Here is a 115,343-nt window from a genome sequence, read left to right as displayed (position 1 = left end):
GGCTGTCAACGGCTCCCGCAGCTGTTCTAGCCACATATTTTTCTTGCCTAAGTAATGGTCTCTCAACCTGTCTTCTACGTGCTCAGCCGACCACACGGCTGCACACTCCAACTGCATAGCCTGCTTCGCGGTACCTGGTCTCATCGAGTCATCGCTGCTTCTATATATCTGAATGGATTTGCTGATTTGATCAACGACAAAGTAGTCGCGCGGTGAAAGAAAAGCCTCCCTTAGGGGGCGTTTTGCGATTTTTTTCCATCGTCCTCGAGTAATAGCGCTATTCATGACGGGAATGATGAACAACGTGTCATTAAGTACTGAATCTAACTCAGAAAGATCTGTGATTTGTTTGCCGATATAATCGAAAAAAGCGATTTCAGATCGGCTCACGACCTGCCCATAAGCGTAGAGTGTCTCGCTTAAGAAAACCTCAAGAATCGTCCCGGGCGTGATAATTTGCCTAGTCATATAATTTCCGATGTGGCTACCGATCCTAGCTCGACAAGAACACTTGGTCGTGGGGGAAGATCGGTCGTTCAAGGTACGCGCGATGGCATTGATATTACGGTCGTGGTCGAGCCTGCTAGCAAAGGCGGCCATATTGTCACCGGATTCCCGACAAACGTCCCAAGAAATCCAAAGTGAAAAAAATGTCTGATTTTGCGATTGTTGAATCTCTCTTTAGTCGGCTCTTGTCGGCGCTGAACGGCGTGTTTTCCGTATCTGAAATAGCTGAAGTTTCAGAGTTCGTTGATGTGGGAGAGTATGGACTGGCCTTGGATACGGCGGTTGATATTTTCGTTGAAGAGAGAAAAGTGCCAGAGGAGCATGTGATAGTTCTAGTGCAGTCGCTTGCTATCGCCTTGGCGCTGCCTACTGCTGAATATTCTGAACGCTTGCGCGCTGCTGGCCGGGAGTAGTCTGGCGGTAAACGGAATGATTGGGGTGCGACCAAAGCAGTTGCTTGCAAAGGCTGTCGCCGATCATTCCGCAATTCTGTTGCGCCTCCCCATACCAGCCAAGCAGCTCCTCCCTAACCAGCCTGATAGTATGGCTGTTTTTCTAGGGGCTGAGAAGAAGTTTCATTAAAAGGTAAACTACTGTTGTACCCGGTCACCCCCTCTATACTTGAGTTAAGCGCTGAACAATCCCTATGGGCAATGCGTTCAATTACCCCGTTCAGGTAGTTACCAGTCACAAATCGAAGCGATGAATCCAGACCAATGGAAAAAACCTGGAAAAGGAAAACCCCCGTAAATACGGGGGTTTCAGGCTTATGTCACTCTATGTTACGTGGTGTCAAACTTTAGTGTTTTGTGGCAATCTTTATTGTTCAAAACCAAATATTGGATTTAGAGAATAAAAACTGTCGCAACGGGTCCCCGATTTACAGAGCCTGCAGCCTCCCTTGGAGAAAGCGCAAAACTGTCGCAGCATCCTGAAATCCTGCTTCATGCGTTTGCGCTAGAGAATTAAAACTGTCGCAACCAGCAATGACGCTACCTTGAGCGGTATTCCACGACCGGCAGCTACCGACCCAGGCTGTGTGAAAACCTCTGCGATTGTCTAACCTTCTGATCGTCGAGATAGTGGCGGGGACGATCATGAAGCGATTCATTGAAGGTGAGTCTCAGACGCAAGTAACGTTGCTGCTGGAGTGCCTGGACGATTACATCACCGAAGAAAACCCAGTTCGGGTAGTCGACGTTTTTGTCGATGAACTCGACCTTGGAGCACGCGGGTTCGAGGGTGTCGATCCGGCGGCAACGGGTCGTCGGGCGTACCATCCAGCAGTGCTGCTAAAAATCTACATCTACGGCTATCTCAACCGAATTCATTCCAGCCGCCGGCTTGAGCATGAGGCAGAGCGTAATGTCGAGTTGATGTGGCTAGCGGGCCGATTGGCGCTTGACTTCAAGACGATTACTGACTTTCGCAGAGACAACGGTAAAGCCATTTGCAGCGTCTGCCGACAGTTCGTAGTGCTTTGCCGCAACCTCAATCTCTTCTCCCAATCGATCATCGCCATCGAAGGCAGCAAATTCAAAGCCGTGAATAACCGTGACCGCAATTTCACTCAGGCAAAGTGAAGGCGCGTAACCAGGCACGTGAAGAAATCGGTGCGGAGGCTCTGACGGTGGTCGCTGATCGAGACTATTACAAAGGCCCGGAAGTCCTTGCCTGCGAGCAGGCGGGTATCACCACCTTTGTACCGAAACCCCTGACATCGAGCAGCAAAGCGGAAGGCCGATTCGGCAAGCAGGACTTCGTCTACATGGCGGCATCGGACGAATAGAGCTGCTTCATACAGAAGCAGTGTACGACCGGTAAAGAGCGGCGACTCAAGCGCTGGGAGCATGAAGCAGTAGTCGAGAGAGCGCAGATCCGATTGGAGCAAGATCCGGGGAAGATGAAGGTTCGCCGGCAGACGGTGGAGCATCCCTTTGGAACGCTCAAATTCTGGATGGGAAGTACCCACTTTCTGACCAAAACCCTGCCGAGGGTAAGCACCGAAATGAACCTTCACGTGCTCGCCTACAACCTCAAACTGATGATGAGCATCTTCGACATCGCAGGGCTACTTGAAGCGATCAGGGCGTAAACCCCGCCGCTTGCTGGCCCGCAAACAGCTATATATGGGCCGCTGACGCGGCCCATATAGCACTACAAATGTCTATTTCGCTGGGTAAGGCTATTCACGCTCTCGCCTGCTGATTCCACAGGAAATCCGCGCGACTCTCAGTTTTCTGATGTGATTACTGCGTTTTCACACAGCCTGGGTCGAAAGCTGCCGGCCGTAACTGACCTCTATCGACCCATAGCTGCCCTTCACGAAGGGCAGGAATCGGCCAGAAGCAGCCACTGGACAGGCCTGTTATCAGTCGCTAAAACCTGGCGGCTTCGATGAAGCCAACAAAGATTTTGCCTGCATGAATCCCTCAAATGTGGGAGACAATGGTGACGGTGTGCGTGTAGGGAATCTAGAAGACGGTAGAGGAGCTCTTGTTCGTCCCAATGGCAGCAACGGTCGGACAACCATCGAAATACAACGACCTGACGGAAAAAGAACCGGTGATCAGATACATTACGACTAAAGGATGCCGACATGAATAAACAAATATTCCGTCCATGGAGTGCATTAGGCTTGCCTGCTTTAGGTAGAGTAACCTTTGAACGAATTACTATGACAGCGGCATGCGCGTTCATCTCAAAGAATCAGGAAATGCAGGTAGAAGGCTTTATTTAGACTTCATCCAACTTCCCACCGCAATACGCATAGCAAACGAGAGCATGAGACTTGTTTCGTTGCAGCTTATTCCCAAGGAAATCGAAACCGCATTCTTTTTAGTCGAGAATTCAGATTTTTCAGGATGGCTACATAATGATTCACTTGATATCTATAAAGATGATCCGATTTTTCATTTGACAATTGTCACAGATGAGTGGATAGACATTATTTGCAATGAAAAACCAGTACTTGTGATTGAGGGCTGTAAGCTTTAGAGGCTCAGACTTGAATGACATTGATGGGACGACCTGCATTCTTGAAGCAGCAGCTGATAGGGCGGCGCAATGGCCGAGATCGACTGAAGGATAACGTCTGAAAGACTACCGGCCTACCGCCTTGGTAGTCAGTCGTGCGCGCCTCCGGTCGTAATGGCAGAAAACGACCCATCGGAGACACTGAGTTGGTCTCATGCCAAGCTTGTCGCCTACAAACGAAATGCTACCTATGCAGCCGTTGTAGACTCTCGACCTACCCATTGCTGCGATTCGTTGCTAGCGGCAATAGACTAGACAAGATTGATTGAATAAAAGTAGATTATCTAAGAGTTGATTTTTCTAAATCAGGCAGTGGAGCAAATGAATTGCTGGCGCTACCTTTCAATGTCGTTATTCGTGATGCCCTTCAATACGATGACTGCTTTCAGATTATCTTGTTCGACGGGTCTGTGTTGACTGTATACAACCCGTGTCGATTTGAAGGGATAAGCTTTTCCGATCTCAAAGGCTGCACACTCAAAGAAATCAGTGAAGACGAAGCGACCAAATTAATCGTGTTGGCCTTAGACAAGGGCACTCTGCATGTCAATGTGCACCCAGACGCTTGGACAGGGCCTGAAGCAATGACGCTCCACGGGCCAGGTCATTCGATTGTGATCTGGAGTTGACCGCTACTGAGCACCCTGGAACGGACTATCTATATTGGGTCGAATGCAGCCAGTCCCAGAATGGTTGCAATCGACCCTCAGCGGCCTCTGCATTGACGCCGTAAGTGGCCGAAAAATAATCCGCTCACATTATAGAGGGACCATATTTCATGCCGGTCAAGTTGGGTGAAGCAGTAACTCAGCGATTTCCTGAGCCTTCGCCGGCGCGATCCCTCGGACCTGATCTGTCAACAAAGGATGATCTTCACTTCCTCCCTGTTGCAACTCGACTATCGGACGAAGCCCTTCGGGCTGCAAATACACATTGACGGCAAAGGGGCCGCCCGGGGGGTAACATGGGATGTCGTTGGCCAACCATCCGAAAAAGCCATCGCCATCTGCTGGAGCAGTGCGGGTCTCTACATAACGGCCATAGCTTTTTTCAGAAACAGATACCCAAACACCCCAGATAAAGGGTTCGCTGATCCCGTGAATCGGAATTTCCAGAACTGAACGGATGAAGAAGTCCGTGCGTCCCTCCAACGTAACTGTGCACAGATCATCAGTGATCCAGCCACACGACGCCTTTTGCTCATCCGTCAACCACTGATAATACGCAGGTGCAGCGAAACCAAATGAGGGAGATCCTTCATGTACCTCGTTGCAACACTCACACCGGTAGGCAAAAATCGCAGCCATTGCAGATCCTTAGCATTCAATAGGCCTTTGATGTAAGGCAGCCTAACAAACACGGCGCACGCCCGCTATTGACCCAGCCTGTGTGAAAAAGCACCAAGAGTGAGTTGTAGGGGATAAAAGCCTGGAGCCGCTTGCAAAGGGGGAAAGGAATAGCGCGGATTAGCCCTAGTGAACACACTTGGGCGCATGATCTCGCTTGGCCAGGTGTACAGGTTGACGAGTTTAGCCAGCTAACCGTCAGGCTGGACGAACTCAGCGCCAGCGCACCAGTGAACACCAAGTGGATCAAGTACCCGTTTTACTTCAAGGCCGGCACATAGGTGATCGACAACAAGGGCGACGCGAGCGAAAGCGGCTGGGTGATCTATGAGTCGTTCGATGTGTTCAACGGTGCACTGCCGGCCTGACACTTCGGCGCTGTCAATTGAAGCTAATTTTCGGGGCCATTTGGCAGGCTGTAAAACTTCCAAACAACAAGAACAGCTGCAACGAGAAATGCGACAAGTCCATATGACACGTAGTCAGACCGTCCAAGCGCCCTCTCACTTTTAACCAAAAGGCCGCCTGCAATTATTAAGGCCACTGCCAGTCTCAAACGCCAAGACTTCATTCTCCGTGATGCCTGCATCAACAACCACTCCTTGTACGTCGCAAAAGCATATCACTCACTTCAACAAATACCGCCAGCCCGGCATGGGCGGAGCCTGCAAGGAGAAAGCAATGGGCAACTACAACTAGCGGCTACGTACGACGCCACTACAATGTGCTGGCCGAGATCGGGCGCCGCGTGATCGCCAACGGCGAGCCTGGTGTGATCCTGACGGATCGCGGGCACTACATCGGCGTCATCCTCGACAGCGCCCCGAAGAAGCGCATCCGAAACTACCACCCCACCTGGGAAATGCAGTACGGCGAAATGGCCGAAGAACTGCCGATGATGAAGTTCGAGGTACGCACCAACGGCGCCGGCGCCTCCGACTGAACCACTCTAGCCAAGCTTTATGCCTTTCCCGCGAGCCCATTACCACTTTCCCCGCTTGGCAAGCGGCGAAGCATAGCTGCCGACACACCTATGCACGATGTGTCTCATGCCAGGGATGAATCCAGCATTCATTGCAGGTCAGCTTGAAAACGCTGTCCAGGTACGGCTGTCGACCTATGCAAAATGGCTGAACTCGGCCAGTGAATGGTCCGAACTGGAGAAACTCGAAATGCAGCTAATTGGTACAGAATCGGTACAGGATTAAATTTCGTTCATGTTTCGCCCAATGATCACAGGCTAATCGACAGACTCTAGGCCATACTCCAGAATGCGAGCGTTTTTTGGGGGAAAACCCTTGCACAGCCAACGACATACCAACTTTTAGTGAGCATTGACGTGAAAACCTCCCTTTCGATTCTAAGCCTGCTGCTGTTGCTCACCAGTACCGCGACTGTCCCAACGGCCACTGCTGCGCAACCCCCTGCCCAAGTGCAACGCGATCCTGCCAAGTTGCACCTGGCCTCTGGCGCTGCCTTGTTGATCGATTTGCAGACCAACAAGGTGCTTTACGCCAACAATGCCGACCGGGTGGTTCCTATCGCCTCGGTGACCAAGCTGATGACCGGCATGGTGGTACTCGACGCCAAGCAGAACATGGATGAAATGCTCACCATGACCATCGCCCAGAACAAGGAAATGAAAGGGGTGTATTCACGGGTACGCCTGGGCAGCCAGCTCAGTCGCCGGGAAACGCTGCTGATTACCTTGATGTCTTCGGAAAACCGTGCGGCCTCGACGCTGGCGCACAATTATCCAGGCGGCTACAACGCATTCATCAAGGCGATGAACGCCAAGGCCAAGGCCTTGGGCATGGCCCACACCCGTTATGTCGAACCCACAGGTTTGTCGACCAGCAACGTCTCCACCGCGCGTGACCTGGGCAAGTTGCTGCTGGCAGCGCGCAATTATCCGATGCTGAGCCAATTGAGCACCACCCGCGAGAAAACCGTGGCGTTCCGCAAGCCTAATTACACATTAGGCTTTCGCAACACCGACCACCTGGTCAACAAGAGCAACTGGGACATCGACCTGACTAAAACCGGTTTCACCAACGATGCCGGACACTGCCTGGTGTTGTTGACGAAGATGGATAACCGCCCGGTGGCCATGGTTATTCTCGATGCATTCGGCAAGTACACCCACTTCGCCGACGCCAGCCGCATGCGCCAGTGGCTGGAAACCGGCAGCACTAAACCTGCACCTGCCGTGGCCATGCGCTACAAGTCCGAGCGCAGCCAGAACCGTCCGCAGGTTGACTGATTGATGTACCGGGCCGGCGCGGCTTGCCCGCCAGGCCCACCGGGGATCAAGCCGTGGTGCTGACCATGCTTCCAGTACCACCGCCGCCAGCGTCCAGCAGGGCCTTGACCAACTGGGCGTTGGCGGTCATGAGCGCACTCATGGTTGCGCTCACTGCCGATTGTGCAGCAGCGACGGCGGAGGCCTTGGCAGTTGCTTCCATGTTGCTGCTCATAATTTCCTGAAGCTGCTTTTGTTGCTGCTCCAATTGCTTTCGCAGGCGCTCGATCATTTTGCGCAGCTGCTGGATGTGTTCGGGTTCTCCGCTTTCGACAGATTCGTTGGCTTCGCTCTTGTTGCTGGCGGCAGCGCCAGAAAAGCTCAGCTTGAGCGGATCTTCTTCGGTTTTTACCGCCTGCGCCTCAGCGCCGGCATTGATGTTCACAACCCCGGTGGACACACCGTTTAATGGGATTGCATTGTTCGATACCAGTGTAATGCCGACCATGCGTTCATCATCCTGAAGGTGTATGGGTTGACTTTTCTATCGGCCGATTGCGGCACAACTTGAACGCGCGCCGCGCGCTAAATTTCCTCCATCGCCACTCGTCCCTCCTGATACCCAAGCTTCGCCCCAGACACTCTCACGCGCTGGGCAAGCCGCTCCGATCAGCCCCAGCGTCGAGATGGCAATGACTCAGTCCCGCACCCGAAAAGCGTTGTACATCGGCCTGCCCCTGGCCCTGGCAGTGTCCGCAGCTGTAGCAGGTTACCTATACACCAGAGAAGACCCAGGCTACCCACGCGCGATCATCGAGCAAGCGAGCACCCTGCATGAACACATGTTGTCGTTCGACAGCCATGTCACCGTGCCGTTGAGCATGGGCAGTGCCGGCCACGAATTCGACGCCGACGGTACCGCTCAGCTGGATCTGGTCAAGATCGGCAAGGGCCGCTTGTCTGGCGCCGCCCTGACCGTGTTCGGCTGGCCGGAGCTGTGGAACGGCCCGAATGCGCCGCACCGCCCTACGCCAGGCTTTGTCGATGAAGCCCGGCATCAGCAGGAGGTGCGCTACACAATCATCAGCAATATGGTTCGCGACTTTCCCAACCAGGCGGGTATTGCCTACACCCCTGAGGACTTCCGGCGCCTCAACCGTGAAGGCAAGTTCGCCATTTTCATCAGCATGCTCAACGCCTATCCGCTGGGCCACGACCTGTCGCAACTGGACCTGTGGACCGCCCGCGGCATGCGCATGTTCGGTTTCAGCTACACCGGCAACAACGATTGGGCGGATTCCTCGCGGCCGTTGCCATTTTTCAACGACACCGCCGACGCCCTCGGTGGCCTGTCGCCGCTCGGCGAGCAGGCGGTCAAACGCCTCAACGCACTGGGCGTAATTATCGATGTCTCGCAGATGTCGACCCTGGCCTTGGAAGATGTCGCCCGCCTGAGCCGCACACCCATGGTTGCCTCACATTCGGCGCCACGGGCATTGGTAGACATCCCGCGCAACCTCAGCGACAAGGAAATGCAACTGATCAAAAACAGCGGCGGGGTTATCCAGGTGGTCGCGTTTGGCACCTACCTCAAACCGCTGAGCAAACCCACCCTGGACAAGCTTGAAGCATTGCGCGCACGCTTTGACCTGCAACCCTTGCAAGGCCTGGCCAATGCCTTGATGCCAGGGGATGCGATCATTGCCATCTGGCCGCAAGCGCGCTTTGGCGAGTATGCCGCAAGCCTCTACGGCATCCTTGAAGAGGAGCCCAAGGCCAACCTCAAGCACCTCGTCGACGCCATCGACTACACGGTGAAGAAAGTCGGCATAGATCACGTTGGCATCAGTTCAGACTTCAATGACGGTGGCGGTGTCGACGGTTTTCAGGATGTCAGCGAGATCCGCAACGTCACTGCCGAATTACTGACACGCGGTTACTCGGAGGCCGATATCGGCAAGCTGTGGGGCGGCAACTTCCTGCGTGTATGGGATCAGGTGCAAAAAGCCGCAGACCCGGTTGCCAGCGTCACACCTTGACGCGACCAACAAAAACGCCGCCCGGGTTGACCAAGGCGGCGTTTTCATTCATCGGCAAGCAGCGTTTAGCTGGCCGTGGCCAACAGCGACACCTTCGCGTCACGCACCTGCCCACGCGACTTGTCGTGCTCATACAGTGAGGCGGCAATCTCGTCGGCGCGGATCGGCAATACCGACAGCAAGGTATCGCTCAACCCGTGACTGGCCTGACTGAAGCCCTGCATGTACAGGCTGGCCTTGCAACGCTCGTCGGTCAGCAAGCGGTAGCTGCGATCGACTTCGTAGTCATGCAGATAATCGTCTAGCGGCGCCAGCAACTGGCGATGCATCTGACGCTCGTACCCGGTGGCCAACACCACGGCGTCATAGCCTTGCATGCGGGTTTCGCCGGTAGCGTTGTTGCGCATCACAAGTTCCACGCCTTGCTCGGTGGCTCTGGCCTGCTGCAGCGTGGTCAGGGTATGGAATGCGTGACGAGCCACACCGGAGACTTTCTGCCGATAGAAGATCGCGTAGATACGCTCGATCAGGTCCAGGTCAACTACCGAATAGTTGGTGTTGTGATACTCATTGATCAAACGCTCGCGCTCGCTGGCCGGCTGCTGGAACACCAGGTCGGTGAACTCCGGAGAAAACACTTCGTTGACGAACGGGCTGTCGTCGGCAGGCTTGAGTGCCGAGCCACGAATGATCAAATCCACCTGCGCCGACGGGTAGCTGTCATTGAGGTCGATAAAGGCCTCAGCAGCACTCTGGCCGCCACCCACAATCGCGATTCGCATCGGCTTGCCGTCAACGCATGGCTGCTTGGCCATACGCGCCAGGTACTGGGAGTGATGGAACACCCGCGCATCACGTTTGAGTGTTTCGAAAATCGCTGGGATACGCGGCGTGCCCCCAGGACTGAGCACCAGTGAGCGCGTCGTTCGTGCGAACTCCACACCCTGCGCATCCCGGGATATGACCCGCAATGCCTCGACCAGTTGATTGTTCAGCACCGGCTCAACCCGCAACACCTCTTCGCCATAGCGACTGTGCGCCTCGAAATGCGACGCCACCCAACGCAGGTAATCATTGAACTCCATACGGCAGGGATAAAACGTGCCCAGGTTGATGAAGTCGACCAAACGGCCGTGCTGCTTGAGGTAGTTCACAAACGAGTACGGGCTGGTTGGGTTGCGCAGGGTTACCAGATCCTTGAGAAAGGATATCTGCAGCTCACTCTGGCTTACCAGCGTATTGCCGTGCCAACGGTAGTCGGCCTGTTTGTCGAGAAACAAGGTATCGAGCGGGCCCTGGATTTGTCCGCGCTCTTCCAGGGCGATGGCCAGGGCCAGGTTCGAGGGGCCGAAGCCGATGCCGATCAAGTCATATACGACGGCCGATTCAATTGCCTGAGTCATATCCAGTGTCCTCCAGATAAGCCCCGATGGTCGGGGTGAAACAAAGTAACCCTGTCGGTCATTGGCGAGGCGGCAGGTCGTCTGTTGACTAGGAACGAGCACAATCGGGGAAAATTTAACCAGCCTTCACACCTGGCAGCAGCGCAGTAAATTTTTTCTCGCTGCGCTCGTCCTCCCCCAGACAGCAGCGAACCATGAGAAGGCAATGACTCGACCACGTTGGCAGCACACCTTGCGTTTCGGCCTGCCGGTGCTCCTCGCGCTCGGTGCCAGCGCAAGCTGGTGGGCCTGGGACCAGGGCTATCGGGACAACCCCGGCTACAGTTTCGCGGTCATCCGCCAGGCCAACGATATGCACGAACGTCTGCTGACCTTCGATGGGCATATCAGCGTGCCGCTGACCCTGGGCTCGGCACACAATCCACTGGATGGCGACAGCCAGGGCCAGTTCGATTTACCCAAGCTGCAGCGCGGTGGCCTGTCCGCGGCGGCGCTGACTGTGTTTGGCTGGCCGCCGATCTGGCAAGGCGAAGGTGCGCCGCATCGCCCCGCCCCCCACTTCGTTGCCCAGGCACGCGCGCAACAGGAAACCAGCTACCGCATCATCAACAACATGGCGCGCGACTTTCCCGAGCAGGCGGCTATCGCCTACTCACCGGACGACGTTCGCAGGCTGCAAGGCGAAGGTAAGTTCGCGATATTCATCAGCATGCTCAATGCCTATCCGCTGGGCACCAGCCTCGATCAGCTGGACTTCTGGGCAGCCCGCGGCCTGCGCATGTTCGGCTTCAACTACGTGGGCAACAACGCCTGGGCCGACTCTTCGCGACCCATGCCGTTCTTCCACGACACCGCCAACGCCCTGGGCGGCCTTTCAACGCTCGGCCAGCAGGCGGTACGCAGGCTCAACGACCTGGGCGTGATCATTGATGTGTCGCAGATGTCCAGCCAGGCCCTGCGCCAGGTCAGCGCCCTGAGCCGCGCGCCGTTGGTGGCCTCGCACTCCGGCCCACGGGCGCTGGTGGATATCCCGCGCAACCTGGACGACGACGAAATGCGCCTGATCGCGGCCAGTGGTGGCGTGGTCATGATCCCCACCTACGGTGACTATCTACGCCCGATCAGTCAGGCGAGCCGAGCGCAGATCGAACAATTGCGCCAACGTTTCGAGCTGCCGCCGCTGCCAAACCAGGCCTGGGCTTTGATGCCGGGTGACCCGGCGATCGCCACCTGGCCAGAACAGCGCTTTGGCGAATATGCAAAAGCGCTGTACGCCATTCTCGCCGAGGAGCCGAAGGCCACCTTGAACGACTTCGGCAATGCTATCGATCATGCAGTGAAGACCATCGGTATCGAGCATGTCGGCATCAGCTCCGACTTCAACGACGGCGGTGGCCTCGAAGGTTTCGAGGATGTCAGCCAGATCCGCAACGTCACCGCCGAACTGCTGTCTCGCGGCTACTCCGAAGCCGATATTGGCAAGCTCTGGGGCGGCAACTTCCTCAGGGCCTGGGCCCAGGTCCAGCACTCCTCAAAAACCCTCAGCGCGCGATGAACCTTGTCATGACCGACCGTAGAACATTCCTCAAACAGGCCGGGTTGCTCGCCGCCGCCCTGCCGCTGACCGGCACCCTCGGCCCAAGCGCCCTGGCCAACGTGCCAACACCTTCGGGCGGTGATAAATGGGCGCAGTTTCGCCAATTGTTCGACCAGGATCCGACCTACATCCACTTCGCCAATTTTCTCGTCACCTCGCACCCCAGACCGGTGCGCGAGGCCATTGCCCAGCACCGTGCCAACCTTGATCGCAATCCTGGCCTGGCCATGGACTGGGACCTGGAGGAAACCTGGACGCGTGAAGCCGAGGTACGTAAATGGGCTGGGCGCTATTTGAACGCCAAGCCGGCACAGATCGCCCTCACCGGTAGCACCACCGAAGGGCTGGCGATGATCTATGGCGGTATCCATGTGCGCCCGGACCAGGAAATTCTCACCACTCGCCACGAGCACTATTCAACCCACCATGTGTTGAACTTTCGTGCCGAACGCGAAGGCACCCAGGTCCGGCGCATCGATCTGTTCAAGGCCCCGCACAGTGTTTCCAGTGACGAAGTGCTGGGCAGCATTGCGGCCAACATCCGCGCCAATACGCGGGTACTGGGCATGACCTGGGTGCATTCGGGCAGCGGCGTCAAATTGCCCATCGGCGAAATCGGCCAGCTTGTCGCCGAACACAACCGCAACCGCGACGACAAGGAGCGCATTCTCTACGTGGTTGACGGCGTGCATGGATTTGGCGTGGAGAACCTCGACTTTCCCGACATGCACTGCGACTTCTTCATTGCCGGCACCCACAAATGGCTGTTCGGCCCCCGCGGCACGGGGATCATCTGCGCCCGCTCGGAACAGCTCAAAGATGTCAGCCCACTGGTGCCGACCTTTTCCCAGGACAGCGACTTTGCCACCAGCATGACCCCGGGCGGCTACCACGCTTTCGAACACCGCTGGGCGCTGGACAAGGCTTTCGAATTGCACCTGCAGTTAGGTAAGGCCGAGGTCCAGACCCGCATCCATCAACTCAATGCGAACTTGCGCCAGCGCTTGCAGGGTATGCCGCAGATCGAACTGGTAACACCGAGCAGCACGGCGCTGTCCTCGGGCTTCAGTTTTTTCCGGGTCAAGGGCAAGGACAGTGACAAGGTTGCCGCCGAGCTGATGAAGCAACGCGTAGTGGCCGACGCCGTCAACCGTGATGTCGGGCCCGTGGTGCGCACGGCGCCGGGTTTGCTCAACAACGAAGCCGAAATCGAACGCTTCATGGCCATCCTCGCCAAGGCCGTGTAGCGCCGCCACTTTCATTAGAAATCGAGAGATCAATGAATTCACAGACTCCCCGTATCTCGACAGCAAAGGTCATCTCCGGCCTGGCGCTCGGCGCCTTGCTCGTCACCCTCGCCCCCGCGGTGGCTCAGGCAGACGACGCACATAAGCCTGGTGAAGTGTTCAAGGATTGTAAAGACTGCCCGGCAATGGTGGTGCTGCCCGCCGGGACCTTCACCATGGGTACCCCCGAAGACGAACAGGGTCGTGAAGCCGACGAAGGTCCGATGCACCAAGTAACGTTCAGCAAGCCCTTCGCCATGAGTCACTTCCAGGTACTCAGCGGTGAATGGAATGCTTACCTCAAGGACAGCGGTTACCAGATGCCCGACGGCGACGACCGTCCTGGCCGCGAATGCCTTGCCGGGGTACCGCGCTACGCGCTCAGCGACGAGTACAAGCGCGCCGACAAGAACCGCTACCCAGCCGTCTGCATGAATTTCCATGAGGCCCAGGCATATACCGACTGGCTGTCGAAAAAGACCGGCAAACGCTACCGCCTGCTCAGCGAGGCCGAGCGCGAATACGCTGCGCGCGGCGGCAGCAAAGGTGCGCAACCTTTTCCACGCGATGAAGGCAAAGCCTACAGCATCGCCAAGCACGCCAATACCTATGGCCCGGAAGACGGCTTCAGCTTTCTCGCCCCGGCGGGCAGCTACGCGGCCAATGCCTTTGGCATCTACGACGCCCATGGCAACGTCTACGAGTGGACGGCCGATTGTCAGAATGACAGCTACGTCGGCGCCCCCAGCGATGGCAGCGCCTGGAAGCAAGGCGACTGCGTGGTGCGCATGATCCGCGGCAACGACTGGACCGAAGCGCCGATTTTTTCGCGCTCGGGCAACCGCAACTACCGGCGCCCGGAAACCCGTGGCGACTGGATCGGCTTTCGCGTGGTGCGCGAGCTCTGATCGACAGCCAGGCAGGAGGCAACGCGGCTAAATCGTCCCGCGCCTGGCTCGTCTTCCAACACACAGCCATCGCCCGCTTCACGGGCCAGTCCACCCCGCCCTAGGCTCCCAGCCCGTTGCGAACGAGGTAGTTTCATGACCGCAGCATCGCGTAGCGCCACCCGCGAACTCTTGAGCCTGCTCAAGCCGTACCGCCTGTTGGTGATTTTTTCCATTGTTCTGGGCATCATCGGCGGCCTGGCCGTTACCGCCCTGCTCGCCACGGTCAACCAGGGCCTGCACAACGACGATGGCATGAGCAAGGGTATCGTGCTGGCCTTTGTCGGCCTATGTGTGGTGGCGCTGCTGAGCAGCATCGCAGCCGATATCGGCACAAACTATGTAGGCCAGCATGTCATCGCCAAGCTGCGCAAGGAACTGGGCGCCAAGGTGCTGTCGGCACCGATCGAGCAGATTGAACGCTACCGTACCCATCGTCTGATTCCGGTGTTGACCCACGATGTCGACACCATCAGCGACTTCGCCTTTTCCTTTGCTCCACTGGCCATTTCCCTGACCGTGGTGGTCGGCTGCATGGGGTATCTGGCCAGCCTGTCGCTGCCGATTTTCTTTCTTACCCTGACCGCTATCGGCGTCGGCTCGGCCATTCAGTACGTCGCACAGCGCAAAGGGTTGCGTGGTTTCAACGCTGCGCGCGAAGCGGAAGACGACTTGCAAAAGCACTATCAGGCCATTGCCGAAGGCGCCAAGGAACTGCGCATTCACCGCCCCCGTCGCCACGCCATGTTGACCCGCAATATTCAAGGCACCGCCGATCATATCCGCGACACCCACGTACGCTCGATCAACATCTTCGTGATCGCCAAGAGCCTCGGGACCATGCTGTTCTTCGTGGTCATCGGCCTGGTCTTGACTCTGCAATCGCTATGGCCGAGCAATGATCCGGCAGTGATCAGCGGCTTCGTGCTGGTGCTGCTGTATATGAAAGGCCCGCTGGAAAGTCTGATTGGCAACCTGCCGATCATCAGCCGCGCGCAGATTGCCTTCCGACGCATCGCCGATCTGGCCGAGCGCTTCTCTTCACCGGAACCGCACCTGTTGCTCAATGCCGAGCACAGCGCGCCGGCTGCGCTGGAGCGCCTGGAACTGCGCAACGTGCAGTACAGCTTCCCGGCCGTGCCAGGCAGTGATCCATTTACCCTGGGGCCGGTCAACCTGAGTATCGCCCCTGGCGAAATACTGTTTATCGTCGGTGAAAACGGCTGTGGCAAAACCACCCTGATCAAACTGTTGCTGGGCCTCTACACCCCCCATCAGGGTCAGGTACTGGTCAATGGCAAAGCAGTGGATGCGCAAAGCCTGGACGACTACCGCCAGCACTTCACCACGATCTTCGCCGACTACTTCCTGTTCGAAGACCTGATGAAAGACGGCAGTACCCTGCCCGCCGATGCCGGCCAGTACCTGCAGCGCCTGGAAATCGCCCACAAGGTCAGCGTGCGCGATGGCGCGTTCACCACCACTGACCTGTCCACCGGCCAGCGCAAGCGCCTGGCGCTGGTCAGCGCCTGGCTGGATGAACGTCCGGTACTGGTCTTCGATGAATGGGCCGCCGACCAGGACCCGGCCTTCCGCCGGGTGTTCTACACCGAGCTGCTGCCTGACCTGAAACGCCTGGGCAAGACCATCATCGTCATCTCCCATGACGATCGCTACTTCGACATCGCCGACCATTTGCTGCGCATGGAAGCCGGCAAGGTTGTCAGCGAGCCCAGCTTCGCCTGAAAACTGCAGCGAACGCCCGCCGTTCGCTGCTTTACGTTAAATCCGACTCGTCGTCCTTCGTCTTTCTGAGAACGCACAATTCCTGCCGACGGCGACGAGATCGATGATGAATCCACAGCACTCCCTCCCCGAAGATGACCTGCTGGCCTTGTTAATGGCCGATGAAGCAGGCGCCCCGGACGCCATCGCCACCCGTTCCGATCAAGCCCCTCAACCCCTGTCGTTTGCCCAGCAACGCCTGTGGTTCGTACAACAATTCGCGCCACTGGGCTCAGCTTACAACTTGCCACGCGCCTTGCTGCTGAAGGGTGAGTTACGGGGGGACTCGCTGGAGTCGGCCCTACAGCAGGTAATTGAACGCCATGACATCCTCAGAACCCGTTTCGAAGAAATCGACGGCCAGCCCATGCAGGTGCTCACCCCACAGGCGAAACTGCACCTTCATCACCATGATCTTTGTGCCCTGAGCCCTCTCGAACGCGACACTCGACTCCAACAACAGCTAACGGCCGAGGCAGGAAAACCTTTCGACCTGGGCTGCGCCCCATTGATTCGCGCCAACCTGATTCGCCTGGCCGAGGACCAGCATGTGTTGCTGTTGAACATGCACCATATTGTCTCCGACGCCTGGTCCAACCCGATCCTCATGCAGGACCTGAGCCGCGCCTACCAGAACGCCGTGCAAGGTCACAGTCAATCACTGCCACGGCCGGCCATCCAGTACAGCGATTATGCTCGCTGGCAGCGCCAGGACTACCTCACCACCGCCCAACATGCCAAGGCTGCGCGCTACTGGCGCGACTACCTTGGTGGCGAGATCACCCCGCTGGACCTGCCGTTGGATCGGCCTCGCATCGATGGCCGTGTAGCCCTCGCCGGCACGGTTACCGCGAGCCTGCCGGCGCCACTGGTGGCAGGTCTCAACAGCTTCTGCCAAGTCCACGGGCTGACCCCATTCGTGGTGATGCTCGGCGCCTGGCAGCTGCTGTTGGGCCGCTATGCCAATCAAGACGATTTCACCATCGGGGTACCCAATGCCAGCCGTAATCAGGCCCAAACCCAGGATCTGGTGGGCTACTTTGTCAGCACCCAGATCTACCGCGCGCAACTCGATGGCAGCCAATCGGTACTGAGCTTTCTGCAAGCGCTGCGCGAACAGTCGCTGGCAGCCCTGGAGCATGCCGACTACCCCATCGAACTGATCCTCGATGACTTGCAACTACAGCGCAGCAGCGAAGCAAATCCGTTGTTCCAGACCCTGTTCAACTGGCGCGTGGCGACCGGCGAACAAGCGCCGTTGCACTTCGCCGACCTGTTGCTGGACTTTCTGCCGCTGGGACAGCAGGAAGCCAAGTTCGACCTCTCCCTGGATATCACCTACAACCCTCGCAGCATCCAAGCCAGCTTCGAGTACGACAGCACGTTGTTCGCTTGCGCCAGTATCGAGCGCCTGGCGCGGCATTGGCAGAAGCTGCTGAACGCCCTGATCACACAGCCACGATACGCCGTCGGCGAACTGCCCATGCTCGACGCCGATGAGCAAAAAGCGCTGCTCGCATGTGGTAATGACACCGCCGTGCCGCGTCCAGACCTGCCCGCCGTGCACCTGCAGGTTGCTGCGCAAGCCGCCAGCACGCCTCAGCGCCTGGCCGTTGCCTGCCACGGAAAGACCCTTACTTATGCCGAGCTCGACAGCCGCGCCAACCGTCTCGCCCATCACCTGATCGAGCTGGGCGTGGGGCCTGATGTGTTCGTCGGCGTGGCACTGGAGCGTAGCGTCGATCTGGTGGTCGGCCTGCTGGCGATCCTCAAGGCCGGTGGCGCCTACTTGCCACTGGACCCGAACTACCCCGCTGAACGCCTCACCTACATGATGCAGGACAGCGCTGTTGAGCGAGTGCTGCTGCACCCCGAGCAGCAGCACAGCATCCCACTGCCCGAGGGTGTGCAGGCGGTGTACCTGCACAGCGTTCACGAGCAATTGCGCGGCTACGCCGAGACAGCGCCGCAGGTGACGGTCGACCCCGAACATCTGGCCTACATGATTTACACCTCGGGCTCCACCGGCCAACCCAAGGGCGTACAGGTGCGGCACGGGGCGCTGGCCAACCATATGGCCTGGATGCAACAGTCACTGCAGCTGACAGCAGACGATCGAGTTCTGCAGAAGACTGCGATCAGCTTCGACGCCTCGGTGTGGGAATTCTGGCTGCCACTGCAGAACGGCGCTCAACTGCGACTGGCCAGCTCCGCCCTGAACCAGGATTTATCCCTGCTCTGGCAGGAGCTTGCCGCCGAGCGCATCACTGTCCTGCAGATGGCCCCGTCACTGCTGCAAGCCCTGCTGAGCCAGGCGGATGCTCGACAATTGGCCAGTTTGCGCCTGGTGCTGCTGGGCGGCGAAGCACTGGCTGTGGCGTTGGTAGCGCAACTACAGGCATTGTGGCAGGGACGCATCGTCAACCTTTATGGCCCGACCGAAGCGACGATCGACAGCTGCCAGCAGAGCATTGTCGAATCGCTCGACGGCTCCATTGCCCCGATCGGCCTGCCGATCGACAACGTTCGCGTGCACGTCCTCGATCGGCAACTGCAGCCTTGCCCACATGGCAGCGCTGGCGAGCTGTATATCGGTGGTGCGGGCCTGGCGCGTGGCTACCACCAGCGCCCGGCATTGACTGCCGAGCGCTTCGTACCTGATCCTTTCAGCGCCAGCGGCGAGCGCCTGTACCGCAGCGGCGACCTCACCCGCCGGCGTGCCGATGGCACGCTCGAGTACCTGAGCCGAATCGATCAGCAAGTGAAAATCCGAGGTCTGCGTATTGAGCTGGGCGAGATCGAAGCCCGCCTGCTGCAACATGCCGGGATCGTCGAAGCTGCCGTACTGGCCCAACCGAGCGGCAACGGACTGCAACTGGTGGCCTACCTTGCTGGCGCACACGTGCCAGACCAGCTCAGCGCCGCCAGCCTGCGTGAATCACTGCGCCAAACCCTGCTGCAGCAACTGCCGGATTACATGGTGCCGGCCCATTACCTGTTTCTCGACAGTCTGCCGCTGACGCCCAATGGCAAGCTTGATCGCCGCGCGCTCCCGGCGCTGGACAGCCGTCACGGCCAGCGTGCCTATCAGGCGCCGAGTGACGCCATGCAGCAACACATCACTCACCTCTGGCAAGAGGTGCTCAAACTTGAGCAGATCGGCGTCAACGACAACTTCTTCGAGTTGGGCGGCGACTCGATTCTGTCCATCCAGGTCGTCAGCCGCGCCCGCCAGGCTGGCATTCGCTTCACGCCCAAGGATCTGTTCAAGCACCAGACCATTCAAAGCCTGGCCCAGGTCGCGCAATGGGGTGAAAGCGCCGTGCAAGCCGATCAAGGCCCGGTGCTGGGCGAGACGCCGTTGCTGCCGATCCAGCATGCATTCTTTGCCAGCGCCATCGAGCAGCGCCAGCACTGGAACCAGTCGGTGATGCTCAAACCGGCAGCCCCGTTGCATGCAGACACCCTGCATAGCGCCCTGGTAGCGCTGGTCGAACACCACGATGCCTTGCGCCTGCGCTTTACCCAGGTGGATAACCGCTGGCAAGCCATTCACACGCCGCTGACCGATAGCTCGACACTGCTGTGGCAGCGCAGCGTCGCCGATGCACAAGCGATGCTCGATGTGAGCAATGCAGCGCAACGCAGCCTCGACCTCAGTGACGGGCCGTTGCTGCGCGCGGTGTTGATGAGCCTGGCCGACGGCAGCCAGCGCCTGCTGCTGGTGGTCCATCATCTGGTCATCGACGGTGTGTCCTGGCGCATCCTCTTCGACGACTTGCAGCAGGTCTACCAGCAATTGCACAACGGTCAGGCGCCGAAGTTGATGGCCAAGACCAGCGCGTTCAAGTCCTGGGCCGAACGCTTGGGTGAACATGCCCGCAGCCGCGCAGTGGAGGCCGAGCTGGGGTATTGGCAGGCGCAGCTGCAAGACCTGAACCCCGACTTGCCCTGCAACAACCCCAACGGCAGCTTGCTTGGCCGCCACGCCGGAACGCTCGGTGTGCAGTTGAGCCAGGCCCACACCCGCCAGTTGTTGCACACCGCGCCTGCAGCCTATCGAACGCAGATCAATGACTTGCTGCTGACTGCCCTGGCACGTGCAGTACAACGCTGGAGCGGCCAGTCACAGGTGCTGGTGCAGTTGGAAAGCCATGGCCGTGAAGCGCTGTTCGATGATATCGACCTGACCCGCAGCGTCGGCTGGTTTACCAGCCTGTACCCGGTGCGTCTGTCGCCGCAGGCAGCGATGGGGGATGCGATCAAGACCATCAAGGAGCAACTGCGCGCGGTACCAGACAAAGGCATCGGCTACGGCGCCTTGCGCTATCTGGGTGACGCCACGATTGCCGAGCAACTCCAGGCGTTGCCGCAGCCGCGTATCACCTTCAACTACCTGGGCCAGTTCGACGGCAGCTTCGATAGCGACAACGGCGCCTTGTTCGCCCCCAGCGGTGAAGCCGTCGGCGATGAAAAGAGCCATGACACCCCGCTCGGCAACTGGTTGACGGTCAACAGCCAGGTCTACGACAACCGCCTGAACATGGCCTGGACCTTCAGCCACGAAATGTTCGCTGAGGCTCAGGTGGAACAACTTGCACAGTTCTGCCGTGAAGAGCTGGAACAACTGATCGAACACTGCAGCAGCGGCGAGCACCTGGGCCTGACCCCTTCGGACTTCCCGCTGGCGACCCTCAGCCAACAGCAGCTCGACGCCCTGCCGATTGCCGTGCGAAACATCGACGATATCTACCCGCTGTCACCCATGCAGGAAGGTCTGCTGGTGCATACCTTGCTGGAGAAGCACTCGGGCATCTACTTCATGCAAGAGTGCTACACCATCGGCGAAAGCATCGACTACACCTTGTTCGATGCAGCCTGGCAGCAAGTGGTGCAGCGCTACGAAGCGATTCGTGCCTCTTTTCTGTGGAACACCGGTGGCCAATTGCTGCAGGTGATTCATCGCAACACCCCGGTCAAGGTTGAATTGCTCGACCTTAGCGACCTGCCCCTGGAGCAGGCCGAGCCGCGCATCATCGAACTGCTGCGCGAAGAGCGCGAAACGGGGTTCGACCTGGCCAAGGAGCCACCGATCCGCTTCAAGCTGATCAAACTTGCCGACCAGACTCACCGCTTCGTCATGAGCAACCACCACATTCTTATCGATGCCTGGTGCCGTTCGTTACTGATGGCAGACTTTTTCGAGATCTACCACGCGGCCCGCGAAGGTCGGCCCAGCCAACTGGCCACGCCGTATCGCTTCCGCAATTTCATCGAATGGCTGCAGGGCCAGGACCGCGAGGTCGCGCAGGGCTTCTGGCAAGCGCAGCTTGCGGGGCTGGAGCAGGCCACGCCATTGCCCACCGACCGCCCGCAAATCAGTGGCGCGGCGCATTCGGTCATCGACGACAACTACACCTGGTTGAGCAACGAGCAAAGCATGCGATTGCAGGAAGCGGCCAACCAGCAACGGCTGACCGTCAACACCTTCGTCCAGGCTGCATGGGCCTTGACCCTGCATCATCACAGCCGCTCCCGCGATATTGTCTTCGGCGTAACCGTCTCCGGACGTCCGGCACATATTCCACAAATGCAGGATACCGTCGGCCTGTTCATCAACAGCGTGCCGTTGCGCATCAAGCTACCCTCCCCGGACGTGCGCACCCGTACACTGGATTGGTTGCACACCATTCTCGACACCAACGTCTCGCTGCGTGAATATGACTACCTGCCACTGGTAAACATCCAGGCCTGTAGCGAACTGCAAAAAGGCCAGCAACTGTTCGACAGCCTGTTTGTCTTCGAGAACGCGCCGATGGCCGCCTCGGTGGGTGCCGATGCGCAGGACATGGGGGTGATTTCCGAGTCGTCGCGGACCCACACCAACTACCCGATCACCGTGGTGGTCTACCCTGGCGAGCAACTCGGCCTGCACCTGTCGTATGACACGCGCTATTTCGACCGCGCAACCATGGACGCACTGTTGGCGCAGTTCCGACAACTGCTGGTGAGCCTGCCTTCGCAGCTGCAGGCACCGCTTGAACAGGTGGCGCAGCTGGAAAACGGCGAGCATCACGACTGGATTGTGCAGCACAACCAGACTGAGGTCGCCCATGCCCTGGACCGTTCGTTCATCGAGCTGTTCGAAGCGCAGGTTGATCAGCACCGCGAGCAGCCCGCCGCCAGTTGCCGAAACGACGTGTGGAGCTACAACGCTCTCGACTGTCACGCCAACCGTGTCGGCCATGCCCTGCTCGCCCATGGTGTAACGCAGGACCAGCCGGTGGCGCTCCTGGCCGACCGCAGTCTGGAGTTGCTGGCGACCATCGTCGGCGCCTTCAAGGCCGGTGCCGGTTACCTGCCGCTGGACCCAAGCCACCCCGACGAACGTATTGCCAACATTCTCGCGGCCAGTCGCACCCCGGCGCTGATCTGTACTGCCCGCTATCGTGAACGCGCCCGCTCATTGCTGGCAGGCCTGGCGCAGCCGGTGCAACTGCTGGTCTGGGAGGACGTGCTCGATAGCGGCTACAGCGAAACCCGCCCAGGCATCTTCAGCGCAGCCAACAGCCTTGCGTACGTGATTTTCACGTCCGGCTCCACCGGGCAGCCCAAGGGCGTGATGGTCGAGCAAGCCGGCATGCTCAACAACCAGTTGAGCAAGGTACCCTACCTTGGCCTGGGCACGCGCGACATCATCGCCCAGACCGCTTCGCAGTCGTTCGATATTTCAGTCTGGCAGTTCCTCACCGCGCTGCTGTGCGGCGCCCAGGTACGCATCATTCCCGATGAGGTGTCCAAGCACCCGGCGCGGCTGCTGGCAGAGATTGAAGAACAGCACGTCAGCGTGCTGGAGATTGTCCCGGCACTGATCCAGGCCCTGCTCGAAGAACAGCACAGCAACCTCACCGAACTGCGCTGGTTGCTGCCCACCGGCGAAGCGCTGCCAGCGGAAACAGCGGCAGGATGGCTGCAACGATATCCGCACATCCCACTGGTCAATGCTTACGGCCCGGCCGAATGCTCCGACGACGTCGCCTTCTACCAGATCGATCAGGCGGCCACCGAGCGCACCCACATCCCCATCGGTTACCCCACCGACAACAACCGCTTGTACCTGCTCGATGACTACCTGTGCCCGGTCCCCGATGGTGCGGTGGGAGAGATCTGTATTGCCGGTGTCGGCGTCGGTCGCGGCTATTGCGCCGATCCGGGCAAGACCGTCTGCGTGTTCGTGCCCAACCCTTTTGCCTTGCTGGCGGGCGAGCGCCTGTACAAGACCGGCGACCTGGCGCGCCGACGCAAGGAAGACGGCGCCCTGGAGTACCTGGGGCGGGTCGATCAGCAGGTCAAGGTCAACGGCTTTCGCATCGAGCTGGGCGAAATCGAGGCGCAGATCAGCCTGTTCACCGGCATTCGCGAAGCCGCAGTGCTGGTCATCGAGCATGCCTTGGGCAAGCAACTGGTGGCGTTCCTCACCCTGGAAGCCCAAACGCAGGCCGACAGCAACAACCTCGACGACCTGCGTGCATTCCTCAAACGCCGTCTGCCGGTGTACATGAACCCCAGCCTGTACCAAGTGTTGGAACAGATGCCACGCAACGCCAACGGCAAGCTCGACCGCAAGGCCTTGGCCCGCCTCGAAACCCAAGGTCCGCAACAGCTTTTCCGCGCACCGCAGAGTGAATTGCAGCATGCCGTAGCGACCGTTTGGCAAACCGTGCTGAAGGCCGAACACATCGGTCTTGATGACAATTTCTTCGCCTTGGGCGGCAACTCGCTGTTGGCCACACAGGTCACCTCGCGCATCCAACTGGAGCTGGCAATCGAGGCGCCGCTGGCGGCCTTGTTCGAAAGCGCCAGCCTGGAGGACTTCGTTCGCCGCCTGCCGGCCCCGGCTGCGCCAACCACTGAAAACGAATTGACCGATCTGTTCGATCTGCTCGATGTGCTGGAGACTCAATGATGCAAAGCAAAGCCCTGTCTGACTTGATCGAACGCTTTATCAAGTTGCCCACAGCCCAGCGCAAAACCCTCTACCAGCAAATGGTCAGCAAAGGCGTGAACATCGCGCGCCTGCCGATCCCGGTGACGCGCGACAGCTTTGAACGTATTGCACTGTCGTTCGCCCAGGAGCGGCAATGGTTTCTCTGGGGGCTGGACCCCAGCAGCAGTGCCTACAATCTGCCAACCGCCCTGCGCTTGCGCGGTGCGCTGGATGTGCCGGCCTTGCAGGGCAGTTTCGATGCGTTGGTGATGCGTCACGAAAGCCTGCGCACACGCTTTGTCGAAGAGGGTGACCAACGCCTGCAAGTGGTCGAGGCCGAAGGCCGAATTGTCATGGAGCAGTTGGCGCTACCCGCTACTGGCAACGACACCACTGACCGGTTGGATGCCTACATCGCCGAACAGATTGCCCGGCCGTTCGATCTGCAGAGCGGGCCGTTGCTACGCGTGCAGTTGCTGCGCCTGGGTGCCGACGACCATGTCTTGTTGTTGGTGCAGCACCATATCGTTTCCGATGCCTGGTCGATGCAGGTGATGGTCCGCGAACTGATCGCCGGCTACAGCCAGAAAAGTGCCGGGCAACCCACGACCCTGCCCGACTTACCGATCCAATATGCCGACTACGCACTGTGGCAACGCCACTGGATGGAAGCCGGTGGCCGCGAAGAGCAGTTAGCCTACTGGCGCGAACAACTGGGTGATGAACAGCCGGTACTGCAGTTGCCTGCCAGCCGCCCACGACCGCCCGTACGCAGTGATCGCGGCGCGTTGCACAAGGTAGAGCTGGACGCTGAACTGGGTCAGGCGCTCAAAGCCTTGGCCAAGCAGCAAGGGGTTACCCTGTTCATGCTCATGCTGGCCGCCTTCCAGGCCTTACTGCATCGTTGCAGCGGCCAGGACGACATTCGCGTCGGCGTGCCCATCGCCAACCGCAACCGGGTAGAAACCGAAGGGCTGATCGGCTTTTTCGTCAACACCCAGGTGCTGCGTGCGCAGTTGCATGGCGAGCTGTCGTTCAGCGACCTGCTGCTGCAGGTCAAGCAGCGCGCCCTGGGTGCCCAGGCTCATCAGGACCTGCCGTTCGAGCAACTGGTCGATGCCCTGCAACCTGAGCGCAACATGAGCCACAACCCGCTGTTCCAAGTGGTCTACAACCACATCAGCGCCGCGCCGGCCAGCGCCGCAGCGGCGTCCGGGCAGGTACAGGGATTGGCTGTCGAAGCTATCGAGTGGCACAACCAGACCGCGCAGTTCGACCTGGCCCTCAACACCTACGAATCAGAGCAGAGCCTGTCGGCCTCGTTCATCTATGCAACCGATCTGTTCGATGCTCAAGATGCACGTTTGCTGGCCCGTCACTGGCTGAATCTATTGCGTGCCATTGCCCGCAATCCGCAGCAGCGCATCGGTGAACTGACATTGCTCGACCCTGACCAGCAACAGGCTGTTCTGGCTCAGTGGAACCCGGCCCCCCGCCGCTTCGAAGTCGAGCGCTGCCTGCATCAATTGATCGAACAGCAGGCTGCCCTGCGCCCCCAGGCCATCGCTTTGACCTTTGAAGGTCAGCACCTGAGTTATGAGGCACTCAACCGTCGCGCCAACCGCCTGGCCCATCACCTGATCAGCCAGGGCGTCGGCCCCGACCACCTGGTCGGCCTGGTCTGCGCGCGGTCCTTCGACATGCTTGTGGCTATCCTCGCCATCCTCAAGGCCGGCGGCGCCTATGTACCGCTCGACCCGCAATACCCCGAAGACCGCCTGGCCTACATGATCGAAGACAGCGGCATCGCCCTGCTCCTGGGGCAACCGGCGGTGCTCCAGCACCTGCCACTACCCGAAGGGCTGGCAACCGTCGCCCTCGACGCGAGCTTTGCCGAACAGCCCGAGCACAACCCGGCTGTTGCCCTGAGCCCAGACAACCTGGCCTATGTCATCTACACCTCAGGCTCCACCGGCAGGCCCAAAGGCACGCTGTTGCCGCACCGCAACGTGCTGCGCCTGTTCGGCGCCACCCAGGACTGGTTCGGCTTCGACCACAACGATGTCTGGAGCCTGTTCCACTCCTATGCCTTCGACTTCTCGGTGTGGGAGATTTTCGGTGCTCTGCTCCATGGCGGCCGCCTGCTGATCGTGCCTCAAGACACCACGCGTGCACCGGACGACTTCTACGCCTTGCTGTGCGACGCAGGCGTCAGCGTCCTCAACCAGACCCCATCGGCGTTCCGCCAGCTCATGCATGTGGCCTGCGCCGAGCAGAACCTGCAGCGTGACAACCGCCTGCGCCATGTGGTGTTCGGCGGCGAAGCCCTCGATGTCGGCAGCCTGGCGCCCTGGTTCCAGCGCTTCGGCGACCAGGCCCCGCGCCTGGTCAACATGTACGGCATCACCGAAACCACCGTGCACGTCACCTACCGCCCGTTGTCGTGCGCTGACCTGCAGCAGGCCAGCGTCAGCCCGATTGGTGAGCCGATCCCGGACCTGTCCTGGTACCTGCTCGACGCCCAGCTCAACCCGGTGCCGCACAACTGCATCGGTGAGCTGTATGTCGGCCGCGCGGGCCTTGCCCGTGGCTACCTCAACCGCGCCGATCTCACTGCCACGCGCTTCATTCCCAACCCGTTCGACAATGACGGCAGCCGCCTGTACCGAACCGGTGACCTGGCGCGCTGCACTGCCGATGGGGTAATCGAATACATCGGCCGTATCGACCATCAGGTCAAGATTCGTGGTTTCCGTATCGAGCTGGGTGAAATCGAGGCGCGCCTGCAAGCCCTCGACGGCATTCGCGATGCAGTGGTGCTGGCGCAACCTGGCCCCAGCGGCGCGCAACTGGTGGCCTACGTGGTGGCCGACGATGCACAACTGGAGATCGCCGAGCTCAAAGCCCGGCTCAAGGCGTCGCTGCCCGACTACATGGTCCCCGCGCATGTGCTACTGCTCGAACGCCTGCCGCTGACCACCAATGGCAAGCTCGATCGCAAGGCGTTGCCACAGCCCGACAGCCAGGCGCAGCAACAGGTCTACACAACCCCCCGCGAGGGCCTGGAGCAACAGATTGCCGAACTCTGGCAGCAGGTGCTGCAAGTCGAACGGGTCGGCCGCGACGACAACTTCTTTGAACTCGGTGGCGACTCGATCATCTCCATTCAGATGGTCAGCCGCGCTCGCCAGGCTGGTATCCGTTTCACTACCAAGGAGCTGTTCCAGCACCAGAGCGTGGCCCGTCTGGCTGGCATTGCCCAGCACATCGAGCAGGATCAGGTCATCGACCAAGGGCCAGTAACAGGAATCGCACTGCTGCTGCCAATTCAGCAATGGTTCTTCGAAGAGGTGCAGCAACAACGTCATCATTGGAACCAGGCTGTGCTACTCAAGCCACGCCAGGCACTGGAGCCTGCCATCCTCGAAGAGGCCCTGCGCGCCTTGCTGGCACACCATGACGCCCTACGCCTGGTGTTCCGTGAACAAGGCCAGGGCTGGGTGGCCGAGCACCAGCCGCCGGCCGCACTGAGCGAACCGCTGCTGCGCAGTCTGCGCCTGGAAAACCTCGAAGGTCTGCGCGAAATGGGCGAACAGAACCAACGCAGCCTCGACCTGACTAACGGCCCGTTGCTGCGCGCCATGCTCGCCGAACTGCCCGATGGCAGTCAGCGCCTGCACCTGGTGGTGCATCATCTGGTGGTCGACGGAGTGTCCTGGCGCATCCTGTTCGAAGACCTGCAACTGGCCTACGAACAGCTGCAGGCCACTCGCAAGGTCAAGCTACCCGCCAAGACAAGCGCTTTCAAACACTGGGCCGAGTACCTCGAAGGCTATGCTCGCGCCCGCCTCGGCCAGCAGGACGAGATGTTCTGGCAACGCCAGCTGCAGGGTGCCCCTGAGGGCCTGCCGTGCGACAACCCCGAAGGTGGCCTGCAGAACCGCAATGCCATGACCGTGCATGCACGCCTGCCACAAGCGCAGACGCGTGCCCTGTTGCAACATGCCCCAGCGGCCTACCTCACCCAGGTCAACGATCTGCTGCTCACCGCCTTGGCGCGAGTGATCTGCCGCTGGACCGGTGAACGCAGCATGCTGGTACAGCTCGAAGGTCATGGCCGCGAGGAGCTGTTCGACGACATCGACCTATCGCGTACCGTGGGCTGGTTCACCAGTATGTTCCCGGTACACCTGACCCCCGCCGATGATCTGGGACTGGCGATCAAACACGTCAAGGAGCAACTGCGGGCCATTCCCGACAAAGGCATCGGCCATGGTGCTCTGCGTTACCTGGGCACGCCCGAGAGCCGCGAGCGCATGCAAGCATTGCCGCAGCCGCGTATCACCTTCAACTATCTGGGCCAGTTCGACGCAAGCTTCGGCGAAGAGCAAGGCGCCCTGTTCATCCCTACCGGCGACCCCGCCGGTGCCGAACAGGATGCAAACGCACCGCTGGGCAACTGGCTGACCCTCAATGGCCAGGTGTATGGCGGCGAACTGAGCATGGGCTGGACCTTCAGCACCGAGATGTTCGACAGCACCACCTTGCAGCGCCTGGCCAACGACTATATGGCCGAATTGGCCAGAGTGGTGGAGCATTGCTGCCTACCGAGTCAGCATGGCGTCACGCCTTCCGACTTCAAGCTGGCGAACCTCACTCAGATGCAACTCGATACGCTGCCGGTGCCAGCCGGCAACATCGAAGACATCTACCCATTGTCACCGATGCAACAAGGTATGCTGTTCCACACCCTGTATGCCGAAGGTAGTGGCGACTACATCACGCAAATGTGCGTGGATGTCGAAGCACTCGACCCCGAGGCTTTCCGCAAGGCCTGGGAAACGGCCGTGGACGCCCACGACATTCTGCGCAGCAGCTTCATCTGGGAAAATGGTTTGGCCCAACCGGTGCAATTGGTGCACCGTCGAATCGAGCTGCCGTTCCGCTATCTCGACTGGCAACTGCGTGACGACCTCAGCGAGGCGCTGGCGCAGTTGGCCGAACAGGATCGCCTGCAAGGTTTCGACCTCAGCACCGCACCACTGCTGCGTCTGTGCCTGGTGCGCACTGGCGAGAACCGCCATCACCTGATCTACACCCACCACCACATCCTGCTCGACGGCTGGAGCAACTCACTGCTGCTGGGCGAAGTGCTGCAGCGCTATCGAGGTGAGCCTGTACCGGCTACGGGCGGACGCTACCGCGACCTGATCGCCTGGCTGCACCAACAGGACGCAACCGCTTCCCAGGCGTTCTGGAGCGACCAGTTCGCGCACTACGAGGCCCCCACGCTATTGGCTCACGCCCTGGCCCCCAATGGCTACGCAGCCCAAGGCCACGGTGAGCATTTCCACCGCCTCGATGCCATCAGCACCGCCGCGCTGAATGCCTTCGCCCGGCAACAAAAAGTGACCTTTAACACCGTGCTACAGGCGGCGTGGATTCTTCTGCTGCAACGCCTAACCGGTCAGGCCACGGTCACCTTCGGCACCACAGTGTCGGGCCGCCCGAGCGGCTTGAAGGGCATCGAGCAACAGGTCGGTCTGTTCATTAACACCCTGCCGGTGGTGGCTTCCCCTCGTGCCGAGCTTCGCGTTGCCGACTGGTTGCAGCAGGTCCAGGCCCAGGGCCTGGCATTGCGCGAGCAGGAGCATGCGCCGCTGTACGAGATACAGCGCTGGGTGGCTCAGGGCGGCGAGGCGCTGTTCGACAATATTCTGGTATTCGAGAACTACCCTGTGGCCCAGGCCCTACAACAAGCGCGCGGCAACGGGCCACGTTTTGCCAATGTGCACAACCAAGAGCAGACCAACTACCCACTGACCCTGCAGGCGATCCTGGGCGATGAACTCACCCTGCAGTTCAGCCATGCCCACGCAGCCTTCTGCAGCGCCGACATTCAACGCCTTGGGCAGCAAGTGGAGGCCTTGCTGCGTGCCATGCTGGCCAACCCGCAGCAGGTCTTGGGCGAGTTAACACTGCTGAGCAGCGAGGCGCAACGTGCAGCCATTGCCCAGTGGAACCCGACCCCGCAAGTTTTTGAAGTCGAGCACTGCCTGCACACCTTGATCGAGCGCCAGGCCACCCTGCGTCCCGCGGCCATCGCCCTGACCTTTGAAGGCCAACACCTGAGTTATGAGGCGCTCAACCGTCGCGCCAACCGCCTGGCCCATCACCTGATCAGCCAGGGCGTCGGCCCCGACCGCCTGGTTGGCCTGGCCTGCGCGCGGTCCTTCGACATGCTTGTGGCTATCCTCGCCATCCTCAAGGCCGGCGGCGCCTATGTACCGCTCGACCCGCAGTACCCCGAGGACCGCTTGGCCTACATGATCGAAGACAGCGGCATCGCCCTGCTGCTCGGTCAACCGGCAGTGCTCCAGCATCTGCCACTGCCCGAAGGGCTGGCAACCGTCGCCCTCGACGCGAGCTTTGCCGAGCAGCCCGAGCACAACCCGGAGGTTGCCCTGAGTCCAGACAACCTGGCCTATGTCATCTACACCTCAGGCTCCACCGGCCGGCCCAAAGGCACGCTGCTGCCGCACCGCAACGTGCTGCGCCTGTTCGACGCCACCCAGGATTGGTTCGGCTTCGACCACAACGATGTCTGGAGCCTGTTCCACTCCTATGCCTTCGACTTCTCGGTGTGGGAGATCTTCGGGGCCCTGCTCCATGGTGGTCGCCTGCTGATCGTGCCTCAAGACACCACGCGTGCCCCCGACGACTTCTACGCCTTGCTGTGCGACGAAGGCGTCAGCGTCCTCAACCAGACCCCTTCGGCTTTTCGCCAGCTCATGCATGTGGCCTGCGCCGAACAGCACCTTCAGCGTGACAGCCGCCTGCGGCATGTGGTGTTCGGCGGCGAAGCCCTCGATATCGGCAGCCTGGCGCCCTGGTTCCAGCGCTTTGGTGACCAGGCCCCACGCCTGGTCAACATGTACGGCATCACCGAGACCACCGTACACGTCACCTATCGCCCGTTGTCGTGCGCCGACCTCCAGCAAGCCAGCGTCAGCCCGATTGGTGAGCCGATTGCGGACCTGTCCTGGTACCTGCTCGACGCCCAGCTCAATCCGGTGCCGCACAACTGCACCGGTGAGCTGTATGTCGGCCGTGCGGGCCTTGCCCGTGGCTACCTCAACCGCGCCGACCTCACTGCCACGCGCTTCATTCCCAACCCGTTCGACAATGACGGCAGCCGCCTGTACCGAACCGGTGACCTGGCACGCTGCACTGCCGATGGAGCCATTGAATACATCGGCCGTATCGACCATCAGGTGAAAATTCGTGGCTTCCGTATCGAGCTGGGTGAAATCGAGGCGCGTCTGCAAGCCCTCGATGGCATTCGTGATGCAGTGGTGCTGGCGCAACCTGGCCCCAGCGGCGCGCAACTGGTGGCCTACGTGGTGGCCGACGATGCACAACTGGAGATCGCCGAGCTCAAAGCCCGGCTCAAGGCGTCGCTGCCCGACTACATGGTCCCCGCACATGTGCTACTGCTCGAACGCCTGCCGCTGACCACCAATGGCAAGCTCGATCGCAAGGCGTTGCCACAGCCCGACAGCCAGGCGCAGCAACAGGTCTACACAGCCCCCCGCGAGGGCCTGGAGCAACAGATTGCCGAACTCTGGCAGCAGGTGCTGCAAGTCGAGCGGGTCGGCCGCGAGGACGACTTCTTCGAGTTGGGTGGGCACTCGTTGCTCGTCATCAACCTGGTTTCGCAGCTGCAACTGAGCCTGGGTCTTAAGGTCACGCCCCAGGAGGTGTTCCATCACCCTGTCCTGGGTAACTTCGCCGCCAGTCTCGACCCTCAGGCAGGCCTGGCTGGCAAGGAAAAACTCAATGCACTTGAAGCACTGCTCGACGAAATGGAGGAAGTCTGATGGATAACCAAATGGCAATGGGTATCGCTCGGCGCTTCATCAGGTTGCCCCTGGAAAAACGCCGCCCCTTTCTCGAGAAGATGCTCCAAGAAGGCGTTTCGCCCGCCAACTTACCGATTCCACCGCTACGTGCGGACTTCGACAAGTTGCCGCTCTCGTTCGCCCAGGAGCGCCAGTGGTTCCTTTGGCAGATGGACCCGACCAGCAGTGCTTATCACGTGCCCATCGCGCTACGCCTGCACGGGGTACTGGATCTCGAGGCCCTGCAACGAGCCTTTGACAGCTTGGTGCAACGTCATGAAACCCTGCGCACCACCTTCGTACTGGGCGAGGAACGCCCCGAACAAGTCATTCATGACCCCGTACCGCTGAACATCGAGCGGCACAATGCGTCATTCGACGAAGTCGAGCTCAAGGACTGGATCGAATACCGCATCGCCCAGCCGTTCGACCTGCAGCATGGCCCGCTGCTGCGTGTCAGTCTTCTGCAATTGGCCGCCGACCAACACGTATTGCTGGTGGTGCAGCACCATATTGTCTGCGACGGCCAGTCGATGCAGGTGATGGTCGATGAATTGGTACGACTGTACAGCGCCTTCAGCCAAGGGGGCGAAGCGTCCCTGGCGCCGTTGTCGATCCAGTATGCCGACTACGCCCTCTGGCAGCGTCGCTGGATGGAAGCCGGCGAACGCGAGCGACAAATGAGCTACTGGCAAACACAACTGGGTAGCGACCATACCGTGCTGGAACTGCCTTTTGATCGCCCACGCCCAGCGGTGCGAAGCGACCTGGGCGCACTGCTGTCGATAGACCTGCCAGCCACGTTGGGCCAGAACCTCAAGGCCCTGGCCCAACGCCAGGGGGTCACCTTGTTCATGCTGCTGCTGACTTCATTCCAAGTGCTGCTGCACCGCTACAGCGGTCAAGGCGATATTCGCGTCGGTGTGCCGGTGGCCAACCGCAACCGGGTCGAAACCCAGGGTCTGATCGGCTTCTTCATCAATACCCAAGTGCTGCGCGCCGAAATCCACCCCGGCCAGACCTTCAGTGAACTGCTGCAACAGGTGCGCCAGCGCACCCTGGGCGCACAGGACCACCAGGAGCTGCCGTTCGAGCAGTTAGTCGAGGGCCTGCAACCGGAGCGCAGCCTCAGCCACACGCCGCTGTTCCAGGTGATGTTCAACCATCAGCACGCCGCCCGCCAGGCCACCGACAGCGGCTCCAGCGGCCCATTGCAAGTCTCGCCGTTGGCCTGGAGCAGCCATACCGCCCAGTTCGACCTGACCCTGGCTACCTACGAGTCCGCCACCGGGCTGGCCGCCACTCTGACCTACGCCACCGACCTGTTCGAACCTGGCCGTATCGAGCGCATGGCGCGACACTGGCTCAATCTACTGCACGGTATTGTCGCCAACCCACAGGCCAAAGTGGCGCAACTTCCGCTGCTCGAGACTGAAGAACAAGCGCTGATCGTCGAGCAGTGGAACGACACCACAGTGACCGACTACCCGCTGGATACCCCAATCCATCGTTTGATCGAAGAACAGGTGCTGGCTACCCCGGATGCACCAGCGTTGCACTTTGGTGAACAGGCGTTGAGCTACCGCGAGTTGGACCAGCGCGCCAACCAGTTGGCTCATCAACTGATCGCCCTGGGCGTCGGTCCGGAAGTGTTGGTCGGCATCGCCGTGGAGCGTAGCCTGGAGATGGTCGTCGGCCTGCTGGCAATCCTCAAGGCGGGTGGCGCCTATGTGCCGCTTGATCCTGAATACCCCGAGGAGCGCCTGGCCTACATGATTGAGGACAGCCGCATCGGCTTGCTGCTGAGCCAATCGCACCTGAACCTGCCGTGCCCGCAACGTCTGGCGAAACTGAACCTGGATACCCTGTCGCTGGAAGGCTTCTCGGTGCAACCCCCTGCGGTCGCCGTCGACCCTGAACATCTGGCCTACGTTATCTACACCTCTGGCTCTACCGGCAAACCCAAAGGCGCGGGAAACCGCCACAAGGCGCTGACCAACCGCCTGTGCTGGATGCAACACGCCTACAACCTTGGCCTTGGCGACACCGTACTGCAAAAAACGCCGTTCAGCTTCGACGTGTCGGTGTGGGAGTTTTTCTGGCCGCTGATGACCGGTGCACGCTTGGCCATTGCCGGGCCTGGTGATCACCGTGACCCGCGTCGCCTGATCGCGCTGATCAACAAACACCAGGTCAGCACACTGCACTTCGTGCCGTCGATGCTGCAGATGTTCCTGCTCGATGAGCGCGTCTCTTCCTGCACCAGCCTGCGCCGGATCGTGTGCAGCGGCGAGGCGTTGCCGGTGGATGCCCAGGACCAGGTACTGGCCAAACTGCCCAATGCCGCGCTGTACAATCTTTACGGCCCGACCGAAGCAGCTATCGACGTCACCCACTGGCACTGTCGCGACGAAGGCCTCGATGCAGTGCCGATCGGCAAGCCGATCGCCAATCTGCAAACCTACGTACTGGATGTCGAGTTGCAGCCCGTTCCTGCAGGTGTGGTCGGCGAACTTTACCTCGGCGGCGAAGGGCTCGCCCGCGGCTACCATCGCCGCCCGGCGCTGACTGCAGAGCGCTTTGTCACCAGCCCGGTCGGCAACGGCAAGCGTCTGTACCGCACCGGCGACCTGGCCAGCCTGCGTACCGACGGCGTAATCGAGTACCGTGGTCGCATCGATCATCAGGTGAAGATCCGAGGCCTGCGTATCGAGCTGGGAGAGATAGAAGCCCGCCTGATGGAACAGCAAGCCGTGCGCGAAGCCGTGGTGCTGGCCATAGACGGCGCCTTGATCGCTTATGTAGTGCCAACTGACTGGACTGCGCAAGACCAGGAAGCCCAGCGCGATATCATCCGCGAGCCACTGCGCCAGACCCTGCCAGACTACATGGTCCCGAGCCAACTGCTGTTCATCGAGCGCCTGCCGCTGAGCCCCAACGGCAAGCTCGAACGCAAGGCGCTGCCCAAGCCCGATTTCACGCAAGTACAGAAGACCTACGTCGCGCCGCGCAGCGCAATGGAACAACGTATCGCAGCCATCTGGCAGGACGTACTCAAGCTTGAGCGGGTGGGTTTGAACGACAACTTCTTTGAACTCGGTGGTGACTCGATCATCTCGATCCAAGTGGTCAGCCGCGCCCGCCAGGCTGGTATCGATTTCACCCCGAAAGATCTGTTCCAGCACCAGACCGTGCAGCACCTGGCAAGCGTCGCGCAACAGGACGCCAGCCAGCTGGCGGCGTCATTCAACGCCCGGCCCCACGACTGGCAAGAGGCAGCCGAGGTGGCCACACGCAGCGTGACGCCGGCAGATTTCCCCTTGACCAAGCTGACCCAGGCCCAGTTGGATAACCTGCCGATTCCGGTCGACCAGGTGCAAACCCTCTATCCCCTATCACCCATGCAGCAGGGCATGCTCTTCCACACCTTGCAATCCAGCGCCGCCAGTCTTTACGTCACTCAAACCAGCGTACCGGTGGAAGGCCTGGACAACCAACGCTTCATTGATGCCTGGAACGCCGTCATCGCCCGCCACGAAATGCTGCGTACCGGCTTCTGGCACGATAACCTGCTCAGCGAGCCGCTGCAGATCGTGCGGCGCCAGGCCAGCCTGCCCTTGCGCCTGCTGGACTGGCGCGGGCACGAGGTCAGCGAGCAGCAACTGCACGCCGAGGCCCAGGCCGACTGCCAGCGCGGCTTCGACCTGCTGCAGGCACCGCTGATCCATCTCACCCTGATCCGCTTGAGCGATACCAGCCAGCAGTTGATCTGGACTGCCCACCACATTCTCATGGACGGCTGGAGCAGCTCGCAGCTGCTGGCCGAGGTGTTCGCCCTGTACGCCGGACACCCGCTGCCAGCCAAGCTAGGGCACTACCAGGACTACATCCAGTGGCTGCAGGCCCAGGACACCAAGGCCTTGGAAAGCTTCTGGTGCGCACGCCTGCAAGACATCGGCAGCACCACTCAACTGGCCGCTGCGGTGTACCCCAAGCCTGCGGCCGGGCAAACAGGGCACCAGCAGCTGTGCCTGGACTGGGATGTCAGCCGCACCCAGGCGTTGCGCCTGCAGGCACAACGCCTGCGGATCACTCCCAACACGCTGATCCAGGGCGCCTGGCTGCTGCTCCTACAGGCCTACACAGGCCAGCAGACCGTGTGCTTTGGCGCCACGGTCGCCGGTCGCCCCACCAGCCTGCCGGGGGCAGGGGATATCCTTGGGTTGTTCATCAACACCCTGCCGATTATCCAGAGCCCGCGCCCAGAGTTGCAGCTGCGTCAATGGTTAGCGCAACTGCAGGCAGACAACCTGGAGGTACGCGACCATGAGCATGCCTCCCTGGCCGACCTGCAACGCTGGGCGGGTCACCCTGGCCAGGCGTTGTTCGACAGCATCATCGTGTTCGAGAACTACCCGGTTAGCGAGCGCCTGGACGACGCTCAACGCTCACAGTTGCGCTTTGGAAAAGCCCAAAGTCGGGATGTCACCAACTATCCCATGGACCTGGAAGTGCACCTGGGCGAGAGCCTGCGGATCAAATTCCTGTACCTGCGCAGCCACTTTACCGAACAGTCCGTACACGCCATCCGTGGCGAATTCGAACGCTTGCTACAAGCCATGCTCATCAACCCGGACAGCGCCCTGGGCAACTTGCTCTTGTGGCAACCTCAGGCGCAGCCAACACCCACCGCACCCACAACGCCGAGCACCTTGCTGGTCGAGCGCATCGCCCAGCACGCCCACGCCAATCCCGACCAAGTAGCCGTCAGTTGCGCCGGCCAGTATCTGACCTACGCCCAGTTGGAAGTGCGTGCCAATCGCCTGGCGCACTACCTGATGGCTCAGGGTATCGGCCCGGAGCACTTTGTTGGCATTGCCCTGGAGCGCTCGTTAGAGGTGATAACCAGTTTCCTCGCGGTAATGAAGGCCGGTGCAGCCTACGTGCCGCTGGACATCGATTACCCGCCGGAGCGTATCAGGTGGGCCATGCAGGACTCAGGCATGACCCTGCTGCTTACCCGCGGCACCGTGTACAAGCGCCTCCCCCAGGACACCGGCGTGCCCTGCACCGACCTCGACGGCCTGGACCTGTCGGCATTTCCCGCGCACACCCCGGTGCAACGCAGCGGCGGTGACAATCTGGCCTACTTGATCTACACCTCGGGTTCCACCGGCAACCCCAAGGGCGTGTCGGTCACCCATGCACCACTGGCAATGCATTGCCAAGCCATCGCCGAGCTGTACGAGATGGACGCCAGCACCTGCGAGCTGCTGTTCATGTCATTCGCCTTCGACGGTGCCCAGGAGCGCTGGCTGTCAACGCTGTCGTCGGGCGGGCGCTTGGTGCTGCGCGACAACCGCCTGTGGACGCCGGAGGAAACCTGGCAAGCTCTGCAGCAGGAGCAAGTTAGCATCGCTTGCTTCCCACCTGCATATCTGCAGCAACTGGCCGAATACGGCGAAACCCAGACCAGCCCGCCGCCGGTGCGCATCTACTGCTTTGGTGGTGACGCGGTGGCCGATGCCAACTTCGAGTTGGTCAAACGCAGCCTGCGCCCGCAGTACCTGACCAACGGCTACGGCCCCACCGAAACAGTGGTGACGCCACTGCTGTGGAAGGCTGACCTGGGCCAGCGTTGCGAAGCAGTGTATGCCCCCATCGGTAAGGTCGTAGGCAACCGCACGCTGCAGGTGCTCGACCCGCTCCTGCGTCCCCTCCCGTCGCAGTTGGCCGGCGAGCTCTATATCGGTGGGGAAGGTGTTGCCCGTGGCTACCACGCACGCCCTAGTCTCACCGCCGAACGCTTCGTGCCCGATCCCTTCGGTACGCCTGGTGCACGCCTGTACCGCACCGGCGACTTGGTACGCGCTCGTCTGGATGGGGTGTACGACTACCTGGGGCGTTTGGACAATCAAGTGAAGATTCGCGGCTTCCGCATCGAGTTGGGCGAGATCGAGGCACGCCTGCGCAGCTACCCTGGCGTTCAGGATGCGGTGGTGGTGGCACGCGATATCAGCAATGGCAAGCAACTGGTCGGTTACGTGGTCGGTAACGACCTGCAGACCGATGCATTACGCGCTCAGCTGGGCGCCGAGCTACCCGACTACATGGTGCCAGCGCATCTCCAACTCCTCGCGCACCTGCCGCTGAGCCCCAACGGCAAGGTCGACCGCAAGGCCCTGCCCGACCCGGACTTCAAGGCCAACGTCCACGTCCCCCCGCGCAATGCGCTGGAGCATGACTTGGTAAAGATTTGGCAAGAGGTGCTGGAGCGCGAACAGGTGGGTATCACCGACAACTTCTTCGAACTTGGCGGCGATTCTCTGCGCATCCTGCGCGTGCTATCCAAGGCCCGAGCCCTGGCGCACCCCGGCTTCGAGTTGAAGCTGCGCGACCTGATGGGTAAGCCGACTATCGCCGAGCTGTCCGGCTTTGACCCACGCGAAACCGCCAGTGCCCCCAATCCGTTGCTCGCACTCAACCGCCCCACGCCCGGCAGTCCCCCACTGTTCTGCCTGCATGCAGGTTTCGGTACGCTGTTCGACTACGAACCGCTGGCCCGTTGCCTGGAGGGCCAGCGCAGCGTGGTCGGGGTCCAGTGCCGCATGTTGCTTGACCGCGAATGGCAAGACAGCTCGCTGACACAGATGGCCGACGACTATGTCGCTGCAATTCGCAGCCTGCAACCTCACGGACCCTACGCTCTGCTCGGCTGGTCGTTGGGCGGCGCCCTCGCGGTGCTGGTGGCCGACAACTTGAAGCGACAGGGCCAAGAGGTCGAATACCTGGGCCTGGTGGACAGCTTCTCACCCCATGGCCAAGTGTCTGCCGACGATGGGCATGCCCAAGAGCTGGCACAGTTCCTTGGGGTCATACTCGGGCGTCCGGTCGAATCGTTGGCACCGCTAACGCTACAAGGCGAGCACGCGCGCGCGGCGCTGGAACAGCTGATTCGCGATGAACAGGGCAAGGGTCCGGAAAACGCTCGCTACAGTGGCTTCGATGCTGCCGACCTGGCCTTGGTGTTCATCGTCGCAATGAAGCTCAAGGCGCTGTCCGAACGGCTCGAAAGCCTGCCGGTGGTTTCCGGTCCAGCCAGCGTCTGGTGGGCCAATACTACTCCAGCAACGGAGCGCAAGACCTTCGAGCAAGTACTCGGAGGCCAATTGCAACGACGTACGCTACCTGCCGGCCATCATGAGCTGCTCGACCATCCGGGTTTCCTCGAACACCTGCTTCAGGACCTCACCAGCCCTGCACCGCTGCAATCCTGACCCTTGTCCGGCGCGGGCGAGAACGCCCGCGCCGGCCTGATCCCGTTGCCACACAAGGAATTTTCATGTCTCTACACCCGGACCTCGCCGCTTTCCTGGAACTGGCCGAATTCGGCCGCCTCACGGGCAAGAGCAAGCCCATGCACGAACTGAGCGTCGAGGCCGCCCGCGCCGAGTTCGAGGCCACCTCAGCGATCCTCGATCCAGCCCCTCCGGCCGACCTCGAGGTGCTCGAACTGACGTTCACCACCCGCGACGGCATCCACCTGCCAGCGCGGCTGTACCGCCGCAGCACGACGGCCGCTGGGGCGCAACCGCTGACGTTATACTTTCACGGCGGCGGTTTCGTGGTCGGCAGCCTGGACTCCCACGACAGCGTATGCCGTCGCCTAGCCAGTACCGGCGCTGCAGCGGTGCTCGCCCCGGCCTATCGCCTGGCCCCTGAGCACCGGGCCCCGACCGCTCTGGATGATGCGCTGGACAGCGTCAACTGGCTGACCACAGTAGCTACCGAGCTGAACCTGGACATCAACCGGGTGTCCTTCGCTGGCGACAGCGTTGGCGCCACTCTGGCCACCAGTCTGGCCCTCATCGCCGCCGCTGAACCTGCGCGCATCACCGTGCAGCCGCTGTGCCAGTTGCTGTTCTACCCCGTGACCGACATGAGCCGCCAGCGCGCGTCACACCGTTTGTATGCCGAGGGTTACCTATTGGAAACTGACACCTTGGAGTGGTTCTACAGCCACTATTGCGCCGCCCACCGCGACGACCCGCGGCTCTCGCCGCTGCTGGTCAAGCACCTGCCGGTCATGGCCCCGGCCTACATCAGTCTGGCGCGCTTCGACCCGCTGGTGGACGAAGGCCTGGCCTACGTCGAACGCCTGCGTGCCAGTGGTACACAGGTTCACCTGGACATTCAGGAAGGCCTGACCCACGACTTTCTGCGCATGACCGGTATCGTCGCCGAGGCGGCGCAGGTCTACGAACACTGCACGGACTGGCAGGCCAGCCAGGTGATCCGCGAAGAGGTCGAAACTGGTTAAACAACGTCAGCAGCGTGCAAATATTTGCGCTAACCATCGCCCCCACAACAAAAAAACGCCCGATGCAAACATCGGGCGTTTTTCTTCGCACACCGTTACAACGATCGATCAGTCCCAGACACCTCGCAGGGTCAGCATGTAGTTACGCGGCGTACCGTAGTAGTTAGCATAATCCGGATGCGTCAGGGTGTCGTAGTACTTGCGATCGAACAGGTTGTTGGCGTTGAACGCCACCGTCCAGTGCGAATCTACCTTGTACTCGAGCATCGCATCCCACACGGCGTAGCCGCCTTGGGACATCTCTACCTGAGTCTTGGGAATTTCGTTCACGCCGCTGTACTCGATCTCGCCGCTGACGAAGTTGGCGCTCTGGATAGTTGCACCACCACCGACCTTCCAGTCGGACAGCTCACCCGGAAGCACGTAGGTGCTCCAGAACTTGGCCAGATGCTTGGGCGTCACGCTGCTGAAGATCGCGCTGTTGGTGCGGTCCTCGTTGCGGTTGTAGGTGTAGCCAGCCATCACTTGCCAGTTCGGCAGCAGCTCACCGCTGATTTCCAGGTCGATGCCCTTGCTGGTGACTTTGCCACGTGGCAAGTAACAGCAACTGCCGCCGTACATCAGCACTTGCTGGGCATAGCGCGGGTCGGGGGTCGCCTGGTTCTCGCGCTCGGAGTAGAACAGCGCCGCCGAGACGTTAACCGCACCGTCCCACAGCTCGCCCTTGACTCCGGTCTCGTAGGTTTTGCCTTCCATCGGATCCAGTGACGTGCCCGGTTGCGGACCAGCCAGAGACTTGGCCTGCGGGTTGAATATCTCCGAATAACTGACGTAAGTAGACCACTCTTCGTTCAAGTCGTAGACCAGACCACCGAACGGCACTACCTTGGTCGGCTCGCGATAGTCGACGATGTTTTTCACCGACCAGACGTCGGTGACCCTGTCCTTGGTCGAGTAGACTTGATCGTACTTATAGCGAGTGGCGCGTGCACCCACTATCAGCTTCAACGGATCAGCGAGTTGCAGGCGCAGGGTCGAATACAGGCCGTACTGTTTCTGCTTGTTCGGGCTGTAGTCACGCCAGAACTCCTTGTCCATGGTGCCTTCCACCCATGGCTGGGTGGCTGGGCCGAAACGACCGCTCATGCCGTCGGCAGCGCGCCAACGGGCTCGAATGGACTGCGCGTCGGCACCGATCAGCAGCTCGTGCTCGCGGCCCAGCATATCGAACTTGCCAGAGAGGTTCATGTCCAGCACGGTCTGGTCGGTCTTGGCACGCTGGTAACTACCCGCCCAGTAAGGTCCGCTTCCATCGGCCCTGTCGATGTTGCCATAGATGAATGCACCCTGGCTCTCCACGGTTTCGAATACGTGGGTCAGCGAGGTATTGAACTTCCAGTCATCACTGAAATAGTGGTCAAGTTTGAAGAACAGCTCATTGGAAGAGTGATCGGAATACGACCAGGTCGTAGTCGGCCAATAGCTGCGGCTGTAGTTCGGACTCTTGCCATCGGAGTAGAACGGCAGGCCATCACCGGTGCCAGTTTCCTTGTTCTTCTCCAGGCGGCCACCGAGGGTGATCATGGTGTCGGGCGTCAGGTCTGCCTCGAGCACACCATAGACCGTCGGGTTCTCGGTCCCGCGGTTATCCATGAAGTACTGGCGGTCGTTGTAGGCAGCGACCAACCGGCCACGTAGCGCTCCGTCAAAGGCGAGCGGACCGGTGACATCGACCTGCGTGCGGTAGTTGTCCCAGGAGCCGGCCGAGGCATCGAACTTGAGCTGGTAGTGGTCCAGAGGGCGCTTGCGCACCAGGTTGATGATGCCGCCTGGGTCACCCACACCACCGAACAATCCGGCAGAGCCGCGCAGCACTTCGATGTGGTCGAACTCGGCAAGGTTGTACAGCTGGTTGGAATAGCCACCGTTGGCGTCGAGGCTGGAAGCACCGTCGATCTGGATGTTCTTGATCTCGAAACCACGCGAATAGTAACGCGGCATGCGGTAGTTGAAGTTTTTGACGGTGATGCCGGGGGTGGCGCGCATTGCATCGCCCAAGCCAGTAATCTGCCGGTCCTTGAGGGCCTGGGCGGTAATCACCGACACCGATTGCGGCGTCTCGCGCAGCGACATCGGCGTCTTTGAGCCGACGCTGGTCAGCCCTGGCGTGTAGGAGCCTGAGTGCTCGGTGGATTCACCCATCCCTTGGCCGACGACGCTAGTCGCGCCCAGCTCCAGTGTCGCCCCCGAAGCGGACCCCTTTGGGCTGCTTAGGATGACCGTGTCGTTCTCGATGCGGTAGGTCAGGTTGGCATTCTTGAGCATGGTCTCCAGCGCGGTGCTGGGTTCCATGTTGCCGGAGACCGGTACAGAACGCTTGCCGCTGACCAGGCTCGGCTCGAACAGGAACTGCAGGCCGGTCTGATAGCCCAATTGGGTCAGCGCTTCATTGAGTGGCATTGCCGGGACGTTTACCCGGCTTTCCTGCGCTTGAGCAACATTCCCCATGCCCAATGCCAGGCCTAGCACGATAATCGACGTGCAGCTGCGCAGCCGTTCCTTCTGCCACGAGCAAAAACGGCCCGTCAATGCGTGTCGTTCAGATTTCATTTCTTCGAATCGCTCCCGTGTTGCGGTCCAAGTGTTGGAAATCGTCGCCTCTGGAGGGCAACTGATAGAGGGCACAGCCCCTGATTCGAGTACGTTCACAGCCATACGTGCCGGGTGGCACGGCAGCAAAGCGGATGGACTCGCTGACTAGACGAAGTGAATCTGAACGAAATTAGGAATATTTATCTTTTGATACGTTTCACAAAACGCAGCCTCTGCGTTGAGCAGATTGCAAAACGTGCATCTAAGCGCTGCATGCGCAGGACAGAGGATATCAGCGAGTCTCACCACTGACATCCCGGATTGAGGCGTTCCCCGTCTTCATCAAGGCTTTGATCCATAAGCAAATAATCCATTGAACAGCAGCCATCATTCATTAAAGAGTTAATGTGCCTTATTTGAAAGTCAGCGCTGCAGGTATGGGATTAAATAGGCAAGGCCCAGACCTTCGGAGCACGCTCAATGTTTCTACCTATCCGCCCACGCACGCCTATTTCCCGCTGTGCAATGGGACTGTTTACCTTAGTCAACAGCTTCGCTTTACCCGCTTACGCGGATCTTCTGCAGGACAGCCACGCGAGCCTGGAGGCGCGTACTGTTTACTTCAACAGCGACCTGCGCGACGGTAGAACAGCCAATCCGCAAGGCGCGTCAAAGCACGACGAGAGCGCCCAAGGTTTTATCTTCAAACTGCAATCGGGTTATACCGAAGGCGTCATTGGTTTCGGCGCAGATGCCTTGGCCATGCTGGGGATCAAACTCGACTCCAGTGCCGCCGACAGTAACAGCGGCCTGCTGCCCTCAAGTGGTCACCACCCGCGGCATGCCGCCGACCAATACGCCAAGGCAGGTATTGCGGGGAAGGTGCGTTTTTCCCACACACAACTTAAATACGGTGCGCTGCTACCGGACATGCCGCTGTTAAAGTACGACGACACCCGACTCCTGCCGAGTATGTTTCACGGCAGCCAACTGGTCAGCGAGGAAGTTGCCAGGTTGAAATTCAGCGCTACTCGATTGCAGCGTTATACCGCGCGGGACTCCACTGATGCTCAAGACATTCGCTTGAATTGCAAGAACAAGCGCTACGTCTGCAATACCAGCGGTAACCGTTTCGAGGCCTACCAGGCTGACTATCAACTCAATCGCCAGTTCGTACTGCAATATGCCCAGGGCGGCCTGGAGAATGTCTATCATCAGCGCTTCTTCGGTGTCTTGGGCAGCGGGGCCTTTGGGGCTGGAAAAATCAACGCCGACCTACGCTGGTTTGACAGTTATGACGATGGCTCGGCACGCGCTGGTAAAATCGACAACCATGCCTTGAGCGCGATGCTTGCCTATTCCCATGGTTACCAGACATTCAGCGCTGGCTGGCAAAGTTTGAATGGAAGTAGCTCGATGCCCTACCTGGATGGCAGCACACCGTACTTGGTCAACTACGTGCAATACAACGACTTCGCAAACACCGAAGAACATTCCTGGCAACTACGCTACGACCTCGACCTGACCGGCATCGGCATTCCCGGCTTGAACATCTTGACCCGTTACGTTAGCGGCGACCATATACAGCTTGCCAACGACCAAGAAGGTAAGGAATGGGAACGTAACATAGAGTTGAAATACATAATTCAGACCGGCTCCTTCAAAAACCTCAGTCTACGTCTACGCAATGCCACCTATCGCACAAACTATGCGCAGTCTGCCCGGGATGTGGATGAGATTCGGCTGATTGCCAGCTACAACTTCTCGATCATCTGACTGATCATCAAGCTACTGATAAACAACATTTTTTACCCGCAAATAATAACGCCACATCTCATTATTCGCTGAATAACCATCAAACCTTAGCTTCCGGGCTTGTTTCCCCGGCACAACCCTCTTAGCGTTGACTCATGCCCTGACAAGCGAACACTGACAGCAGCGGCTCGCCACATCACTGCGTAGCCTGATCACATTGAACACCGACTGTTTTCAACCTGGAGATCCCCATGAGCGATTCCATCGTTAACCTGTGCCCGAAAAACTTCGACCGCAAAACAACTGCACTGTTATTTACTGACCCACAAGTAGAGGTGCTGACTGAACATGGCGGCGCCTGGCCTTTTGTGAAAGATGCAGTATTGGCCAATCGTACGGTCGAGAATATCGAACGGCTTTTGCAGACGGCAAAGCAACATGGTTATGAGGTTTTCGTCTCGCCGCATTACTACTACCCCACCGACCATAAGTGGCACTTTCATGATCCACTGAGTGAAGTCATGCACGCCAACCGCATGTTCGAGCGCGGCAGCCCATTGAGCTTGCAAGGCTTCGTTGGCTCAGGGGCGGATTGGGTTCCAGCGTTGCAACCGTATATCGAAGACGGCAAGACTATTGTTTGTTCGCCACACAAACTTTATGGGCCGCAGTCCAACGATCTGATATTGCAGTTGCGCAAGTTCGGTATTCAGAAAGTCATTCTTGGCGGCATGCTCGCCAATATGTGTGTCGAGGCCCATGCCCGCGAACTGCTTGAGCAGGGCTTCGAATTGGTCATTGCCAAAGATGCAACGGCGGGGCCGCGCCACGCTGAATGGGGTAATGGCAATGTATCGGCAGATATCAACTTCCGTTACTTGTCCAAAGATGTGCTCAGCACCGACGAGATCATTCAGCGTTTAACCCCTGCACCTGTCTCCAAAGCAGACGAGCAGCGCTGCAAACAACGATAACGCGCGATTGAAAAACTTTCTTCCCCCTCAAAGGAACACCCTCATGACCCGGTCATTAAGAAAGACGTTGATCACCGCCTGTATCCTGACCTCAATCAGCATGTTGCCCCTGCAGTCCTTTGCCTCGCAGGCCGTCGACTCCACGCTCTATTCAGTCAATCGTGGCGATCCGTCACTCCAAGCCAACGGCAAATACATTGACGAGATGGTTGCGGACTTCATGAAGAAGAACGATTTGCCTGGTTTGTCGATGGCGATCGTTCAAGCGCCTTACATTCCCCGTGCAGCAGGCTATGGCCTGGCGACAGAAACCAATGACGAACTTGCATCAATCAAAACCATCTGGAACGTAGGTCAGATCACCCAGGCGTTTACCGCCGTGTCCATTTTCCAGCTTGTGGAGATGGGCAAGCTTGATGTCAACGACAAGGTGGCCGCCTACCTCAGCGATACGCCAAGCAGTTGGCAGGACGTGACCATTCTCGACCTGCTCCAACACGCCTCCGGTATTCCCGACTTCAGGCACCATGGCTATGACGCCAACACCGCCTACACACCGGACAAACTGGTCGATTTGGTAAAAGGTGACCCGCTGATATTCAAACCAGGCACCAAGGTCAAGGACAGTGCGACCGATTTCATTTTGCTCGGTCAAATTATCGAAAATACCAGCGGGATGAGCTACGAAGACTTCGTCTGGAAATACCAGATTCAACCGTTGGGCTTGAAAAGCACGATGTTTGTGGCAGACATGCAAAGCAAACTCCACCTTGATCGCCCTACCCCCACCAAAGTCAAAAACCAGCATTCAAAATTCAAGGCTGACCAGGTCTTCATTGACCCGCTGGAGACGGCAACAGGCTACAAGTCGATCAACGGAAAAAATACAGCGGTCAGCCTTGAAGCATCCAACAACCTGTACGCCTATGGCGGCCTGTGGTCTTCAGCGGAAGATATCAGTCGCTGGGATATCGCCCTTGCGGGCAGTGTGCTGCTCAAGGATGCCGCACACCGCGACACGATCTACAAACCCGCAAAGCTTAAAAATGGCGCAGTGGTCCCGGCGATGGCCGGCTGGGAATTCACCAAACATCCCGGGTTCCTTGAAATCAAGGGCAGCAATGCGGGGTTCAGTGCTTATCTGAGTCGGTTTACTGCTGGCGATGAACTGGTCTGCGTCACGCTCATTACCAACAAGCAAGACGTCGATATGACGGCTCTGGCCCGTGACATTGCCGAGGCCTACAAGCCTGGCCTGGGGTCGGGGCTGGACTCAGACAAAGTGGTCAACCAGGAAAGCAAATTCAGCGTCGACGAAACAATCGCCCGTCTGAAGAATGATCTTCAGAGCAAAAAAATCCCTGTCTTTGCCGAATTCGACCACGAGAAAAATGCCCGCGGCACTGGCATGAACGTGCGGCCGACCAAGGTGCTGGTATTGGGAAACCCCAGCGTCGGCACCAAGCTGATACTGGATAAACAAGGCGCGGCACTCGATCTGCCGCTTCGCGTTGCGGTCTGGCAGGATGAACGGGGCCGGGTGTGGGCGGGTTATGAAAACCTTGATCAACTGTCGCAGAAGTACGGCGTAACGGACAGCGTCACCCTGAACAAGATCAGTCAGTTCATGAGCACCTTGGTCGGCAACGCTGTGAGCGTCTATCAACAGTGATCCGACGTCGCATGCAATGATCCAGTTGTCTGTCCGCTGCAGAACGCAGCAGACAGACGTTCCCCAGAGGATATCAGCTACTTTGCTCTTGTAACTGCCGGGCTTTCTCCAGCAGCCTGGCCTTCTCTTCCGGACTCATTGCATCCAGGCGCAGGCGTGCCTGGGCGAGTTTCTCCAATAGCCCCGGTGCGCTTTCCTGCAGGCGTAGAACCACGGCCAGGGCCGCGGGGGTGGGGTTATCGAACACCACGCCCGGGTGGACTTCGCACTGCAGTAGTTTGCGGATGCCTGCAACCAGTTTGATCACCAGCAACGAGTGGCCACCGGCAGCAAAGAAGTCCTGCTCGACACTTAGACGCTCAAGCCCGAGCACGTGTGCCATGCGCTGGGCAAGCACTGTTTCCAGGCCATCCCGGGGTGCGACATACACCTGCTGCGTAGCGCCGAGGTCCAGCGTGGCCAAGGCCCGGCGGTCGATCTTGCCATTGCCCAGGCGGGGCATGGCGCTCAACACCTGCACCTGGCGCGGCACCATGACCGCAGGCAGGCGCTGGCTAAGTTGTGGCGTAAGATTCGCCTGCCAGCCCGCCATTGGCTCGCCCTGCGCGGTAACGAATGCCAGCGGTTCCTGCTGGGCATCAAGCACCACCGCAGCCTCACTGACGCCCGGCAGCGCACACAGCTCGGCTTCGATTTCCGCCAATTCAACGCGAAAGCCACGCAGTTTGACTTGCTGATCGGTGCGGCCCTGCAGTTGGATCCCGCCTTCGGGGCGATAACGTGCAAGGTCGCCCGTGCGATAGAGCCGGGTTCCCGGCTGCAGAGGATGGTCGATGAAGGCTTCGCCCTGCTGCGTTGGGCTGTTCAGGTAGCCCCGCGCCAGTTGCTCACCGCCGATGTACAGTTCGCCGAGTTCACCGCTGGCAACCACGTCGCGTTGCGCATTGAGCACCCACACCTGATTGTTGCTCAGCACCTGGGTCAGCGGCACCACCGTGGCATCCAGATCCTGCGCGGTAATCGGATGAATCATTACCCCGACCGTGGTTTCACTCGGGCCATAGTGGTTGAACACGCGGATATCCCCGCGAATGCGCAGAATGCGTTCGACCAGTGCCGGGGCCACTGCTTCGCCGCCCAGCACCAGCGTCGCCGGCAGTACCGCCGCGTCCGTATCGATGAGCGCCGCCAGATGTGAAGGGACGATTTTCACGCAGTCGATAGCATGCTGGGCAATGAAGCGCGCAAACGCCTGGCCGTCTTGCATGGTACCGTCGTCGGCCAGGTGCAGCGCCGCGCCGTTGTACAAGGCGCCGAACACGGCAGTGTGGCCCAGGTCAGCGACCACGCTGGAGCTGAAGGCGAACCGGCGGCAGCGCTCCAGGCCCATTGCCGCGCTGGCCGAGGCCACGTAGTTGAACAATGCGCGGTGTTCGATGACAACGGCCTTCGGCGTCCCGGTGGAGCCGGAGGTAAACAGCATATAAGCAACGTCGTCGCCTAGCGCTGCAGGGTAGTCGGCCAGCGCCGGTGACGGCTCGTTGCAGTCGATTTGCGCAAGGTCGAGCAGCGGCAGCGTCAACTCAGCACTGGCAGGTAGCTCGCGGGTGATCAGCAGTACCGCGTCTGCTTGCTCTACAAAGCGTGCCAGGCGCGCGCTGGGCCATTGTGGATCGAGCGGCAGCCAGGCGGCGCCCAGGCGCCAGACCGCCAACGTCGCCACCAGCCAGTCGGTGCAACGCGGCAGGGCCAGGGCCACGCGCTGCCCGGGCTGCAAACCCTGACGGCTCATGACCGCGGCCAGCTGTTGAACACGCTGTTCCAGCTGGGCGTAGGTGAGGGTCTGTCCCTCGCTTACCACGGCAGGTGCGTCAGGGGTCACCGAAGCCCACTCGGCAATGCGCTGGGCCAAGGTCAGGCTCGGGTCGATCGGCTGGGGGACCGGGTTGAGGGCCAGCAACCGTTGGCGCTCGGCGTCACCCAGGAGCGGCAACTCACTCACCGGGCGTGCGGGCATTGCACTGATGCCTTGCAGCAGCACCTGGTACTGCGCCAGTAAACCCGCCATGGCTTCGATGCCGTAGTGTGCGGTCTGGAATGCCAGGCTCAGTAGCTGCGGCGTGCCCTGGGTATCGGTGCCCACCTGCAACGCCAGCTCGAACCCAGGGTCCAGCGCCAGCGCGCTATGCGCCGACCATTGCCCTGCCCTCACCTGCGCAGCCGACGGTAAGCGCCGAAGCACGAAGCCGTGCGTCGGTTGGACGCCGCCACTCCAATATTCCTGCCAGGTGCGGTGCTGTTCCAGCACCTGCGCAAGGTGGGTCAGGCACTGCGCAAATGGCACAGCCGGGTCCAGCGCCAGATGCAATGGCAGGGTCTTCTCGAATACACCGAAGGTCTGGCCAAAGAACTCGTAGTCGGCACGACCATCGTGACGCCATCCTGCGAGAAACGCGGAGCGCCCGCTCAAACGCGCCAGCAGCAGCCACCAGGCAGCTTGCAACACCGTTTCCAGCGTCACACCCTGATTCGCAGCAAGCAGCTCCAGCGCCTGGCGCAACGCCGATGGCAAGGGTGCTTCGACCTGCCCGAGCGCTGCTGCCGAGGCCGCCTTGCGTCGGTAAGGCATCAGCGGTTGCGCCAGGGTTTGCGAACCGAGATGAGCCTGCCAGTACTGCGCAGCCTGTCCGGCATCTTCGTCACGCACCACTTCGCCGCGCCACTCCAGATACTGGCTGAACTGGCCCGCCTCTTCGTCTGCACCGCTGGCGCCTTGCTCGTAGGCTTGCAGTAGCTGCTCGACCAGCAATGGCAAGCTGCCCGCGTCGATCACACCACGTGCCAGGACCAGGCTCAGACGCCAACTGGCACCTTCCAGACGCTGCAACAAAGCCCGGGCCAGGCCGCCCTGTTGCAGAAGCAGCGGACGCTGCAGCCATTGTTCCAGGCGCTGCGCTGCGGTACCGGCATCGACGGCCAGATCATCAACCTCGACATTCAATCGCGGTTGCGCCAAGCCAGGGAACTGGCGTAGGCCGTGATACCCGGCGACCTCAAGCAGCCTCGTGGTCAACACCTGCTGGCGCACAGCCAAGTCGTCCAGCGCCGCTTGCAAGGCGGGTATGTCCAGGGCGCCATGGATGTCCAGATGCAGCACATGAGCCAACTGGCTCCAGCTTGCCCCGGCCTGTGCTGCCTGCACCCATTGTTGCTGCTCGGCAAGCAGGGCCAGGCCGTTGCCCGCCTCGTTCAGTTCGATGTCATTCATGCGTCAACCTCTTGTTCGCTGTTTACGGGGCGAAGTGCTGGCTGCGCTGCCTCCAGGCTGCGCCTTTCGACCATCTCGCCCATGGCGACAACGATCTTGCGCGGTCCTTCGAAAGGATCGCGGGCGTGAGCGGCAAGCATGTTATCCAGCAGGATCACATCGCCTTTGCGCCAGTCAAAGCGCACGGCGCAGGCTTCATACAGGTCACCGATCTCTTGCATCACTTCGTCCTCGATCGGCGAGCCATCGCCGTAATAGACGTGCCGAGGCATTCGCTCGATGCCGAACAATGCCAGCAAGTCCTCGCGCACATCCGGGTCCAGGCAATAGATATGGTGCAACTGCACCTGGTTGAAAAAGGTCTTCTCGCCGGTCAACGGATGGCGAATGATCGCCGGGCACGGCGTGCGGATCTGCAGTTCGTCGTTGTCGAGCCAGGTCCATTGGATACCTGCGGCCCGGCAGCGGGCCTCCACGTGCGCGCGGTCATCGGTCTTGAAGAAATGCTGCCAGGACACATCGAGCTTGTCAGCGAAGGTTCTGACGTAAAGCAAGCCCTTCTGCTCGAAGGTTTCACGCAATGTCTCGGGCAGGCGCAGATACATCTGCCGGCAATCGACCACCGGCGTCGCACCGCCCACCGGCGAGGGTTGTTCGCAGAAAAACAGCTGCTTGCGCGGCCAGGTGTCCTGGTGCGAGCTCTCGTTGTGGAAGAGGATCATCTTCTTTTCCGGATACGGAGTGGAGCGGTAGGTGTTCTTGCCACCCTCCTTCTTCGGCAAATCACCGTACTGACCGTAGAGCCCCGGTTGCACCGCCTCGGCAAAGGCCTCGAAGGCATGGATATCGTGCAAGGCAAAACCGCGCAAAAGGATGCCGGCATGGCGTGACAGTTTTTCTTCCAGCCACGGCCGGTTGCGCTTGACCCACGTCACCAGATCCAGCCCAGGGTCGTTCGGTTCGACCAGCAACGGGAACACCTGTGGCGGCGCCAGCAACGACTCGCGTATCGGTGCCTCGCCCGCCAACGGCCCCGCTGCCTTGGGCTTCTTCAGGAACTTGCCCAGCTTGTCGGCCTTGGGACCGGCAGCCGGCGCCGGTGCAGCTGCTACGGCGGTATCGCTGATCATCTTGATGTCTCCTAGTCGGATATCCGGCTCACTGGCAATCTGTTCGAGAATGTGTATCCATGCCTTGGCCAGTTGGTTGATTCGTTCCGGTTTGAATAGCGCACTGGCGAACTGCCAAGTACCGCGCAGGCCGTCACCGTCAGTGTCGAGGAACAAGGCCATGTCGAATTTCGAGTAGCTGGCCAGTGCCGGCAGTACCTCGACCTTGAGACCGTCCAGACTGCTGTTGCGTACCGGTAGGTTGTTCATCACGAACAACACCTGGACCAGCGGGTTAAGGCCACGTTGACGCGCGACACCGGAGGCTTCGACGATCATGTCGAAGGGCAAATCCTGGTGTTCGAAGGCGCTCAGCGCCGTGTCACGGACCACGCCCAGGTAACGGCTGAAGGTCTGCTCTGCGCTGTAGCGCGAACGCAATGGCAGGACGTTGACGAAGAAACCAATCAGTTGCTCCAGCTCCGGTTGCTGGCGCCCGGCAACGTCGGCACCGACCACCAGGTCGTCGCTGGCGCTGATGCGGTGCAACAACACCTGGAAGGCGGCCAGCAAGGTGCTATAGAGGGTGGCGTTGGCTTGTGCAGCAAGCACCATGAGGCGCTGCACCAAGGTGCCATCCAGATGCAGTTGCAGGTCGTTGCCCGCCGTTGATGCCACGTTCGTTCGTGGATAGTCGGTCGGCAACGGCAGTTGCCCGCTGTACGCGGCCAGGGTGCGCTTCCAGTAGTCGGCCTGCAGCGCCATGACGCCGCTGCTCTGCAATGCCTGCTGCCAGCGCGCATAGTCGCTGTACTGCACCTTCAGCGGCGTCAGCTCGGCTGGCTTGCCAGCATGGAGCAAGCTGTAGAGCGCAACCAGTTCATTGACCAGCAGCGACATCGACCAACCATCGGAGATGATGTGATGCATCGCATACAACACCACATGCTCGGTCGCACTCAGGCGCACTACCCGGCCGCGCATCAGCGGTGCACTGAGCAGGCTGATCGGGTTACTGGCATTGTCCAGTACCGCCTGCGCCACTTGCGTTTCCTGTTCGGCACGGCTCAAGGCGGACAGGTCCAGTAGCGGCAGGTCCAGTTCCACCGTTGGCGATACAAGGGCCATTGGATCGCCCTCGTCATCGCTGACATAGGCGGTTCGCAACACCTGATGACGACGGAAGACTTCAGCCAGGCTGGCGCGCAGCAGTGGCACCTGCAACTCACCCTGCAACCGCAAGGCCAGGGGCATGCCGTAAGCACCAGTGCCCGCGGACAACTGCTCGACCACCCACAGCCGTCGCTGGGCCAGCGACAACGGCGCCTCGGGTTGTTCGCCATAGGCGCTCAACGCAGGCCGCTGTGGCGCTGTGGCGTGCGTTGAACGTGCCTGCAGCAGTTGGGCGAACGCCTGCAGACGGGGATGATCGAACAGATCACGCAAACTCACCGGCACCGCAAGCAGCCCTTGCAGGCGTGACACCACCTGGGTAGCAAGCAGCGAATGGCCACCCAACTCGAAGAAGTGATCGTCAACCCCCACACGTTCAACATCCAGCACTTGCTGCCAGACCTCGGCAAGCTGCTGTTCAAGCGCCGTACACGGTGCTTGGAACGCGGCGCTGGCGGGCGGTTGCTCGACCTCTGGCAACGCCTTGCGGTCGAGCTTGCCGTTGGGTGTCAATGGCAGCTGCGCCAGGAACAGGATAAAGGCCGGCACCATGTAGCCCGGCAACTGATCGCCCAGACGCGCCTTGATCTGCGCGCGCAAGGTCGCTTGCTGCCCGGCTTCATCGCTATGTTCATGAGCGGCGATGTAAGCGACCAATTGCGCGCTGCCCTGATGTTCGACAGCGAGCACCGCGGCCTCGCGCACCGAGTCCTGGGCCAGCAGGCGCGCCTCGATCTCGCCCAGCTCGATTCGAAAGCCGCGGATTTTCACCTGGTGATCGATACGCCCGAGGTATTCGATGCGCGCATCGGGGCGGTAGCGGGTCAAGTCGCTGGTGCGATACAAGCGCTCGCCCGCGGTCGAAAACGGATTGGGCACGAAACGTTCGGCCGTCAGCGCCGCACGCCCCAGATAGCCACGGGTCAGGCCGGCCCCTGACAGATACAGCTCAGCCGCCACGCCCTGCGGTGCAGGTTGCAGACTGGCATCGAGAAGGAAGCTGCCGGTGCCCGGAAGTGGTCGGCCGATAGTCGCTGTGCCACCGGCTTCACGGCGTGTCCAGGTGGAATAAGTGGTGTCTTCCGACGGACCATACAGATCGTTAACCTGGGTAATGCCCGGCAATTGATACAGCTGCTCGACCAACGCTTGTTTCAGCGGTTCGCCTGCGAGGTTGATGATGCGCACGCTGGCAGGGATCTGCCCGGCGCGCAGCAACGCGGCAATTGCCGAAGGCACTGTGTTGATCAAGCGTACCTGGTCACGCGCCGGCAGTTCTGGCAACGCCAGGGCGTTGCGCGCCAGTATCAGTGAGCCGCCGCTGGCCAGGGTGACGAAAATCTCCCAGACCGAGAGGTCGAAGCACACCGAGGTCGACGCCAGAACGCCCTGAATGTCCTCGCGGCTGTATGCCTGTTGTGACCAGTGGATCAGAGCCTCGACGTTGCGGTGGGTAATGGCCACGCCTTTCGGCTGGCCGGTGGAGCCCGAGGTGTAAATCACGTAGGCCAGATTGTCGGCACTCAGATGCAGCGGCGGAGCGCTGTCGGGTTGTTCGGCCAGCCATGGCGCATCGACCTGCATCTGAACGATGCAGGTGCCAGCGGGCGGCACAAGCGCGCCAAGTACCGACGCTTGTGTAATCAAGACCTCGGCGCGACTGTCCGCAAGCATGTAGGCCAGGCGCTCGGCCGGGTAGTCCGGGTCCAGCGGCACGTAGGCGCCTCCGGCCTTGAGTACCGCCAATAGCGCAACGATCAGTTCACTGGAACGCTCCAGGGCCACACCGACGCGCACTTCGGCACCCACGCCGAGGCTGATCAAGTGATGCGCCAGGCGATTAGCCTGCTGATCCAGTTGGCGATAACTCAAATGCTGGTGCTGGTCGATCAGCGCCAATTGTTCGGGATGGGCCTGCACCTGACGGGCGATCAAGGCAGCAATGGAACAGCCCTGCGCCGGCGGCAACGTGCTGGCGTTCCAGTCATGCAGCAGGCACTGGTATTCGCCTGCTGTCAGCATCGGCAACTCGCCCAGCGCCCCAGGCGCCGCCAACATGCCGTGCAGCAACGCTGACAGATGTGCGCCAAAGCCCTGCACCTGGCTAGCGCTGAAATGCGCCCGGGCATACTGGAACTGCAGAGTCAGGCGATCCTCGACGGCAACCAGCAGAGTCAATGGATAGCTGGTTTGCTCACGCGTCTGCACCTCGGTAAAGCGCAGCCCCTGCGGTGCGCCCTCCTGCAAGGCTGTAGAGACCGGATAGTTCTCGAACACCAACAATGAATCGAACAGCCCTTCACCGCCCTGCCCGGCCCAGCGTTGAATATCGAATAGCGGCGTGTGCTCGTGGTCGCGCAGGGCGAGATTCTGCGCTTGCAGGGTTTGCAGCACCTGCACCAGCGACTGCTCGGGGCTGAGGCTGACAACCACCGGCAAGGTGTTGATGAACAGACCGACCTGCGCTTCGATACCTGGCAGCGGCGCTGAACGCCCCGCCACCGTAGCACCGAAAGCTACCGTTGGCTGACCGCTGTAACGTTGCAGCAACAAGGCCCAGGCTGCTTGAATCAGCGTGTTCAAGGTTACCTTGTGCTGACTGGCGAAGGTCTTCAGACGCTGGGTAATGTCCGGCTCCAGCGTCTGCTTGAACTCGGCATAACCACTCAACCCCTGGGGCGGGTCTGGCAGTGTTGCAGCAAGGCGGGTGGGTGCGTCGAGGTGCTGGACATGCGCCTTCCAGAAACGCTCGTCCGCCACAGGATCCTGCTTGTCCAACCAGGCGATGTAGTCGCGGTAGCGCCCCGCTTGATCTGCCAGCGCGACACCGCTGTAGCGCTGCAGGACCTCTGCGAGCAACTGCGCATTGCTCCAGCCGTCCATAAGAATGTGGTGGCTGGTGTAAATCAATGTGTAGCGCTGCTCGTCCAGTCGAAGCAGGTGTAACGTCAGCAAAGGCGCACGTTCCAGAGCAAAGCCCTTGCTGCGCTGAGCTTCGGCCCAGGCCTCGATGGCCTCGGCCTGATCCGCGCGATTGCGCCAGTCTTCAACAAGAAACGGCACCTGCGCCGCACGCTGCACCACCTGTAACGGCCGAGTCAGGTTGCTGCCGGTGAGAAACGCCGTGCGCAGAATATCGTGCGCATCCACGGTGGCCTGCCAGGCCGCCTGGAAGCGCTGCAGGTCGAGACCTTGCACGGTAACCGACATCTGGTTGATGTACTGACCCGGGGCCTGCGCGTAGAGGCTGTGGAACAACATACCCTGCTGCATCGGCGACAGTGGATAGAGGTCCTGCACGGCTCGCGGATCAAGGCCAAGTTGATCAAGCTGTTGTTGCTCAAGCTTGGCCAACGGCACATCTGCTGGCGTGAGCGCGCCGATGCCTGCGCTGCAGCAATGCTCGATCAGCTCATGCAACGCTTGGGTGTAGGCGTCGGCCAGGGCCTGGACCGTGGCTTCATCGAACATCTGCGCGCTGAACTGCCAATCCACCAGCAGTTCACCCCCATAGACTTGACCGTTGAGGGTCAACCAGTTCGGCAGCGGTGCAGCAGCATCCTGCTCCTGACCTCGCGCTTGGTTACTGGGTACAAACAGGCCATCGGTCTGCGCGAAACCTGCATCGAGCTGACCGAGGTAGTTGAACGTAACGCGCGCTGGCGTCAGTTGCGCCAAGGCTTGTCGGGAGTCAGGGCTACCCAGGTAGCGCAAGGCGCCGTAACCCATGCCGTGGTCCGGTACCGCGCGCAATTGTTCCTTGATCTGTTTGATCGAGTCGGCCAGTGCTGGCACCGGCGTCAGTTTGAGCGGATAGAAGCTGGTGAACCAGCCCACACTACGGGTCAGGTCGAGTTCGCGCGACAGCGGTTCGCGGCCATGTCCCTCCATCAGCACGGCAACCGATGGGTGACCGCTCCAACGGACAAGAACACGCGCCAAGGCCGTCAACAGCAAATCGTTGACGCGGGTGCGATACGCCGTGGGGGCCTCTTGCAGCAAGCGTCGGGTAACGTCGGCATCGAGGCGCGTCTGCACATGACAGGCATCGCGATTGAACAACGACGCCGCCGGACGTTGGCAAGGAAGCTCGGCGTCTACCGCCTGGGCTTGCCAGAACGCTAGCTGATGCTCCAGTTCCGGACTGCAGGCATCGGCCTGCAGTTGCTCGGCCCAGACCTTGATCGAATGCGTCTTGGCCGGCAAGCGCACCTCCTGGCCTGCCAGTGATTGTTGATAGGCCGATTGCAAGTCTTCGAGCAGAATGCGCCAGGACACGCCGTCCACCACCAGGTGATGAACCACCAGCAACAGGCGTTGGCTGCCATCGGCCAGCGTTGCCAGCAACGCCCGCAGCAACGGCCCCTGCTGCAGGTCAAGACTGCGCTGAACCGTATCGGCGGCTGCGTTCAATTGTGCTTCGTCAGCGACTGTCAGTTGCCACAGCAACGTGTTGTCGCGCGTCTCGGCAAACCGCGCGCTCCAGCCTTGGCCGTTTGGATTGTGAAAATGCAGGCGCAACGCGTCGTGGTGACGAACGATACTGCCTAGGGCCTGATCGAGTGCCTCCACCTGCAAGGGCTCACGGGGCGCCAGCAGCAGCGACTGGTTCCAGTGCTGGTGATTGTCCGTCAGGGTGTCGAAGAACCAGTGCTGGAACGGCATCAACAAGGCTTCCCCCTGTACCGGCCCCTGGTCAATGACATGCGCTGTTTCGCCGGTCTCGGCCACCGCCGCCAGGCTTTGCACGGTCTGATGCTGGAACAAGTCTTTGGGGCTGAAACGGATACCGGCCTGGCGGGCGCGGCTGACCACCTGGATGGAGATGATCGAGTCGCCGCCAAGCTCGAAGAAGTTGTCGGCCAGCCCTACTTGTTCGATCTTCAATACGTCCTGCCAGATCGCCGCGATCTGCTGCTCCACCGCGGTGCGCGGAGCCACGTAGCTTTTCTGCACGCGGTTGGCGTCTGGCTTGGGCAGGGCTTTACGCTCCAGCTTGCCGTTGGGGCTCAGGGGCATGTGTTCGATGAACAGCAATTGTGCTGGCACCATGTAATCCGGCAACGCCTGGCGCAGCGGCTCGCGAATCGCATCGCGCAGGGCTTCCTGGCGCTGCGGGGCCCAATCGGTAGGCACCACATAGGCGACCAGCGCGGCGTCGATGGCCAGCACTACCGCTTCGCGCACGGCGTCCTGTTCCATCAGGCGTGCTTCGATTTCGCCCAGCTCGATGCGCAAACCGCGGATCTTCACCTGGTGGTCGATGCGGCCTCGATACTCGATCACGCCGTCAGCCCGCTGGCTGGCCAGATCACCGGTGCGGTACAAACGTGCGCCGTTGCCAAACGGGCTGGTGACAAAGCGCTCGGCGGTGAGTGCCGCACGGCGGTGATAACCGCGCGCCAGGCCCATGCCACCCAGGTACAACTCGCCGACCACACCCACTGGCAGCGCGTTCAATTCGGCGTCGAGCACGTAGGTTTGCAGGTTGGCAATCGGCTCACCGATCGGCACGGCATCGCGGCCTTCGTCGCGGCAGGTCCAGTGGGTAACGTCGATGGCCGCTTCGGTCGGGCCATAGAGGTTGTACAAGCCGGCATTCGGTAGTTTGGCCAACACTTGAGCTTGAGCGTCCACCGGCAATGCTTCGCCACTGCAAATGATGCGACGCAAACCGGTGCAACTGGCGACCTGCTCGTCGAGCAGGAACATCTGCAGCATCGACGGTACAAAATGCAGGGTCGTGACCTGATGGGCATGAATCAGCGCTACCAAGCGTCGTGGGTCACGATGATCACCTGGCGCAGCCATGGCCAGGCGCGCACCGGTCATCAGCGGCCAGAAGAACTCCCATACCGACACGTCGAAGCTGAACGGGGTTTTCTGCAGGACGGTGTCACCTGCGCCCAGGCCGTAGGCCTGTTGCATCCAGCACAGGCGGTTGCTCAGGGCTTTATGGCGGTTGCCGGCCCCTTTCGGCTTGCCGGTGGATCCGGAGGTGTAGATCACATAGGCAAGATGCTCGGGGTCGAGCTGCGGCGCCGGGGCATGCACGGGAAAACGCTCCAACACCAGTTGGTCGAGCGCCAGTACCGGCAGCTCGGCCGGGCATGGCAGGCGCAGGTGCGATTGCGTCAGCAGCAAGGCGATGCGGCTGTCCTCGATCATGTAGGCCAGACGCTCCTCGGGGTACTCCGGGTCGAGCGGTACATAAGCGCCACCTGCCTTGAGAATCGCCAGCAGGCCGATGACCATGTCGATACTGCGCTCGACGGCAATACCGACCAGCACTTCAGGGCCGACGCCCAGCGCGATCAACTGATGGGCCAGCTGGTTGGCGCGCTGGTCCAGCTCGCGGTAGCTCAACTGCTGCGCGCCCATGCACAAGGCAGGCGCGTCGGGAGTGGCTTGCACTTGCTGTTCGATCAGCCTGTGCACGGGCGTATCCAGCGGGTAATCGGCGGCGGTGGCGTTCCACTGCTCGACGATCTGCACTGTTTCCTCGGCATCGAGCAGGGCCAGCTCGGCAACCTTGGCCTGCGGGCTGGCAACGATAGCGCGCAGCAGGTTGAGCCAATGCCGCGCCATGCGCTCGATACTGCTGTGCTCGAACAAATCGCGGGCGTAGATCAGCGCCGCCGACAGCCCGTGGCCGCTATCCTGGGTTTCCAGGGTCAGGTCCAGTTGGGCCGTGCCGGCATCCCACTCCAAAGCCTCGACGGTAAGCCCCGACAAACTCATTGATTGCGCTTGATGCACGCCATCCTGGTGGTTGTGCATGGCTTGGAACAGGGGGTTATGGCTGAGGCTGCGCGCGACACCCAAGGCCTCGACCAAGTGTTCGAAAGGCAGGTCCTGATGGGTTTGCGCATCACCTACCTGCTGGTCGATACGTTGCAGCAAGACTGCGAAGCTTTCATCACCGCGAGGGCGTGTCGCAAGCACCTGAGTATTGACGAACAGCCCGATCAGCCGTTCGGTCTCCAGGCGGTTACGGTTAGCCACGGGCACACCGACGCGGATGTCGCCCTGGCCGCTGTAGCGTTGCAGCAGCACCATGAACGAGGCCAGCAACAACACGAACAGACTGACCCCGTGCCCTTGCGCCAGCTGGCGCAAGGCGCTGTCCAATTCGTCAGGCACGGCAATGGGCAGGCGACCACCGCGATAGCTCATGGTCGGCGGACGCGGATGGTCACTGGGCAGTTCCAGCACATCCTGGATCTCACCCAGCTGGCTTTTCCAGTAGGTCAATTGACGCTCGCCTTCGCCCGACTCCATCCACTGGCGCTGCCACGCCGCAAAGTCAACGTACTGGATGGGCAATGCTGTTTGCGCCGGCGCCAGACCTTGGGCGCACGCCGCATAGCAGGCCATCAATTCCTCGACCATCAGGCTCATCGACCAGCCATCGGTGACGATGTGATGCAGCACCAGGACCAGCAGGTGTTCATCATCAGCCAAGCGCACCAGGCGTACGCGCAGCAATGGACCATTGAGCAAGTCGAATGGCTGCGCGCTCAGTTCGGCCACGCAGGCACGCATCAATGCCTCGCGCTGCGCACCTTCGGCGTGCAGATGGGTTTGCTCGATAACGACCTGCGCTGTCGCCTCCACCTGCTGGCTGACTTGCCCGTCGGCTTCGACGAAGCGCGTGCGCAAGCAGGCATGCCGCTCGACCAGAGTCGCAAAACTCTGGCGCAGGTGCTCGACATTCAACACACCGCGCAACAGCAAGGCACTGGGAATGTGATACGCACTGCTGTGCGGTTCCAGTTGCCAGAGAAACCACTGACGCTGCTGGGCATAGGACAGGGGTGCCCGCTCGCCAGGGCAGCTGGGGACGATCGGCAGCTTGGCGACATCGATACCCATCTCGTGGAGCTTGGCAAACATCTGCCGACGCTTGTCGGCAGACAGCCCCTTGATACGTTCGACCAGTTGCTGGTTGCGACCTGTTGGCTCAAACATTTTCTGTCTCCAGTTCATCCAGCACGCCGAAGATCTGATCCAGTTCGTCGTCCTGGGCCTGCGTCGAAGCGGCCTGCTCCAGAAACGCTGCCAATTCGCCGAGGCTGCGTAGGCCGTGGAACGCCCTGATCTTCAACTCCACGCCGAGTTCGGCGCGAATGCGTGAAAGCAACATGACCAATTGCAGCGAGTGCCCGCCGAGGGCAAAAAAGTCGTCATTCAAGCCAACTCGCTCAAGGCCCAGGACGTCCTGCCAGATCAGCGCCAGACGCTGTTCAAGGTCGCTTTGCGGCGCCACATAGTGCTGCTGCAAGAGGCTGGCATCCGGCGCTGGCAGGGCTTTGCGATCCAGTTTGCCGTTGGTGGTCAGCGGCAGTTCGGCCAGCAGCAACAGGTGCGCAGGCACCATGTAGTCCGGCAGTGTGCTGCGTAGCGCCGCCTTGAGCTGATCGCGCAGTTGCGCCTGTACCTCGCCGGGCGCATCGAGCAGCGCGCTATCGCGCGGTACCAGATAAGCCACCAGTTGCACGGCGTCGCCCTCCCCCCACGGCAGTACAACCACGCTGGCCACGGCCTCATCGGCCAGCAGACGCGCTTCGATCTCACCCAATTCGATACGGAAGCCGCGGATCTTCAATTGATGGTCGATACGGCCGATGTACTCGATCACCCCGTCAGCCTGATAGCGGGCCAGGTCGCCGGTGCGATACAGGCGTCCGCCATCGTTACCGAACGGATCGGGCACAAAACGGCTTGCACTGAGGTCACCGCGATTGAGGTAGCCGCGTGCCAAACCGGCACGGCCAATGTACAACTCACCGACGCAACCCTTGGGCACTGGATTCAGATCGGCATCGAGCAAATACCACGACAGGTCGGCAATCGGCTCGCCGATCGGGCTGCTGGCTTCCTGCTCCAGGTCAGCCAACGTCAGCGGCCGGTAGGTCACGTGCACAGTGGTTTCGGTGATACCGTACATGTTCACCAGTTGCGGCGCGCTGTCACCAAAGCGCTCGAACCAAGGGCGCAGGCTCTTTACGTCCAGCGCTTCGCCGCCGAAGATCACTTTGCGCAACAGGTGCTGCGCAGGCTCGGCGCAGGCCACTTGCATCAAGGCCTTGAACGCCGACGGTGTCTGGTTGAGCACCGTCACCCCTTCGGCGCACAGCAGGTGGTAGAACTCACGCGGCGAACGGCTGACCTCATGCGGCACCACCAACAGACGACCACCGTGCAACAGCGCGCCGAAGATCTCCCAGACCGAGAAGTCAAAGCCGTAGGAGTGGAACAGGCTCCAGACATCCTGCGGGCCAAAATCAAACCAGTCGTCGGTGGCGGCAAACAGGCGCAGGACGTTGCGATGGGTGAGCAAAGTGCCCTTGGGCTTACCGGTGGAGCCCGATGTGTAAATGACATAGGCGAGGTTGTCGGGGCTGACTTGGGTAAGCGGATCGTCCTCGCGCAGCGCTTGGGCAGAGTCTTCCAGCAACAACACCGGCACCCCCGCAGGCACCGACATCCGTGCCTGCAAACTGGCCTGGGTCAGCAACAGGGCAATGCCGCTGTCGGCGATCATGTAGGCCAAGCGATCGTCTGGATACGCCGGATCGAGCGGCACATAAGCACCGCCTGCCTTGAGAATCGCCAGCAGCCCCACCAGCATTTCCAGGCTGCGCTCCACCGCCAGCCCGACCAGCACATCCGGCCCGACGCCACGGGCGATCAAGCGATGGGCCAAGGCATTGGCGCGGCCGTTGAGCTGGGCGTAGGTCAACTGCTGGGCGCCACAACTCACGGCCACCGCATCAGGCCATTCACGGGCACGCTCGGCGATGATCTGGTGCAGGCAGCGCTCGACCGGGAAGTCGACCAACGCTGTGTTCCACTGCTGGACAATGGCCTGGCGTTCATCGCCCACCAGCATGGGCAACTCACCGATGCGTTGCTGCGGGGCATCGACCATTGCCTGCAACAGTACTTGCCAATGGCTGGCGAGACGGTCGATGGTTGAAGCCTCGAATACGTCTGTGGCGTAGGTAAACAGTGCCTCGATACCCTCGACTGACTCAAAGGTGTCGAGCACTAGATCGAATTGGGTGGTTTTGCTCGCCAACGACAAGCCTTCCAGGCTCAACCCGGGCAACTGGCGCGGCAATGCGGCCTGACGCCCCTGGGCCTGATGATTGAACAGCACCTGGAACAGTGGATGATGGCTGGCATCACGTTGTGGCTGCAACGCTTCGAGCAGTTGTTCGAACGGCAGGTCCTGGTGCGTTTGCGCCTCCACGGCAGACTGCCTGACCTGGCGCAGCAGCGTCGCCACCGACATTTGCGTATCGATACTCGCCTGCATGACCTGGGTGTTGACGAAGAAGCCGATCAGACCTTCGGTTTCCAGGTGCTGACGGTTGGCGACAGGCACACCCACGCGAATCAGAGGCTGGCGACTGTAGCGATGCAGGACGAGTTGCAACGACGCCAACAAGACCATGAACACAGTCGCGCCCTGCGCCTGCGCCAAGGCCTTGAGCTGCGCGCTCAGGGCGGGCGTCAGGCGCCAGGGCAACGTCGCACCGCGCCCGCTGGCCTGGGCCGGCCGTGGACGGTCCAGTGGCAACTCGAGCAGTTCATGCTCAGCGCCCAGATGCGTTGTCCAGTAGGCCAATTGCTGTTCGCGCGCCCCTGCCGCCATGTGCTTGCGTTGCCACTGCGCATAGTCGGCGTACTGCACCGTCAGCGCCGGCAACTGCAACGATTGGCCCTGGCTGAACGCGCTGTAGCACTGCAACAACTCCTCGACCATGCGCTGCATCGACCAGGCATCGGAGACAATATGGTGCTGAGTGAGCGCCAACACATGCTCCTCTGCCGCCAGACGCAGCAGCCCGACGCGCAGCAACGGCCCCTGCTCCAGGTCGAACAGACGGCTGGCCTGGCCTTCCAGCCATGCTTCGATTTGTCCAGCAGGATCGGTGTGGCCGTTCAACGCTTGCACATCGATGTTCAGCGGCGTCGCAGCGGCAATGGACTGTAAAAGCTGACCATCCTGCTGGATAAAGGTAGTGCGCAAGGTTTCATGGCGGGCGATCAGGGCATCGAAAGCCCGCTGCAGGGCAGTCATGTCCACGGCTCCGCGCAGGCGTAACGCGGTTGGAATGTGATAGGCGGTGCTCTGTGGGTCCATTTGCCAGAGATACCACTGGCGTTCCTGGGCGTAGGACAGCAACAGCGGTTGCTCACGATCGATCGCCAGCAACGGGGCCCGTGGCGTTGACGCAAGGGTGCGCAAGCTGGCAGCAAACGCACGCAGGGTGGCGTGCTCGAACAAGCGCTTGAGCGGTACCTGCATATTCAGCGCCTGGCTGAGTCGCGAAACCACCTGAGTGGCCAACAGTGAATGCCCACCCAAGGCGAAAAAATCATCCTCGGCGCCAACCTGCGGCAGTTGCAGAAGGTCAGCCCAGATAGCGGCAACGGTTTCCTCCAGCAGGCCCTGCGGCGCCACATAGTGCTGCTGCAAGAGGCTGGCATCCGGCGCTGGCAGGGCTTTGCGATCCAGTTTGCCGTTGGTGGTCAGCGGCAGTTCGGTCAGCAGCAACAGGTGCGCAGGCACCATGTACTCCGGCAGTGCGCTGCGTAGCGCCGCCTTGAGCTGATCGCGCAGTTGCGCCTGTACCTCGCCGGGCGCATCGAGCAGCGCGCTATCGCGCGGCACCAGATAAGCCACCAGTTGCACGGCGTCGCCCTCCCCCCACGGCAGTACAACCACGCTGGCCACGGCCTCATCGGCCAGCAGACGCGCCTCGATCTCACCCAATTCGATACGGAAGCCGCGAATCTTCAATTGATGGTCGATACGGCCGATGTACTCGATCACCCCGTCAGCCTGAAAACGGGCCAGGTCGCCGCTGCGATACAGGCGTCCTCCATCGTTACCGAACGGGTCGGGCACAAAACGGCTTGCACTGAGGTCACCGCGATTGAGATAGCCGCGCGCCAAACCGGCACGGCCGATGTACAACTCACCGACGCAACCCTTGGGCACTGGATTCAGATCGGCATCGAGCAAGTACCACGACAGGTCGGCGATCGGCTCGCCAATCGGGCTGCTGGCTTCCTGCTCCAGGTCAGCCAACGTCAGCGGCCGGTAGGTCACGTGCACGGTGGTTTCGGTGATACCGTACATGTTCACCAGTTGCGGCGCGCTGTCACCAAAGCGCTCGAACCAGGGGCGCAGGCTCTTCACGTCCAGCGCTTCGCCGCCGAAGATCACTTTGCGCAACAGGTGCTGCGCAGGTTCGGCGCAGGCCACTTGCATCAAGGCCTTGAACGCCGACGGTGTCTGGTTGAGCACCGTCACCCCTTCGGCGCACAGCAGGTGGTAGAACTCACGCGGCGAACGGCTGACCTCATGCGGCACCACCAGCAATCGACCACCGTGCAACAGCGCACCGAAAATCTCCCAGACCGAGAAGTCAAAGCCGTAGGAGTGGAACAGGCTCCAGACATCCTGCGGACCAAAACCAAACCAGTCGTCGGTGGCGGCAAACAGGCGCAGAACGTTGCGATGGGTCAGCAAGGTGCCCTTGGGCTTGCCGGTGGAGCCCGATGTGTAAATGACATAGGCGAGGTTGTCGGGGCTGACGCGGGTAAGCGGATCGTCATCGCGCAGCGCCTCGGCGTGATCCTCCAGCAACAACACCGGCACCCCCGCAGGCACCGACATCCGTGGCTGCAAGCTGGTTTGGGTCAGCAACAGGGCAATGCCGCTGTCGGCGATCATGTAGCCCAGGCGATCGTCTGGATACGCCGGATCGAGCGGCACATAAGCACCGCCTGCCTTGAGAATCGCCAGCAGCCCCACCAGCACTTCCAGGCTGCGCTCCACCGCCAGCCCGACCAGCACATCCGGCCCGACGCCACGGGCGATCAAGCGATGGGCCAAGGCATTGGCGCGGCCGTTGAGCTGAGCGTAGGTCAACTGCTGGGTGCCACAACTCACCGCCACCGTATCGGGCCATTCACGGGCACGCTCGGCGATGATCTGGTGCAGGCAACGCTCGACCGGGAAGTCGACCAATGCTTTGTTCCACTGCTGGACAATGGCCTGGCGTTCATCGCCCACCAGCATGGGCAACTCACCGATGCGTTGCTGCGGGCTCTGCACCATTGCCTGCAATATCACTTGCCAATGGCTGGCGAGACGGTCGATGGTCGCGGCCTCGAACAGGTCACTGGCATAAGTCAGTGCGGCACGTAATTCGCCGGCTTGCTCATAGGTATCCAGGGTCAGCTCGAACAGCGTGGTACGCCCCTGCCATTGCACCGGCTCCAGGACCAACCCAGATGCCAGCGAATAATCACCGACATCCGCCACGTGTGGCTGATGGTTGTACATGACCTGGAACAGCGGTGTGCGACTGGCGTCGCGCTCAAGCTTCAGGGCTTCGACCAGTTGCTCGAACGGCAGGTCTTGATGCGCCTGGGCACCTAACACCAGCGCTTTCACCTGAGCAAGCAAGTTGGCGACACTGAGCTGCCCGTCGACATGTGCACTCAATACCTGGGTATTCACAAAGCAGCCAATCAGCCCTTCCACTTCGGCCCGGTTGCGGTTTGCGATAGGTGAGCCGACACGGATGGTCGGTTGGCCGCTGTAACGATGCAACAGCACGTTGAAAGCAGTCAGCAGCAGCATGAACAGGGTGACGTTGTGCTGGCGGGCAAAACTGCGTAATTGCTCGACCAACGCCCGATCCAGAGAAAACGCGAGACGTCGACCGCGATAGCTGGCCTGCGCCGGGCGCGGATGATCGAGCGGCAACTCCAGGGCTGGGTGATCGCTGCCCAATTGCTCGAGCCAGTAGTCCAATTGGCGCTGCTGCTCGCCCGCCTCCAGCCAGCGTCGCTGCCACAAGGCATAGTCACTGTACTGGATAGCCAGAGCGGGCAAGGCCGGCACCTGCTGGTCCAGGTGCGCCGTGTACAACCGAGTGAATTCTTCGATCAACACGTTCATCGACCAGCCATCAGCGACGATATGGTGCAAGGTCAGCAAAAGCACATGCTCGTCGGCCTTGAGCTTGAGCAGGGCTATACGCATCAACGGCCCTTGTGTCAGGTCGAAGGGTTGTAAGGCACGCTGCTGAGTGAGCGCGCCCACCTGCTGCTCGCGAGCAGCGTCAGCCAGGTCACTGAGGTCCAGATGCTCCACCTGCGGCCATTGCGCAGCCGGCGCCTGCACCAGTCGCTCATCGGCCTGCTGAATGAACACGCTGCGCAAGGTTTCATGACGCTCAACCAGGCGGGTGAAGGCTTGCTCCAACGCACCAACGTCCAGCGTGCCGCGCAGGCGCACTGCACCCGGCAGGTTGTAGGCGGCGCTGCCAGGCTCGAGTTGCCACAACAACCACATGCGTTGTTGTGCAAACGACAAGCCGTCGCGCTCAGCCACGGGTACTTGGGCCGGGATGGGGAATTGGGCAAAGTCGACCCCTTCGCGCGCCAACCCCTGGAGAAAGATGCGGCGCTTTTCCAACGGCAACTCTATGAATCGGCGGGCAAGCTTGCGGGCATCTTCGGCGTTCATCGACTTCATCCATCCAGGGGAACAACGAGCCTCTAGGCCCGGTAGTCAAAGAAAAACGGATGAACGCGAATGAAAATTAACGACAATAGGTATATCGTTCAGCAAAACCGAAACATTTGCTTTCAACTGGAGCTGCGGGTTTTACGATTCTCGTTCGTCTTAACTATTGCAGTCCCCAGGCTGAGCATCGGCTCGACCTCAATTTCTCTGAAAAGACACCTGCAATGTCCCAAAAACAGAAAAAATCCAAGTCCAGACTGTGGTTTCTGGTGCACAGCTGGCTCGCCCTGCCGATCTGGTTTTTCGTCCTGATCGTATGCGTTACCGGCACCTTGGCAGTGGTCAGCCAGGAAATCGTCTGGCTGGCCAACCCGGATGTGCGCGCCAGCAAGCCGAGTGACGATGCCCAGCCTTTGAGCTTCCAGCAGGTGCTCGACGCGCTGCACAGGGCCGAGCCGGACATGGCGGTGCGCTTTCTCAGCCAACCGGACGGCTCGCACTTCGCCCTCAATGCCTCGGTCACCTACCCCGATGGCAGCGCCCCGACGCTGTACGTGAACCCCTACACCGGGGCCGTGCAGGGCAAGGTGCCGGACTTCAACTTCGAAGCCTTTACCCGCGCCCTGCATGGGTGGTGGTTGGTGCCCTTTACCAACGGCTACAGCTGGGGCTGGTACCTGGTGTCCTTGCTTGGCCTGCCGATGCTGGCCTCCTTGGTGACCGGACTGGTTGTGTATAAACGCTTCTGGAAAGGCTTCTTCAAGCCCACATTGCGCTTCAACCACGGCGCGCGCATTTTCTGGGGCGACTTCCATCGCTTGAGCGGCATCTGGTCGATCTGGTTCATTGCAGTGATCTCGATCACCGGCACCTGGTTTTTGATTCAGGCAATTCTGGCCGACAACCACGTAACCCTCTCTACCGAGCCTGTGGTACCGGTCATTGCCCGTGAGGATGTGCCACGCACCGAAACCGGCGAACCGGCACCCCGCATCAGCCTTGATGACGCCACGCGAATCGCCAAGGAACAAATCGCCGGCCTCGATGTGAGCTTCGTCACCCTGCCCGGCAACGCCTATTCCCACGTATACCTGGGCGGTCGCGGCTGGTATCCGCTGATGTTCCAGACTGTCAACGTCAACCCCTACAACAGCAAGATCGAGGCGCAGTTCCTGCTCAGCGATCGCTCGGCCGTAGAATTTGTCACCGAGTCGATGCGACCGTTGCACACCGGGGACTTCGGCGGCCTGGCCATCAAGCTGATCTGGGCGTTCTTTGGCCTGCTGCTGTCGATGATGGTGCTCAGCGGCCTGCTGATCTGGACCAAACGTACCGCTCAAGCCACGGCCGCAGCCCTCAAGCGTAGCGAGCGCGCGCCACGCAAGGGCAGCAAAGCCAGCACCGACACCGCTACGGAGGCCAGCCTATGAGCAAGGCAGCAGTTGCGCCACAAAGCCCATTGAGCCGTTTTTGGCACAAATGGCGTTTTCATTTGAACATTTTGCTGTTGCTGATTCCCCTGGGATTCATGCCCAAGTACTTTGCCGACGCTGCCCTGTTCCGTGGCGACAGTGGCCTGGGTGAGCGAGACCTGGGTGAAATTCAGGTCGGCCCCTGGAGTATCCGCTTGGCCGAACTGCGCGATGAAGCGCCGCTGGCCGACGGCCCGGCAGGCTATTTCAAAACCTTCAACGCCAGCGTGTGCAAGACCTGCATCGACAAGGTCAAGGCTGCCTACCTGCGTATCGGCAAGCCGCGCAGCTTGCGCGCCGCGGGCACCATCTTCTTCGGCCCGCCCTATCGCATGGGCAACAGTCTGCCGATCGCGCCCAAGACCCGTCCGGACGCCGAAATCTGGATCACCCTCGAAGGCTGGGACGGCAGCATGCACCAGGCATCCATCCCGCTGGCCAAGGCATCACCGGCTACCGTTGCCTGGCTGACCAAACAAGGAGGCAAATGATGAAGTCCACCGCGTGCAGGCTGCTCCTGCCCTTGCTGTTGCTGGGCGTTGCCAGCCCCGCCCTGGCCCACAACCCGATGTGTGAGTGCAAGCCGATCGACGGGGAGCAGATCGAATGCACCGGCGGCTTTTCCGATGGCAGCGGCGCCCCGGGGGTAACCCTCGATGTGATTGGCTACAACGAAGAAATCCTGGTGCCCGGCAAGCTTGGGGAGAATTCCAAGCTGACCTTCAAACGCCCTGAAGGCGAGTTTTACGTGCTGTTCGATGCCGGCCCCGGTCACGTGGTGGAGATCGACTATGCAGATATCGAGCAATGAGCCGGGTCCAGGTAGTACGCCCGGCCGGCGCCGGGCACGAAACCTTGTATGTGCTGCTGGTAAGCCTGTTTATCCTGGCATTGGCCGCAAGCATTGTCGCGCTGCGCGGCGAGCATCATGACGAAGTCAGCATCGAAGCTCATCAACTCGATGCCCGGCGCGATTTGAACGCTGCTGAGCAAGGTGTGTACGCCGACCTGCGGGTCGCTTTCGATGAAATCCAGCTACGCCACGAAGAAGAGCAGCATCTGCTTGCGGTAGAGGTGCTGGCCGACGAAGGCTTCCCGCCGTTTACCCAGGATGCCAGCAGCGCCAGCCGTGGTGAGCATCAATGGCAACGACTCGGCGAACAGGCCTACCTGGGCTTGAGCCAGTCGCCGACAGTAGCCGGCAGCTTCCTGCTGCTGATACCTGCCACCCATGACGGCGTTGCCGATGTCTGGCTTCAGCGCAAGGCTGATGCCAGCGTCCCTCCTGATCTGAGCGCTGCGGCCCTGATTGCCGCTGGCTGGCAGCAGATCGCCGCCCAATACGACGCCGGCGTCACGCGCCAGCATCGCCACTGACACAAGGACGCCCCATGCTTCGCTCCGCCCTCGCTCGTCGTCTTTTCACGGTGTTCATCGCCTTGGCCCTGCCTACCCTGGCGCAGGCCGAGGTCAACGGCAAGCCGCTGCGTATCGGCATCACCCTGCACCCCTATTACAGCTACGTTGCCAACATCGTCGGTGACAAGGCCGAAGTGGTGCCACTGATTCCTGCGGGCTTCAATCCTCATGCTTACGAGCCACGCGCCGAAGACATCAAGCGCATCGGCAGCCTCGATGTGGTCGTCCTCAATGGCATCGGCCACGATGATTTTGCCGATCGCATGATTGCCGCCAGCGAAAAGCCGCAGATTACCGTGATCGAATCCAACACCAACGTGCCGCTACTCGCTGCCACTGGCGTTGCCGCGCGCGGTGCGGGCAAAGTAGTCAATCCGCATACCTTCCTGTCTATCAGTGCCAGCATCGCCCAGGTCAACAACATCGCCCGTGAACTGGGCAAGCTCGACCCGGACAACGCCAAGTACTACAGCCAGAACGCCCGTGCCTATGCCAAGCGTCTGCGCAAGCTGCGTGCCGATGCTCTGGCGCAAGTCACTGAAGCGCCGGGAGCCGAGTTCCGCGTCGCCACCATCCATGCGGCCTATGACTACCTGGTACGTGAGTTCGGCCTGGAAGTCACCGCGGTGGTCGAGCCAGCACACGGTATCGAGCCGAGCCCGAGCCAACTGAAGAAGACCATTGACCAACTCAGGGCTCTCGACGTTAAGGTCATTTTCTCGGAGATGGACTTCCCCTCCGCCTACGTCGAGACCATCCAACGTGAGTCCGGGGTGAAGATCTACCCGCTGACGCACATCTCCTATGGCGACTACAGCAAGGAGAAGTACGAGGTCGAGATGAAGCGCAACCTCGATACCGTGGTGCGGGCGATCAAGGAGTCCAAGGCATGACTGTTGCCGAAACCGTCACCCGCCAACCCTGCGGGCCGGATATCGAGTTTGCCGGCATTGACCTGACCTTGGGCCGCACTCGGATTCTCGATCAGGTCAGCTTCAAGGTCGCTGCCGGTAGCGTGCATGCACTGGTGGGCCCTAATGGCGGCGGCAAGAGCTCGCTGGTCAAGACGTTGCTCGGACAGATGCCGCACCAGGGCCAACTGACGTTGACTTGGCCTGGCGATAGCCACGTGATTGGCTATGTTCCTCAGGCCCTGGAATTCGACCGCGGCTTGCCGATGACTGTCGACGACTTCATGGCCGCCATGTGCCAGCGGCGCCCGGCCTTTCTTGGTTTGTCGCGCAGGGTGGGGCCGGCGATCGATGCGGCGCTTGAACGCGTTGGCATGCTGGACAAACGCAAGCGGCGCATGGGTGCCCTTTCGGGCGGCGAGCGCCAGCGCATCTTGCTGGCTCAGGGCCTGATTCCCGCGCCGCAACTGCTGGTATTGGATGAGCCCATGTCAGCGCTGGACGAAGCCGGTATCCAGGTGTTCGAGCGTTTGCTGCTGGACTGGCGCGCCGCTGGCACTACCGTGCTGTGGATCGAGCATGACCTGCAAGCGGTGGCACGCCTGGCCGACAAGGTCACTGGTCTGAGCCGCCGCGTGTTGTTCGATGAACCGCCCAAGCAGGCGCTGACGCCGGATCGCCTGCTCAGTCTGTTCTCCATCCACCCGCGCAGCGAGAGCACCGTCTGATGAACTACGAAGAATTTCGCCTGCTGATCCAGGGCTGGGCCAGCTCCGGCTATCTGCCTGAAGCCCTGGCCTACGGCTTTGTGGTCAACGCCCTGCTCGCCGGCCTGATGATCGGTCCGGTATTGGGCGGGCTCGGCACCCTGGTGGTAGTCAAGCGTTTCGCTTTCTTCTCTGAAGCTGTCGGCCACGCCGCACTCACCGGGGTGGCTATCGGCATTCTGCTCGGCGAGCCCTACACCGGCCCCTATGGCAGCTTGTTCGGCTACTGCCTGCTGTTCGGCATCCTGCTGAACTTTCTGCGCAACCGTACCGGGCTTTCACCCGACACCTTGATTGGCGTATTTCTTTCTGTCTCCCTCGCGTTGGGCGCCAGCCTGCTGCTGATGCTGGCCGGCAAGATCAACGTGCACATCCTTGAAAACGTCCTGTTCGGTTCGGTACTCACCGTCAACGGCCAAGACCTGCTGGTGCTGGGTATCGTCGGCACCCTGGTACTGGCGCTGGCCCTGCCGCTGTACAATCGCATCATGCTGGCCAGCTTCAACCCGCAGTTGGCAGCAGTACGCGGCGTAGCGGTGAAGAGCCTGGATTACCTGTTCGTGATTCTGGTTACCCTGGTCACCGTGGCAGCGGTGAAAGTCATCGGCGCAATCCTGGTCGGTGCCCTGCTGGTGATTCCGGCTGCGGCGGCACGCCTGATCAGCCAATCGCTGAAGGGGTTCTTCTGGGCCTCGGTCGTGATCGCGACCTTGAGCACCCTGGTCGGGATCCTGCTGCCGATTGTCTTTGACCTGCCGGTGCCCTCGGGCGCGGCAATCATTCTCGTCGCGGGCTGCTGCTTCGCCCTCGCCGCCCTCGCCCGCGGCCTTGTTCCACGCCTGCAAGGAAACCCGGCATGACCTTCGACCTCAAGCATCTGTGCCTGGCCCTGGCCCTGGCTGGCCTGCCCGCACTCAGCCAGGCCGAGAACGCCGCGGCTGTCGCGCAGCAACAGGCCGCCGTCAGCGTCCTTGCCTCGCTGCCTGTCACCCATACTTTGGCCAGCGCCTTGCTCGACGGCACCACGGTCAAGCTGGAGCGCGCTGCGCCTGCGAACATTCCGGCCTCGCGCCAACCGTCCTACTTCAGCGGCCGCGGCGGCGCCAGCCTGCAGAAAGCGGCCGGCCAAGCCGATGCCGTTATCGCCTTGCGCTCGATCTGGAGTGACGACCCGCTCTACCCAATCGCCCGGCGCAGTAACATCCGTATTATTGAAATCGATGCTGCACGCCCAGTTGACGGTGCTCTGCCGGGCATCGCGGTGCAAGGCAACGATGCCTTCAGCGCCTACCCATGGCTGAACCCGACCAACCTGGGCCGCATGGCCGATGTGCTGGCCCATGACCTTGGCCGCCTGAGCCCGAAAGATCAAACCAAAATCCAGGCCAACCTGGCGAGCGTCAAACGCCAGTTGCTGGAACTTAGCGCCAGCAGCGAATCGCGCCTGGCCGATGCCGACAACCTCAGCGTGATCAACCTCTCGGAGCGCCTGGACTACCTGATCAGCGGCCTGAATCTGGACCTGATCGACCACCCACACGTGGCGGATGACCAATGGAGTGCGGCGGCGCTCAAGCAACTGGGCGATGAACTCAAGGAACAGGAGGTGGCCCTGGTACTGCACCACAAACAACCGAGCAAGGAAGTAGCCGACGTGATCAACGCCTCCGGCGCCAAGTTGTTAGTGATCGATACCGACCCGCAAGACACCCTGGCCGGGCTCAAGGCAAGTGTCGAGCAAGTCGTGAATGCATTGGCGGCAGGCAACAGCTAACTGTCGCCGGGCAAGCCCGCTGCTGCTACCGGAGTGAATCGTTATCAGCGTTTCATGCAGCGCTGATAACGTTCATCGACCCGATTGGCGAACCAGGCAGTGGTCAATTTACGGGTAATTTTCGGACTCTTCAGCTCGATTCCCGGTAGTTGCGCACGTGGCAGCTGTTTGCCTGACTTGCCTTCTGCCAGCGCATACACACCGCTGTACAAGCGGGTTTCCTCGAAGTCCAGGCTGTCACCCTTTTCCAGCTGCGCACGAATACTCGGATTACGCAGGCCTAACTGCTCACCCACCCGGCGCGCGGCTTTCTCGGTAGAGCCCGGCAGAATCGCCCCGGGCGCGATCAGATCACCGTCCAGGGCCAGTTTCACCCCACTGGCGCGGCTCAGGGCACTCTGGAACGCCGCATTGCGGCTCGCATACCAGCCGGCATTGAAGTCGGCAAAACGGTAGAGCTGACGTTCGTAATGGCTGGGATAGCCCAGCAGGTGGGCGATACCGAAGTACATACCGCCACGCCGGCTGAACACTTCCTGACGAATCGTTGCGTTGTGACTGTAGGGATAGTCACGAGCGTTACGCTCGGCAAAGGCAATGCTGACCTGCATCGGCCCACCCGTGCGCACCGGGTTCAAATCGCCCAGCAGGGTTCGGCCCAGGGGCACACTGCCAATAAGGTCGTCAAAAATCGCGCTCAGCTGCTTTTCACTGCGTACGGCATTGAGTCGCTCATTGTAGGTCTTGCCGTTGGGTGAACGCGTTTGCAGTGCAGCATTGACCAACATGTGCGGGATATGCAGGCTGGCGGCGCGGCGGTCTATTTCCTGGCGAGCAATACGGCCCAGACCCGGTACCTGCGGGTCGGCCTGAAAGGTCGACTCCTGCTCGGTCACTGCCAGTACAGCGCAAAGATTAGAGCGACTGGCGCTGATTTTCTGCGTGGTGAAGGCGGTCTGGATATCCCTGGCCCAACCTTCACGGTCTTTGGTGGCGGCAGGCAGTAAACGCAGGATCTGCGCCCGCACCTTGGCCGGATCCGACTCGGATTCTTCGCGCTGGGTAACGCAGCCCTGCACCGTCAACAACACGGCAACAGCAAAAACCAGACCTCTAACTTGCATGCACTGCCCTCGCCTCTTGCGGCAATAGCAGCACAGTAGCGAGGGAGGCGCCTGACTGCAATGCGGGCTCAGGGCTGTTCGCCGACCATGTAGGTTTTACTGATATGTCGGAACTGGGGATGCGCAGAGTTTTCCATCAACTCGAATACGACCATCTCCCGTGTGACGATCTGCGCCCCGGCATCGCGCATGCGGGCGATACCGGCAGCCTTGCTGGCACTGCTACGGCTGTCGCAGGCATCTTCGACCACAAACACTTGCTTGCCCAGCGCCCTCAGCCCAAGCACGGTTTGCAGCACACAGATATGGGTTTCCATGCCGCAGACAATGACCTGCTCGCGAGCAAGCAACGATGCCGGCAAGCATTCAGCCGCCACACAAGAGAAATGCAGTTTCTCGACCACCTGGGCATCGGGCGATGCCTCTTTGAGCGCCGCGACAGTTGCGCCAAGACCCTTGGGGTACTGCTCGGAAATCACCGTGGGCAACCCCAGTTCGGCTGTCGCCGCCATCAACCAGCGCGTGCGGGCCAGGGTACCGGCCGGGTCACTGACCGCACCTATGAGTTTTTCCTGCACATCGATCACCAGCAAGCTGGCCTGATTCGCCTTGATCAACATTCCTTGCACCTGCGTCATGGTTGAGCCCCAAGGCTCGCCCAGACGCAGGCATTACGTCAATGCAGAGCTAGTTTGCAGGACTAAGCCGATAACCGATGCGGCTCCAGCGCGGCACTGAGCACGCCCAGCACCCGGTCTTCATGTTCATGAATGAAGAAATGGCCACCTGGGAAAGTTTCCAGGGAGAAGTCCCCCTGCGTTTCTCGACGCCAGGCCAGCAGTTGCTCCTCGCTGGCGCGATCATCTTCCCCGCCCAGCACATGCAGCGGGCAATGCAGCGGTGGGCGCTGGCGGTAGGTATAGCGCCCGCAAAGGAGAAAATCGCCACGTAACACCGGCAAGGTCAGGCTCATCAATTCCTGATTGGCCAGCACCTCCTCAGGCGTGCCCTTTAACTTGCGCAGTTCGGCGATCAACTCATCATCGGTTTTCGCTTCGCGCCAATTGCCACCGTCGTAGTCTTCACGGCGAGTCGGCGCCGCCGTGCCACAGGCAAACAACGCCACCGGCGCTCGGCAGCCCAAAGCCTGCAACTCGTGCGCCAGCTCGAACGCCAGCAAGGCGCCAAGACTATGGCCTAGCAAAGCATAGGGCTGACTGGCGGCCAGGCGCTGTTCATCGGCCAACTGGCGAGCCAACGCCTGCATGTCGGTCTGCACCGGCTCGCCCATGCGCGCACCGCGCCCCGGCAGCTCCACCGGACGCAGGTTCAGCCAGGCTGGCAGCTTGCGCCGCCAGCGGCTGTAGACCATGGCACTGGCACCCGAATACGGCAGGCACAGCAAGTTCAGTGAAGACACTCGTTACCCCTTACTGCGCCGCAGCCGCTTCGGCCATTTTCTGGCGCAGGCTCAAAGGACGCATATCGGTCCAGACCTCATCGATGTAGGCCAGGCATTCTTTCTTCAAACCGCTCTTGCCGACAGTGCGCCAGCCGGTCGGTACCGCTTTGTAATCAGGCCAGATCGAGTACTGCTCCTCGTGGTTGACCACTACTTGGAATACGATGTCTTCGCGGTCGAATACAGATGTCATTGCCTGTCTCCTGAATTGAATGGGCCCGCCACGCAGCTGGCGTACGGTGGCTATCAAGAGAACGAATGAAGCAGGCAGGAAATTAGTAGCGCCTTGGCAACCACCTGCTGCGCGCGCGGGGTTAACATGTCGCGCGAGTGCAGGACTGGATAAATACGCTGCAAAGCGCCATCCTCCTGGCCTTTTTCAAACTCACCTCGCCAAGGAACCGTTTTATGCAAATCCACCCCCTGACCGCCAGCGAGGTCGAGTTCATCGACGACACCCTGCTCAAGTACGGCGACGATCACTCAGTGCTTAACATGTCCGAGCTCGACGGGTTCTGCACCGCCCTGGTTTCCAGCCCCGCGCAAGTCGATATCGGCGATTGGTTCCCAGCCATCTGGGGCGGCCAGCCCCCTCAGTGGGAAACACCTGAAGAGTGCCGACAGTTCATCGACCTGTGCGTGCGTCACCTCAGTACCCTGGCTACCCGTTTGAGCACTGACCCGCAAGCGTTCAAGGCACGCTTCGACCAGACCGAACACAGCGGCCAGCCGTTGCCCCTGGCGGAAGAATGGTGCTTTGGCTACGTGCGCTGCGTAGCAGTCAGCAACTGGCCGCAATTGCCGGAAGGCCTGGCAACCCAATTGCAGAAAATCAGCGACTGCGCCGAGCAGGACAACTATGAATTGCCGGTCGATCTGGATGTTGTTCTGCACCGTCAGCGCGTAGCGGCAATCGAACCGGCAGCGCGGACCTTGCATGACTACTGGGTAAGTCAACGCTGATTGCGATTGAATCGCGAATCTTGCACTACAGTTTTGAGGGGCCGGGCGTTGCCGGTTCCTGCTTAAAAGCTGGACACTGATAGTGGCCAATTAGTAGCATCACCGCCCTCTGCAACGTTTTGTCCTACAAGAATAACCAGCCAGGGAGGCTAAATGAGCAGCATCGTCCACCGCCCGATCCATCTCGCGCCGCGCCCCAGCCTTACCTGGAGCGAAACCTGGCAAGGCCCGGACAATGGCCTGATCCGTTGCTGGGAAATCGGCCGCGAGCGCGCCATCAAACATCCCGACATTGCGCAAAAATGCCTGGCAGGTGAACTCCCGGTACTGGGCTGGAAAGGCGGCGTCGAACGAACCCTGAAAAAGCGGGAAAAATTCGGCTCCCTCAAATACCTGGCCCAATGGCAAGGCCTGCGCGGCGAAGACCTGCAAATCGACACCAGCGTCGAACTGACCCTCAATTGCAGTCGCACGGGCATGATTGTCACCTTCACCCCAGACCAGAGCAAATACTACAACCCGCAAATTGAAGGTGAGGATTGAAGGCAGGCATGTTGATCCCACTGATGTATAGCGTTGGCTACCAACATGACACCTAACAAGGCCTGCCCCCTCATACTCTGTCGTTCTGCGCGACCCAGCATTCTGCTCTTTCAACACCCACTCGCAGGTGTGCAGTTGGTCAAAGGGAAAATAGAGAACGGTGAAACATTCGCCCAGGCCGCGCTGCGCGAGTTGAAAGAAGAATCCGGAATCGTCTCGGCCAAGGTTGTCAGCGACCTGGGCTGCTGGGATGCCGGGCACCAAGGTCAGATATGGTCATTTCAACTGTGTGAAACGCCAGAAACGTTACCGCCGCTATGGACCCACGACACCCTTGATGATCATGGCCATACGTTCAGCTTTTTCTGGGCGCCACTGGACAACTTGCCGTTTGCTGATTGTCATCCGGTTTTTCAACGTGCGTTGTTGCACCTGAAGCGCATCTTGCCCGAGTCAGCCAGTACACCATCGGCTCTGGATTGACTTGCCCGTTGACCGCCAGCCGTTAGCCCGTGGCAGACCTGCGTTTTTTAATGCGGTACATATCGTCATCCGCGTAGCTGAGCAGCGTATCGGCATCTTGACCATCAGCGGGATAACAGGCCACGCCTATACTGCAGGACGGCATTTCCAACCCACCGAACTCAGCACCCAAGGGTTCGGCCAAGACCAAAAGAATCTGTTCGACCTTGTCGGCAACAGCATGTGGCGAGTGGATGTCAGTCAACAACACGGTGAACTCATCACCGCCCATCCGCGCCACCGTGTCGGTTTCTCGTATGCAGCCTTCCAGGCGCCGTGCGATCACGCTCAGTACCCGATCGCCCATCGCATGCCCGTAGGCATCGTTTATGCCCTTGAAATCATTCAGATCAAGAAACAACAAGGCCAAGGTGCTTTCGTGACGATAAGCCGTGCGCAGGGCCGCTTGCAGGCGATCGTTGAACAATGAGCGGTTGGGCAGTTTGGTCAACGGGTCGTGATGGGCGAGGAAATGCAGTTCCTCTTCAGTTTGCCGCAAGGCCGTGACATCGCGCGCGACACCGATCCGCGCGCCGACTTCCTCCGACCAGGAGGCCGCCCAAAGAATGTGCACCACACTGCCATTCTTGCGCACATACCGGTTGCGGAAGTCGACGTGGGATTGGCCGTTCATCACCCGAATAATCGAGGCCCGAGTGATCGCCAGGTCATCAGGGTGCATGTAGTCGGTGATCAAGGTGCCGACCAGTTCATCGGCTCGGTACCCAAGCAGCGCCATACAGGCATCACTGACGAATACAATCTGGTTGTCCCTGTCGACCACGAAGACCGTGTCCAGCATCAAGTGGATCAGTTTGGGGTACAGCGCTTGGAGGTCAACGGGCATAGGTCAGGAAGTCCGGTTCACATTCGCTGATCATAGCCCGATCCCTATTGCCGTTGCATTGACTCATCGACGACCGACGTGCAATCCCTAGCGCGGCGCCGCCACTGCCTTTAGCGCCTCGGCCATTTGCCTGTCGGCATGATACGAAGAACGCACCAACGGGCCGGAAGCCACGTTCCTGAAACCCATGGCCAATGCCTGTTCGGCAAACCAGGCAAAGGTATCGGGATGCACGAAACGCTGTACCGGCAAATGGCTGCGCGAAGGTTGCAGGTACTGGCCCAGGGTCAACATATCGACCTGGTGTTCGCGCATCCGCCGCATCACCTCAAGCACCTCAGCATCGGTCTCGCCCAAGCCCAGCATCAAGCCGGACTTTGTCGGCACAGCCCCCACACGTTGCTTGAAGTTCTGCAACAGGTCCAATGACCATTCGAAGTCCGAACCCGGCCGCGCCGCCTTATAGAGGCGTGGCACGGTTTCAAGGTTGTGGTTGAACACATCCGGCGGCTCCTGCGCGGTGATAGCCAGGGCCACGTCCATGCGGCCGCGATAATCCGGTACCAGGGTTTCCAGCTGGATACCCGGCGACATCGTGCGAATCTCGCGCAGGCAATCGGCGAAGTGTTGCGCACCGCCGTCACGCAGGTCATCGCGGTCGACCGAGGTGATGACCACATACTTCAAGCGCAGGTCGGCGATGGCCGTCGCCAGGTGCTTGGGCTCATCACGATCCAGCGGCTTGGGTCGACCATGGCCCACATCGCAGAACGGACAGCGACGGGTGCAAATGTCCCCCATGATCATGAACGTCGCGGTGCCACCGGAGAAACACTCGCCCAGGTTCGGGCACGAAGCTTCTTCGCAGACGCTGTGCAGCTTGTGCTTGCGCAGCAACGCCTTGACCCGTGCCACTTCCGGTGAGGCGGGGATTTCCACGCGGATCCAGTCAGGCTTGCGCGGCACGTCTTCGGTGGGCAGGATCTTCACCGGTATTCGCGCCACCTTTTCTGCACCGCGCAGCTTTACCCCAGGCGCCAAAGGCGCCGGGCGCGTGGCGACAGACAGTGTTTCGTTCATGCTCATGCTCCAGCAAAAGGGCCTCAGCCGCGGAAATAACGTTGCGCCACGAACGGCATGCGCGACACCACCATCGGCACCCGTTTGCCGCGTACCAGGGCAAACACTTCGCTGTCCAGCGCGGCGAAGTCACCCTGCACATAGCCCATCGCCAGAGGGCCACCCAGGCTTGGGCCAAAGCCGCCGCTGGTGACACGACCGATCACTTGCTCCTGTGCGTTGACGATCAATGCACCTTCGCGCACCGGCACTCGCTCGGTAGGCAGCAAACCCACACGTTTTTCCGCTACGCCTTCAGACAGTTGCGCCAGGATGCGCTCGGCACCGGGAAAACCACCCGCACGGGCACCATCGGCACGGCGAACCTTGGATATGGCCCAGGTCAGGCTGGCCTCGATCGGCGTGATGCGTTGTTCCATGTCATGCCCGTACAGGCACAGCCCTGCCTCCAGGCGCAGTGAATCTCGGGCGCCCAGTCCGATGGCTTCAACCTCGGGTTCGGCCAGCAGTGAACGGGCCAGCATTTGTGCTTCCTGTACCGGCACGGAAATCTCGTAACCATCCTCGCCGGTGTAGCCGGAGCGACTGACGTAACAGTCAACGCCAAGCAACCTCACCCGGGCGAACTGCATGAAGGTCATGGCCTTCACCTCCGGCGCCAGGCGTGCCAGCACCGCCGCCGCCGCGGGGCCCTGCAAGGCGAGCAAGGCGCGGCTGTCGAACAGCGATTCGACCTCGCAGCGCCCTTCCAGGTGCTGGCGTAGGTGCGCCAGGTCCTGTTCCTTGCAGCCAGCGTTGACCACCAGAAACAGGTAGTCGCCGGCGTTGGCGACCATCAGGTCATCGAGGATGCCGCCCTGCTCATCGGTGAACAGCGCATAGCGTTGCATACCCACAGGCAGGTCGATGATGTCGACCGGTACCAGTGTCTCCAGGGCCTTGGCGGCATGTGCCCCATGCAAACGGATCTGGCCCATGTGCGAAACGTCGAACAGGCCAGCCTGTTCACGGGTATGCAAATGCTCCTTGAGCACGCCCAGCGGGTATTGCACCGGCATGGCGTAGCCAGCGAACGGCACCATGCGTGCGCCGAGTTGTTGATGCAAAGCGTGCAGCGCTGTTTTTTGTAATTGTTCGGTGGACATGGATGACTCCTAGCATTCGATTATGTTGACCGCCAAGCCGCCGCGAGCGGTCTCTTTGTATTTGCTCTTCATATCGGCTCCGGTCTGGCGCATGGTGCGGATGACCTTGTCGAGCGAGACGAAGTGCTGGCCGTCGCCACGCAGGGCCATGCGCGCAGCGTTGATGGCCTTCACCGAGCCCATGGCGTTACGCTCGATACACGGCACCTGGACCAGCCCGCCAATCGGATCGCAGGTCAGCCCGAGGTTGTGCTCCATACCGATTTCGGCAGCGTTCTCGACCTGTTGCACGCTGCCGCCAAGCACTTCGCACAAGGCCCCGGCAGCCATCGAGCACGCCACGCCAACCTCACCCTGGCAGCCGACTTCGGCACCGGAAATCGATGCGTTTTCCTTGTAGAGAATGCCAATGGCCGCCGCCGTGAGCAGAAAGCGCACCACGCCCTCATCGTTGGCCCCCGGCACAAAGCGGGTGTAGTAATGCAGCACCGCCGGAATTATTCCGGCCGCGCCATTGGTAGGCGCAGTAACGACGCGCCCGCCGCTGGCATTTTCTTCATTCACCGCCAGTGCGTAGAGATTGACCCAGTCAAGCACCGAGAGGCTGTCCCTGAGACTCGCCTCGGGAGCAGCACTGAGTTGACGCCGCAACGCCGCCGCTCGACGCTTGACCTTGAGCCCTCCGGGCATGATCCCTTCGGTGCGGCAACCGGCCTCCACACAGTCCTGCATGACTTGCCAGATATGCAGCAAGCCCTGGCGTGTCTGCTCCGGGCTGCGCCAGGCGGTCTCGTTCTCCGCCATCAAGGCGCTGATTGACAGCCCGTGCTGAGCGCACTGTGCCAACAGTTCGCGACCGCTGAGAAACGGGAAACGCAGCGGCGTGCGGTCGGCGACGATTCGGTCGACCCCAGCCGCCGCCTCATCCACGACGAAACCGCCACCCACCGAGTAGTACTCACGGCTGCACAGTTGCAGGCCGGCGGCATCGAAAGCCCGCAAGATCATGCCGTTGGGGTGGTACGCCAAGGGCTTGCGGATCATCGCCAGGTGTTCTTTCTCGAGAAAGCGAATGCGCTTCTCCCCCAGCAGCGACAGCGTCGCGCACGCCCGAATCGTGGCCAGGCGCTCAGCCACTTGCGAAGTATCGACGGTGTCGGGGTGTTCACCCTCCAGCCCCAGCAATACCGCCTTGTCGCTGCCGTGGCCCTTGCCAGTCGCGCCCAGCGAGCCATACAACTCGGCCCGCACGCTCTCAACTGCGGCCAACATTCCCTGGGCCTTGAGCCCTTCGACAAAACGCGCTGCCGCACGCATCGGCCCCACCGTGTGGGAGCTGGAGGGCCCGATACCTATCTTGAACAGGTCAAAAACACTTAGCGACATACATGCCTCCAGGGTGCAGACCCACTCAGGCTGAGTAGACCGGGAACAGGGCGCACAACTCGGCCACCTGTTTGGCGACATGCGCTTCCACATCGGCATCGCCAAGATGGTCGAGAATGTCGCAGATCCAGGACGCCAATGCCCGGCACTCCGGCTCCTGGAAACCCCGTGTGGTAACGGCCGGGGTACCCAGCCGCAGGCCGGAAGTCACGAACGGCGATTGCGGATCATTGGGCACGGCGTTCTTGTTCACCGTGATATGGGCACGCCCCAAGGCGGCATCGGCGTCCTTGCCGGTGATGCCCTGGCGAATCAGGCTGACCAGGAACAAATGGTTGTCGGTGCCACCCGACACCACGTCATAGCCGCGCTGCATGAAAATCGCTGCCATGGCCTGGGCGTTCTTGATGACCTGGGTCTGGTAGGTCTTGAAAGCCGGCTCCAACGCTTCCTTGAAGCACACCGCCTTGGCTGCGATGACATGCATCAGCGGGCCGCCCTGGCCACCTGGGAAGACCGCCGAGTTGAGTTTCTTCTCCAGCTCCGGATCGGCTTTGGCCAGAATCAGGCCACCGCGAGGGCCGCGCAGGGTCTTGTGGGTCGTGGTGGTGACGACGTCGGCGTAAGGCAGCGGATCGGGGTATACGCCTGCCGCCACCAAGCCGGCAACATGGGCCATGTCGACGAACAAATAGGCTCCGACCTTGTCGGCGATAGCGCGAAACCGCGGGAAGTCCAACGTCTTGGAGTAGGCCGAGAAGCCGGCGACGATCATTTTCGGTTGGTGCTCGACTGCCAGACGCTCGACTTCGTCGTAATCGATCAGGCCGTTGGCATCGATACCGTATTGCACGGCGTTGTAGAGCTTGCCGGATGAGCTGACCTTGGCACCGTGAGTCAGGTGGCCGCCATGGGCCAGGCTCATGCCCAGCAGGGTGTCACCGGCCTTGAGCAGGGCCAGGTAAACCGCGGCGTTGGCCTGCGAGCCTGAGTGCGGCTGGACGTTGGCGTAGCCGGCACCAAACAGCGCCTTGGCGCGATCGATAGCCAGTTGTTCGACCACATCGACGTGCTCGCAACCGCCGTAGTAACGCTTGCCGGGATAGCCCTCGGCGTACTTGTTGGTGAGCTCGGTGCCTTGCGCCTGCATGACCTGCGGGCTGGTGTAGTTCTCCGAGGCGATCAGCTCGATATGGTCTTCCTGGCGTTGTGCCTCGCGGCGAATGGCGGCGAACAGCGCAGGGTCGAAATCGGAAAGTGTCAGGCTTTTATGGAACATGTCGGTTTTCCTTGTTGTGAGTGTCGAACCACTGTTCGGGCAGCCGTCAGGCGTCCTGATACGTCGAAAGCGGTGGGCAGGCGCAGGCCAGGTTGCGATCGCCGTAGACGTTGTCTACCCGACCTACCGGTGGCCAATACTTGCTTTCGCGCAGCGTGTCCTGCGGGTAGACCGCCAGCTCCCGGCTGTAGCGATGGTTCCACTCGCCGACCAACTCGCTGGCGCAGTGGGGGGCGTTTTTCAACGGGTTGTCGTCTTTGTCCAGGCTGCCGTTTTCCACCGCGCGAATTTCATCGCGAATGCAGATCATCGCCTCGCAGAAGCGGTCCAGCTCCTCCTTGGACTCACTCTCGGTCGGCTCGACCATCAAGGTGCCCGCTACCGGAAAGGACATGGTCGGGGCATGGAAGCCAAAATCGATCAGGCGCTTGGCGACGTCCTCGACACTGATGCCGCTGCTGTCCTTGAGCGGGCGCAGGTCGAGAATGCACTCGTGGGCTACCAGGCCGTTTTCGCCGGTGTAGAGCACCGGGTAGTGCTCCTCCAGGCGCCGGGCAATGTAGTTGGCACTGAGGATCGCGACCTGTGAGGCACGCTTGAGCCCTTCCCCGCCCATCATGCGGATATACATCCAGGTAATGGGCAGGATGCTTGCACTACCATAGGGTGCGGCGCTGACTGCGCCTTGTTTGCGCGCCATGTGGCCGTGACCGGGCAGAAACGGCGCAAGGTGCGCCTTGACGCCAATCGGACCCACGCCTGGACCGCCACCGCCATGGGGAATGCAAAACGTCTTGTGCAGGTTGAGGTGCGAGACGTCGCCGCCAAACTTGCCCGGGGCACACAGGCCGACCATGGCGTTCATGTTCGCGCCGTCCAGGTAAACCTGGCCGCCGCGCGCATGGATGATGTCGCAGATGCGCGTGATGCCGTCCTCGAACACACCGTGGGTCGAGGGGTAGGTAATCATCAGCGCCGCCAGATGGTCCTTGTGCTGTTCGGCCTTGCTTTGCAGGTCGGCGACATCGACGTTGCCACGGACATCACAATTGACCACCACCACTCGCATGCCGGCCATCTGCGCAGTGGCCGGGTTGGTGCCATGTGCCGAGGAAGGAATAAGGCACACATCGCGCCCCGCTTCGCCACGGCTGACATGGTAGGCTCGAATCGCCAACAGCCCTGCGTACTCGCCCTGGGAGCCGGCATTAGGCTGCAGCGACATGGCGTCGTAGCCGGTAGCCGCACAGAGCATCGCCTCCAGCTCGTCGGTCAGTTGCTGGTAACCCTGTGATTGTTCGGCGGGTGCAAAGGGATGCACGGCACCAAACTCGGGCCAGGTGATGGGGATCATCTCACTGGCAGCATTGAGCTTCATGGTGCAGGAGCCCAAGGCAATCATGCTGCGATCCAGGGCCAGATCCTTGTCAGCCAGGCGCCGCAGGTAGCGCATCAGTTCGGTTTCGCAGTGATAGCGGTTGAATACTTCGTGCTGCAGGAACGCGGTCTGGCGCAGCAACGCTGCAGGCAGGCAATCTCCGCTGCCAGCCGCTAGTGCAGCAAAGTCCGGGAGCGGCTGCCCGGCGCCTGCAAAGATTTGCCAAAGAGTCTCGACGCTTTGTTGTTCGCAGGTTTCATCCAACGATAAGCCGACGCGAGCCTCATCGAGGGGGCGCAGGTTGATGCGCGAATTGCTCGCTGCAGCCAGGATATCCGCCGCAGGCCGGGCGGTGACGACGCTGACGGTGTCGAAGAAGCTCGCCTGCTCGATCCGGTGACCGAGCTGCTGCAGCCCCTGCACCAGAATCGTGGTCAGGCGGTGTACGCGCCGCGCGATTTGTCTCAGGCCTTCGGGGCCGTGATACACCGCGTACATGCTGGCGATGTTCGCCAGCAGAACCTGCGCGGTGCAGATGTTGCTGGTGGCTTTCTCGCGGCGGATGTGTTGCTCGCGGGTCTGCATGGCCAGGCGCAGAGCCGGCTTGCCAAAACGGTCGATGGAAACACCGACCAGACGGCCCGGCATGTCGCGTTTGAAACTGTCACGGGTGGCGAAGTACGCCGCATGCGGGCCGCCAAAACCCAGTGGCACGCCAAAGCGCTGGGCGCTGCCGAGCACCACATCGGCACCAAACTCGCCGGGAGGCATCAGTAGCGTCAGGGCCAGCAGATCGGCCGCTACCGCTACCAGGGCGCCGGCCGTATGGGCGCGTTGCACCAGCTCGCGATGGTCGGCGATGTCGCCGTTGCTGGCCGGGTATTGCAGCAGCAAACCGAAGTAGCCCTCAAGGCTGTCATTGGCCAGCTGTGCGTCATCGCCGACGACCACTTCGATGCCCAAAGGCTCGGCACGTGTACGAATCACATCGAGGGTTTGCGGATGGCAGGCAGCGGAGACGAAAAACGCCGCGGCCTTGTTCTTTGCCAGGCGCTTGCAGAAGGTCATGGCTTCGGCAGCGGCGGTCGCTTCATCGAGCAACGACGCATTGGCGATTTCCATGCCAGTCAGATCGATGACCAGCGTCTGGAAATTCAATAGCGCTTCCAGCCGTCCTTGGGAGATCTCCGGCTGATAAGGGGTGTACGCCGTGTACCAGGCCGGGTTCTCCAAGAGGTTGCGCAAAATCGGCGCTGGCGTATGGCACGGGTAATACCCTTGGCCAATGTGGTTGCGAAACAGCTGGTTGTTCGCGGCAATGGCCTTGATTGCCGCCAACGCTTCACTTTCGCTTTGCCCCTTGGACAGCTCCATCACGCTGCTGCCCTTGATGCTGCTGGGAATCACACTGTCGATCAGGGCGTCGAGCGAATCATGCCCGGTCAGCGCCAGCATGGCCTTGATATCGCTTTCGCGCGGGCCGATGTGACGGGGAATGAACGTGTTGTCCGTACTCAAGGAAATAGATGCGTTGCTCATGTCGCCCCCCGGCTCAGGCATTGTCGGCCAGGAAGCGGTCGTAGCCGTCCTGGTCCATCAAAGTGTCGAGATCGGCGTGGTTGTCGACCTGGATGCGGAAGAACCAACCGTCTTGCATCGGCGAGTCATTGATCAGCTCGGGGTCATCGGCCAAGCTTTGGTTGACCGCCACTACCTGGCCGCTCAGGGGCATGGTGATGTTACTGGCAGCCTTGACCGACTCCAGTACCGCGACTTCACTCCCCTCTGCGTATTGGCCAGGCTCTGGCAATTGCACGAACACCACGTCACCGAGGGCTTGCTGGGCAAAAGCAGTAATGCCAACAGTCAGTTCGCCAGACGTTTCCAGGCGCAGCCACTCGTGTTCGGGGGTAAAACGCAAGATGCTCATGGGTCTTCCTCTTGTTATTGGACGAGTCCCGGTGCGGGACTTCTGTAGACAAGAGCAAGGACAATGCCAGTTTATTTTTATCGTTGAAAATCAATAAGTTATCAAAAAAAATTTGATCTGCAAGGCTGCCGTCAATGGAGCGAAATCGCTCCGCTCGTGGAATACCCTGCCGACCTTTGAGGGCAACCTCCTGCAAACACGTGACGCACGCCACCTGGAGCGCAAACGCTCCAGTGGAGTGAAATCGAACCAACGGTTCTAGACCGCACGATTGGAGATCCCATACTTGCGCAAGCGCTGGCCGATGGCGGTGTGCGAGGTCTGCAGGCGCATCGCCAATTGCCGGGTCGAGGGATAGGCGGCGTAGAATTTTTCCAGCAGCGATTTTTCGAAACCCTGCACGGCTGCCTCCAGACTGATGACCTCTTGCGCGTCACCCTGCTGGCTGTTGAGGGCAGTACCGGCCAACTCCAGGTCGTCGCAGTCGATTACATCCCCCTCGCAGATCGCGGCCGCCCGAAAAATCACGTTCTGCAGTTGGCGGATGTTGCCCGCCCAGCGATTGCGTAATAACAGCGGATGGGTTGTCACAGCCAAGCGACAGGGCGAGCGCTGTATCTGGGCGCAGGCCTGGCGCAGAAAGTGCTCGGCCAGCAGCAAGATATCGGTGCCACGCTCGCGCAGCGGTGGCACCATCAAATTGAGCACGTTGAGGCGGTAATACAGGTCTTCGCGAAAGCCACCTTCGACCACCATGTTCTCCAGATTGCGGTGAGTAGCACAAAGCACCCGTACATTCACCCGCACTTCTCCGCCACCGCCGACACGCCTGAAACTGCCGTCATTGAGAAAACGCAACAGCTTGGCCTGCAGGTACGGCGACATCTCGCCTACTTCGTCAAGAAACACCGTGCCACCGTCGGCCAGCTCAAGCAGGCCGGGCTTGCCGCCGCGCTGGGCGCCGGTAAACGCACCGGCGGAGTAACCGAACAGTTCACTTTCGGCCAGGCTCTCTGGCAGCGCTGCGCAATTCAACGCCAGAAAGGACGAGCCGCGGCGAGTACTGAGCTCGTGACAGGCTCGAGCCACCAACTCTTTACCGGTACCGGTTTCACCCTGGATCAATAGCGGTGCATCGAGGCTGGCAACCTTGTGCAGGCGGGTCTTGAGGTGCTGCAGCGGCGCCGACTCACCCAACAGCGCACTCAAGCCTTCGCCAGGGTCATGCAGCAAGGAAGCCAGGCGTTCGCCGATCCGTCTTGGCGGATACAGCGTGAGCAGACCGCCGACCAACACATCCGCCCCACCGCTGATGGGCGTGGCCTCGAGCAACAGTGTCTGGTCCTGGAAACTCACCTCGCACATTGGCAAACGAAAGCCCTTGTCGATCAGCGACTGCGCCAGGTGCGGCTCGGCAAACAGGTTGCATAACGGTTCGCCTGCCGGCTCGCGACCCAACAGCTTGACCAGTGTCGGCGTCGCCAGCAGCACATGGCCGTTGGGGTCCACCGCCAGCACCGGGTCACTCATCGCCGCGAGCAAGGCCTCCAACTGCAAGTGCCGACGCTGACCGGGGAGAAAGTCCACAAGCTCAACGGCCTGAACGTCGATGACCCGCAGCAATGCATCGTGAAGCTCGCTCAACACGACCGGGGACAACGACGGCGCGTCGATGTAAACGTTGGGAGGAATCATTTCCACAGCGTCGAGGTTGAGATTGCGCGCCCCAAGCAAGGCCAGAATTTCCTGGGTAATGCCAACGCGGTCTTTGAAGGTCACGTGAATACGCATCGCAAGTCCTCTCTACAAACGACGACAGGGGGACGGCACAAGTGCGGTCCCCCCGGATGAACATGTGAAGCTGGCGATCAGTCCACTTCGTATGAAAGCTGCACGGCCTGCGCCCTCTTCTGGCGAAGGCTGCGATAGGACACAGCCATCACCGCAAACCACACAGGTACAAACAGCAACGCTTGTCGAGTGTCGTCCTCCAGCGCCAGCAAAGCAGTGATGAACACGAAGAACGCCAGGCAGATCCAGGCCATGGTCGTTCCGCCAGGCATTTTGTACTTCGAGGCACGGTGCAAGGCATCGCGCTTTTTGCGATAGGCCAGATAGGACAGCAGAATCATCGACCATACGCACATGAACAGGATCGCCGACACCGTAGTGATCAAAGTGAACGCATCGAGCATGTTCGGCACCAGGTAGATCACCAGCGCACCTAGCAGCAGGCAGGTGCAGGAGAAGACCAGGCCATTGGAAGGCACCGCACGCTTGGACAAACTGGCAAATTTGTTCGGCGCATCGCCATCCATTGCCAAGCCATAGAGCATGCGGCTGGTAGAGAACACACCGCTGTTGGCAGACGACGCGGCAGAGGTGAGCACCACGAAGTTGATGATCCCCGCCGCCGCAGGCAGACCCGCCAGGACGAAAAGTTCAACGAACGGGCTCTTGTTGGCCACTACCTCGCGCCATGGCGTCACCGCCATGATGGCGATCAGCGCGAGCACGTAAAAGAAGATGATGCGCAGTGGGATCGAGTTGATGGCCCGCGGCAGGTTGCGCTCAGGATTCTTGGTTTCGGCGGCGGTGGTGCCTACCAGCTCAATGCCGACAAAAGCAAAGACAGCAATCTGGAACCCGGCAAAAAAGCCCATGGCGCCATGCGGAAACATGCCATCGTCGTTCCACAGGTTGGAGATCGAGGCGACACTGCCAGCGGACGATTGATACGCCGAGGCAACCATGTAGAAACCCGTGCAGACCAGCGCGCAGATCGCGACGATCTTGATCATCGCGAACCAGAACTCCAGCTCGCCGAACATCTTCACCGTGACCAGATTGAGTGACAGCAACAAACCGACGCAACTGAGCGCGGGCAACCATTGGGGAATATCGGGAAACCAGAACTGTGAATAGGCGGAAATGGCAATAACGTCGGCGATCCCTGTGACAATCCAGCAGAACCAATATGTCCAGCCGGTGAAATAACCCGCCCATGGCCCCAATAAATCTGCCGAAAAATCAATGAAGGATTTGTACTTAAGGTTGGATAGCAGTAGTTCGCCCATTGCCCGCATGACGAAAAACAACATGAAACCAATAATCATGTAGACAAATATTATCGACGGGCCCGCCAGGCTGATGGTCTTGCCAGAGCCCATGAACAGCCCCGTACCGATTGCACCACCGATGGCAATCAACTGAATGTGGCGATTGGACAGATTGCGTTTGAGTTCGTGCGCATCGCTGCCAGGCGGACAGTGATCCTGCGTCGAATTGTTCATTCATTTCACCTTGTAAGTTGAATTATTTTTATAACGTCACAAGTTCAAACGCCTCAGCCAAACAAACAACTTTCCTTGCCCAGCCGGACATCAAGCAAAGAGCAAGGACTATGCCAGGCCCCGCATGCCGCTTAAACGCCCACCTCAAGCGGCGATGTCGTTTCTGAGCTGTAATGAAGTCGCTCCAGGACAAGCGCCCGGAGCGTGGTTAAATTGGATAAAAGCCAGGTAAACATTGCCCCTACGCTCCATCGGAGCGAAATCGCTCCGATGGAATGCAATCAATCCGCGCGGGCCGTGTAGGTCTGGTCAGACGTACCACACGCACTGATAGATCGGGTTTGGTTAGCGCAAGAGATTCTTAGACGACCACTTCATCGTTCCAGTCTTTGTTGCTGGCTGTTGGCGCCGCGAACGTCCCGCCAGCCAGATGCCGAGACTCGGTTTCGATGTCTTCTCCGCTGCGATGGCGATAATCCAGGTAGAGCCAGCGGACAAAACCGTAGGCCATCACTACCAGCAGGAAGAAGAACGGAATAGAGGTGAGGATGACCGAGGTTTTTACCGTTTTGAGCGACAGGTGGTTAGCGATCATGGTCAGCGGCACCAGCGCCAGCATCACACACCAGAACAAGCGCAGGAACGGTGAAGGATCACGACCATCGGCCAGGTTGCGCGTGGTGGCGGCGGCAACGGTGTAAGCCGAGGCATCGACATGCGAAGCGAGGAAAATCACCATGACGAACAGATAGAACGCGGTGGCCAGGCCCGACAGTGGAAAGCCGTTCAACAACTGCGTAATCGCAACCTCACCCCCCTGGCTTGCGACTAGCGCAGGAACATCCAATACGCCATTGAGCAGTTGATCGATGCCATACCCACTGAGGCTGCCGAAGATTGCCCAGCAACTCACGCTGCCGCCGAGCAAAAGCGCCGCAGAGACCTCCTTCAACGTGCGCCCACGGGATACCCGCGCGACGAATATCGACACCGCCGGGGTATAGGAAATCGCCCAGAACCAGTAGAACACCGTCCAATTGCGGGTGAATTCACCATCACCGGCCGGGTCGGTGAACAGGCTCATGTGCAAGAAGTTGGAGAACATCAACCCCACGCCGTTGACAGTGTTCTTGACGATGAACCCGGTCGGGCCCACCACCAGCACTGCCAAGGCGCAGAACAATGCTCCCCAGCAAACCATCGTGGCCAGGCGCTGCATGCCGCCTTCGAGGCCGATGTAGGAACTGAGGGAGAAAATGCTGGTGATCAGCAGAACGATGCCAGCCTGCATCGCGAAAGTGTTGGGAAGCCCGGTGAGGTTGGCGAGGCTGTTGGAAAAGGTCTGGGTGGTGACCACCATGGTCACGGTCAGGCCGCCAAAGGTGCCGATCAGAAAAAGAATGTCGATCAGCCGACCGATCGGGCCATTGGCGCGAAACCCGGTTACCGCCTCGATAATGCCAGCCAGGCTGAGCTTGCTGTGTTTGCGCACATGGTAGTAGTAAGCCATGGCCATGCCACCAACGGCGTAACACGCCCAGGTACCGAAGCCCCAGTGAAAGAAGGCATAGGCGATGCTCATTTCCAGCGCCTGAGGGCTTTGTGCCGGAATGTTCAGCCCCGGAGTGTTGTAGTAGAACGCCCATTCCACCAGCCCCCAGTACAGCGTTGCCGAACTGAGTCCGGCGCAGATAAACATAAACACCCAGGGCAGCGTCTTGAACTGCGGCTTGCCACTGCCCAGGCGAATATTGCCGTACTTGCTGAAGATGATGAATAACGATCCGGCAACAAAGGCCAGGAAAACCAGCAGCACCGGTGCCGAGAGCAAATTGGTGGCGTTCTCGAACAATTGGCTGGCCACCTGCTCCGAACGCGCAGGAAACGCCGCCAGGGCAAAAACCGTAAGGAAGATGGAAACCACACTGACCACAATCAACAGGTAGTCCTTGCTTGGCCGGACCTGCTCGGCCATCGGGCTCGCTTTCGCTGAAATTTTCATGGGATACCTTTCTATTACCGGCTGTATTGATATTGTTTTTTTGCCTTGTTCCAGGCCTGGAATACGCCTGGAGCAGTCATAGAAGTGCTTGAAAGCGCCGCGACGTCAGGCGCCTCGTATCGACCAGTCGGCGATCAGCCGCCGATACAGACGTACGGCCTCGTCGATTCGTGCAACCTCGCAGTACTCATCCGTCTGATGCGCCATAGCGGGTGTACCGGGCCCAAGAATCACGATTGGCACGCCCGGATGGGCCTGTTGCAGCGCGCAGGCGTCGGTGAAGTAACTGGCGCCCCGCGGTTCGGGACGCACGCCGGTTTCCTCCTCGGTAATGCGGTACACCGCCGCGATCCAGGGATCATCGAGGTCGGTGAACACCGCTGGCAGGTCGAGCACTGCATCGACTTCGCTGATGTCGGGGCGCAGCGCTGCCAGCAAGGTTGCGCAGGTGTCGGCGTGAGACATGCCGGGCAAGCTGCGGATGTCGACGCACAGCTGTGCCAAGTCCGGCACGACGTTGATGCTACTGCCGCCGTGCAGGGTTCCGGCACTGATGCTGGTGGTACCCAGCACAGGATGCGGCGTTGCCGGCACGCGATAATGCTCGATCTTGCCCAGCGCGCGTGCCGCCTTGTAGAGCGCATTGTCGCCGCGCTCCGGCATCGAGCCATGGGCACTTTTGCCACGTGCGACGAGCTTGAGCCAGAGCGCGCCTTTGTGACCGATCAACGGGTAGTTCGCCGTCATCTCGCCAACGACGATGGCCCCTGCATTGTGCTGATCCACCCCGTCGCGCACCAACGCCGCCGCACCCTGGCAGCCGGTTTCTTCGCTGGCGGTCAGTACCAGGACCACCCCAGGCCCCTCGGCGATAAGGCGACTCTCCTGCAAGGCTGCGCTGATGAACGCCGCAATCCCTGCCTTCATGTCGCTGCTGCCTCGGCCGTACAAACGACCGTCGTGGATCTCGCCGGCAAACGGATCGAACGACCAGGGCGCGCTCCCCAGCGGTACGGTATCCAGATGTCCGGTGAAACACAGGGGGCGCCCTCGCCCGTTGCCCAAGTAGGCCACCAGGCTTGCCCGTCCTGGCGCCAATTCGTGGAGAGTGACGCGGTAGCCTGCATCGGCCAATAACTGCGCAAGGAATTCGGCGCAAGGTCGTTCGTTACCGGGCGGGTTAGTGGTGTCGAAGCGCACGAGTGCGCGGGTCAGTTCGAGTGCCTGTTCGAATGCGCTCATATTGACCTCGCATTGGAAGCAAGGCGCGCTGGGGTATCAAGATCAACAGCGACCGCATCTACCTGCAGCGACGCGCCACCTGGCAATCCGTTTACTCTCACCACGGTGAACGGCGGCAGCTCATCACCACAAAGCCCGCGCAGGGCTTCGGCGAACAGCGTTGTTGCCCGCTCCGGTTGCAGATCAGCTTCGCGACCAGCCACCAGCACATGAAGATGAGCGAGCGCCTGGGGGCCACTGCCAACCTTGCGCAAGTGCTCGACAATACGCGCCAGCACCTCGCTGCAGGCGTGCTCCAGCGCCTCATGCTGGACGCTCTGACCGGCGACGTGGATGCTCGCCGCATTGCGGCGCACCGGCGCACAACCGGCCCAGCCACGACCGCCACCCTCGCCAAGCACCGGCTGCGAGCTTTCCCCCACCAGCGCAGTTGCATCGATTTCCAGCAGCAAACCTTGGTACAGCAGGTTGACGCCAAAGGCCGTGACCGGCGGCAGCGGCGCGCCGCATGTCTCCCGCACCACGCTGAGGATTTCCTCCAGGCGTGCCTGCGCAGCGTTGTCATCACCCTCGTGCAAATAGCAGATCTTGAGCTGGGCAAGGTCACACAAGCATGCTCCTGCGTCCTGCAGCACGTGCCTGATGTGTTCCAGCACGTTATGCGTCTGAGCGTACAAATCGTCCAGCGCGACCGCCTTGCCAGACATATCCGCCGAAACTTGCCCGCCCACCCAGACTTGGCTACCCGACTTCCACCCCTGGGACAACGGCACCGGAATGCTCCAGTCCCAGCTTTTCTTCGGCATGATCCGCTGCCGTTGTGCGAGGGGCACGGCCAGCGCCTCGACTTCCAACTGGATCAATGCTCCAGAGCATCCCATGCCGCGCACACGCACGGCCGTCGCTGCTGGACCAGGGTCGGGAAAATACTGCAGGCGTACCCGCGTCATTTTTTCCCAGTAGACAGTTGCCTGGTCTTCCTCGCCATCGAATACGTAGTAGGTGTTCAAACGCACCAGATCGGCCATTTGCAAGCCGGCCTGTTCCAGCGCCGCTTTCAAGTTGCGAAATACCGCATGCGTCTGCGCCTCGATATCGTCAGCCCCGATCAACTTGCCGGCCACATCGACAGGCAGCACGCCGCCGACAAACACATGCGAACCAAAACGGCGAGAACGCGAGGGTTGTATCAACAGCTGTGGAGTGAGAGAAATCGAACGGCTAAGGTCGGACATGGCTTTGCTCCCGTTGCCGGGCCAAACCCCGCAGTCGGGGTTCGCCGGGCACGCTTGAAGTTGGCTTTTTTGTTCTAGAGCCAAACTGTAGAGAACCCGACACTTCGGAAAAATAGCCAGTTCACGAAGTTGACTTCGGCAATCGCCGAAGCATTCACTGCCCCTTCAGCGCAACGCTCCCGCACAGTCCAACAACTGTTGCTGGAAGACTTCGACGGTGCGCGGCGGACTGATGCCGTGACGCAGGATGATGTCGACACTCACGTCGGTAGCGAACTGAGCGGGACACATTCTGCGCAGCTCACCCTTCTCCACCCAGGGTTGCGCATAGTGCAGCGGTAAAAAGCCGATGTACTGGCCGGAAATAATCATCATCGCCCGTGCCTCGACGTTGTCGACACTGCCTGCCGCCCGCTCCACCTGTAGTTGATCCAAGTCGAAGCGGCCAAGAAAGGTACGCGCAGCAACCCTCGCCTGGCTCAGCAATAACGGGGTGATATTGGCGTCGTCCTGCTCGAACAGCGGATCGGCACGCGAGCAGAACAGGCCATGAGCTTCGGTGTACAACGACGTATAGTCCAGCCCTGGCAAGCGGTTGGGAAACGGACCGACCGCCAGGTGCAGGCGACCATCCATCACCCGTTGCTCCAGGGCATTGGGAGTATCGATATGGATTTGCAGGTGAACCTGCGGCGCCATCTGACCGAACCGGCGAATGGCAAGGGTCAGCGGGCTGCACGGGTCGGTCAAGGTTGCGTCGATCACACCAACCCGCAGAGCACCACTCAACTGTTGGCGAAGCGACGCCGCCTCCATCGAGAATGTCTCGACCGCTGCCAGCATGCGTTGCGCTGCGGCATATAGCACTTCGCCCTCATCGGTAAGACGAAAGCCAGAACGGCCGCGTTCACACAGACGCAGCCCCAGCCGGCTTTCCAATAAGCTCATCTGCTCGCTGATCACCGACGCGCTGATGTTCAGAGCCGACTGGGCGGCGGAAAAGCCGCCGCAGCGCACGATTGTCTCGAAGATCCTCAGGGACTTCAGGTCTGCATCTTGTACTCGCATCAATCTACTCCGCGCTCACCACTACCTTTCCTTGGCCAGGTCCGCGCCCTTTGAGTGCTAGGGAGTGACAGCCGGGGGTGTCTGACTACCCCGCGTCAAACCGTTATCGACGTTGATGTTCTGCCCGCTGACATATGCAGCCCCATCACTGACCATAAAAGCAAGCGTGGCGGCGACTTCTTCGCCTGTGCCGTAGCGCTTGCGCACAATGCTGTGGGCCAGCACGAGGGGCAATGTTGCGCGAAGCCTTGTCCATGTTCCATGCTTTGCAGCTCTGTAGGCGAGTCTCGAAGCTGGACGGTGAATGTGGACAGGTTTCAGGAGATGAAAGTACTGCTGGCCGTTGCCGAGGCGCAAAGCTTTGCCGGTGGCGCCAAGCTGATGAGTATGTCGCCGCCCAGCGTGACCCGGGTGATTGCCGGTCTGGAAAAACGCCTGGGAACGCTGTTGTTGGCACGCAGTACCCGCAGCCTGCGCCTGACCGAAGCAGGCAGGCGCTACGTGGAGGACTGCAAGCGCATTTTGCTCGACCTGGACGAGGCCGAGGAGTTGGCCACCGGCAGCAGCATTCGCGCACGCGGCAACCTGACCGTGACGGCGCCAGTGATGTTCGGCGAGCTTTACATGATCGCGCTGATTACCGAGTACTTGTCTGCTCACCCGCAGGTAGCCATCAATGCCTTGTTGGTGGATCGTCTGGTGAACATGGTCGACGAAGGCGTGGACGTCGCCATCCGTATCGGGCAATTGGCCGATACCGGCCTGCAGGCGATCAAGGTCGGACAAATCCGTCCGGTCATTTGCGCTGCCCCGGCCTTTCTCGAACGCTTTGGTCGACCGCAGCATCCCCGCGAGGTAATGGCGGCGCCCATCGTGATGTCCTCTGCCAGTAACCTGCTGACCGGCTGGCAGTTCAATCTGCACGCCAGCACCCTCACCTTGCACCCCAAGCCGCGGCTGCTGGTGAGTTCCAACCAGGCCGCAATCAACGCTGCCCGCCTGGGCTGGGGGCTTACCCGGGTGCTGTCGTATCAGGTCGCCGAACAGGTTGCCAAGGGCGAGTTGGAGATCATTCTCGACGCCTACGAAGCGGCGCCATTGCCTGTGCACGTGCTCTATCAAGGCTCGGGACGGGTGCCCGCGAAAGTACGTACCTTTGTCGATTTTTGCGTCGAGCGCTTACGCCAAGACCCGGCGCTGCAACGGGTCGGGACGGTCTAGCACGTGAGCCGCTATCGTCAGATGCAGGTCTTCGAGGCTGTGGCCCAGGCCGGGAGCCTGGCTGCAGCAGCGCGGCAACTGGATCTTTCGACCGCAACCATCATGCGTACCATCGGCGCGTTGGAAGCACGCTTGAACAACGCCCTGTTCGAACGCGGGCCGCGCGGCGTCAGCCTGAGCCCGGCGGGTGAACAATTTTCCGCCAGCTGTCGGCAGATCCTTGAACAGATTGTCGCTGCCGAACACTCGGCGGCCGGCATCCACGCACGCCCTAGCGGAAGATTGACCGTATCGCTGCCGATGCTGATGGATCAGCAGGTGTTGATGCCCATCGCAGTTGAATACCTGGCGACCTATAACGATGTGCAACTGGTTACTCGCGCCAGCGAGGAAGTGCCAAAGCTGCTTGAAGACGGCATTGATATCGCCCTGGTGGTTGGCAACCTGCCGAACTCATCGGGTTTCGCCATGCCCATTGGCCAGGTTCGACCGATTGTCTGCGGCTCTCCCAGCTACTTGGCAACATGGGGCCGACCGCAGAGCCCCGGGGACCTCAAGGCACACCGCTGTGTGTTGACCACAGCCGGCGGGCAGCAAAACGAGTGGCGCTTTCGCGGCGACGGCACCACGCGCTTGGTCAAACCAACTCCCGCGCTTACCTGCACCACCCAGCGCGCGGCCATCCATGCCGCCACCCTGGGCCAGGGCCTGATCCTGTGCATGAGCTATGAGGCGCACCATGAACTGCAGAGCGGTCTGCTCGTACCGGTACTGGGCAGCTTCGCCAACCACAGCCTGCCTGTGCAGTTGATCTACCGCGATGGGCGCCGTGCCGAGGCCCGAGTACGCACCTTTATCGACTTTGCGACACCAAGGCTGCGCGCGCATCCCGCCCTGATCGGCTAGATCGGTGCGCCATCGCATTCTTTTGCAAAACGAAATTATGCATTGCCCTGCATGGTGATTCTGCACAACCGCAAGCAGGAGCAGGATAGCCCAACCAGCGCAAGCGCCGCTCACAGGCGTGGCGCTGCACTGACTTTTCCTGATCCGCTTCGGAGCCATCCCATGTCACAGCCAGCCATCAAGCTCTACCACCACCCGCTTTCGGGCCATGCCCATCGCGTCGAACTCATGCTTTCGTTGTTGCAACTGCCCATCGAGCGGGTGTTTGTCGACCTGGCCAACGGCGAGCACAAGCAAGCAGCCTTCCTGGCAATCAATGCCTTTGGCCAGGTACCGGTCATCGATGACAACGGCACCCTTCTGAGCGACTCCAATGCCATCCTCGTCTACCTGGCGAAAAAGTATGGCGATGGTGCATGGCTGAGTGATGAGCCACTTGCTGCGGCGCGTGTTCAGCGCTGGCTCTCGGTAGCGGCCGGCCAAGTAGCCTACGGTCCTGCAGCAGCGCGCCTAATTACCGTGTTTGCTGCCCCGTTGAACGCCGAAGAGGTGATTGCCCGCGCCCACACTCTGCTCAAGGTGATGGACAAAGAGCTTGCCACAACCGCATTTCTGGCCGGTGCTACAGCGACCATCGCTGATGTGGCCAACTATTCGTACATCGCCCACGCCCCGGAAGGCAACGTGTCGCTCGAGCCCTACGCCAATGTCCGTGCCTGGCTACAAAGGGTCGAGGCGCTGCCCGGTTTCGTGCCCATGCAGCGGACTGTCATAGGCCTGCAGACTCACTAAGTCGGCAACACGCTGCCGTCTTACCTGGCAGCTCTCTAGAGGAGCGCGTTTCATGGATCATCTTCCAAAGCACCGTCGCTCTCCCTGGCATGCCGGGGAGAAAGCGCTCCAGGAAATCTATAGCGTCTCCGAGCGCATGGAAGTGCTCGGGCAGAAAGTCATCCGCAACTACATGCCCGACCAGCATCGACAGTTTTACCAACAACTGCCCTTTATGATTGTCGGCGCGGTCGATACCCAGCAACGACCGTGGGCCACCCTGCTCGAGGGCACGGAAGGCTTCGTTACCTCTCCCGACCCACAGCAGTTGCTTGTGGCCGTACAGCCAGACGACCAGGACCCTGCAACTGCAGGCCTGCAACCGGGCCAAGCCGTCGGCTTGCTCGGTATCGAGTTGCACACGCGTCGGCGCAACCGCATCAACGGCGTAATCGAGCAGGTGACTGCGAACGGCTTGGCGATTACGGTCGAGCACGCTTATGGCAACTGCCCAAAGTACATACAAGCCAGGTCGTATCAACGGTCACGGGTGCAGGTTGCAAGCCCGGCAGAGCGCCAGGACTTCACCACCTTGAATGCCGAAACCCGCGAGCTTATTCGTAGCGCAGACACGTTCTTTATCGCCAGCTATTTTGACCATGACTCACACAGTCGCTCGGTTGACGTATCGCACCGCGGCGGCCGCACAGGTTTTGTCAAAGTTGAAGGCAACCGGCTGACCATTCCCGACTACGCCGGAAATCTGTTCTTCAATACACTGGGCAACCTGCAGGCCAACCCGGTCGCCGGGCTGCTGTTCATCGATTTCAGCAGTGGCGACATGCTGCAACTGACCGGTCGCACGGGGCTGATTCTGGAAAGCCCAGTGATTCAGGCATTCGAAGGCGCCGAGCGTTTGTGGACCTTCGACGTCGAGCAGGTGGTGCTGCGTCCGGCTGCCGTGTCACTGCGCTGGGCGTTCAGCGACTTCGCGCCAACCAGCCTGGTCACCGGCACCTGGGCTGAAGCAGACGCGCATCTGCAGCAGATCGAACAGCGGCGTCAATGGCATCAGTGGCAAGTGCTCAAGGTGCAACAAGAGAGCAAGGACATTCGCTCCTTCGTTCTCCGGCCACTGGACGACGCTACGATAACCTTCACTCCCGGACAACACCTCCCGGTGCGCATCCAGCCTAATCCTGATCAAGCAGCGTTGATCAGGACCTACAGCATCTCCAGCGCCCCTTGCGACGGGCACATCCGCATCAGCGTCAAGGCACAGGGGCCGGCTTCGCATCATCTGCACAACCATGTGCAAGTTGGTGATCGGGTCGATGTTCGCCCGCCGCTGGGCAGCTTCACCCTGGCCGAAGAGAGCGCACGACCTGTGGTGCTGATCGGCGCCGGCGTTGGCATCACGCCCCTGCTGTCGATGTTCAAGGCATTGGCCACGGAGAATATCCAGCACCAACGGCAACGCGATATCCATCTATTCCAAAGCGCCAGAACACTTGCAGACCTGCCATTTCAGGCAGAGCTCTGGCAATTGCAGCAACGCGACACCGAGCGACTGCACATCCACCGAGTACTGAGCAGCCCAAGTGCTGAAACCGTTTTGGGCCGCGACTACGACATCCCTGGCCGACTCGATTTTGCCCAGGTAAAAGCGCGACTGCCGTTGGATGACTATGATTTTTACCTGTGCGGCCCCAGCAGTTTCCTGCAGAACATGTACGACGGCCTGCGCGGGTTGAACATCAACGACGAGCGCATCCATGCTGAAGCATTCGGGCCCTCGACCTTGCAGCGCTCAGCATCCGAGCAACCTGCCCCGCCCCCACAACTGCCCGCGGCCAGTGCGCCTGTACCGGTTTACTTCTCTGCCTCCAAAACAGAGGTGCGATGGACACCAGGCGCCGGCAGCCTGCTGGAGCTGGCCGAAAGTCGCGGTTTGAACCCCGACTACAGTTGCCGTGGCGGTTCGTGTGGAACCTGCAAGACGCGCCTTGTCAGCGGCAACGTCCACTATCCGAATCCACCGGCACAACTGCCGGCAAACGATACCGTGCTGATTTGCTGCGCCATACCGGCGCAACCGCAAGAAGGCAGTGTCCAGCCCTTGGTCCTCGAGCTTTAGTGAATTCACCATGAGTACCCAGCGATGCTGCGCTACTGAACACTCGGCAATATCACTCGCCTTTATTCAACCAGGAGTCATCGCCATGTCCAGCACCGAGATTCGTCAACCCGTTCCACCCTTTACCCAGGAGTCAGCGATATTGAAAGTCCGCCTCGCCGAAGACGGTTGGAACAGTCGTGACCCCGCGAAAGTGGCCTTGGCCTATACACCGGATACGCAATGGCGCAACCGTGCGGAGTTCGCAAGCAGCCGCGCTGAAGCGCAGGCGTTTTTGCAACGCAAATGGAACAAGGAACTCGAGTACCGCCTGATCAAGGAATTGTGGGCGTTTACCGATAACCGCATCGCCGTGCGCTATGCCTACGAATGGCACGATGACTCCGGAAATTGGTTTCGCTCCTACGGCAACGAGAACTGGGAATTTGCCGAAAATGGCCTGATGGCCCATCGCTTCGCCTGCATCAATGACCTGCCCATCCAAGCGTCCGAGCGTAAATTCCGTTGGCCATTAGGCCGTCGCCCGGATGATCACCCAGGTCTTTCACAATTAGGTTTATAAGCTTGGCTTGACCTGCTGCGCGCCATTAGCTCAGGCAAGGGCTACGCTGGTGCGAAGGTTCTTCGTCTCCAGGTGAATGCCATGAGTGCCCCGTCGCTTTCTGAACTCGATGCCGCGCTGCCCGCGTTGGCCCGCAAGATCCGCGTGCTCGACGCGCTGGCGTGGCCGGAGGGTGTCGAGGAGGTTTTTCTTGCCCAGTGGCGCAGCGGCAAAGCGCAATTGCCCAAGGTCGAGTTGAGCCCGCGTGACCACAGTGCCGAAGTGGCGGCGTTGGACAGCTTTGTCGAGCACTGCGATCAAGCGCATCCGGCAGGCCGTTTTCTTGCTCGTACCGCGCACAGCTATGCCACTGCCGGGCGCATGTTGGGCGCCATTGGCACCCCCGCGTTCACCCAGTTCTCCTCAGCGCTGTACCGCCGCCCGGACTTCTACTACCCCAGGCAAAAGTTGAGCATGCTCGACGCCGCCCACTTCTTTCTGAAAACCACCGATGCCCTGCTCGGTGGCGATTACATTCCCCCAAGTCCCGCTGACATCCCCGCCAATGCGTTCGCAGCCTGGCTACAACCGGAACTGGACGGCTTTTTTGGCGCTGGCCAGGTTTCAATCAAGCTTGACCCCCACCTGGCAGCCAAGGCCATTGCCGGCACCAGCCGCATTCGCTTGCGTGCCAGCGCTTTGTTTACCGAACTGGACAAGCAGCAGCTGCTGCAGCACGAAGCCTTCGTGCATGTCGCTACCGCGCAAAATGGTGCGCGCCAATCCCGACTCAAGTGCCTGGGGCTGGGAGCACCACGCACTACCCAGACCCAAGAAGGCATCGCCACGCTGGCCGAGTTGCTGACCGGCAGCATGGACATCAACCGCTTGCGGCGTCTCGCCTTGCGCGTGCTCGCGGTGCAACAAGCCCTCGATGGCGCTGACTTCATCCAGGTGTTTGAAGGCTTCCTCAAGGCTGGGCAGTCGCAGGAAGAGTCCTTTCGCTCAACCCAGCGCATTTTTCGCGGTGCCAATCTGCGAGGGGGATCGGCGTTCACCAAGGATGCCGCTTACCTCACCGGATTGCTCGGGGTACACACCTTGCTGCGCGTAGCGATCCGCGATAACCGCCCTGAGCTGGTGGGCCACTTGTTCGCCGGGCGCCTGACCCTGGGCGACACCCTGCACCTGGCGCCGCTGTTCGAGTCGGGCTGGCTGGTGGGTCCTACCTACATTCCGGCCTGGGCCAGCGACTTGCGCCGGCTCGCCGCTAACCTGGCATTTTCCGCGTTCATCGCCCGGGTCAAACTAGATGTGCTCGACCTGCAATTGTTCATGGCCTTTGAGGATGAGCAGGAGGTCGATAGCCGATCCCTTTGACGCCGCCGACGTAGCAGCGTCGAAGGTTGCAGTGGCAAACTTTGGAGAGTTCATTGCACCTCGCTCCATCATTCATCAGACTAGGCACTGGGTCGTCAACCACCGCAACGACAGCGCCTTGCCGGACTGTTTGATGTTCACAGCCAAGCGAGTGACCCACTCCCTGACAGACCCTCCGCCTCAAGGCCGTTGATCACCTCTTCGCATCGTTGCGCGACCCGTTGGGTTTTCAGGCGTTTGATTGAAAGCGCCAAACTCTCGAGCCGTGAACCACTCAAAGCAATCGTTAGATGACAGAATCCCACTATTTGACCCCCTCAGGAGGCCCTCATGCTTCGTGTGTTTGAACGAAGACTCGACCCCTTTCCACCCGATGAGCTACCACCTCCACCGGTTGGTCTGGCGCGGTTCCTGTGGGCCTGCACCCGAGGTGCGCGCGGCTATATTCTCGCGCTTGCGCTGCTCAGTGCCAGTGTGTCGATTTACGAAGCCTGGTTGTTTTCCTTTCTCGGCCAGGTCGTCGACCTGCTCTCCACCTGGCAGGCAGGCGGTAACACTCAGGGTCAGGAAAGCCGCGTGCTGTGGGGTATCGCCATCGTGTTAGTGACCAGCGTCGGGCTGGTGGCGCTACGCACCATGGTTCAGCACCAGGTCTTGGCGATCAACTTGCCATTGCGGCTGCGCTGGGACTTCCACCGCCTGATGCTGCGCCAAAGCCTGTCATTTTTTTCCGATGAGTTTTCCGGCCGGGTCACCACCAAGGTGATGCAGACTGCTTTGGCCGTGCGCGAAGTGCTGTTCACCCTGATCGAAATCGCGCCCGGAATTGGTGTGTATTTCATTGCGATCATCGCCCTGGCCGGCGGTTTCGCCCTGAAGTTGATGCTGCCGTTCGTTATCTGGGTCGCACTGTTCGGTCTGGCCATGCTGTACTTTGTGCCGCGCCTGGGCCAGGTCGGACAGGAACAGGCCCACGCGCGCTCATCGATGACCGGGCGAATCTCCGACGCCTACACCAACATCACCACTGTGAAACTGTTCTCGCACTCCAAACGTGAAGCGCATTTCGCACGCGCGGCCATGGAGGATTTCAAACAGACCGGCTTTCGCCAAATGCGCTTGGTCAGTCAATTCGAGATCGTCAATCAGGCACTGGTGGTCGCCCTGATCCTTGGCGCAGGCGGTTACGCCTTGTGGCTGTGGCATCAAGGCGAAGTCGGTACGGGGGCCGTGGCGGCTATCACAGCGATGGCCCTGCGCATCAACGGCATGTCGCACTGGATCATGTGGCAAATGACCTCGCTGTTCGAAAGCATCGGTACTGTCCAGGATGGCATGCAGACCCTGACCCGCGGGCCCAAAGTGCAGGATGCGCCAAACGCCAGTGAGTTGGTGCCTGCCGGCGGCGCAGTGACCTTCGATAACGTGAGCTTCAACTACAACGGTGAGCGACAGGTGCTCGATGGCCTGAGTCTGAAAATCCGTGCCGGGGAAAAAATCGGCCTGGTCGGGCGCTCTGGTGCGGGCAAGTCCACGCTGATCAACCTGCTGCTGCGCTTCTATGACGTCGACAGTGGCGAGATTCGCATTGACGGGCAAAACATCGCTCACGTGACCCAGGACAGCCTGCGCAGCGCCATCGGCATGGTCACCCAGGACACCTCCCTGCTGCACCGCTCGATTCGCGACAACATCGCCTACGGTCGCCCGGAGGCGACTGACGCAGAAATCCGCCGCGCTGCGGCCAACGCCCAGGCCGACGTTTTTATCAGCCAACTGAGCGACCGCCAGGGCCACAGCGGTTATGACACCCTGGTCGGTGAGCGCGGCATCAAGCTGTCCGGTGGCCAGCGCCAACGCATCGCCATCGCCCGGGTAATGCTCAAGAACGCCCCGATCCTGCTGCTGGACGAAGCCACCAGCGCCCTGGACTCTGAGGTGGAAGTGGCTATCCAGGAAAGCCTGGATGAAATGATGCAAGGCAAGACCGTCATCGCCATCGCCCATCGGCTGTCGACAATCGCGGCAATGGATCGACTGATCGTCATGGATGAGGGGCGCATCATCGAACAAGGCACCCACGCTGAACTGCTGGCGAAGAACGGCACCTACGCGCGGCTGTGGCAGCATCAGAGTGGTGGATTCCTGGGTGAAGACCAAGGATTGGCTGAAGCGCTGGAGTAGCAGTCAGCGGAATGGTCTGGTGCACTGAGTTGCCGACGGCGGCACACGCCCTGGGCGCCTCAGCCGCCAGACTGTGCAGAACACCCGCCAGCGGTGGGCTGTATCTTGCACTTTGCATGACGTGAATTCTTGCAATTGCGGTAACGCATTGAATTCACACACTTTGCCATTTACCCCTGCTTGGCATAAGGCATGCACCCGTTGTGGTGGACATTGATGTTCACGACGGGAGTTCTAAAACAATGATGACAACAACCGAAGCCCAACTGGCTGTCAGCGCGCAAGTGCAGAACCAGTCTGGCGTGTCATGGGCGGCAATTTTTGCAGGTGCGGCAGGCGCTGCGGCATTGTCGCTGATCCTGGTAATGCTCGGTTTTGGACTGGGCTTTTCAGCAGTTTCTCCGTGGGCCGGCGACGGTATGAGCGCCAAGAGCCTCGGCATCTCCACGATTGTCTGGCTTGCGCTGACGCAGATTATCGCTTCTGGCCTCGGGGGCTACCTGGCCGGTCGTCTGCGGGTCAAATGGGCACGGGTGCATGGCGATGAGGTGTACTTTCGCGATACCGCCCACGGCTTTCTGGCATGGGCGGTCGCCACGCTGGTGACGGCCACGCTGGTGGTCGGCTCGGTCAGCAGCATCGTCGGGGGTGGGGTACAAGCTGGGGCACACGTTGCAGCGGGGGCCGCAAGCGGCGTGACCTCGGCAGCGTCCACAGCGGCGGGCAGCAAAGACAGCGACGCCTATGGCTATTTTGTCGACACCCTGTTTCGCGGTGATAGCACGGTCATGGTCAATGAGGATGCCGCCAATGCCGCGGTGACCCGGATCATGGCGCGTTCGCTGAGCGACGGCGGGCAACTGAGCGCAGAAGACAGAGCCTATCTGGCGCAACTGGTCAGCCAGCGCACCAACCTTACCCAGGCCCAGGCCGAAAAACGTGTCGACGATGTGTTCGCCAAGGCGCGCCAGGCGTTGGATGAAGCCAAGACCGCTGCCCGTGAAGCCGCCGACGCAGCCAGCAAAGTAGCCGCGATGACTTCCCTGTGGATGTTCATTGCATTGTTGTGCGGCGCGTTTTTCGCAAGCTTTGCCGCAACCTACGGGGGCCGCCGTCGCGACGCCGTGATTCTGGTCGACGACTCTGTCGGCACTCGAGCTCAATAACCGAGGAGAACTACCATGCGTTCGATACTGCTATTCATGCTCGGCGTGCCTATTCCCGTGATCATCCTGATTGCATTGTTCATGCATTGAAGGCTGGAGAAAGGCGTTTGCGCACACCACGCCCGCAGTTGCTCGAATGAGCCCACTGCAATGAACAAGCCCCGCCAGTGCGCACTGCTTGGGTAACCAGCATCATGCGCACTAGCGGGGCTTGTACCTGCCTCAGGAGGCGGCGTTCAGCGCGGCCTGAGCCTTGGCAGCGGAGCGTGCACGCACCCAGCTGAAGACGATGGCGAGGATCAGGGCAAAGCCGACGTAGCCCAGCAGCGGGTAGACAGTACCAACCAGCTTACTGAAACCGCCCAGGCTCAAGCCCAGACCTACGCACACGGTCACTGCGCTGACCACTTTGAAGCGGCGCGAATCCGGTTTGGCGAAGCGCGCGCTGAAGGCGAAGAACATGCCCACTGCGGTGCTATAGATCATGCACACCAGCGCGATGGACATGACCACCGAGAGGATGGGCGAGATGCGCGCCGACAGCGCCAGCGACGGCATTTCGATACCCTGCAACTGGTTGATGTTGGCGAACAGGCCAATGTTCAGCAGCAGAATCAGCGCACCCAGGCCAAGACCACCGAGCACGCCACCGATTGCGGCAGCCTTGGGCTGCTTGGTCATACCGCCGATAACGGCAAGCATCGGGAAACCCACGGCGATGTTGAACGAGGCATAGAGCAAGGCGCCGACGAACCAGTTACCCGTGACGGTGTCATTGTTCTCGCGGGCAACTGCGTCGAGGGTTTCGACGGAGGCGTTGTAGTTGAAGATTGAGTAGGTGGTGATGATCAGAACCATGGCTAGCAGGAACGGCATCACCGCGCTGATCAGGTTGATAATGCGTGTAACGTGCAGGCACAAAGTGGCAACCACCAGCACAGTCATCAGAACGCCACCGAAGAGCGGCGGCAAGTTGTATTCCTGGGTAAAGATCGAACCGCTGCCGGCCAGCATCACCACGCCGACGCCGTACAGGAAGAACGACAACACCACGTCGACCACCAGGCCGATACGCGTACCGAACAACTTGTAAAGAACTTCCTTGTGCGAGTTCGCTTGCATCTGCGAGCTCATCCGGGCGATCTGCATGCCGAGGAAGGCAAACAGTACACCGCTCACCAGAGTGCCGACGATGCCTATCAGCCCATAACCGGTGAAGAACTGCAGGACCTCCTGCCCAGAGGCGAAACCACCCCCAATCACCACAGACATGTAAGCAAGCGCAATCTGGATAGATTGTTTATTCATTACACTATTTCTCGTTCTTAGACTTATTAGTAGCATGGAAAAAAGAGGTGACTCCTGTCCCCTGATTCCCGCATAGCGACTATCTGTATGGCTGTACCACAAGCACCCTGGCTCGTTGAAATGTGCAGCCACGCTGACGCCGAGCGCAGTATAGGAAGTGTTAGGTAGTTGTTTTTACTGAATAAATTGCCATACGCGGCGAAAAGCGCCGTGAAATTCGTTTTGCCGCTACAAGTCTCGTGAAAACGCCAACCCTCGGGCGAGCCACCTACCACCGTCCGGGACGGGGACTACCCTACTCACGTACTTGCCGGCTTAAAATCAGCCCCTTTGCCATTGCGACTGCGGAACACATTTATGGCTTCATCGAAACGACAGCATCACGCCATGGAGCGAGAACTGGCCCGTGCGCTGACCTGCGCCTGCGAGTCGGCCAAGGGCCAGATTCTCGGCTTTGAGTGGCTGACTCATCGCGTCAATTACGACAGCTTCCCTGACAGCCTGATTGTCACCTGGGTATTCGATAGCGAAAGCCACTTGACCGCTGCCCTCTGCAGCCACGACCAAGCCTGGATGCATGACCTTACCCAAGCAGCATTCGAGGACATTGGCATCAGCGTCGCCGACATCACCCGGCATCTTGAGTTTGATTGCGAAGAACGTTGCGCAATTTCGCATCAGGGCAATTGGGCGCTGCGCCTGGGTTCACGGCAACGATCAGGTGGCAAGCATGGCAAAGGACATTGAAAACCCATGCGTTTCGCTGTGCCAGTTGAACAGCGAAATGTGCGTGAGCTGCGGGCGAACAAAGGAAGAAATTCGTAAATGGCGCAGTATGAAACGGCCGGAGAAAATGACCACCGTGCGCAACGCCAGCGCGCGCATGAAAAGCCTCAACAAGAAGAAAAACTAGCCAGTCTGGGAGTGCCAGCCCTGTTGCCTCCAAGCTAGACGAATACCGTCAACCAGGCCGATACCAGTAACATCAGGGCCAGCGCGTGGTTCATGCGCTTGAACGCCCGTGGCGAACTCAGTGCCCGGGCGCTGCCCACGCCGAGCAAGGCCCACAGGGTCATGCACGGCAGCGAGACCAACAGAAACAGCAGTGCCAACAGGACAACCTGCATCGCTCTGTCACCGCCGCTGACGAACACGCTGACGACCGCAATCGCCATCATCCAGACCTTGGGATTGACCACTTGCAGCAGCGCGATACTCACCATCCCGACGCCTTCGTCCTCGAAGTCTGCTTGCTCCAGCGAAGGCGCCGGACTTTGAAAAATCTGCCAGGCAAGCCAGGTCAACCAAAGCACGCCGGCCCAGGCCATCGCCTGTTGCACGCGCGGAAACTTCAACAAGGTTTCTCCCACCCCAAGCCCCACGGCAAAGACAATCGAGGCCGCAGCCACGCATGCAGCAACTATGATCGGCCACGTGGCGCCCATACCCCGCCGCGCGCTGTGACTGAACACGAGGATGTTGGTCGGCCCCGGGGTTATCGAAGCAACGAAGGCAAACAACAGAAAAGGCAACAGTGAAGGCATCGATCGGACTCCTGCGAAGAGGCGATCATGGTCACGCAGCAGTGTGATTCAGTCTGGAAGATTTGAGCAACGCTTGCGGTAGTCCGCTGGCGTCAGCCGGTAGGCGCGGCGGAACCAGCGCCCCATATGGCTTTGATCGGCGAAGCCGACAGCACCGGCGACCTGTACGGGTGACACACCGCGCGCCAGCAATTGCCGCGCTTTGGCCAGGCGTAGTTGGATCAGATAAGCATGCGGCGCAAGGCCAAAAGCAGCCTTGAAGGCCCGGGTCAAACGAAAGCGGTCGACGCCACAGGCCCGCGCCAGATCATCCAGGCCAATGTCTTCGCAGCCGTGGGCATGCAAAAAATCACGGGCTATTTGTGCCGACAAGGGCAGGCGCGGATCCGGATTCAGACGCTTGCGCCAGTCCATGTGGCGGGTCAGCCCACCGAGCAAATCATCGACCGCGCTTTGCCGCACAATGCGCAGGTCGCTGTCGTGGAATGCCCGAAATGCATGTGATATGACCGTAGCCAATCCTCGATCCTGGCTCAGGGTTTGGGTAAAACCCAACTGGCAATTGTGCGGTGCGTGCTCGAACAACGTCAGCAACTCACGCTCCAGCCACTGCGGATCGAGGTAGAGCATGGAGTAAGTGAAGCCTTCCTCGGTCGGCGCATGGCCATCGTGGAGTTCCCCCGGCTCCAGCATGAACACCTTGCCGGGCGTACTGACATGACGAACGCGCCGACAATTGAACTGCTGCACACCTTGCTCGGTAACCCCGACAAGAAAACTGTCGTGCCAGTGCGGGTCGTAGGCATGCCCTTGAAAATGCGCACGAATCGATTCAATCCCGGTTTCGGCATCCTGGGATAGATCGATCCAGTTGCATGTGTCCATTCAGGGTTCCAGTAGCACTGTTCATCAATGTCTGCGTGAACGTACACGCTACCTTGCTTTGGCGCAGGCCGTTTAGAACATTTGTGCAGATTGGCGTCTTGGCAGCGCCGTGCTGTTCTCGACTGAACGTACTGTGGATTCGAAAGCTGAACCAGTAAGATCCAGATGATCTGGTGAAATTTTTAACTCTATTACAAGAACAAGAGAGACCCAAATGACCTTGGAACACAGTGTCGCCACCCTTAATCAACTGCTGTCGCAACGTTCAAGTTGCCGCGCCTTCACGGCCGAGCCAGTTCCCCAGGCTACGCTCGAAAGCATCCTGACCATGGCACAGCGCTCGGCCTCCTGGTGCAACTCTCAGCCCTGGCAAATTCACCTTACTCAAGGTGATGCGACCGAACAGTTCCGCGACATCATGCAAGCGCCCGCGCATGAAGACGAACCCGGCCCCGACTTTCCATGGCCGAGCGCGTATCGTGGGGTTTATCAGGACCGCCGCCGCGAGTGCGGCCTGGCACTCTATGACAGCCTGGGTATCGAGCGTGGCGACCGAGTAGCCTCGGCGCGTCAGACCCGGGAGAACTTTCGATTCTTTGGCGCCCCGCATGTGGCGATGATCACCAGCGACCAGGCGCTGGGCGTCTACGGCGCGGTAGATTGTGGTGGATACATCGCCAACCTCTTGCTTGCCGCTGCAAGCCACGGTGTCGCTGCCATTGCGCAAGCGGCGCTAGCAGCCCATCCCCAACGTGTTCGTGACTACTTTGGCCTGGCGCCAGACCGGCTGGTTGTCTGTGGTATCTCGCTGGGTTTTGCCGAGCCCGGCCATCCAGCCAACAACTTTCGCACCACCAGAGCCAATATCACCACCGCGGTGCAATGGAAGGGAGATAGCTGACCAACGCACAGCCATGGGATTTACACCCCATGGCTGGCAACAGTAACCGCTCGGAAGGTTAACGCGATGCCCAGGCGTTGAAGCGCTGTTCCAGGTGTTCACCGTGGTCTGCCCAGAACAGAGCGTCTACAGCCACTTGTTGCGCAAGGTTCTCGGGGGCAGTGGGCAGCTCTGCAATGCGCGCCTTGTCGAGTAGATCCATGGCCTGCAAGTTGGCGGCGCCATAATCGATATGCTCGGCAAAGCTCTTCTGTTGCTGCGGTTCGAGCGAGAAGGCAATGAACTCGCGGGTTTTTTCCTGACGCGAAGCGCCCCGTGGAATCGCCCAGGAGTCGAATTCGTAGAGCCCACCCGACCAGACGATTTTCAGGTCATAGGTTTTGCGCTGCTCGGCCGAAAGACGACCGTTATACACCGAGCTCATCACCACATCCCCTGCCGCCAGGTATTGAGGTGGCTGCGCGCCGGCCTCCCACCACTGAATGTGCGGCTTGATCTGGTCGAGTTTGGCAAAGGCGCGATCCTGCCCCGCCTCGGTCGCCAGCAGTGAGTAAACCTCCCCAGGTTCAACACCGTCGGCGATCAGCGCGAACTCCAGGGTCGACTTGGCCAGCTTGCGCAGGCCACGCTTACCCGGGAATCGCTCGACATCCCAGAAATCTTTCCAACCGGTGGGCGCTTCCTTCAGCTTGCTGGCGTTGTAGGCCAGCACTGTCGAATACACCAGAAAGCCAATGCCGCACGGCTGGATGGCACCGGGAACGAAGTTTTTACTGTCCAGGCCGATCTGCGCAGGGTCGAGGGTCTCGAACATGCCTTCGTCACAACCACGGGCCAGTTCGGCGGACTCGACCTCCACGGCGTCCCAAGAGACGCTGCGGGTGTCGACCATGGCTTTGACCTTGGCCATTTCACCGTTGTATTCACCGGAAATAATCTTGCTGCCGCTGGCTTGCTGCCAGGGTTTGTAAAAAGCCTTTACTTGCGCCTCTTTATTGGCGCCGCCGAAGGAGACGACGGTGAGATCGGCGGCAAGGCCGTGACTGGCAGTAACTATCCCCGTTGCCAGCACTGCGAATTTCAGAGTCTTGATCATTATTGTTATCTCCTACTGTTCAAGGGTGATTGCAAATCACTCAAGACACCGGGATAAATCAGCCTTCCCAGGCGAGAGACATCCGGGTCTCGATGCGTTCGTGGGAGATAGGCCATACGACCCACTCGGCAACGAACAATGGTGTTCCTGGCTCCATTTTTCTCGCCGAGTAAGGTGGCACGTATGTAACGGTGGTTAGACTCTACTTTTCTGATTTTCAGATTGGTGCTGACTAAACATATGCAGCAGCAACTGCGTGTGAGATCAAGCTTGTCTGCGCAGGGTGAGAATCGCAGCCCCAAAGAAGATGAACGTCGAACCGACCACCCTGCTCACCCACAGCGAAAAGCGCGGCCGCGTCAGTACGCCCTTGGCTCGTGAAGCAAGCGCTGCATAGAGGCTCAAGGAGGTCAGCGACAAGCCCATGAAAATCGAGGTCAGCAACAGAAACTGCGGCAGCAGTGCTGCACTCTGGTCGAGAAACTGCGGGAACAGCGCGGAGAAAAACATCGTGGCCTTGGGATTGGTCGCGGCGGTCAGGAAGGCTGATTTGAATAGTTTCTGACGCGAAGGCCGGCCTGTTTTCTGGTGTTGCGCAACATCGCTGGCAAGCATGGAGGTTTTCTTGAACAGCTGCTTGGCACCCAGGTAAAAGAGATAACCGGCGCCAGCGATCTTGACGACGTTGAACATCCATTCAGAACTGGCAAGCAAGGCACCCAGGCCGAGCATCGCCGCCGCCGACAAGCAGAACAAACCACAGGCATTGCCCAAGGATGACCACACCGCAGCACGCTGACCATAGGCGACGCTGTTGTTGATCGCCATCAGTGTGGCAGGACCGGGGCTGGCAATGGCAATGGCAGCAACCAGGACATACGCGAGAATCGAGTGAGCATCCATTTTTCGAACTCGAAGTAGATAGGAAGCCATGCATCTTACAGAGCTGGTCGAGCGTATTCATCTGCTCATGGGGCAAATACCGAGATGGCTGAGAGAGACACGCTATCAACCCACAAGACTGCCACTATTAGCCCTCGCAGTTGGCCACGTCTAGCCTATATTTATCGCTGCACCGATCCGGCTGGATGGCGTTTGGGAAAGCGGCAACACAGCGGCTACCGCCGCGTTTCCCGCAGTGGTCCACCTGTCGATAACGAGATTGCCGCTACGCTTAACCGTCCGTGATGGCCATCACCGATTCGTTGTCTGAACCGCTGGCCTTGAACCTATGCCATTGATTTCACTCATCTCTACTCGGTTGGCACAACGGGTCAGATTGTGGGGTGAGTCCATCCAGAGGTGAAACAGTCATGTCAAACGAGTCAAAATGCCCGTTCAATCATGCCGCTGGCGGCGGCACCACCAACCGCGATTGGTGGCCCGACCAGTTGAACCTGAGAATACTCCACCAACATTCGTGCCTGTCCGATCCGATGGACGAGGACTTCGACTACGCCAAGGCTTTCAAGAGCCTGGACTTTGCCGCGGTGAAACGTGACCTGACGGCACTGATGACCGACTCCCAGGATTGGTGGCCGGCCGACTTCGGTCATTACGGCCCGCTGTTCGTACGTATGGCCTGGCACAGCGCCGGCACTTATCGCACCAGTGACGGCCGTGGTGGCGCGGGGTCCGGTCAACAGCGCTTCGCCCCCCTCAATAGTTGGCCCGACAACGTCAGCCTCGACAAAGCCCGGCGTCTGCTGTGGCCGATCAAGCAGAAATACGGGAAGAACATTTCCTGGGCCGACCTGATTGTGCTCACCGGCAACGTCGCACTGGAATCAATGGGCTTTAAAACTTTCGGTTTCTCCGGCGGCCGTGCCGATGTCTGGGAACCTGATGAGGATGTCTACTGGGGCTCGGAAACCGTCTGGCTGGGCGGTGATACCCGCTATGGCAAGGCACAGCCACCGGGCGACGTACCGCTAGTCGCAGAACCCTCCAAGCATGGTCAGGAAGAAAGCCGTACCGACCCACCTGGGCGCAACCTGGAAAATCCATTGGCCGCCGTGCAGATGGGCCTGATTTACGTGAATCCGGAGGGCCCGGAAGGCAACCCCGACCCGATCGCTTCGGCCAAGGACATTCGCGAAACCTTTGGCCGCATGGCCATGAATGACGAAGAAACCGTGGCGCTGATCGCCGGTGGCCACGCCTTCGGCAAAACCCATGGCGCCGGCCCCGCCGATCATGTCGGCGCAGAACCTGAGGCCGCTGGCCTTGAGCAACAAGGCCTCGGCTGGCATAACACCTTCGGCACCGGCAAAGGCCCGGACACTATCACCAGCGGCCTGGAAGTAACCTGGACCTCCACCCCGACCCGCTGGAGCAACGAGTACCTGGAGAACCTGTTCAACTTCGAGTGGGAGCTGACCAAAAGCCCGGCCGGCGCCCACCAATGGAAGCCGAAGGGCGGCGCGGGCGCCGATAAAATCCCGCACGCCTTCGATCCGGCGAAGCGCCAGGAGCCGCGAATGCTGACTTCGGACCTGGCCTTGCGCCTTGATCCGATCTACGAGCCAATTTCTCGACGCTTCAAGGAAAACCCCGAACAGTTGGCCGACGCCTTCGCGCGTGCCTGGTACAAGCTCATCCACCGTGACATGGGCCCGCTATCGCGCTACCTCGGCCCGGAAATGCCAAGTGAGGAATTGCTTTGGCAAGACCCGATTCCGGCGCTCGACCATGCGCTAGTCAACGATGCGGATGTATCCGCGCTCAAAGCCAAGGTGCTGGCCTCGGGGTTGTCGGTATCGCAACTGGTCTCTACCGCCTGGGCAGCCGCTTCGAGCTTTCGCGGATCGGACAAACGCGGAGGTGCCAACGGTGGTCGGCTGCGCTTGGCGCCGCAGAAGGATTGGGAAGCCAACCAGCCTGCGCAACTGACCGAGGTACTGGGCAAGCTGCAAAGCATTCAGAACGACTTCAATGCCCAAGGGGGCGGCAAGAAAATCTC

At 60.3% G+C, this 115,343-nt stretch carries 68 protein-coding genes and 3 pseudogenes (2 of these 71 cut by a window edge); 40 read left to right on the top strand and 31 right to left on the bottom strand.

Annotated elements, in window-relative coordinates:
- Positions 1 to 468, bottom strand: the 5' portion of a protein-coding gene (locus tag V0R60_RS14975) for an Imm26 family immunity protein (protein WP_330079485.1). Its footprint begins 9 nt before the window's first position; only the first 468 of its 477 coding nucleotides appear in the window; its start codon is at positions 466 to 468; its stop codon lies off the left edge, out of view.
- A gap of 182 nt (positions 469 to 650) precedes the next feature.
- Here V0R60_RS14975 and V0R60_RS14970 point away from each other — a divergent pair, with 182 nt between their 5' ends.
- The 3 genes and pseudogenes from V0R60_RS14970 (at position 651) to V0R60_RS14960 (ending at position 3,504) form a co-directional block, all read left to right on the top strand.
- The gene (locus V0R60_RS14970) at positions 651 to 920 is read left to right on the top strand and encodes a MafI family immunity protein (RefSeq protein ID WP_330079561.1); all 270 of its coding nucleotides are present in this window, start codon (positions 651 to 653) and stop codon (positions 918 to 920) included.
- Between the two features lie 684 nt (positions 921 to 1,604).
- Positions 1,605 to 2,602, top strand: a pseudogene (locus tag V0R60_RS14965) (transposase).
- Positions 2,603 to 3,195: 593 nt separating this feature from the next.
- Entirely contained in the window at positions 3,196 to 3,504 is a 309-nt protein-coding gene (locus tag V0R60_RS14960; protein WP_330079484.1) for a hypothetical protein, read from the top strand.
- An 824-nt stretch (positions 3,505 to 4,328) separates the two neighbouring features.
- Here the strand turns inward: V0R60_RS14960 and V0R60_RS14955 are convergent.
- Positions 4,329 to 4,850: a DUF2199 domain-containing protein gene (locus V0R60_RS14955; protein ID WP_136475493.1), complete on the bottom strand. Its 522-nt coding sequence runs from the start codon at positions 4,848 to 4,850 to the stop codon at positions 4,329 to 4,331.
- Positions 4,851 to 5,570: 720 nt separating this feature from the next.
- Here V0R60_RS14955 and V0R60_RS14950 point away from each other — a divergent pair.
- Both V0R60_RS14950 and pbpG read left to right on the top strand, forming a co-directional pair.
- Positions 5,571 to 5,814, top strand: a pseudogene (locus V0R60_RS14950) (hypothetical protein); the annotation flags it as partial.
- Between the two features lie 414 nt (positions 5,815 to 6,228).
- A complete protein-coding gene (pbpG, locus tag V0R60_RS14940; RefSeq protein ID WP_136475489.1) occupies positions 6,229 to 7,152 on the top strand; it encodes a D-alanyl-D-alanine endopeptidase in 924 nt (307 codons plus the stop codon).
- Positions 7,153 to 7,198: 46 nt separating this feature from the next.
- Here pbpG and V0R60_RS14935 read toward each other — a convergent pair whose 3' ends face one another.
- Positions 7,199 to 7,639, bottom strand: coding sequence for a hypothetical protein (locus V0R60_RS14935; protein WP_330079483.1), 441 nt, complete (start codon positions 7,637 to 7,639; stop codon positions 7,199 to 7,201).
- Between the two features lie 184 nt (positions 7,640 to 7,823).
- Here V0R60_RS14935 and pvdM point away from each other — a divergent pair, with 184 nt between their 5' ends.
- Complete coding sequence (gene pvdM, locus V0R60_RS14930; protein WP_330079482.1) at positions 7,824 to 9,170, top strand: pyoverdine-tailoring dipeptidase-like protein PvdM; 1,347 nt, start codon at positions 7,824 to 7,826, stop codon at positions 9,168 to 9,170.
- 65 nt (positions 9,171 to 9,235) lie between these two features.
- Here pvdM and V0R60_RS14925 read toward each other — a convergent pair whose 3' ends face one another.
- A complete protein-coding gene (locus V0R60_RS14925; RefSeq protein WP_330079481.1) occupies positions 9,236 to 10,573 on the bottom strand; it encodes a lysine N(6)-hydroxylase/L-ornithine N(5)-oxygenase family protein in 1,338 nt (445 codons plus the stop codon).
- A gap of 205 nt (positions 10,574 to 10,778) precedes the next feature.
- Between V0R60_RS14925 and V0R60_RS14920 the strand changes: the two genes are divergently transcribed.
- The 8 genes from V0R60_RS14920 (at position 10,779) to V0R60_RS14885 (ending at position 40,396) form a co-directional block, all read left to right on the top strand.
- On the top strand, positions 10,779 to 12,128 hold the full coding sequence (locus V0R60_RS14920; protein ID WP_330079480.1) for a dipeptidase: 1,350 nt from the start codon (positions 10,779 to 10,781) through the stop codon (positions 12,126 to 12,128).
- An 8-nt stretch (positions 12,129 to 12,136) separates the two neighbouring features.
- On the top strand, positions 12,137 to 13,417 hold the full coding sequence (pvdN, locus tag V0R60_RS14915; protein WP_330079479.1) for a pyoverdine-tailoring periplasmic protein PvdN: 1,281 nt from the start codon (positions 12,137 to 12,139) through the stop codon (positions 13,415 to 13,417).
- A 32-nt stretch (positions 13,418 to 13,449) separates the two neighbouring features.
- The gene (locus tag V0R60_RS14910; protein ID WP_136475483.1) at positions 13,450 to 14,364 is read left to right on the top strand and encodes a formylglycine-generating enzyme family protein; all 915 of its coding nucleotides are present in this window, start codon (positions 13,450 to 13,452) and stop codon (positions 14,362 to 14,364) included.
- 135 nt (positions 14,365 to 14,499) lie between these two features.
- Positions 14,500 to 16,149: a cyclic peptide export ABC transporter gene (locus V0R60_RS14905; RefSeq protein WP_330079478.1), complete on the top strand. Its 1,650-nt coding sequence runs from the start codon at positions 14,500 to 14,502 to the stop codon at positions 16,147 to 16,149.
- A gap of 106 nt (positions 16,150 to 16,255) precedes the next feature.
- Complete coding sequence (locus V0R60_RS14900) at positions 16,256 to 24,154, top strand: amino acid adenylation domain-containing protein (RefSeq protein ID WP_330079477.1); 7,899 nt, start codon at positions 16,256 to 16,258, stop codon at positions 24,152 to 24,154.
- Positions 24,151 to 32,055 (top strand): amino acid adenylation domain-containing protein, encoded by a 7,905-nt coding sequence (locus V0R60_RS14895; RefSeq protein ID WP_330079476.1) that lies wholly within the window; start codon positions 24,151 to 24,153, stop codon positions 32,053 to 32,055. Before V0R60_RS14900 ends, V0R60_RS14895 begins: the two co-directional genes overlap by 4 nt.
- Positions 32,055 to 39,353, top strand: a complete 7,299-nt coding sequence (locus V0R60_RS14890; protein ID WP_330079475.1) for an amino acid adenylation domain-containing protein — start codon at positions 32,055 to 32,057, stop codon at positions 39,351 to 39,353. The genes V0R60_RS14895 and V0R60_RS14890 overlap by 1 nt, the downstream gene beginning before the upstream one ends.
- Positions 39,354 to 39,418: 65 nt before the next feature.
- Complete coding sequence (locus tag V0R60_RS14885) at positions 39,419 to 40,396, top strand: alpha/beta hydrolase (RefSeq protein WP_330079474.1); 978 nt, start codon at positions 39,419 to 39,421, stop codon at positions 40,394 to 40,396.
- Positions 40,397 to 40,504: 108 nt separating this feature from the next.
- On the opposite strand, the gene V0R60_RS14880 is transcribed toward V0R60_RS14885, so the two are convergent.
- On the bottom strand, positions 40,505 to 43,006 hold the full coding sequence (locus tag V0R60_RS14880) for a TonB-dependent siderophore receptor (RefSeq protein ID WP_330079473.1): 2,502 nt from the start codon (positions 43,004 to 43,006) through the stop codon (positions 40,505 to 40,507).
- Between the two features lie 462 nt (positions 43,007 to 43,468).
- Between V0R60_RS14880 and V0R60_RS14875 the strand changes: the two genes are divergently transcribed.
- The 3 genes from V0R60_RS14875 (at position 43,469) to V0R60_RS14865 (ending at position 47,389) form a co-directional block, all read left to right on the top strand.
- Positions 43,469 to 44,764 carry an OprD family porin gene (locus tag V0R60_RS14875; RefSeq protein ID WP_330079472.1) on the top strand — a complete coding sequence of 432 codons (1,296 nt, stop codon included), beginning with the start codon at positions 43,469 to 43,471 and terminating at the stop codon, positions 44,762 to 44,764.
- Between the two features lie 230 nt (positions 44,765 to 44,994).
- The gene (locus V0R60_RS14870; protein ID WP_330079471.1) at positions 44,995 to 45,717 is read left to right on the top strand and encodes a cysteine hydrolase; all 723 of its coding nucleotides are present in this window, start codon (positions 44,995 to 44,997) and stop codon (positions 45,715 to 45,717) included.
- Positions 45,718 to 45,724: 7 nt separating this feature from the next.
- Entirely contained in the window at positions 45,725 to 47,389 is a 1,665-nt protein-coding gene (locus tag V0R60_RS14865) for a serine hydrolase (protein WP_330079470.1), read from the top strand.
- A gap of 73 nt (positions 47,390 to 47,462) precedes the next feature.
- Here V0R60_RS14865 and V0R60_RS14860 read toward each other — a convergent pair whose 3' ends face one another.
- The 3 genes from V0R60_RS14860 to V0R60_RS14850 are packed head-to-tail and all read right to left on the bottom strand — an operon-like array spanning position 47,463 to position 67,499.
- Complete coding sequence (locus tag V0R60_RS14860; RefSeq protein ID WP_330079469.1) at positions 47,463 to 50,657, bottom strand: non-ribosomal peptide synthetase; 3,195 nt, start codon at positions 50,655 to 50,657, stop codon at positions 47,463 to 47,465.
- Entirely contained in the window at positions 50,654 to 60,910 is a 10,257-nt protein-coding gene (locus tag V0R60_RS14855; protein ID WP_330079468.1) for an amino acid adenylation domain-containing protein, read from the bottom strand. The genes V0R60_RS14860 and V0R60_RS14855 overlap by 4 nt, the downstream gene beginning before the upstream one ends.
- Positions 60,903 to 67,499, bottom strand: a complete 6,597-nt coding sequence (locus V0R60_RS14850; RefSeq protein ID WP_330079467.1) for an amino acid adenylation domain-containing protein — start codon at positions 67,497 to 67,499, stop codon at positions 60,903 to 60,905. The genes V0R60_RS14855 and V0R60_RS14850 overlap by 8 nt, the downstream gene beginning before the upstream one ends.
- A 224-nt stretch (positions 67,500 to 67,723) precedes the next feature.
- On the opposite strand from V0R60_RS14850, the gene V0R60_RS14845 reads away from it, so the two are divergent.
- Genes V0R60_RS14845 through V0R60_RS14810 form a run of 8 tightly spaced genes read left to right on the top strand, consistent with a single transcriptional unit; the run spans position 67,724 to position 73,842 of the window.
- Complete coding sequence (locus V0R60_RS14845) at positions 67,724 to 68,929, top strand: PepSY-associated TM helix domain-containing protein (RefSeq protein WP_136475471.1); 1,206 nt, start codon at positions 67,724 to 67,726, stop codon at positions 68,927 to 68,929.
- Positions 68,926 to 69,462, top strand: a complete 537-nt coding sequence (locus V0R60_RS14840) for a thiamine pyrophosphate-binding protein (protein WP_136475470.1) — start codon at positions 68,926 to 68,928, stop codon at positions 69,460 to 69,462. Before V0R60_RS14845 ends, V0R60_RS14840 begins: the two co-directional genes overlap by 4 nt.
- Entirely contained in the window at positions 69,459 to 69,782 is a 324-nt protein-coding gene (locus tag V0R60_RS14835) for a hypothetical protein (protein WP_136475469.1), read from the top strand. The genes V0R60_RS14840 and V0R60_RS14835 overlap by 4 nt, the downstream gene beginning before the upstream one ends.
- On the top strand, positions 69,779 to 70,348 hold the full coding sequence (locus V0R60_RS14830) for a DUF6162 family protein (RefSeq protein WP_330079466.1): 570 nt from the start codon (positions 69,779 to 69,781) through the stop codon (positions 70,346 to 70,348). Before V0R60_RS14835 ends, V0R60_RS14830 begins: the two co-directional genes overlap by 4 nt.
- A 14-nt stretch (positions 70,349 to 70,362) precedes the next feature.
- On the top strand, positions 70,363 to 71,283 hold the full coding sequence (locus tag V0R60_RS14825; RefSeq protein ID WP_136475467.1) for a metal ABC transporter substrate-binding protein: 921 nt from the start codon (positions 70,363 to 70,365) through the stop codon (positions 71,281 to 71,283).
- Positions 71,280 to 72,029, top strand: coding sequence for a metal ABC transporter ATP-binding protein (locus tag V0R60_RS14820; protein WP_136475466.1), 750 nt, complete (start codon positions 71,280 to 71,282; stop codon positions 72,027 to 72,029). The genes V0R60_RS14825 and V0R60_RS14820 overlap by 4 nt, the downstream gene beginning before the upstream one ends.
- On the top strand, positions 72,029 to 72,928 hold the full coding sequence (locus V0R60_RS14815; protein ID WP_136475465.1) for a metal ABC transporter permease: 900 nt from the start codon (positions 72,029 to 72,031) through the stop codon (positions 72,926 to 72,928). Before V0R60_RS14820 ends, V0R60_RS14815 begins: the two co-directional genes overlap by 1 nt.
- Positions 72,925 to 73,842, top strand: a complete 918-nt coding sequence (locus tag V0R60_RS14810; RefSeq protein WP_330079465.1) for a metal ABC transporter solute-binding protein, Zn/Mn family — start codon at positions 72,925 to 72,927, stop codon at positions 73,840 to 73,842. Before V0R60_RS14815 ends, V0R60_RS14810 begins: the two co-directional genes overlap by 4 nt.
- 44 nt (positions 73,843 to 73,886) lie before the next feature.
- Here V0R60_RS14810 and V0R60_RS14805 read toward each other — a convergent pair whose 3' ends face one another.
- From V0R60_RS14805 to V0R60_RS14790, 4 genes are all read right to left on the bottom strand, one after another.
- Complete coding sequence (locus V0R60_RS14805; RefSeq protein ID WP_330079464.1) at positions 73,887 to 74,966, bottom strand: DUF1615 domain-containing protein; 1,080 nt, start codon at positions 74,964 to 74,966, stop codon at positions 73,887 to 73,889.
- 68 nt (positions 74,967 to 75,034) lie between these two features.
- Positions 75,035 to 75,586, bottom strand: coding sequence for a hydrolase (locus V0R60_RS14800; RefSeq protein WP_330079463.1), 552 nt, complete (start codon positions 75,584 to 75,586; stop codon positions 75,035 to 75,037).
- An 80-nt stretch (positions 75,587 to 75,666) separates the two neighbouring features.
- The gene (locus tag V0R60_RS14795; protein WP_330079462.1) at positions 75,667 to 76,386 is read right to left on the bottom strand and encodes a thioesterase II family protein; all 720 of its coding nucleotides are present in this window, start codon (positions 76,384 to 76,386) and stop codon (positions 75,667 to 75,669) included.
- A gap of 10 nt (positions 76,387 to 76,396) precedes the next feature.
- Entirely contained in the window at positions 76,397 to 76,621 is a 225-nt protein-coding gene (locus V0R60_RS14790) for an MbtH family protein (RefSeq protein ID WP_136475460.1), read from the bottom strand.
- Positions 76,622 to 76,836: 215 nt separating this feature from the next.
- Between V0R60_RS14790 and V0R60_RS14785 the strand changes: the two genes are divergently transcribed.
- The 3 genes from V0R60_RS14785 to V0R60_RS14775 all read left to right on the top strand — a co-directional run bounded on the left by V0R60_RS14785 (position 76,837) and on the right by V0R60_RS14775 (position 78,417).
- The gene (locus V0R60_RS14785) at positions 76,837 to 77,391 is read left to right on the top strand and encodes a UPF0149 family protein (RefSeq protein WP_330079461.1); all 555 of its coding nucleotides are present in this window, start codon (positions 76,837 to 76,839) and stop codon (positions 77,389 to 77,391) included.
- Positions 77,392 to 77,544: 153 nt separating this feature from the next.
- Positions 77,545 to 77,934, top strand: coding sequence for a hypothetical protein (locus V0R60_RS14780; protein WP_330079460.1), 390 nt, complete (start codon positions 77,545 to 77,547; stop codon positions 77,932 to 77,934).
- A gap of 45 nt (positions 77,935 to 77,979) precedes the next feature.
- Complete coding sequence (locus V0R60_RS14775; protein ID WP_330079459.1) at positions 77,980 to 78,417, top strand: NUDIX hydrolase; 438 nt, start codon at positions 77,980 to 77,982, stop codon at positions 78,415 to 78,417.
- Positions 78,418 to 78,439: 22 nt separating this feature from the next.
- Here V0R60_RS14775 and V0R60_RS14770 read toward each other — a convergent pair whose 3' ends face one another.
- The 14 genes and pseudogenes from V0R60_RS14770 to V0R60_RS14705 form a co-directional block, all read right to left on the bottom strand.
- Entirely contained in the window at positions 78,440 to 79,303 is an 864-nt protein-coding gene (locus tag V0R60_RS14770; protein WP_330079458.1) for a sensor domain-containing diguanylate cyclase, read from the bottom strand.
- Between the two features lie 87 nt (positions 79,304 to 79,390).
- On the bottom strand, positions 79,391 to 80,383 hold the full coding sequence (lipA, locus tag V0R60_RS14765; protein WP_330079457.1) for a lipoyl synthase: 993 nt from the start codon (positions 80,381 to 80,383) through the stop codon (positions 79,391 to 79,393).
- A gap of 23 nt (positions 80,384 to 80,406) precedes the next feature.
- Entirely contained in the window at positions 80,407 to 81,528 is a 1,122-nt protein-coding gene (gene gcvT, locus V0R60_RS14760; RefSeq protein WP_330079456.1) for a glycine cleavage system aminomethyltransferase GcvT, read from the bottom strand.
- A gap of 9 nt (positions 81,529 to 81,537) precedes the next feature.
- Positions 81,538 to 82,914, bottom strand: a complete 1,377-nt coding sequence (locus V0R60_RS14755) for an L-serine ammonia-lyase (RefSeq protein WP_330079455.1) — start codon at positions 82,912 to 82,914, stop codon at positions 81,538 to 81,540.
- Positions 82,915 to 82,939: 25 nt separating this feature from the next.
- Positions 82,940 to 84,193, bottom strand: coding sequence for a serine hydroxymethyltransferase (gene glyA, locus V0R60_RS14750; protein WP_136475452.1), 1,254 nt, complete (start codon positions 84,191 to 84,193; stop codon positions 82,940 to 82,942).
- 46 nt (positions 84,194 to 84,239) lie between these two features.
- A complete protein-coding gene (gene gcvP, locus V0R60_RS14745; RefSeq protein ID WP_375547268.1) occupies positions 84,240 to 87,110 on the bottom strand; it encodes an aminomethyl-transferring glycine dehydrogenase in 2,871 nt (956 codons plus the stop codon).
- A 13-nt stretch (positions 87,111 to 87,123) separates the two neighbouring features.
- A complete protein-coding gene (gcvH, locus tag V0R60_RS14740; RefSeq protein ID WP_136475450.1) occupies positions 87,124 to 87,501 on the bottom strand; it encodes a glycine cleavage system protein GcvH in 378 nt (125 codons plus the stop codon).
- Between the two features lie 258 nt (positions 87,502 to 87,759).
- A complete protein-coding gene (locus tag V0R60_RS14735) occupies positions 87,760 to 89,292 on the bottom strand; it encodes a sigma-54-dependent transcriptional regulator (RefSeq protein WP_330079453.1) in 1,533 nt (510 codons plus the stop codon).
- 77 nt (positions 89,293 to 89,369) lie between these two features.
- Positions 89,370 to 90,794 carry a D-serine/D-alanine/glycine transporter gene (gene cycA / locus V0R60_RS14730; protein WP_330079452.1) on the bottom strand — a complete coding sequence of 475 codons (1,425 nt, stop codon included), beginning with the start codon at positions 90,792 to 90,794 and terminating at the stop codon, positions 89,370 to 89,372.
- A 361-nt stretch (positions 90,795 to 91,155) separates the two neighbouring features.
- Complete coding sequence (locus tag V0R60_RS14725; protein WP_330079451.1) at positions 91,156 to 92,796, bottom strand: BCCT family transporter; 1,641 nt, start codon at positions 92,794 to 92,796, stop codon at positions 91,156 to 91,158.
- A 105-nt stretch (positions 92,797 to 92,901) separates the two neighbouring features.
- A complete protein-coding gene (locus tag V0R60_RS14720) occupies positions 92,902 to 94,038 on the bottom strand; it encodes a M20 family metallopeptidase (protein ID WP_330079450.1) in 1,137 nt (378 codons plus the stop codon).
- Positions 94,035 to 95,273 carry a RidA family protein gene (locus V0R60_RS14715; RefSeq protein ID WP_330079449.1) on the bottom strand — a complete coding sequence of 413 codons (1,239 nt, stop codon included), beginning with the start codon at positions 95,271 to 95,273 and terminating at the stop codon, positions 94,035 to 94,037. The genes V0R60_RS14720 and V0R60_RS14715 overlap by 4 nt, the downstream gene beginning before the upstream one ends.
- Before the next feature lie 165 nt (positions 95,274 to 95,438).
- A complete protein-coding gene (locus tag V0R60_RS14710; RefSeq protein ID WP_136475444.1) occupies positions 95,439 to 96,341 on the bottom strand; it encodes a LysR family transcriptional regulator in 903 nt (300 codons plus the stop codon).
- Between the two features lie 57 nt (positions 96,342 to 96,398).
- Positions 96,399 to 96,554 (bottom strand): annotated as a pseudogene (locus tag V0R60_RS14705) (SDR family oxidoreductase); the annotation flags it as partial.
- 111 nt (positions 96,555 to 96,665) lie between these two features.
- On the opposite strand from V0R60_RS14705, the gene V0R60_RS14700 reads away from it, so the two are divergent.
- The 8 genes from V0R60_RS14700 to V0R60_RS14665 all read left to right on the top strand — a co-directional run bounded on the left by V0R60_RS14700 (position 96,666) and on the right by V0R60_RS14665 (position 106,647).
- Positions 96,666 to 97,562: a LysR family transcriptional regulator gene (locus V0R60_RS14700; protein ID WP_330079448.1), complete on the top strand. Its 897-nt coding sequence runs from the start codon at positions 96,666 to 96,668 to the stop codon at positions 97,560 to 97,562.
- Positions 97,563 to 97,565: 3 nt separating this feature from the next.
- Positions 97,566 to 98,468 carry a LysR family transcriptional regulator gene (locus V0R60_RS14695; protein ID WP_330079447.1) on the top strand — a complete coding sequence of 301 codons (903 nt, stop codon included), beginning with the start codon at positions 97,566 to 97,568 and terminating at the stop codon, positions 98,466 to 98,468.
- A 162-nt stretch (positions 98,469 to 98,630) separates the two neighbouring features.
- Complete coding sequence (locus V0R60_RS14690; protein ID WP_330079446.1) at positions 98,631 to 99,260, top strand: glutathione S-transferase family protein; 630 nt, start codon at positions 98,631 to 98,633, stop codon at positions 99,258 to 99,260.
- Between the two features lie 52 nt (positions 99,261 to 99,312).
- On the top strand, positions 99,313 to 101,376 hold the full coding sequence (locus V0R60_RS14685) for a pyridoxamine 5'-phosphate oxidase family protein (RefSeq protein ID WP_330079445.1): 2,064 nt from the start codon (positions 99,313 to 99,315) through the stop codon (positions 101,374 to 101,376).
- Positions 101,377 to 101,461: 85 nt separating this feature from the next.
- Positions 101,462 to 101,938 carry a nuclear transport factor 2 family protein gene (locus V0R60_RS14680; protein WP_203585758.1) on the top strand — a complete coding sequence of 159 codons (477 nt, stop codon included), beginning with the start codon at positions 101,462 to 101,464 and terminating at the stop codon, positions 101,936 to 101,938.
- An 81-nt stretch (positions 101,939 to 102,019) separates the two neighbouring features.
- Entirely contained in the window at positions 102,020 to 103,297 is a 1,278-nt protein-coding gene (locus V0R60_RS14675) for a flavohemoglobin expression-modulating QEGLA motif protein (protein ID WP_136475437.1), read from the top strand.
- A gap of 330 nt (positions 103,298 to 103,627) precedes the next feature.
- Entirely contained in the window at positions 103,628 to 105,481 is a 1,854-nt protein-coding gene (locus V0R60_RS14670) for an ABC transporter ATP-binding protein (protein ID WP_330079444.1), read from the top strand.
- A gap of 242 nt (positions 105,482 to 105,723) precedes the next feature.
- A complete protein-coding gene (locus tag V0R60_RS14665) occupies positions 105,724 to 106,647 on the top strand; it encodes a hypothetical protein (RefSeq protein ID WP_136475435.1) in 924 nt (307 codons plus the stop codon).
- 222 nt (positions 106,648 to 106,869) lie between these two features.
- Here the strand turns inward: V0R60_RS14665 and V0R60_RS14660 are convergent, their stop codons facing one another.
- Positions 106,870 to 107,955 (bottom strand): YkvI family membrane protein, encoded by a 1,086-nt coding sequence (locus V0R60_RS14660; RefSeq protein WP_330079443.1) that lies wholly within the window; start codon positions 107,953 to 107,955, stop codon positions 106,870 to 106,872.
- A gap of 357 nt (positions 107,956 to 108,312) precedes the next feature.
- On the opposite strand from V0R60_RS14660, the gene V0R60_RS14655 reads away from it, so the two are divergent.
- Together V0R60_RS14655 and V0R60_RS14650 are read left to right on the top strand one after the other, a co-directional pair.
- A complete protein-coding gene (locus V0R60_RS14655) occupies positions 108,313 to 108,702 on the top strand; it encodes a hypothetical protein (protein WP_330079442.1) in 390 nt (129 codons plus the stop codon).
- Positions 108,686 to 108,868 (top strand): DUF1289 domain-containing protein, encoded by a 183-nt coding sequence (locus V0R60_RS14650; protein WP_203476520.1) that lies wholly within the window; start codon positions 108,686 to 108,688, stop codon positions 108,866 to 108,868. Before V0R60_RS14655 ends, V0R60_RS14650 begins: the two co-directional genes overlap by 17 nt.
- Before the next feature lie 34 nt (positions 108,869 to 108,902).
- Here the strand turns inward: V0R60_RS14650 and V0R60_RS14645 are convergent, their stop codons facing one another.
- Together V0R60_RS14645 and V0R60_RS14640 are read right to left on the bottom strand one after the other, a co-directional pair.
- Positions 108,903 to 109,499 carry a LysE family translocator gene (locus V0R60_RS14645; RefSeq protein WP_330079441.1) on the bottom strand — a complete coding sequence of 199 codons (597 nt, stop codon included), beginning with the start codon at positions 109,497 to 109,499 and terminating at the stop codon, positions 108,903 to 108,905.
- A gap of 48 nt (positions 109,500 to 109,547) precedes the next feature.
- Positions 109,548 to 110,384, bottom strand: coding sequence for an AraC family transcriptional regulator (locus V0R60_RS14640; protein WP_330079440.1), 837 nt, complete (start codon positions 110,382 to 110,384; stop codon positions 109,548 to 109,550).
- 214 nt (positions 110,385 to 110,598) lie between these two features.
- Between V0R60_RS14640 and V0R60_RS14635 the strand changes: the two genes are divergently transcribed.
- Entirely contained in the window at positions 110,599 to 111,285 is a 687-nt protein-coding gene (locus tag V0R60_RS14635) for a nitroreductase (RefSeq protein WP_330079439.1), read from the top strand.
- 58 nt (positions 111,286 to 111,343) lie between these two features.
- Here the strand turns inward: V0R60_RS14635 and V0R60_RS14630 are convergent, their stop codons facing one another.
- Positions 111,344 to 112,381, bottom strand: a complete 1,038-nt coding sequence (locus V0R60_RS14630) for an ABC transporter substrate-binding protein (RefSeq protein ID WP_136475430.1) — start codon at positions 112,379 to 112,381, stop codon at positions 111,344 to 111,346.
- A 264-nt stretch (positions 112,382 to 112,645) separates the two neighbouring features.
- Entirely contained in the window at positions 112,646 to 113,284 is a 639-nt protein-coding gene (locus V0R60_RS14625; RefSeq protein WP_136475429.1) for a LysE family translocator, read from the bottom strand.
- Positions 113,285 to 113,694: 410 nt separating this feature from the next.
- Between V0R60_RS14625 and katG the strand changes: the two genes are divergently transcribed.
- Positions 113,695 to 115,343, top strand: the 5' portion of a protein-coding gene (gene katG, locus V0R60_RS14620; RefSeq protein WP_330079438.1) for a catalase/peroxidase HPI. The gene runs 610 nt beyond the window's last position; only the first 1,649 of its 2,259 coding nucleotides appear in the window; it begins with the start codon at positions 113,695 to 113,697; the stop codon falls past the right edge of the window.

Origin of the sequence: Pseudomonas auratipiscis (genome assembly GCF_036324085.1) — a bacterium.
GTDB lineage: Bacteria > Pseudomonadota > Gammaproteobacteria > Pseudomonadales > Pseudomonadaceae > Aquipseudomonas > Aquipseudomonas auratipiscis.
This window is presented reverse-complemented; position numbering and strand designations above follow the sequence as displayed.

Bases quoted from the DNA above. Each gene is read 5' to 3' on its own strand.
- V0R60_RS14845 (WP_136475471.1), top strand. From the start codon at position 67,724: ATGTCCCAAAAACAGAAAAAATCCAAGTCCAGACTGTGGTTTCTGGTG.
- gcvH (WP_136475450.1), bottom strand. From the start codon at position 87,501: ATGAGCATCTTGCGTTTTACCCCCGAACACGAGTGGCTGCGCCTGGAA.
- V0R60_RS14700 (WP_330079448.1), top strand. From the start codon at position 96,666: ATGAAAGTACTGCTGGCCGTTGCCGAGGCGCAAAGCTTTGCCGGTGGC.
- V0R60_RS14680 (WP_203585758.1), top strand. From the start codon at position 101,462: ATGTCCAGCACCGAGATTCGTCAACCCGTTCCACCCTTTACCCAGGAG.
- gcvP (WP_375547268.1), bottom strand. From the start codon at position 87,110: ATGAGCAACGCATCTATTTCCTTGAGTACGGACAACACGTTCATTCCC.
- pvdM (WP_330079482.1), top strand. From the start codon at position 7,824: ATGACTCAGTCCCGCACCCGAAAAGCGTTGTACATCGGCCTGCCCCTG.
- V0R60_RS14665 (WP_136475435.1), top strand. From the start codon at position 105,724: ATGATGACAACAACCGAAGCCCAACTGGCTGTCAGCGCGCAAGTGCAG.
- V0R60_RS14635 (WP_330079439.1), top strand. From the start codon at position 110,599: ATGACCTTGGAACACAGTGTCGCCACCCTTAATCAACTGCTGTCGCAA.
- V0R60_RS14925 (WP_330079481.1), bottom strand. From the start codon at position 10,573: ATGACTCAGGCAATTGAATCGGCCGTCGTATATGACTTGATCGGCATC.
- V0R60_RS14715 (WP_330079449.1), bottom strand. From the start codon at position 95,273: ATGTCCGACCTTAGCCGTTCGATTTCTCTCACTCCACAGCTGTTGATA.
- V0R60_RS14625 (WP_136475429.1), bottom strand. From the start codon at position 113,284: ATGGATGCTCACTCGATTCTCGCGTATGTCCTGGTTGCTGCCATTGCC.
- V0R60_RS14885 (WP_330079474.1), top strand. From the start codon at position 39,419: ATGTCTCTACACCCGGACCTCGCCGCTTTCCTGGAACTGGCCGAATTC.
- V0R60_RS14670 (WP_330079444.1), top strand. From the start codon at position 103,628: ATGCTTCGTGTGTTTGAACGAAGACTCGACCCCTTTCCACCCGATGAG.
- V0R60_RS14810 (WP_330079465.1), top strand. From the start codon at position 72,925: ATGACCTTCGACCTCAAGCATCTGTGCCTGGCCCTGGCCCTGGCTGGC.
- V0R60_RS14650 (WP_203476520.1), top strand. From the start codon at position 108,686: ATGGCAAAGGACATTGAAAACCCATGCGTTTCGCTGTGCCAGTTGAAC.
- V0R60_RS14970 (WP_330079561.1), top strand. From the start codon at position 651: ATGTCTGATTTTGCGATTGTTGAATCTCTCTTTAGTCGGCTCTTGTCG.
- cycA (WP_330079452.1), bottom strand. From the start codon at position 90,794: ATGAACAATTCGACGCAGGATCACTGTCCGCCTGGCAGCGATGCGCAC.
- V0R60_RS14720 (WP_330079450.1), bottom strand. From the start codon at position 94,038: ATGAGCGCATTCGAACAGGCACTCGAACTGACCCGCGCACTCGTGCGC.
- V0R60_RS14840 (WP_136475470.1), top strand. From the start codon at position 68,926: ATGAGCAAGGCAGCAGTTGCGCCACAAAGCCCATTGAGCCGTTTTTGG.
- V0R60_RS14785 (WP_330079461.1), top strand. From the start codon at position 76,837: ATGCAAATCCACCCCCTGACCGCCAGCGAGGTCGAGTTCATCGACGAC.
- V0R60_RS14880 (WP_330079473.1), bottom strand. From the start codon at position 43,006: ATGAAATCTGAACGACACGCATTGACGGGCCGTTTTTGCTCGTGGCAG.
- V0R60_RS14955 (WP_136475493.1), bottom strand. From the start codon at position 4,850: ATGGCTGCGATTTTTGCCTACCGGTGTGAGTGTTGCAACGAGGTACAT.
- V0R60_RS14855 (WP_330079468.1), bottom strand. From the start codon at position 60,910: ATGTTTGAGCCAACAGGTCGCAACCAGCAACTGGTCGAACGTATCAAG.
- V0R60_RS14755 (WP_330079455.1), bottom strand. From the start codon at position 82,914: ATGTCGCTAAGTGTTTTTGACCTGTTCAAGATAGGTATCGGGCCCTCC.
- V0R60_RS14780 (WP_330079460.1), top strand. From the start codon at position 77,545: ATGAGCAGCATCGTCCACCGCCCGATCCATCTCGCGCCGCGCCCCAGC.
- V0R60_RS14790 (WP_136475460.1), bottom strand. From the start codon at position 76,621: ATGACATCTGTATTCGACCGCGAAGACATCGTATTCCAAGTAGTGGTC.
- V0R60_RS14685 (WP_330079445.1), top strand. From the start codon at position 99,313: ATGGATCATCTTCCAAAGCACCGTCGCTCTCCCTGGCATGCCGGGGAG.
- V0R60_RS14630 (WP_136475430.1), bottom strand. From the start codon at position 112,381: ATGATCAAGACTCTGAAATTCGCAGTGCTGGCAACGGGGATAGTTACT.
- V0R60_RS14870 (WP_330079471.1), top strand. From the start codon at position 44,995: ATGAGCGATTCCATCGTTAACCTGTGCCCGAAAAACTTCGACCGCAAA.
- V0R60_RS14800 (WP_330079463.1), bottom strand. From the start codon at position 75,586: ATGTTGATCAAGGCGAATCAGGCCAGCTTGCTGGTGATCGATGTGCAG.
- V0R60_RS14830 (WP_330079466.1), top strand. From the start codon at position 69,779: ATGAGCCGGGTCCAGGTAGTACGCCCGGCCGGCGCCGGGCACGAAACC.
- V0R60_RS14655 (WP_330079442.1), top strand. From the start codon at position 108,313: ATGGCTTCATCGAAACGACAGCATCACGCCATGGAGCGAGAACTGGCC.
- V0R60_RS14835 (WP_136475469.1), top strand. From the start codon at position 69,459: ATGATGAAGTCCACCGCGTGCAGGCTGCTCCTGCCCTTGCTGTTGCTG.
- pvdN (WP_330079479.1), top strand. From the start codon at position 12,137: ATGACCGACCGTAGAACATTCCTCAAACAGGCCGGGTTGCTCGCCGCC.
- gcvT (WP_330079456.1), bottom strand. From the start codon at position 81,528: ATGTCCACCGAACAATTACAAAAAACAGCGCTGCACGCTTTGCATCAA.
- V0R60_RS14895 (WP_330079476.1), top strand. From the start codon at position 24,151: ATGATGCAAAGCAAAGCCCTGTCTGACTTGATCGAACGCTTTATCAAG.
- V0R60_RS14805 (WP_330079464.1), bottom strand. From the start codon at position 74,966: ATGCAAGTTAGAGGTCTGGTTTTTGCTGTTGCCGTGTTGTTGACGGTG.
- V0R60_RS14960 (WP_330079484.1), top strand. From the start codon at position 3,196: ATGCGCGTTCATCTCAAAGAATCAGGAAATGCAGGTAGAAGGCTTTAT.
- V0R60_RS14850 (WP_330079467.1), bottom strand. From the start codon at position 67,499: ATGAACGCCGAAGATGCCCGCAAGCTTGCCCGCCGATTCATAGAGTTG.
- V0R60_RS14640 (WP_330079440.1), bottom strand. From the start codon at position 110,384: ATGGACACATGCAACTGGATCGATCTATCCCAGGATGCCGAAACCGGG.
- V0R60_RS14935 (WP_330079483.1), bottom strand. From the start codon at position 7,639: ATGGTCGGCATTACACTGGTATCGAACAATGCAATCCCATTAAACGGT.
- V0R60_RS14660 (WP_330079443.1), bottom strand. From the start codon at position 107,955: ATGAATAAACAATCTATCCAGATTGCGCTTGCTTACATGTCTGTGGTG.
- V0R60_RS14820 (WP_136475466.1), top strand. From the start codon at position 71,280: ATGACTGTTGCCGAAACCGTCACCCGCCAACCCTGCGGGCCGGATATC.
- V0R60_RS14900 (WP_330079477.1), top strand. From the start codon at position 16,256: ATGAATCCACAGCACTCCCTCCCCGAAGATGACCTGCTGGCCTTGTTA.
- V0R60_RS14675 (WP_136475437.1), top strand. From the start codon at position 102,020: ATGAGTGCCCCGTCGCTTTCTGAACTCGATGCCGCGCTGCCCGCGTTG.
- V0R60_RS14690 (WP_330079446.1), top strand. From the start codon at position 98,631: ATGTCACAGCCAGCCATCAAGCTCTACCACCACCCGCTTTCGGGCCAT.
- V0R60_RS14860 (WP_330079469.1), bottom strand. From the start codon at position 50,657: ATGAATGACATCGAACTGAACGAGGCGGGCAACGGCCTGGCCCTGCTT.
- V0R60_RS14770 (WP_330079458.1), bottom strand. From the start codon at position 79,303: ATGCCCGTTGACCTCCAAGCGCTGTACCCCAAACTGATCCACTTGATG.
- V0R60_RS14710 (WP_136475444.1), bottom strand. From the start codon at position 96,341: ATGCGAGTACAAGATGCAGACCTGAAGTCCCTGAGGATCTTCGAGACA.
- V0R60_RS14920 (WP_330079480.1), top strand. From the start codon at position 10,779: ATGACTCGACCACGTTGGCAGCACACCTTGCGTTTCGGCCTGCCGGTG.
- V0R60_RS14890 (WP_330079475.1), top strand. From the start codon at position 32,055: ATGGATAACCAAATGGCAATGGGTATCGCTCGGCGCTTCATCAGGTTG.
- V0R60_RS14825 (WP_136475467.1), top strand. From the start codon at position 70,363: ATGCTTCGCTCCGCCCTCGCTCGTCGTCTTTTCACGGTGTTCATCGCC.
- V0R60_RS14725 (WP_330079451.1), bottom strand. From the start codon at position 92,796: ATGAAAATTTCAGCGAAAGCGAGCCCGATGGCCGAGCAGGTCCGGCCA.
- V0R60_RS14775 (WP_330079459.1), top strand. From the start codon at position 77,980: ATGACACCTAACAAGGCCTGCCCCCTCATACTCTGTCGTTCTGCGCGA.
- V0R60_RS14645 (WP_330079441.1), bottom strand. From the start codon at position 109,499: ATGCCTTCACTGTTGCCTTTTCTGTTGTTTGCCTTCGTTGCTTCGATA.
- V0R60_RS14910 (WP_136475483.1), top strand. From the start codon at position 13,450: ATGAATTCACAGACTCCCCGTATCTCGACAGCAAAGGTCATCTCCGGC.
- glyA (WP_136475452.1), bottom strand. From the start codon at position 84,193: ATGTTCCATAAAAGCCTGACACTTTCCGATTTCGACCCTGCGCTGTTC.
- V0R60_RS14905 (WP_330079478.1), top strand. From the start codon at position 14,500: ATGACCGCAGCATCGCGTAGCGCCACCCGCGAACTCTTGAGCCTGCTC.
- V0R60_RS14815 (WP_136475465.1), top strand. From the start codon at position 72,029: ATGAACTACGAAGAATTTCGCCTGCTGATCCAGGGCTGGGCCAGCTCC.
- V0R60_RS14875 (WP_330079472.1), top strand. From the start codon at position 43,469: ATGTTTCTACCTATCCGCCCACGCACGCCTATTTCCCGCTGTGCAATG.
- V0R60_RS14735 (WP_330079453.1), bottom strand. From the start codon at position 89,292: ATGCGTATTCACGTGACCTTCAAAGACCGCGTTGGCATTACCCAGGAA.
- lipA (WP_330079457.1), bottom strand. From the start codon at position 80,383: ATGAACGAAACACTGTCTGTCGCCACGCGCCCGGCGCCTTTGGCGCCT.